Source organism: Brachybacterium sp. 107 (assembly GCF_052379725.1).
Lineage (GTDB): Bacteria > Actinomycetota > Actinomycetes > Actinomycetales > Dermabacteraceae > Brachybacterium.
In genome coordinates, this window is sequence record NZ_JBQSYW010000001.1 from 229,172 (window position 1) to 343,128 (window position 113,957).

Annotated in this window: 101 protein-coding genes and 1 tRNA gene (2 of these 102 running past the window's edge); 45 read left to right on the forward strand and 57 right to left on the reverse strand. The window is 70.5% G+C overall.

Annotated elements, in window-relative coordinates; genetic code table 11:
• From ACT3UL_RS01015 to ACT3UL_RS01025, 3 genes are all read right to left on the reverse strand, one after another.
• On the reverse strand, positions 1-30 hold the start of the coding sequence (locus ACT3UL_RS01015) for a hypothetical protein (protein WP_444576206.1). It extends 447 nt beyond the left edge of the window; 30 of the gene's 477 nt are visible here — the first part of the coding sequence; the start codon lies at positions 28-30; the stop codon falls past the left edge of the window.
• 79 nt (positions 31-109) lie between these two features.
• A complete protein-coding gene (locus tag ACT3UL_RS01020; RefSeq protein ID WP_441447874.1) occupies positions 110-1,072 on the reverse strand; it encodes an alpha/beta hydrolase in 963 nt (320 codons plus the stop codon).
• Positions 1,069-1,287 carry a BldC family transcriptional regulator gene (locus ACT3UL_RS01025; protein ID WP_444576208.1) on the reverse strand — a complete coding sequence of 73 codons (219 nt, stop codon included), beginning with the start codon at positions 1,285-1,287 and terminating at the stop codon, positions 1,069-1,071. The genes ACT3UL_RS01020 and ACT3UL_RS01025 overlap by 4 nt, the downstream gene beginning before the upstream one ends.
• Before the next feature lie 349 nt (positions 1,288-1,636).
• Here ACT3UL_RS01025 and ACT3UL_RS01030 point away from each other — a divergent pair, with 349 nt between their 5' ends.
• Positions 1,637-1,831, forward strand: coding sequence for a DUF3073 domain-containing protein (locus ACT3UL_RS01030; protein ID WP_444576209.1), 195 nt, complete (start codon positions 1,637-1,639; stop codon positions 1,829-1,831).
• A gap of 268 nt (positions 1,832-2,099) precedes the next feature.
• Here the strand turns inward: ACT3UL_RS01030 and purM are convergent, their stop codons facing one another.
• The 7 genes from purM to ACT3UL_RS01065 form a co-directional block, all read right to left on the reverse strand.
• On the reverse strand, positions 2,100-3,266 hold the full coding sequence (gene purM, locus ACT3UL_RS01035; RefSeq protein WP_444576211.1) for a phosphoribosylformylglycinamidine cyclo-ligase: 1,167 nt from the start codon (positions 3,264-3,266) through the stop codon (positions 2,100-2,102).
• Positions 3,263-4,753 carry an amidophosphoribosyltransferase gene (gene purF / locus ACT3UL_RS01040; RefSeq protein WP_444576212.1) on the reverse strand — a complete coding sequence of 497 codons (1,491 nt, stop codon included), beginning with the start codon at positions 4,751-4,753 and terminating at the stop codon, positions 3,263-3,265. The genes purM and purF overlap by 4 nt, the downstream gene beginning before the upstream one ends.
• Positions 4,754-4,862: 109 nt before the next feature.
• On the reverse strand, positions 4,863-5,276 hold the full coding sequence (locus tag ACT3UL_RS01045) for a hypothetical protein (protein WP_444576214.1): 414 nt from the start codon (positions 5,274-5,276) through the stop codon (positions 4,863-4,865).
• The gene (locus ACT3UL_RS01050) at positions 5,273-6,070 is read right to left on the reverse strand and encodes a copper homeostasis protein CutC (protein ID WP_444576216.1); all 798 of its coding nucleotides are present in this window, start codon (positions 6,068-6,070) and stop codon (positions 5,273-5,275) included. Before ACT3UL_RS01050 ends, ACT3UL_RS01045 begins: the two co-directional genes overlap by 4 nt.
• Positions 6,067-6,468, reverse strand: coding sequence for a sterol carrier family protein (locus tag ACT3UL_RS01055; RefSeq protein WP_444576217.1), 402 nt, complete (start codon positions 6,466-6,468; stop codon positions 6,067-6,069). The genes ACT3UL_RS01050 and ACT3UL_RS01055 overlap by 4 nt, the downstream gene beginning before the upstream one ends.
• Position 6,469: 1 nt before the next feature.
• Complete coding sequence (locus ACT3UL_RS01060) at positions 6,470-7,768, reverse strand: adenylosuccinate synthase (protein ID WP_444576219.1); 1,299 nt, start codon at positions 7,766-7,768, stop codon at positions 6,470-6,472.
• A gap of 165 nt (positions 7,769-7,933) precedes the next feature.
• Positions 7,934-8,359: a DUF3151 domain-containing protein gene (locus ACT3UL_RS01065; RefSeq protein ID WP_444576220.1), complete on the reverse strand. Its 426-nt coding sequence runs from the start codon at positions 8,357-8,359 to the stop codon at positions 7,934-7,936.
• Between the two features lie 56 nt (positions 8,360-8,415).
• Between ACT3UL_RS01065 and ACT3UL_RS01070 the strand changes: the two genes are divergently transcribed.
• Positions 8,416-10,290 (forward strand): phosphotransferase, encoded by a 1,875-nt coding sequence (locus tag ACT3UL_RS01070; protein WP_444576222.1) that lies wholly within the window; start codon positions 8,416-8,418, stop codon positions 10,288-10,290.
• A gap of 124 nt (positions 10,291-10,414) precedes the next feature.
• Positions 10,415-10,840, forward strand: coding sequence for a D-aminoacyl-tRNA deacylase (gene dtd, locus ACT3UL_RS01075; protein ID WP_444576223.1), 426 nt, complete (start codon positions 10,415-10,417; stop codon positions 10,838-10,840).
• A gap of 20 nt (positions 10,841-10,860) precedes the next feature.
• On the opposite strand, the gene ACT3UL_RS01080 is transcribed toward dtd, so the two are convergent.
• On the reverse strand, positions 10,861-11,619 hold the full coding sequence (locus tag ACT3UL_RS01080; RefSeq protein WP_444576224.1) for an HAD hydrolase-like protein: 759 nt from the start codon (positions 11,617-11,619) through the stop codon (positions 10,861-10,863).
• A gap of 80 nt (positions 11,620-11,699) precedes the next feature.
• Here ACT3UL_RS01080 and ACT3UL_RS01085 point away from each other — a divergent pair, with 80 nt between their 5' ends.
• The 3 genes from ACT3UL_RS01085 to ACT3UL_RS01095 all read left to right on the forward strand — a co-directional run bounded on the left by ACT3UL_RS01085 (position 11,700) and on the right by ACT3UL_RS01095 (position 14,112).
• Positions 11,700-12,446, forward strand: a complete 747-nt coding sequence (locus ACT3UL_RS01085; RefSeq protein ID WP_444576225.1) for a phosphoglyceromutase — start codon at positions 11,700-11,702, stop codon at positions 12,444-12,446.
• 132 nt (positions 12,447-12,578) lie between these two features.
• Entirely contained in the window at positions 12,579-13,346 is a 768-nt protein-coding gene (locus ACT3UL_RS01090; RefSeq protein WP_444576227.1) for a hypothetical protein, read from the forward strand.
• 139 nt (positions 13,347-13,485) lie between these two features.
• Positions 13,486-14,112 (forward strand): C39 family peptidase, encoded by a 627-nt coding sequence (locus ACT3UL_RS01095; protein WP_444576229.1) that lies wholly within the window; start codon positions 13,486-13,488, stop codon positions 14,110-14,112.
• Between the two features lie 23 nt (positions 14,113-14,135).
• Here the strand turns inward: ACT3UL_RS01095 and ACT3UL_RS01100 are convergent, their stop codons facing one another.
• Complete coding sequence (locus ACT3UL_RS01100; RefSeq protein WP_444576552.1) at positions 14,136-15,773, reverse strand: helicase HerA-like domain-containing protein; 1,638 nt, start codon at positions 15,771-15,773, stop codon at positions 14,136-14,138.
• A 108-nt stretch (positions 15,774-15,881) separates the two neighbouring features.
• Between ACT3UL_RS01100 and ACT3UL_RS01105 the strand changes: the two genes are divergently transcribed.
• Positions 15,882-16,898: an acyltransferase domain-containing protein gene (locus tag ACT3UL_RS01105; RefSeq protein ID WP_444576230.1), complete on the forward strand. Its 1,017-nt coding sequence runs from the start codon at positions 15,882-15,884 to the stop codon at positions 16,896-16,898.
• A gap of 55 nt (positions 16,899-16,953) precedes the next feature.
• Here ACT3UL_RS01105 and ACT3UL_RS01110 read toward each other — a convergent pair whose 3' ends face one another.
• Entirely contained in the window at positions 16,954-17,607 is a 654-nt protein-coding gene (locus ACT3UL_RS01110; RefSeq protein WP_444576232.1) for a TetR/AcrR family transcriptional regulator, read from the reverse strand.
• 283 nt (positions 17,608-17,890) lie between these two features.
• On the opposite strand from ACT3UL_RS01110, the gene ACT3UL_RS01115 reads away from it, so the two are divergent.
• Both ACT3UL_RS01115 and ACT3UL_RS01120 read left to right on the forward strand, forming a co-directional pair.
• A complete protein-coding gene (locus ACT3UL_RS01115) occupies positions 17,891-19,582 on the forward strand; it encodes an MDR family MFS transporter (protein WP_444576553.1) in 1,692 nt (563 codons plus the stop codon).
• Between the two features lie 263 nt (positions 19,583-19,845).
• Positions 19,846-20,940 carry a GNAT family N-acetyltransferase gene (locus ACT3UL_RS01120; RefSeq protein WP_444576234.1) on the forward strand — a complete coding sequence of 365 codons (1,095 nt, stop codon included), beginning with the start codon at positions 19,846-19,848 and terminating at the stop codon, positions 20,938-20,940.
• A gap of 242 nt (positions 20,941-21,182) precedes the next feature.
• Here ACT3UL_RS01120 and guaA read toward each other — a convergent pair whose 3' ends face one another.
• From guaA to ACT3UL_RS01135, 3 genes are all read right to left on the reverse strand, one after another.
• Positions 21,183-22,772 (reverse strand): glutamine-hydrolyzing GMP synthase, encoded by a 1,590-nt coding sequence (guaA, locus tag ACT3UL_RS01125; protein WP_444576236.1) that lies wholly within the window; start codon positions 22,770-22,772, stop codon positions 21,183-21,185.
• Between the two features lie 151 nt (positions 22,773-22,923).
• A complete protein-coding gene (locus tag ACT3UL_RS01130; protein WP_444576237.1) occupies positions 22,924-23,343 on the reverse strand; it encodes a DUF3817 domain-containing protein in 420 nt (139 codons plus the stop codon).
• 3 nt (positions 23,344-23,346) lie between these two features.
• Positions 23,347-24,309 carry an SURF1 family protein gene (locus ACT3UL_RS01135; protein WP_444576239.1) on the reverse strand — a complete coding sequence of 321 codons (963 nt, stop codon included), beginning with the start codon at positions 24,307-24,309 and terminating at the stop codon, positions 23,347-23,349.
• Positions 24,310-24,489: 180 nt separating this feature from the next.
• Here ACT3UL_RS01135 and pta point away from each other — a divergent pair, with 180 nt between their 5' ends.
• The 4 genes from pta to ACT3UL_RS01155 all read left to right on the forward strand — a co-directional run bounded on the left by pta (position 24,490) and on the right by ACT3UL_RS01155 (position 29,325).
• A complete protein-coding gene (gene pta / locus ACT3UL_RS01140; protein WP_444576241.1) occupies positions 24,490-26,610 on the forward strand; it encodes a phosphate acetyltransferase in 2,121 nt (706 codons plus the stop codon).
• Between the two features lie 35 nt (positions 26,611-26,645).
• Complete coding sequence (locus ACT3UL_RS01145) at positions 26,646-27,950, forward strand: acetate kinase (protein ID WP_444576243.1); 1,305 nt, start codon at positions 26,646-26,648, stop codon at positions 27,948-27,950.
• Between the two features lie 144 nt (positions 27,951-28,094).
• A complete protein-coding gene (locus ACT3UL_RS01150) occupies positions 28,095-28,640 on the forward strand; it encodes a hypothetical protein (RefSeq protein WP_444576245.1) in 546 nt (181 codons plus the stop codon).
• A gap of 127 nt (positions 28,641-28,767) precedes the next feature.
• Entirely contained in the window at positions 28,768-29,325 is a 558-nt protein-coding gene (locus ACT3UL_RS01155) for a hypothetical protein (RefSeq protein ID WP_444576247.1), read from the forward strand.
• A 103-nt stretch (positions 29,326-29,428) separates the two neighbouring features.
• Here the strand turns inward: ACT3UL_RS01155 and ACT3UL_RS01160 are convergent, their stop codons facing one another.
• From ACT3UL_RS01160 to guaB, 7 genes are all read right to left on the reverse strand, one after another.
• Entirely contained in the window at positions 29,429-30,235 is an 807-nt protein-coding gene (locus tag ACT3UL_RS01160; RefSeq protein WP_444576249.1) for a hypothetical protein, read from the reverse strand.
• 75 nt (positions 30,236-30,310) lie between these two features.
• Positions 30,311-30,850 carry a hypothetical protein gene (locus tag ACT3UL_RS01165; RefSeq protein WP_444576251.1) on the reverse strand — a complete coding sequence of 180 codons (540 nt, stop codon included), beginning with the start codon at positions 30,848-30,850 and terminating at the stop codon, positions 30,311-30,313.
• Positions 30,847-31,977 (reverse strand): hypothetical protein, encoded by a 1,131-nt coding sequence (locus ACT3UL_RS01170; RefSeq protein WP_444576252.1) that lies wholly within the window; start codon positions 31,975-31,977, stop codon positions 30,847-30,849. Before ACT3UL_RS01170 ends, ACT3UL_RS01165 begins: the two co-directional genes overlap by 4 nt.
• 19 nt (positions 31,978-31,996) lie before the next feature.
• On the reverse strand, positions 31,997-33,106 hold the full coding sequence (locus tag ACT3UL_RS01175; RefSeq protein WP_444576253.1) for a GuaB3 family IMP dehydrogenase-related protein: 1,110 nt from the start codon (positions 33,104-33,106) through the stop codon (positions 31,997-31,999).
• Between the two features lie 95 nt (positions 33,107-33,201).
• Positions 33,202-33,915 (reverse strand): exonuclease domain-containing protein, encoded by a 714-nt coding sequence (locus ACT3UL_RS01180; protein ID WP_444576255.1) that lies wholly within the window; start codon positions 33,913-33,915, stop codon positions 33,202-33,204.
• A gap of 126 nt (positions 33,916-34,041) precedes the next feature.
• Positions 34,042-34,476: a hypothetical protein gene (locus ACT3UL_RS01185; protein ID WP_444576257.1), complete on the reverse strand. Its 435-nt coding sequence runs from the start codon at positions 34,474-34,476 to the stop codon at positions 34,042-34,044.
• A 247-nt stretch (positions 34,477-34,723) separates the two neighbouring features.
• Positions 34,724-36,223: an IMP dehydrogenase gene (guaB, locus tag ACT3UL_RS01190; RefSeq protein ID WP_444576259.1), complete on the reverse strand. Its 1,500-nt coding sequence runs from the start codon at positions 36,221-36,223 to the stop codon at positions 34,724-34,726.
• Between the two features lie 299 nt (positions 36,224-36,522).
• Between guaB and ACT3UL_RS01195 the strand changes: the two genes are divergently transcribed.
• On the forward strand, positions 36,523-38,181 hold the full coding sequence (locus ACT3UL_RS01195) for an inorganic phosphate transporter (protein ID WP_444576261.1): 1,659 nt from the start codon (positions 36,523-36,525) through the stop codon (positions 38,179-38,181).
• Positions 38,182-38,225: 44 nt separating this feature from the next.
• On the opposite strand, the gene ACT3UL_RS01200 is transcribed toward ACT3UL_RS01195, so the two are convergent.
• The 6 genes from ACT3UL_RS01200 to groES all read right to left on the reverse strand — a co-directional run bounded on the left by ACT3UL_RS01200 (position 38,226) and on the right by groES (position 45,592).
• Positions 38,226-39,038 (reverse strand): hypothetical protein, encoded by an 813-nt coding sequence (locus ACT3UL_RS01200; protein ID WP_444576263.1) that lies wholly within the window; start codon positions 39,036-39,038, stop codon positions 38,226-38,228.
• 76 nt (positions 39,039-39,114) lie between these two features.
• A complete protein-coding gene (locus ACT3UL_RS01205; RefSeq protein ID WP_444576264.1) occupies positions 39,115-40,014 on the reverse strand; it encodes a pseudouridine synthase in 900 nt (299 codons plus the stop codon).
• Positions 40,015-40,118: 104 nt separating this feature from the next.
• Positions 40,119-40,820, reverse strand: coding sequence for a hypothetical protein (locus ACT3UL_RS01210; RefSeq protein WP_444576266.1), 702 nt, complete (start codon positions 40,818-40,820; stop codon positions 40,119-40,121).
• Positions 40,821-40,976: 156 nt separating this feature from the next.
• Positions 40,977-43,244 carry a choline BCCT transporter BetT gene (gene betT, locus ACT3UL_RS01215; RefSeq protein ID WP_444576268.1) on the reverse strand — a complete coding sequence of 756 codons (2,268 nt, stop codon included), beginning with the start codon at positions 43,242-43,244 and terminating at the stop codon, positions 40,977-40,979.
• Between the two features lie 448 nt (positions 43,245-43,692).
• Positions 43,693-45,279, reverse strand: coding sequence for a chaperonin GroEL (gene groL, locus ACT3UL_RS01220; protein ID WP_444576270.1), 1,587 nt, complete (start codon positions 45,277-45,279; stop codon positions 43,693-43,695).
• A gap of 16 nt (positions 45,280-45,295) precedes the next feature.
• Entirely contained in the window at positions 45,296-45,592 is a 297-nt protein-coding gene (gene groES / locus ACT3UL_RS01225) for a co-chaperone GroES (protein WP_343926041.1), read from the reverse strand.
• A 785-nt stretch (positions 45,593-46,377) separates the two neighbouring features.
• On the opposite strand from groES, the gene ACT3UL_RS01230 reads away from it, so the two are divergent.
• Complete coding sequence (locus ACT3UL_RS01230; RefSeq protein ID WP_444576272.1) at positions 46,378-46,548, forward strand: hypothetical protein; 171 nt, start codon at positions 46,378-46,380, stop codon at positions 46,546-46,548.
• A gap of 147 nt (positions 46,549-46,695) precedes the next feature.
• Here the strand turns inward: ACT3UL_RS01230 and ACT3UL_RS01235 are convergent, their stop codons facing one another.
• From ACT3UL_RS01235 to ACT3UL_RS01250, 4 genes are read right to left on the reverse strand one after another with little or no spacing between them, the layout of a single operon-like run.
• On the reverse strand, positions 46,696-47,592 hold the full coding sequence (locus ACT3UL_RS01235; RefSeq protein ID WP_444576274.1) for a metallophosphoesterase family protein: 897 nt from the start codon (positions 47,590-47,592) through the stop codon (positions 46,696-46,698).
• Between the two features lie 48 nt (positions 47,593-47,640).
• Entirely contained in the window at positions 47,641-48,774 is a 1,134-nt protein-coding gene (locus ACT3UL_RS01240; protein WP_444576276.1) for a molybdenum cofactor biosynthesis protein MoaE, read from the reverse strand.
• Positions 48,771-49,370, reverse strand: coding sequence for a cyclic pyranopterin monophosphate synthase MoaC (moaC, locus tag ACT3UL_RS01245; protein WP_444576278.1), 600 nt, complete (start codon positions 49,368-49,370; stop codon positions 48,771-48,773). Before moaC ends, ACT3UL_RS01240 begins: the two co-directional genes overlap by 4 nt.
• The gene (locus tag ACT3UL_RS01250; protein ID WP_444576279.1) at positions 49,367-50,686 is read right to left on the reverse strand and encodes a molybdopterin molybdotransferase MoeA; all 1,320 of its coding nucleotides are present in this window, start codon (positions 50,684-50,686) and stop codon (positions 49,367-49,369) included. The genes moaC and ACT3UL_RS01250 overlap by 4 nt, the downstream gene beginning before the upstream one ends.
• A 278-nt stretch (positions 50,687-50,964) precedes the next feature.
• Between ACT3UL_RS01250 and moaA the strand changes: the two genes are divergently transcribed.
• Both moaA and ACT3UL_RS01260 read left to right on the forward strand, forming a co-directional pair.
• Entirely contained in the window at positions 50,965-52,065 is a 1,101-nt protein-coding gene (gene moaA, locus ACT3UL_RS01255) for a GTP 3',8-cyclase MoaA (RefSeq protein WP_444576280.1), read from the forward strand.
• Between the two features lie 12 nt (positions 52,066-52,077).
• Positions 52,078-52,341, forward strand: a complete 264-nt coding sequence (locus tag ACT3UL_RS01260; protein WP_444576282.1) for a MoaD/ThiS family protein — start codon at positions 52,078-52,080, stop codon at positions 52,339-52,341.
• Between the two features lie 24 nt (positions 52,342-52,365).
• Here the strand turns inward: ACT3UL_RS01260 and ACT3UL_RS01265 are convergent, their stop codons facing one another.
• The 5 genes from ACT3UL_RS01265 to ACT3UL_RS01285 form a co-directional block, all read right to left on the reverse strand.
• Entirely contained in the window at positions 52,366-53,550 is a 1,185-nt protein-coding gene (locus tag ACT3UL_RS01265; RefSeq protein WP_444576284.1) for a ThiF family adenylyltransferase, read from the reverse strand.
• Positions 53,551-53,722: 172 nt separating this feature from the next.
• On the reverse strand, positions 53,723-55,465 hold the full coding sequence (locus ACT3UL_RS01270; RefSeq protein ID WP_444576286.1) for an ABC transporter family substrate-binding protein: 1,743 nt from the start codon (positions 55,463-55,465) through the stop codon (positions 53,723-53,725).
• 274 nt (positions 55,466-55,739) lie between these two features.
• The gene (locus ACT3UL_RS01275; protein WP_444576287.1) at positions 55,740-57,509 is read right to left on the reverse strand and encodes an ABC transporter ATP-binding protein; all 1,770 of its coding nucleotides are present in this window, start codon (positions 57,507-57,509) and stop codon (positions 55,740-55,742) included.
• An 11-nt stretch (positions 57,510-57,520) separates the two neighbouring features.
• Positions 57,521-58,537: an ABC transporter permease gene (locus ACT3UL_RS01280; protein WP_444576288.1), complete on the reverse strand. Its 1,017-nt coding sequence runs from the start codon at positions 58,535-58,537 to the stop codon at positions 57,521-57,523.
• A gap of 4 nt (positions 58,538-58,541) precedes the next feature.
• Complete coding sequence (locus ACT3UL_RS01285; protein ID WP_444576290.1) at positions 58,542-59,534, reverse strand: ABC transporter permease; 993 nt, start codon at positions 59,532-59,534, stop codon at positions 58,542-58,544.
• 329 nt (positions 59,535-59,863) lie between these two features.
• On the opposite strand from ACT3UL_RS01285, the gene ACT3UL_RS01290 reads away from it, so the two are divergent.
• Positions 59,864-60,181, forward strand: coding sequence for a hypothetical protein (locus ACT3UL_RS01290; protein ID WP_444576291.1), 318 nt, complete (start codon positions 59,864-59,866; stop codon positions 60,179-60,181).
• A gap of 134 nt (positions 60,182-60,315) precedes the next feature.
• On the opposite strand, the gene ACT3UL_RS01295 is transcribed toward ACT3UL_RS01290, so the two are convergent.
• Positions 60,316-61,692, reverse strand: coding sequence for a molybdopterin molybdotransferase MoeA (locus tag ACT3UL_RS01295; RefSeq protein WP_444576293.1), 1,377 nt, complete (start codon positions 61,690-61,692; stop codon positions 60,316-60,318).
• Positions 61,693-61,823: 131 nt separating this feature from the next.
• Here ACT3UL_RS01295 and ACT3UL_RS01300 point away from each other — a divergent pair, with 131 nt between their 5' ends.
• The 7 genes from ACT3UL_RS01300 to ACT3UL_RS01330 all read left to right on the forward strand — a co-directional run bounded on the left by ACT3UL_RS01300 (position 61,824) and on the right by ACT3UL_RS01330 (position 68,553).
• Entirely contained in the window at positions 61,824-62,810 is a 987-nt protein-coding gene (locus ACT3UL_RS01300) for an NADP-dependent oxidoreductase (protein WP_193119374.1), read from the forward strand.
• A gap of 153 nt (positions 62,811-62,963) precedes the next feature.
• On the forward strand, positions 62,964-64,280 hold the full coding sequence (locus tag ACT3UL_RS01305; RefSeq protein ID WP_444576295.1) for a THUMP-like domain-containing protein: 1,317 nt from the start codon (positions 62,964-62,966) through the stop codon (positions 64,278-64,280).
• A 74-nt stretch (positions 64,281-64,354) separates the two neighbouring features.
• A complete protein-coding gene (locus ACT3UL_RS01310) occupies positions 64,355-65,035 on the forward strand; it encodes a DUF4129 domain-containing protein (protein WP_444576297.1) in 681 nt (226 codons plus the stop codon).
• On the forward strand, positions 65,032-65,562 hold the full coding sequence (locus ACT3UL_RS01315; RefSeq protein WP_226851022.1) for a hypothetical protein: 531 nt from the start codon (positions 65,032-65,034) through the stop codon (positions 65,560-65,562). Before ACT3UL_RS01310 ends, ACT3UL_RS01315 begins: the two co-directional genes overlap by 4 nt.
• Positions 65,559-66,572 carry an AAA family ATPase gene (locus ACT3UL_RS01320; RefSeq protein WP_444576298.1) on the forward strand — a complete coding sequence of 338 codons (1,014 nt, stop codon included), beginning with the start codon at positions 65,559-65,561 and terminating at the stop codon, positions 66,570-66,572. The genes ACT3UL_RS01315 and ACT3UL_RS01320 overlap by 4 nt, the downstream gene beginning before the upstream one ends.
• A 194-nt stretch (positions 66,573-66,766) precedes the next feature.
• On the forward strand, positions 66,767-68,005 hold the full coding sequence (locus ACT3UL_RS01325) for a DUF58 domain-containing protein (protein ID WP_444576300.1): 1,239 nt from the start codon (positions 66,767-66,769) through the stop codon (positions 68,003-68,005).
• A complete protein-coding gene (locus ACT3UL_RS01330) occupies positions 68,005-68,553 on the forward strand; it encodes a hypothetical protein (RefSeq protein ID WP_444576301.1) in 549 nt (182 codons plus the stop codon). Before ACT3UL_RS01325 ends, ACT3UL_RS01330 begins: the two co-directional genes overlap by 1 nt.
• 85 nt (positions 68,554-68,638) lie before the next feature.
• Here the strand turns inward: ACT3UL_RS01330 and ACT3UL_RS01335 are convergent, their stop codons facing one another.
• Both ACT3UL_RS01335 and ACT3UL_RS01340 read right to left on the reverse strand, forming a co-directional pair.
• Positions 68,639-70,192: a sulfatase family protein gene (locus ACT3UL_RS01335; RefSeq protein ID WP_444576303.1), complete on the reverse strand. Its 1,554-nt coding sequence runs from the start codon at positions 70,190-70,192 to the stop codon at positions 68,639-68,641.
• A 207-nt stretch (positions 70,193-70,399) separates the two neighbouring features.
• A complete protein-coding gene (locus tag ACT3UL_RS01340; protein ID WP_444576305.1) occupies positions 70,400-72,214 on the reverse strand; it encodes a DUF222 domain-containing protein in 1,815 nt (604 codons plus the stop codon).
• Positions 72,215-72,650: 436 nt separating this feature from the next.
• Between ACT3UL_RS01340 and msrA the strand changes: the two genes are divergently transcribed.
• Positions 72,651-73,346 (forward strand): peptide-methionine (S)-S-oxide reductase MsrA, encoded by a 696-nt coding sequence (msrA, locus tag ACT3UL_RS01345; RefSeq protein ID WP_444576307.1) that lies wholly within the window; start codon positions 72,651-72,653, stop codon positions 73,344-73,346.
• Positions 73,347-73,433: 87 nt separating this feature from the next.
• Here msrA and ACT3UL_RS01350 read toward each other — a convergent pair whose 3' ends face one another.
• The gene (locus ACT3UL_RS01350; protein ID WP_444576309.1) at positions 73,434-73,964 is read right to left on the reverse strand and encodes an arsenic metallochaperone ArsD family protein; all 531 of its coding nucleotides are present in this window, start codon (positions 73,962-73,964) and stop codon (positions 73,434-73,436) included.
• A 63-nt stretch (positions 73,965-74,027) separates the two neighbouring features.
• On the opposite strand from ACT3UL_RS01350, the gene ACT3UL_RS01355 reads away from it, so the two are divergent.
• A complete protein-coding gene (locus ACT3UL_RS01355) occupies positions 74,028-74,606 on the forward strand; it encodes an LURP-one-related/scramblase family protein (protein WP_444576311.1) in 579 nt (192 codons plus the stop codon).
• Between the two features lie 7 nt (positions 74,607-74,613).
• Here the strand turns inward: ACT3UL_RS01355 and ACT3UL_RS01360 are convergent, their stop codons facing one another.
• Both ACT3UL_RS01360 and ACT3UL_RS01365 read right to left on the reverse strand, forming a co-directional pair.
• Positions 74,614-75,465 carry a hypothetical protein gene (locus ACT3UL_RS01360; RefSeq protein WP_444576313.1) on the reverse strand — a complete coding sequence of 284 codons (852 nt, stop codon included), beginning with the start codon at positions 75,463-75,465 and terminating at the stop codon, positions 74,614-74,616.
• 17 nt (positions 75,466-75,482) lie between these two features.
• Positions 75,483-76,205 (reverse strand): FadR/GntR family transcriptional regulator, encoded by a 723-nt coding sequence (locus ACT3UL_RS01365; protein ID WP_444576314.1) that lies wholly within the window; start codon positions 76,203-76,205, stop codon positions 75,483-75,485.
• A 335-nt stretch (positions 76,206-76,540) separates the two neighbouring features.
• Between ACT3UL_RS01365 and ACT3UL_RS01370 the strand changes: the two genes are divergently transcribed.
• The 10 genes from ACT3UL_RS01370 (at position 76,541) to ACT3UL_RS01415 (ending at position 88,656) form a co-directional block, all read left to right on the forward strand.
• Positions 76,541-78,178 carry an ABC transporter substrate-binding protein gene (locus ACT3UL_RS01370; RefSeq protein WP_444576315.1) on the forward strand — a complete coding sequence of 546 codons (1,638 nt, stop codon included), beginning with the start codon at positions 76,541-76,543 and terminating at the stop codon, positions 78,176-78,178.
• A gap of 164 nt (positions 78,179-78,342) precedes the next feature.
• Positions 78,343-79,308 (forward strand): ABC transporter permease, encoded by a 966-nt coding sequence (locus tag ACT3UL_RS01375; protein WP_444576317.1) that lies wholly within the window; start codon positions 78,343-78,345, stop codon positions 79,306-79,308.
• A gap of 1 nt (position 79,309) precedes the next feature.
• Complete coding sequence (locus ACT3UL_RS01380) at positions 79,310-81,385, forward strand: dipeptide/oligopeptide/nickel ABC transporter permease/ATP-binding protein (protein WP_444576318.1); 2,076 nt, start codon at positions 79,310-79,312, stop codon at positions 81,383-81,385.
• Positions 81,382-82,215 (forward strand): ABC transporter ATP-binding protein, encoded by an 834-nt coding sequence (locus ACT3UL_RS01385; RefSeq protein WP_444576320.1) that lies wholly within the window; start codon positions 81,382-81,384, stop codon positions 82,213-82,215. The genes ACT3UL_RS01380 and ACT3UL_RS01385 overlap by 4 nt, the downstream gene beginning before the upstream one ends.
• Positions 82,216-82,277: 62 nt before the next feature.
• Positions 82,278-83,243: a dihydrodipicolinate synthase family protein gene (locus tag ACT3UL_RS01390; RefSeq protein WP_444576322.1), complete on the forward strand. Its 966-nt coding sequence runs from the start codon at positions 82,278-82,280 to the stop codon at positions 83,241-83,243.
• A complete protein-coding gene (locus ACT3UL_RS01395) occupies positions 83,236-84,234 on the forward strand; it encodes an ROK family protein (RefSeq protein WP_444576324.1) in 999 nt (332 codons plus the stop codon). Before ACT3UL_RS01390 ends, ACT3UL_RS01395 begins: the two co-directional genes overlap by 8 nt.
• Before the next feature lie 11 nt (positions 84,235-84,245).
• Positions 84,246-84,929, forward strand: coding sequence for an N-acetylmannosamine-6-phosphate 2-epimerase (locus ACT3UL_RS01400; RefSeq protein WP_444576326.1), 684 nt, complete (start codon positions 84,246-84,248; stop codon positions 84,927-84,929).
• Positions 84,930-85,041: 112 nt separating this feature from the next.
• Positions 85,042-86,238: a right-handed parallel beta-helix repeat-containing protein gene (locus ACT3UL_RS01405; protein ID WP_444576328.1), complete on the forward strand. Its 1,197-nt coding sequence runs from the start codon at positions 85,042-85,044 to the stop codon at positions 86,236-86,238.
• A gap of 79 nt (positions 86,239-86,317) precedes the next feature.
• Positions 86,318-87,532, forward strand: a complete 1,215-nt coding sequence (locus tag ACT3UL_RS01410) for a sialidase family protein (RefSeq protein ID WP_444576329.1) — start codon at positions 86,318-86,320, stop codon at positions 87,530-87,532.
• The gene (locus ACT3UL_RS01415; RefSeq protein ID WP_444576331.1) at positions 87,529-88,656 is read left to right on the forward strand and encodes a sialidase family protein; all 1,128 of its coding nucleotides are present in this window, start codon (positions 87,529-87,531) and stop codon (positions 88,654-88,656) included. The genes ACT3UL_RS01410 and ACT3UL_RS01415 overlap by 4 nt, the downstream gene beginning before the upstream one ends.
• Before the next feature lie 136 nt (positions 88,657-88,792).
• On the opposite strand, the gene ACT3UL_RS01420 is transcribed toward ACT3UL_RS01415, so the two are convergent.
• Together ACT3UL_RS01420 and ACT3UL_RS01425 are read right to left on the reverse strand one after the other, a co-directional pair.
• On the reverse strand, positions 88,793-91,480 hold the full coding sequence (locus ACT3UL_RS01420; protein ID WP_444576333.1) for a S8 family serine peptidase: 2,688 nt from the start codon (positions 91,478-91,480) through the stop codon (positions 88,793-88,795).
• Positions 91,481-91,703: 223 nt separating this feature from the next.
• Entirely contained in the window at positions 91,704-92,552 is an 849-nt protein-coding gene (locus ACT3UL_RS01425) for a hypothetical protein (protein WP_443350104.1), read from the reverse strand.
• 118 nt (positions 92,553-92,670) lie between these two features.
• Between ACT3UL_RS01425 and ACT3UL_RS01430 the strand changes: the two genes are divergently transcribed.
• Together ACT3UL_RS01430 and ACT3UL_RS01435 are read left to right on the forward strand one after the other, a co-directional pair.
• Positions 92,671-94,170, forward strand: a complete 1,500-nt coding sequence (locus ACT3UL_RS01430; protein ID WP_444576335.1) for a DUF2079 domain-containing protein — start codon at positions 92,671-92,673, stop codon at positions 94,168-94,170.
• Positions 94,171-94,363: 193 nt separating this feature from the next.
• Positions 94,364-95,167: a phosphotransferase gene (locus ACT3UL_RS01435; RefSeq protein ID WP_444576337.1), complete on the forward strand. Its 804-nt coding sequence runs from the start codon at positions 94,364-94,366 to the stop codon at positions 95,165-95,167.
• Between the two features lie 72 nt (positions 95,168-95,239).
• Here the strand turns inward: ACT3UL_RS01435 and ACT3UL_RS01440 are convergent, their stop codons facing one another.
• The 4 genes from ACT3UL_RS01440 to ACT3UL_RS01455 all read right to left on the reverse strand — a co-directional run bounded on the left by ACT3UL_RS01440 (position 95,240) and on the right by ACT3UL_RS01455 (position 100,581).
• Positions 95,240-96,016 carry a hypothetical protein gene (locus ACT3UL_RS01440; protein WP_444576339.1) on the reverse strand — a complete coding sequence of 259 codons (777 nt, stop codon included), beginning with the start codon at positions 96,014-96,016 and terminating at the stop codon, positions 95,240-95,242.
• A 250-nt stretch (positions 96,017-96,266) separates the two neighbouring features.
• Positions 96,267-97,706 (reverse strand): alpha/beta fold hydrolase, encoded by a 1,440-nt coding sequence (locus ACT3UL_RS01445; RefSeq protein WP_444576341.1) that lies wholly within the window; start codon positions 97,704-97,706, stop codon positions 96,267-96,269.
• A complete protein-coding gene (locus ACT3UL_RS01450) occupies positions 97,703-99,904 on the reverse strand; it encodes a prolyl oligopeptidase family serine peptidase (protein WP_444576343.1) in 2,202 nt (733 codons plus the stop codon). The genes ACT3UL_RS01445 and ACT3UL_RS01450 overlap by 4 nt, the downstream gene beginning before the upstream one ends.
• The gene (locus tag ACT3UL_RS01455; protein ID WP_444576344.1) at positions 99,901-100,581 is read right to left on the reverse strand and encodes a hypothetical protein; all 681 of its coding nucleotides are present in this window, start codon (positions 100,579-100,581) and stop codon (positions 99,901-99,903) included. The genes ACT3UL_RS01450 and ACT3UL_RS01455 overlap by 4 nt, the downstream gene beginning before the upstream one ends.
• Positions 100,582-100,657: 76 nt before the next feature.
• Between ACT3UL_RS01455 and ACT3UL_RS01460 the strand changes: the two genes are divergently transcribed.
• Positions 100,658-101,881: a glycoside hydrolase family 3 N-terminal domain-containing protein gene (locus ACT3UL_RS01460; RefSeq protein ID WP_444576346.1), complete on the forward strand. Its 1,224-nt coding sequence runs from the start codon at positions 100,658-100,660 to the stop codon at positions 101,879-101,881.
• A gap of 3 nt (positions 101,882-101,884) precedes the next feature.
• Here the strand turns inward: ACT3UL_RS01460 and thiD are convergent, their stop codons facing one another.
• Positions 101,885-102,763, reverse strand: coding sequence for a bifunctional hydroxymethylpyrimidine kinase/phosphomethylpyrimidine kinase (gene thiD, locus ACT3UL_RS01465; RefSeq protein WP_444576347.1), 879 nt, complete (start codon positions 102,761-102,763; stop codon positions 101,885-101,887).
• Between the two features lie 296 nt (positions 102,764-103,059).
• Here thiD and ACT3UL_RS01470 point away from each other — a divergent pair, with 296 nt between their 5' ends.
• Both ACT3UL_RS01470 and ACT3UL_RS01475 read left to right on the forward strand, forming a co-directional pair.
• On the forward strand, positions 103,060-103,989 hold the full coding sequence (locus tag ACT3UL_RS01470) for a hypothetical protein (protein WP_444576349.1): 930 nt from the start codon (positions 103,060-103,062) through the stop codon (positions 103,987-103,989).
• On the forward strand, positions 103,986-104,753 hold the full coding sequence (locus ACT3UL_RS01475; RefSeq protein WP_444576351.1) for a hypothetical protein: 768 nt from the start codon (positions 103,986-103,988) through the stop codon (positions 104,751-104,753). Before ACT3UL_RS01470 ends, ACT3UL_RS01475 begins: the two co-directional genes overlap by 4 nt.
• Before the next feature lie 63 nt (positions 104,754-104,816).
• On the opposite strand, the gene cls is transcribed toward ACT3UL_RS01475, so the two are convergent.
• The 4 genes from cls to ACT3UL_RS01495 form a co-directional block, all read right to left on the reverse strand.
• On the reverse strand, positions 104,817-106,304 hold the full coding sequence (cls, locus tag ACT3UL_RS01480) for a cardiolipin synthase (RefSeq protein WP_444576353.1): 1,488 nt from the start codon (positions 106,302-106,304) through the stop codon (positions 104,817-104,819).
• Between the two features lie 102 nt (positions 106,305-106,406).
• Positions 106,407-107,291, reverse strand: coding sequence for a Bax inhibitor-1/YccA family protein (locus tag ACT3UL_RS01485; RefSeq protein WP_444576354.1), 885 nt, complete (start codon positions 107,289-107,291; stop codon positions 106,407-106,409).
• A 170-nt stretch (positions 107,292-107,461) separates the two neighbouring features.
• Positions 107,462-108,595 carry a trans-sulfuration enzyme family protein gene (locus ACT3UL_RS01490; protein WP_444576356.1) on the reverse strand — a complete coding sequence of 378 codons (1,134 nt, stop codon included), beginning with the start codon at positions 108,593-108,595 and terminating at the stop codon, positions 107,462-107,464.
• Between the two features lie 281 nt (positions 108,596-108,876).
• Positions 108,877-110,187, reverse strand: a complete 1,311-nt coding sequence (locus ACT3UL_RS01495) for an MFS transporter (protein ID WP_443343442.1) — start codon at positions 110,185-110,187, stop codon at positions 108,877-108,879.
• 134 nt (positions 110,188-110,321) lie between these two features.
• On the opposite strand from ACT3UL_RS01495, the gene ACT3UL_RS01500 reads away from it, so the two are divergent.
• Complete coding sequence (locus ACT3UL_RS01500) at positions 110,322-111,425, forward strand: ROK family protein (RefSeq protein WP_444576358.1); 1,104 nt, start codon at positions 110,322-110,324, stop codon at positions 111,423-111,425.
• A gap of 4 nt (positions 111,426-111,429) precedes the next feature.
• Positions 111,430-112,455 carry a phosphotransferase family protein gene (locus ACT3UL_RS01505; RefSeq protein ID WP_444576359.1) on the forward strand — a complete coding sequence of 342 codons (1,026 nt, stop codon included), beginning with the start codon at positions 111,430-111,432 and terminating at the stop codon, positions 112,453-112,455.
• 2 nt (positions 112,456-112,457) lie between these two features.
• Here the strand turns inward: ACT3UL_RS01505 and ACT3UL_RS01510 are convergent, their stop codons facing one another.
• Together ACT3UL_RS01510 and ACT3UL_RS01515 are read right to left on the reverse strand one after the other, a co-directional pair.
• Positions 112,458-113,207: a YggS family pyridoxal phosphate-dependent enzyme gene (locus ACT3UL_RS01510; RefSeq protein ID WP_444576360.1), complete on the reverse strand. Its 750-nt coding sequence runs from the start codon at positions 113,205-113,207 to the stop codon at positions 112,458-112,460.
• 76 nt (positions 113,208-113,283) lie between these two features.
• Positions 113,284-113,357 (reverse strand) — tRNA-Leu (locus tag ACT3UL_RS01515).
• Between the two features lie 68 nt (positions 113,358-113,425).
• Between ACT3UL_RS01515 and ACT3UL_RS01520 the strand changes: the two genes are divergently transcribed.
• Positions 113,426-113,957, forward strand: the 5' portion of a protein-coding gene (locus ACT3UL_RS01520) for a helicase-associated domain-containing protein (RefSeq protein WP_444576361.1). 1,631 nt of this gene lie beyond the right edge of the window; 532 of the gene's 2,163 nt are visible here — the first part of the coding sequence; its start codon is at positions 113,426-113,428; its stop codon lies off the right edge, out of view.

Sequence of the window (113,957 nt, forward strand, 5' to 3'; positions counted from 1 at the left end):
ACCACGCAGCTGTCGTGGGTCCGAGATCATCCGGCAGCTCCTCCCCGACGGCTCCCGGTGCCGACGGCATCGTCCACCCGATGCCCAGGAGCGACCTCATCGTAGGCGCTCAGGAGCTGATCGTCTCCAGCCAGTCCTCCAGGTGGTGGAGGGAGCGTGCCCGGGCGTCGGCGTCGGAGAGGAAGACGTCGTGCCGGGCCCCGTCGATCGCTTCGATCCGCACGTCGGGCCCGAGTCGGCGCGCGGCGTGCACGAGGGAGCGGACGTCCAGCACCGAGTCGGCGCGCCGCATCTCCTCGGTGAACTTCGCGCCGATCCGGGTGTGGGCGGAATGGAGCACGAGCACCGGGATCGCCAGCGGACCGGCAGCGCGAAGCCGCTTCTGCCCGTCGAGCACCGCCGCGAACGTGTCCGCCGGGAACCGATGCCCGCGCTCCGGCTTCCAGGCGAGGTCGTAGTCGTACAGGCCGCCGTACTTGCGATGGGTGGTGCGGGCGAAGTGGGTGGATCCCGGCGGCAGGATCGGCCGGTGCTGCAGCTTGTCCGCGAGCAGTCGCACCGGGCCGTCCGCGAGGGTCCGGGCGCTCGGACCCAGATGCATCTCGAGCCAGGGGGAGTTCAGGGCGAGGGCCCGGACCGTGCCCGGCCGACGCTGCGCCCACAGCGCGGCGATGAGTCCCCCGGTGGAATGGGCCAGGAGCACCGGCGGCGTGTCGGTCCCGATGATCCGCAGCGCCTGTCCGATCTCGCGGTCATAACGGCTGAGGTGATCGATCGAGGTGGGGGTCTGACCCGGCAGCAGGCTTCTGCCGTGCTTGCGCAGGTCCAGCGCCCAGACGTCGTGCCCCAGAGCGCCGAGGCGCTCGAGCAGACCGCGGTCGAAGACGTAGTCGGACCAGCCGTGCATCACGAGGATCGGCGGGCGGGGGGCCGAGCCGGTGGCACGCTCCGGACTGTCCGCGGCAGGCCGTTCGCGGTGGATCAGGGTGGCGATGACCGGTCCTTCGGAATCCGATCCCAGGTCGAGCTGTCGGGCTGTATAGCCGTCGCCCAGGACCTGGTCCGCGCTCACTCGCCCTCGGTGCTCTCCCGCAGCAGCTCGACGACCTCGTCACGGCTGTAGCGGCGGTGCCCGCCCAGGGTGCGCATGTACGTGAGCTTGCCGGCCTGGGCCCATCGCGTGACGGTCTTGGGGTCGACGTGGAACATCTTGGCGACCTGCGCAGGCGTCAACAGCTCAGCGCTCGGGGCAGCGCCCTCGTGCGTCTGATCCGGGGATCCATTCATGTGCGTGCGGCCTTTCCCAGCGGAACGTCGAGCAAATCGCACCTCAGGGTCTCGCCGATCTCATCCGCCCTCCCGCAGGGGGCCTCTGAGCTTCGATCTGGATTCCCAGGCACTGGATCATCAGCTTAGACGGTGACTATAGGTCAATGGCAAACTCTTGCCCTGCGCATGACCACCATCCGGAGCCGCGGAACCTACCGGACGGACACCGCAGAAGGGATGTCGGGCACGTCCGGGCCTCCAGGGTTCGCCGGAAGTGAGTGCATGCATGTACTCTTGGATTCCGAATGAATGCCATCTTCCGGGTCGACAAGAACACCCGGCAGCCGACGCACAGGGGGTCAGATCCATGGGTCGCGGCCGACAGAAAGCCAAGCACACCAAGGTGGCACGGGACCTGAAGTACTACAGCCCGCCGACGGACTTGACGGCACTGCAGCGCGAGCTGCAGTCCGAGCGGAGCGGAAGCTCCACCGACGGCGAGGACCGGGCCGAGGAGAGCGACGACTGGGCCGACGACGCCCCGTCCGCGCACCGACGCTGACAGCAGTTCGGCGAACGACGACCCTGCAGCATCCGGAGCACGTCGAACCGGCAGCGGGCCGAGAGCGCCGATACCGCATCCGGTTCGCACGGCATCAGCTGGAACCGTGACCACGATCGAGGGCCGACCCCATGGGGTCGGCCCTCGATCGTTCTGTGGCATCGTCGCACTGCGAGCCCCCAGCCTCCACAGCCACCGGGCCCGGCCGCCAGGGTCAGGCACGCAGGCCCCGCGGCCATGGCCCCGGCGTTGAGCGGAGCAGAAGGGCTCAGGCCCAGCCGGGGTGCTGGGAGGCCAGCAGCACGGCGCCGCCCTCGACGCCCTTGGCGCCCGTGATGACCTGCTCGAGCGGAGAGCCCGGTTCGGGCAGGTCCTCCTCGCCGACGACCTCGCCGATGGCCCGTGCCCCGAGACCGCGCTCCGCGAGCACTGCGAGGACGGCGTCCGCCTGGTCGGCGCTGACCAGCGCCACCATGCCGATCCCCATGTTCAGCGTGCCCTCGAGATCGAGCTGCGGCACTGATCCCCAGCGGGACATCTGGGCGAACACCGATGCCGGCTCCCAGGTCGAGCGGTCCACCCGTGCTGCGAGCCCGCGCGGCACCACCCGCGCCAGGTTGGCGGCGAGGCCGCCGCCGGTGACGTGGCTGAGCGCGTGGATCGCTCCCTGGCTCCGCGTATCGCCGAGCACGGCGAGGAGGTCGGCGGTGTAGATGCGGGTGGGCTCGAGGAGCTCCTGACCCAGCGAGCGGCCGAAGTCCTCGATATGGGTGTCCAGGGCGAGGCCCTGGGCGGCGATCACGGCCCGCACGAGCGAGTACCCGTTGGAGTGGAGCCCGGAGGCATCCATCCCGATCACGACGTCACCGTGCTGCACGCGGTCGGGGCCCAGCAGCTGATCGGCCTCGACGACGCCGACGGCGGCTCCGGCCACGTCATAGTCCTCCGGGGCCATCAGTCCGGGATGCTCGGCGGTCTCTCCGCCCACGAGCGCGCAGCCGGCGAGCTGGCAGCCCTCGGCGATGCCGCGCACGATGTCCGCGACCCGTTCGGGGACGACCTGGCCGCAGGCGATGTAGTCGGTCATGGCCAGAGGCGCCGCCCCGACCACGATGATGTCGTCGACGACCATGCCCACGAGGTCGCGGCCGATGGTGTCGTGGATATCCATCTCGCGGGCGATCGCGATCTTCGTGCCGACGCCGTCCGTCGAGGAGGCCAGCAGCGGCCGCCGGTAGTCCTTCAGCGCGCTGACGTCCACGAGGCCGGCGAAAGCGCCGATCCCGCCCAGCACCTGGGGGCCGTGCGTCGCGGCGACGGCCTCCTTCATGAGCTCCACCGCGCGATCTCCGGCAGCGGTGTCGACCCCGGAGTCGGCATAGGTGATGGCAGGGCCGGTGGAGCTGGCGGGGGCAGTGGGGTCCGTGGTGTTCATGCGTCCTTCCCGACGGCGGTGGTGTGGTGCTCGCCCGAGGCGAGGATCCCCTGCGCGCGGGCGACGGGATCGGGCAGCGCCACCGGGTAGGTCCCGGAGAAGCAGGCGGTGCACAGCGCCGAGGCGGGCTGCTCGGTGGCGTCGACCATCCCCTTCTCGGAGATATAGCCCAGGGAGTCCGCTCCGAGCGAGCGGGCGATCTCCTCGGTGCCGAGCCCGTTGGCGATCAGCTCGGCTCGGGAGGCGAAGTCGATGCCGTAGAAGCAGGGCCAGCGCACCGGCGGCGAGGAGATCCGGACGTGGACCTCGGCGGCGCCGGCCTCGCGCAGCATCCGCACCACGGCGCGCTGGGTGTTGCCGCGCACGATCGAGTCGTCGACGACGACGAGCCGCTTCCCCTGGATGACCTCGCGCAGCGGATTGAGCTTCAGGCGGATGCCGAGCTGGCGGATGGTCTGGCTGGGCTGGATGAAGGTCCGGCCGACGTAGGCGTTCTTGACCATTCCCTGGCCGTAGGGGATCCCCGACTGCTGGGCGTACCCGATCGCGGCGGGGGTTCCGGACTCCGGCGTCGGGATCACGAGATCCGCCTCGACGGGATGCTCCCGGGCCAGCTGGCGGCCCATCTCGGTGCGAGCCTCGTTGACGCTGCGGCCGGCGATGTTGGTGTCCGGGCGAGCCAGATACGCGTACTCGAAGACGCATCCCTTGGGCTTGGGCTCCATGACCTGCACGCTGTGCAGACCCTGCTCGTCGATGACGATCATCTCGCCGGGTGCGACCTCGCGCACGAAGCTCGCCCCACAGATGTCGAGGGCAGCGGTCTCGGAGGCGACGACCCAGCCGCGGTCCAGGCGACCGAGGACGAGCGGGCGGATCCCCTGGGGATCGCGCGCCGCGTAGAGGGTGGTCTCGGTCATCAGGGTGAAGCAGTAGGCACCGACGAGGCGCGGCATGAGCTCGCGCAGGGCCTCCTCGAGGCTGCCCTCGGTATCCAGGAGTGCGGTGACCAGAGCGGTGTCGGTGGTGTTGCCGCGGGCGAGCTCGCCGTTGCGCGGCTTGCCCTGGCGTTCCTCGACCAGGGCCAGGAGCTCCTCGGTGTTGACGAGATTCCCGTTGTGCGCGAGGGCGACCGTCCCCTCCGGCCGCGGACCGAGGGTGGGCTGGGCGTTGGACCAGACCGAGCCTCCGGTCGTGGAGTATCGGGTGTGCCCGATCGCGATATGCCCTTGGAGCGCCTCGAGCGAGGCTTCGTCGAACACCTGCGAGACCAGGCCCATGTCCTTGTAGACCAGGATCTGGGAGCCGTCGCTGGTCGCGATACCCGCCGATTCCTGTCCCCGGTGCTGCAGGGCGTAGAGACCGTAGTAGGTCAGTTTGGAGACATCCTCGCCGGGGGCGAATACGCCGAAGACCCCACAGGAATCCTGTGGGCCCTTCTCCCCGGGGAGCAGGTCATGGGAAAGTTTTCCATCGCCGCGTGCCACGTGGACATGATGCCACAGCGCGGGCTTCCCACGATCTTCCGTCCGGCGTCGGGAACCCGCGGTCCGTCGGCCCTGACGAGCCACTGGTCAGCAACGCAGAGCACCCTGCTCAGCGACCGCGACGCTTCGAGCCGCGATGCCGGAAGGCATCGACCGCGGCGGCGACGGCCGCCAGCGGGATACCCACGAAGACCGCGGAGACCAGGACGAAGGTGAAGACTCCGCTCAGGTCGCCGAAATTCAGGAAGGGCGAGACCACGAGGGCCACCACGATCGGGATCACGAGCGCGAGCGCCACCCAGAACCCGAGGGTGGGGACCCGGCTGCGGCGCACGTAGAAGCTGGTGCTCCCGTCGCCCTCGTCGGCAGCGTCAGCGGTGTCGTCGGCGCTGCCCGCCGTGGGGGCTCCGACGTTGGTGTCCGTGGTGTCCGTCGTGTCCGTGGTGTCCGTCGTGTCCGTGGTGTCCGGCGTGTCGATCGATGAATCCTGGATGTCGTCCGAGGTGTCCTGGTTGTCGTTCACAATGCTCCTGCAGCGTCGACCGCGGCGGTGACGATCGCCGGGTCCGTCGGGGTATCGGGGGCTCCGGCTTCGACCGGCGAGTCGGGGCGGCGGCGGGCGGAGAGGTGCACGTCGGCGACGCCGCTGCGCTGTGCGAGGTCCGCGATGTCCGCCGGGCGCACCCCTCCCCCGGCGCAGATGTCGAGGATGCCGTCGGCCGCCTCGACCATGGCGGCGAGGTCGTCGGGTCCGTCGAGTGCCTTCGCGGCCCCGCCCGAGGTGAGCACGCGATGGAATCCGAGACCGAGCAGGGTGCGCACGGCGTCCGCGCGCTCCTCGCGCCCGGCCAGGGCGTCGGCGGCACGATGGAAGGTGAGGGTCACTCCCCGCACGGCGGACTGCCCGGCCTGCAGCGCGGCGTCGCGGATCGTCTCGAGGGCGGGGACGTCGAGGGCGCCCTGCGGGGTGAGGGCACCGATCACGACGCCGGCGGCTCCGGCGGTGATCGTCTCCTCCGCCTGGCGGGCCATCAGCTCGATCTCGTCGGGCGAGAAGGCGAACTCCTCCGGCCGGCCCAGGAAGTCGTCCTCCCCGGCGCGGCAGCGGATCAGCACGTGGACCTCGAAGTGGGGCTTCGCGTCCCGTGCGGCGACGAGCGTCGCGGCGCGTCGGACGCAGTCCTCCACGAGCTCGGGCGGCGGGGTCAGCCCGCCCCGGGCGAGGTCCACGCAGAGCTCGACGCGGTCGGCGCCGCCGAGTGCGGCGACCTCGAGACCTGCGAGGTCCTGCACGGCGATCTCCACCTGGATGCTCATTCGGTCTCCTGTTCGCGGGCGGCGCGCACCGTGCGGCGAGGGCCGATCAGGGGCAGCAGCTCGGTGAGGTCGCTGCGCTCCCCGCTCGCCCGGACCCGACCGCCGCCGACGGCATCGGCCCAGGTCAGATCGCCGGTCACGAGGGCGAGCCAGGTCCCGGCATCGGTCTCGACGACGGCGGGCGGCGTGCCGCGGGTGTGCCGGGTCCCGGTGATCGCCTGGACGGCGGCGTAGGGCGGCACGCGCAGCTCGACGGCGCCGCCGGGATACTCCTCGGCGAAGAGCTCGAGGGTGTGCCGCACGGCCGGGGCGAGCACCGAGCGCGGGGCGTCCGGCGCAGCGGCCCATGAGGCGAGGGCTGCGCGACCGGCCTCCGGATCGGTACGACGGGTCACCACGTCAGCGGGTCGTCGCCGGCAGCAGATCGTGGACGACGATGGTGGCCGCGCGATCCGGGCCCACGCCGATGGCGCTGATGCGGCAACCGGCGAGCTCCTCGAGGCGCCGCACGTAGTTGCGGGCGTTCTCCGGCAGCTCCTCGAAGGTGCGCGCCTCGGAGAGGTCCTCGCTCCACCCCGGGAGGGTCTCGTAGACCGGCACGGCGTGGTGGAACTCGGTCTGGGTCATCGGCATGTCGCGGTGGATCACGCCGTCGACCTCGTAGCCGGTGCAGATCGGGACCTCGTCGATCCCGGTGAGCACGTCGAGCTTGGTCAGGACGATGTCGGTGAAGCCGTTGATGCGCACGGCGTGACGGATCATCAGCGCGTCGTACCAGCCGCAGCGACGGGGGCGACCGGTGTTCACGCCGACCTCGCCGCCGGTGGTCTGCAGGTACTCGCCCCACTTGTCCTCGAGCTCGGTGGGGAACGGCCCGGCGCCCACGCGGGTGGTGTACGCCTTGACGATGCCGATCACCCGGTCGATGCGGGTGGGGCCGACGCCGGTGCCGGTGCACGCGCCGCCCGCGGTCGGGTTCGAGCTGGTCACGAACGGGTAGGTGCCGTGGTCCACATCCAGGAAGGTGGCCTGGCCGCCTTCCATGAGCACGACCTCGTCGCGGTCGAGCGCGGAGTTCAGCAGCTCGGTGGTGTCCACGACCATCGGGCGCAGGCGCTCGGCGTAGGAGAGCAGCTCCTCCATGATCAGGTCGACCTCGACGGCCCGACGGTTGTACAGCTTGACCAGCAGTTCGTTCTTCTGGCGCAGGGCGCCCTCGATCTTCTGGCGCAGGATCGACTCGTCGTAGAGGTCCTGGACACGGATGCCGAGGCGGCCGATCTTGTCCATGTACGCCGGGCCGATGCCGCGGCCGGTGGTGCCGATGGCGCGCTTGCCGAGGAAGCGCTCGGTGACCTTGTCGAGGGTCTGGTGGTAGGACGCGACGATGTGGGCGTTGGCGCTGATGCGCAGGCGGGACGTGCTGACCCCGCGCGCCTCGAGCATGCCGATCTCCTCGAACAGTGCTTCGAGGTTGACCACCACACCGTTGCCGATCACCGGTGTGACCTGGGGCGACAGGATTCCGGCGGGAAGGAGCTTCAGCTCGAACTTCTCACCGTCCACGACCACGGTGTGGCCGGCGTTGTTGCCGCCGTTGGGCTTGACGACATAGTCCACGTTCTCCCCGAGGAGATCGGTGGCCTTGCCCTTCCCCTCGTCTCCCCACTGGGCTCCGACGATCACGACGGCGGGCATGGCAACTCCTGGGCGAGCGGTATCTGGACGCGTGGATCGTACCAAGCGTCACCGGGGCGCCGCCTGGACACGTCCCCCACGGTGAGGTGTGCCATGCCGGGCAGCCCGGTCGGGGCTGTCCGGCATGGCACGGTTCTGGTCATCAGGCCTGGCGGCCGGTGTTGTTCAGCCCAGCAGGCTGGGGTCCGCCTCGCGCAGGAAGGCCGTGACCCGGTCCGCCTCCTCCTCGTCGCCGAGCCGGCGCGAGGTCTCCCCCAGCATCGCCAGGGCGCGGAGGAACCCGCGGTTCGGGGCATGGGAGGCGGGGATCGGTCCCTGGCCACGCCAGCCGGCACGGCGCAGGGCATCCAGGCCGCGGTGGTAGCCGGTGCGGGCGAAGGCGTAGGCGCTGACGTCATCCCCGTCCGAGAGCGCGTCCTGGGACAGGGTCGCCCAGACCATCGGGGACTCGGGGTGGCGGGCGGCGATGACCCGGGGGTCCTCCTCCGCGAGCTCCGCGGTCACCTGGACATCGATGAAATCGTCGGGAAGCAGGGTCTCCGGGATGCCCAGGAGGTTCCCGCTGGTGAGGTTATCGGTACGATCAGCCATGCACGCATCGTAGGCGCTGTCGCCTGATGACCTCTCGGACCAGATTGAAACCACCTATGTCACACACGCAGGACGGCTCGGAGCTTCTCACCGGGCCCGGCGCCGGAGGGCTGCTCCGCTCCGCCGTCGGCAACTCCGGCGGCGTGCTGCACAGCTGGCAGCTGGACCATGTCGATCACCGTCCCGGCCGCAGCACGAAGGCGCTCTACCGCACGATGGTCGCCTGGCCGGAGCTCGACGGGCCCCAGGCCCCGGCGCGCGAGGAGCTGTTCGGCGCGAGCGCCCACATCGGCGAGCGCGAGAAGAACCTCTACGTCGCCGAGCAGACGCTCGTGATGACCGATGGCGACATCAATGTGCGCGTGTGGCGCTACCCCCACGATCCCTGGCTGCCGATGCTGCCGCTGGTCTGCTATCCCGATGTCGTGGGCCGCACCCTGCATGACCTGGGAGTCACGCTCGGCCCCGACCCCACGACGCCGATCGCCATCGACGTCGTCTCCTACCGTCCGGGCCGTCGCGCCGTGCTGCGCGCGAGCCAGGACGGCCACGCCGTGTTCCTCAAGGTCATGCAGCCTCATCGCAGCGAGGAGATCGTGGACCGCCACCAGCGCCTGCTGGCCGCGGGCGTCCCCGTGCCCGCCGTGATCGCCCACCACAACGGTCTCGTGGTGCTCGAGGAGCTGCCCGGCAGGCCGCTGGCCCGCGCCGTCATCGACGAGGGCGTCGCCGCGTGCACCGCCGAGGACCTGGTGGCCCTGCTGGACCGGCTGCCGGCGTCGATGTACACCGTGCAGCTGCGACCGCCATGGACCGATTCGGTGGACTTCTACGCCGGGATCGTCAGCTCCTCCGTCCCTGCGCTGGGCCCCCGGCTGGATGCCCTCGTGCGCACCATCCGGGACGGTCTGGCCGCGCTCGAGCAGCGCATGGACATGCGTCCGCACGACGTGGTGCACGGCGACTTCTACGAGGCCCAGGTCTTCGTCTCCGGCGGCAAGGTGGTGGGGGTGCTCGACATCGACACCGTGGGACCGGGCCGACGGGCCGACGACCTCGCCTGCCTGCTCGCCCATCTCAGCGTGCTCGCCGACTACGGCAACGCCGGCCGCATCGATCGCGCCATGCAGGAGCGCGTCGAGGAGGCCATCCGCACCTGGCACACGACCTTCGCCGATCGGGTCGATCCCACCGAGCTCGCTCTGCGCTCCGCCGGGGTCGTGCTCTCCCTCGCCACCGGTCCCCACCGCCAGCAGGAGGCGTCCTGGGAGGCCGCCACCGAGGCGATCGTGCGGGTGGCCGAGGAATGGGTGGGGCTGGCTCGCACCGCCGAGTCCCGTCGCCTCACCACCCAGCAGCAGGCGAGCCCGGCCGGCACCCCGGTCCGTCCGTCGGCGATGAGCGCTCCGAGCGGCCCGGCGCCCCAGGGGACGACGAGCGCGCAGGGGCCGACGAGCACGCAGGGGCCGACGAGCGCCCGGCATGCCCCGCCCGCAGGATCCTCCGCTCCCGCGCAGCAACCGCTGCAGCAGCCATCCCCTCCGCAGGCACCCCCGCAGCAGCACGCCCCGCCAATGCAGGCTCCGCAACAGCAGGCCCCGCAGCAGCAGGCTCCCCAGCAGCAGACCCCGCAGCAGCACGCTCCTCAGCAGGCACTGCAGCAGGTTGCCGATCAGCGGACGCACCAGCAGCCGCCTGCCCGGCAGCTCTACGACACGCAGCCGCACCCGACGGAGCCCGGCTCGACCCAGGCACCGCGCAGCGCCCAGGCTCCGACACTCGCACCGCAGGATCCGCCCACGACCTGGCCCGAGGACAGCCCACCGCAGTCGCCACCCTCGACACAGCCGGTCCCGATCCCTCGAAGCGGTGACAGCGGGGATGACTCCCCCACCCAGGAACGCCGCATCGACTCGACCCAGCCGCACTGAACCATCCCGCTGATCCATGGCGGTGATGCGTGGCACTGATCCACGGCGGTGATGCACGGCGCTGGCCCACGGCGCTGGCCCACGGCCCCACGCTGCAACGCCGCAGCTGTGCCACCATCGGGGCATGCGTGCAGTGCTTCAGAGAGTCGACAGCGCCCAAGTCGAGGTGGACGGCGAGGTCGTCGGCGCGATCGAGGGCGAAGGCCTGATGGCCCTGGTCGGGGTGACCCACGAGGACGGCCCGGAGCAGGTCGCCACGATCGCTCGCAAGATCTGCGAGCTGCGCATCCTCGAGGGCGAGCGCTCGGTGATCGACACGGGCGCACAGGTCCTCGTCGTCTCCCAGTTCACGCTCTACGCCGATGTGCGCAAGGGACGCCGCCCGTCCTGGGGCGCCGCCGCCCCGGCCGAGGTGGCCGAGCCCCTCGTGGAGCAGGTCGTCGCAGCGATCCGGGAACGCGGCGTGCAGGTTGCCACCGGCCGCTTCGGCGCCCACATGCGCGTGGGCATGGTGGGCGACGGGCCGGTGACGATCCTCGTCGAGGCCTGAGCGTGCTGCCCGTCAACCCGTCAGGGACGCAGCATCGCCGACAGCGCTTCCACGGTGCCGGCGCGCGGAAGATCGGCGGCACGCTCCACCTCCCCGCCATATCCCCAGTCCACGAGCACGGCCGGCAGAGAATGCTCGGCGGCGCCCTGCGCATCGTGGAGGCGATCACCGATCATGACCGCCGGGGCGACGTCGCCCCCGTCGACCGTCCGAGGAACGACCGACCGACGATCTGGCGACCGGTGATCGACAGGCTGGTGATCGGCAGTCCGGCGATCGGCGGTGACGCCGAGCCGCTCCAGGACGCTCCCGATGACCGCCGCCTTGCCCTCTCGCCCCGCCGCCCGGTCGGTGCCGCCGATGAGCGCGAAGGCGTCGCCCAGCCCCTGACGCGCGAGAAGCCTGTTCGCGCTGGTCTCCGGCTTGTTGGTCGCGACGGCGACCGTGCGGCCGTCTGCCACCAGGGCGCTGATCAGTTCCGGCATTCCGGGGTACGGGGCAGCGGAGAGCAGCCCGTGCTCCTGGTAGTGGGCGCTGTAGGCGATCCGCAACTGCTCCGCGCGCTCCGGGCTCAGCCCCAGCGCGCCGCAGAAGGAGTCCTCCAGCGGGGGCCCGATGAAGGTGCGCAGCACGGCCGGCGGCGGCAGGGGTTCGCCGCATCGGGCGAAGGCGTGACCCAGTGCGTCGAGGATCCCCGGCCCGGAGTCGACGATCGTGCCGTCCAGGTCGAGCAGCACAACAGGGACATCGGCGAAGCGGCCGGCCGCGGGAGCAGTCATGGACCCGACACTATCGACACCGACGGCGCCGGCGGTGGGCACGATATGCGCCGCTCAGCGGCCCCGCGTACCCTGGCTCCATGACCTACACACTCGTGCTGCTCCGCCATGGCGAGAGCGATTGGAATGCGAAGAACCTGTTCACCGGCTGGGTCGATGTGGCCCTCACCGAGAAGGGTCGGGACGAGGCCGCCAACGGCGGCGCACTGCTGAAGGAGGCCGGCATCCTCCCCGATATCGTGCACACCTCCCTGCAGCGTCGCGCCATCATGACCGCGAACCTCGCGCTCGACACCGCGGACCGTCACTGGATCCCCGTCAAGCGTGACTGGCGCCTGAACGAGCGCCACTACGGCGCCCTGCAGGGCATGAACAAGTCCGAGATCCGTGAGAAGTACGGCGAGGAGAAGTTCATGGCGTGGCGTCGTTCCTACGACACCCCGCCGCCCGAGATCGAGTTCGGCACCGAGTTCAGCCAGGACCAGGACCCGCAGTACGCCGAGCTCGGCGACCAGCTGCCCAAGTCCGAGTGCCTCAAGGACGTCGTCGAGCGCTTCCTGCCGTACTGGGAGGAGGGCATCAAGCCCGACCTCGTCGACGGAAAGACGGTGCTGATCGCCGCCCACGGCAACTCGCTGCGCGCCCTGGTGAAGTACCTCGACGGCATCTCCGACGAGGAGATCTCCGGCCTGAACATCCCCACCGGTCAGCCGCTGGTGTACGAGCTGGACGAGGACTTCCAGCCCGTCGAGAAGGGTGGCCGCTACCTCGACCCCGTGGCCGCGAAGGCCGCCGCCGAGGCTGTCGCCAACCAGGGCAAGAAGTAGTCCTCCCCGTTCTCACGAACCGGTGACCCGACGGGCCCACGATCTGCGCAGATCGTGGGCCCGTCGTCCCCTCCCCACGCTTCGTCTCGTCGCGTCGGCCCTGTGCGACGCCAAGTGCTCAGAGGACGGTCCATGCCAGATGACACCGCGCCCGGCATCGAGCCGCCGCTTCGCCACGCCGACCGCTTCACATCCCTCTGGCGTCCCGAGGAGTATGCGGGGCAGACATGGCTCGACGTCCAGGCCACCCAGCTCGAGGACTCGGAGGCGCGCACGGCGACCCAGAAGCGTCGGGTGCTGGAAGGCTGGATCGACCTGCTGTCCTCGGGCGACACTGCGATCACCCACCTGAGCCTGGGATCCCGCACGCCCCAAGCGCTCCTGGAAGCGGTCGCAGGAGTCACGCACCTCCGGTACCTCCGAGTGAAATGGGGACCTTATGAGGACCTCTCCCCCCTCAGCGGGCTGTCCCAGCTCGAGGCAGTCAAGTTCGGGAACGCTGGCCGGGTCAGAACCCTCGAACCCCTGATCGCCCTTCCCCGACTCACGGAAGCACAGATCAACGGCGCCTTCCGCCTCGGGGACATCACGGAGCTGGGACGTCTGACCGGACTTCGCCACCTTCAGCTGGGAGTCGGGATTGGAACCGACAGGTCCCTGCACCTGCCGGATCTGGAATGGGTCCGTCCCCTGACGAAGCTCACTTGGCTGCGACTGCCGGGGACGATCATCGAGAGCGGCGACCTGTCGCCCGCCGCCTCGCTCCCGGAGCTCGCAGTGCTCAGCGCTCCGCTCCGCCGGCGGTGGCGAGATCAGGTGTTCTCCCTTGCCGCGACGAATCCGGCCTTCGCGGAGCTCGCCGCGGCCTACCTGTCCTACGACGAGTACCGACGCCAGTAGCTGCCGCGGGTCACTCCGAGCACCGGCGAAAAGGTCCTCTTCCCTTCTGCGCCGACGTCCCATAGCGTCGTGGTGCCGGTCACATCCGGCAGATCCGCAGCACGATGCATCGTGACGACGCACAGGGAAAGGGCTACCGATGACCATCTCCGCACCTGACCGCCGAACCTTCTTCCGAGCCCTCGGGCTCACCGCAGCCGCCGGGCTCGGCACCGCCGCGCTCGCCCCCGCCGCCACAGCCGCGGGCGAGAAGGTGCTGCCGACGACCTACCGGGAGCAGCCGAACTTCTTCTACTGCGGGCCCACCGCTGTCTCCATCGCCCTGAGCGCGAAGGTGACGCCGCCGAGCCTGGACACGCTCGCCGCGGAGCTCGGCACCACCGACAACGGCACGAACTTCGGCGCCGTCTCCCCCGTGCTCACGAACCGCCTGGCCGGGGCCACCTATCGCGATCAGCGGATGGATTCCTCCACGGCGAGCACCGCCGACGCGGACCTCCTGTGGGACCGCGCCACCACCAACGTCGACGACGGCTTCGCGACGGTGTGCAACTGGTGGGTGGTCGCCGGGGAGTACCCGAACTGGGGCGGGAACACCTCGGACATCTTCCACTTCGTGACGATCGACGGGTACGACGCCGACGCCCGCACCCTGCGCGTGGCGGACCCGGCCGGATCGACCCTCACCGCGTCCCTCCCCTCCCATCACTGGCTCTCGCCGAAGCAGGTCGCGACGTACTGCGCGGGACGCGGCTACTTCTGGTGAGCGTCAGCGGCGGCAGGTGAACCTCAGCGGCGGCGCTTCGTGCCGAACAGGCTGCGCGTGACCTCGCGACCCAGCACCGTGCCGGCGGAGCGCAGGAACGATTTCACAGCGGGGTTGCCGAACAGGCCTCCCTCGTCCTTCTTCGAGGTGCGGGAGGATTCCTTCGTGGAGCCTGCCTGCTTCGTCGCGGAGCCCGCAGATGTCGTCGCGGCCGGCGAGCCGGAGGCGCCGTCCTCCTCCGCAGCGGCATCCTTCTCGGCTCGGGCGGTGAGGATCTCGTAGGCGGACTCGCGATCCACCAGGGTCCCGTACTCCTCGGCGAGCGGGGAGGCCGCCACCGCGGCGGAGATGGCCTCTGACCCGGCCGGTTCCATCGAGGATTCCGGCGCGCGCACGGCCGTGATCGCGACGGGTGTAGGGGTGCCCTCCTCGCTCATCACGGTCACGATGGCCTCGCCGGTGCCGAGCGCGGGGATCACCTGGACCAGGTCGTGCTCGGAGGTCGGGAAGGTGCTGGCGGTGGCCTTGAGTGCCTTCGCATCGTCGGGCGTGAAGGCGCGCAGCGCGTGCTGGACCCGGTTGCCGAGCTGGGCGAGCACGTCGCCGGGGACGTCCTTCGGGGTCTGGGTGATGAAGAAGATGCCCACGCCCTTGGAGCGGATCAGCCGCACGGTCTGGACGACCTGGTCGAGGAAGGCCTTGGACGCGTCCTTGAACAGCAGGTGCGCCTCGTCGAAGAAGAACACCAGCTTGGGCACCTCGGCGTCGCCCACCTCGGGCAGGTCCTGGTACAGCTCGGCGAGCATCCACATCATGAAGGTGGAGAACAGCGCGGGCCGCGAGGCGACGCCCGGCAGCTCGAGGCAGGAGATGATCCCGGTGCCGTCCTCGGCCTTGCGCAGCAGCTTCTCGGTGTCGAAGGCGGGCTCGCCGAAGAAGACGTCCGCTCCGGAGGCCTCGAAGGAGGTCAGGCTGCGCAGGATCACGCCGGCGGTCGAGGTGGAGATGCCGCCGATGCCCTTGAGCTCGCCCTTGCCCTCGTCCGAGGTGAGGAACTGGATCAGGGCGCGGAGGTCCTTGAGGTCCAGCAGACCCAGGCCCTGGGTGTCGGCGTAGTGGAAGATCAGGCCCAGCGAGCTCTCCTGGGTCTCGTTGAGCTCGAGCACCTTGGCCATCAGCACCGGCCCGAAGGTGCTCACCGTGGTGCGGATCGGCACGCCCTCGCCCTGACCGCCGAGGCTGAAGAACTCGGTGGGGGCGGCGCGGGAGACCCACTCCTGGCCCCGCGCCGCGGCACGTGCGGAGAGCTTGTCCGACGCCTCGCCCGGCACGGCGATGCCGGAGAGGTCGCCCTTCATGTCGGCGACGAAGACGGAGGCGCCGGCGTGCGCGGCCTGCTCGGCGATCACCTGCAGGGTGCGGGTCTTGCCGGTGCCGGTGGCGCCGGCGATCAGACCATGGCGGTTCAGCATCCCCACCGCCAGGTTCACGGCCACGTCGGGGTTCGGCTCCTCGCCCTCGATCATCGCGCCGAGATGGATCCGACCGCCCTCGAAGGCGTAGGCCTCGCGCACCGCGGTCGCCTCCGCGCTGAGCTGGGAGGCTGTCTGCTGGGCGGACTGCTCGCCGGCCTGCGTCTGCTCGTCGTCCTGGGTGGTCATCATGGCGCTCCTCCCCCGCCGGTTCGGTCCGACGGGTACGTGGTCTCGACCCTGAGATCGTAGCGGTCCAGATCACAGTCGGAGGCCGCTGGGCGATACTCTGGGCGCATGACAGAACGCCTCGACGCGCGCCCCCAGATCATCGGTGACCCGCCGACCTCCGTCCGAGCATCCGACGAGCTCTCCCCCGAGGCGGTCGCGACGATACTCACCGCCCCGTCGGCCCCTGACCTGCTGGAGCGGCTGGGGATCACCGGGCAGGACCACGAGGACCTCGCGGCGCTGATCCCGCAGGCGACAGCCGACGCGGAGGTCCTCACCGCGATCACCACCGCTGCGAACCTGTTGCGCGGAGCGGCCGGGCTGGAGGTCCCGACCGTCGACCTCGAGGGCCTCAAGGCCGCGCACACGGCCTTGCAGGAGCGTCTGGTCCCCGGCGAGGGCCTGATCCCGATCCTCGCCCTGGCCGTGAGCACGAGCACCGTGCGCACCTGGCACGAGGCCCGGGAGCTCACCACGGAGCAGTCCTGGGAGGTGCTCGCGGACCTCGGCCAGCAGATGCGCGTGCACCGTCTCAGCACCGGCCGTCTCGGTCTGCATCAGGTGGGCTGGATGGCGCTGAACTGGTGCGGACGTCTCGTGCACCTCGGCCGTCTGCAGTTCGACCTGCATCGTGCCGAGCAGGGGGGCGAGCGCGAACGCTGGGTGGTCGGCACCCACATCCCCGCCCGAGGGCCGCTCGACCCGGCCGCGGTCGAGGACTCCTTCGACCGGGCGACCGCATTCTTCACCGAGAACTTCGGGGATCTTGCGGGCACCGCGGACCGCGACCGGCCGCAGGATGCTCCCGCCTTCGGCCACGAGTTCCTCTGCGACTCATGGCTCATGAACCGCGTGCTCGTCGAGGAGCTCGGCACGGGCTCCAACATCGGCGCCTTCGTGGACCGCTGGGAGATCCTGTCGACCTCGCCGGGCGCCGACGGGGCCGCGTTCTTCGTCTTCCACGCGCTGCCCCCGTACGACGCCGCCATGCTCCCGCGCACCACTCGGCTCGAGCGGGTCGTCGGCGAGCGCCTGGCCGACGGCCGGGGCTGGGACAGCGGACTCGGCCGACTGGTGCGCTGACCCGCACCGATCCCGGGGCGCGGTCAGCAGTCCTGGAGCACGCTCGCCCTGGAGGTCAGGCGTCCTGGAGGCCCGCGTCGTAGAGCTCGATCACGCGGTCGTAGGCGGTGGGCAGATCCATGCCCGTGGACATGGAGAAGCCGAATGCGCTGCGCGTGAGGGCGAAGGCCACCTGCACGACGATGACCGCGCGCATGCGGGCGTCCTCACCGTCCATGGCCTCGCCGAGCACGTCGACCAGCTCGGACTGCACCTCGATGAGGTTGCCCGAGGAGATCGTGTGCAGCCGCGGCTCCTTGGCCATCACCTGCTTCTTCAGGTCGCGCAAGGCAGGGTCCGACGGGATGCCCGCGAGCACGTCCCGCAGCACATGTCGCAGGGCGTCGCGCGGCCCGCTCACCTCGAGCTGGACCCTGAGCTTCTCGGCGATCTCCCGTGACTCCCCCGGGACCACGCCGAGGACCGCTGCGTCCTTGGTGACCCAGTGGTTGAAGAACGTCCGGGTGGAGACACCGGCCTTCCGCGCGATCATCTCGACCGTCACCGGGGTGAAGCCGTGCTCGGCGACGAGCTCGACCGCGGACCGGTGCATCGCGAGGCGGGTCTGTCGCTTCTTCATCTCCCGCAGACCGGGCCTGTCCTCTCCGGCGTCGTCGAGATAATCCGCGAGCGGGTCGGCGGGGACGAAAGGGGTCGATGCGTCGTTCACACCCCCCATCGTAGGTCCGACACATCACAGAATCTGCACCCGATGAAATAGTGCAGTCAATGCAACACGTCGCTAGGATGGCACGGTCGAGGCTCAAGGATGCGCTGCGACCGTCGGACGAGTTCTTCCCGCCCGAGAACCTCCGCCCATCCTTCCTTCTGATCCTCCGAGGAGCTCAGTGAATACAGCATCGACCCCTGCGACGGCGCCCGTCGCCCCAGCACCCGGCCCCCAGGCATTCACCGGCCTCGACCGACAGGGCAAGCTCGTCTTCGTCGGCCTCATGCTCGGCATGTTCGTCGCCTCCATGTCCCAGACCATCGTCGGACCCGCGATGCCCCGCATCGTGGCCGAGCTCGGCGGCGTCGAGCACTACAGCTGGATCGCCACCGCGGCGATGCTGGTCTCCGCCGTCGCGGTGCCGATCGTCGGCAAGCTCTCGGATCTGTACGGACGCCGCTGGTTCTATCTCGGCGGCCTCGCCGTGTTCATGATCGGCTCCATCCTCGCGGGCATGGCCACCGACTTCTGGTTCCTGGTGTTCGCCCGCGCCGTGCAGGGCCTGGGCATGGGCACCCTGATGCCGCTGAGCCAGACGATCATCGGCGACATCATCCCGCCCCGTCAGCGCGGCAAGTACCAGGGCATCATGGGCGCCGTGTTCGGCGTGACCTCCGTGGTGGGTCCGCTCATCGGCGGAACCGTCACCGACAACTTCGGCTGGCGCTGGCTGTTCTACATGATGCTCCCCGTGGGCGTGGTCGCCTTCGCCTTCATCCTGAAGTTCCTGCACCTCAGCACGGAGACCCAGCACGGCAAGGTCGACTTCCTGGGGATGCTCACCCTGACGCCCGGCATGGTCATCGCCCTGCTCGCCACCACCTGGGGCGGCGGCGACTACGCCTGGGACTCCCCGGTCATCATCGGCATGTACGCGGTCGCCGCGGTCTTCCTCATCGCGTTCGTGATCATCGAGACCCGGGTCGCCGAGCCGCTGCTGCCGATGCACCTGCTGCTGCGCCCGATCGTGGCGCTCTCGGTGGCGGCGTCCTTCGCCATCGCGGTGGCGATGTTCGGCGCGATCATCTACATCCCCGTCTACGCCCAGGGCGTCATGGGGGTCTCCGCCACCAACTCCGGCGCGATCCTCATCCCGCTGTCGGTGGCCATGATCGTCACCTCGATCCTGGTGGGCCTGCTCATCTCCAAGACCGGCCGCTACAAGGAGTTCCTGGTCCTCGGCGGCGTCGTCCTGGCGGCCGGCTACTGGCTGCTCTCCCGCATGCAGTACGGCGATTCCCAGCTGAAGCTCACGGCGGCGATGATCGTCATCGGCCTGGGCCTGGGCCTGTCGATGCAGGTCTACACGCTGGTCGTGCAGAACGTCGTCGCCCAGCGCGAGCTGGGTGTCGCGACCGCGGCGATCCAGTTCTTCCGCAACATCGGCTCCACGATCGGCACCGCCGTGCTGGGCACCGTGATGACCGCACAGATGGCCACGTCCATCCAGGCGCAGCTCGAGAAGATCCCCGCCGAGCAGATGGCCGCGCTCCAGCAGTCCGGAGGGAACATCGACAGCTCGGGCCTCGAGTCCGCGGTGCTCGACCCCTCGGCCCTCGCGAAGCTCCCCGAATTCCTCGTGGACCCGATCCGGATGGGCATGGGCGACGCCATGCACATGGTGTTCCTGACCGCGCTGCCCTTCGTGCTCATCGCCCTGGTGCTGTCGCTGTTCATCAAGCAGGTGCCCCTGCGGGACACCCTGCACACGGCCGAGGAGACCGCGGCGCAGCCCGCCACGGACGCCGCAGCGAACTTCGCCGGCACCGGCACCGAGCCGCAGGAGTCTCACCCCCATACCGGTGAGCTCGTGGCCCTCACGGCCACGGACGGCACTCCGGACACTGGCGCCGGCACGGGCACGGATGGCGACACGGACATCGACGACCAGCTGGTGCGGTCCTCGGACCGCTGACGTCTCCCGACGGATCACTGCGTCGGCCCCTCGAAAAGCCCGTACCGGATCGCCGGTGCGGGCTTCTCGGCATCGGCCCGACGTGACCTTGCTCCGCTCCCGCTCTCCTAGCGCTCTGGTCACGCTCCCATCCCGCTCTGCTCCTGCTCCCATCCCGTTCTCGTCCCGCGCGGGAGGTCCAGAACCTCTCGATCGTGTATCCCTTCTCCCGCTCCCGCCCTCTTCTCCTGACCTGATGGGGCCTCGCGTGACACCATGAACCGGTGCTCTTCGTCGATCATTTCCCGCCCGTCCTCCCGCCGTCCCTCCAGGGACGGCTGACCACGCGACTGCCGCTCGAGACGGATGTCGAGCCCGTCGCCGCGCTCGTGACGGCGGGTATCCGTCGGCACACGCCGGACGGCGCGGCCGACGTCGAGGGGCTGCGCTCACGCATGGTGGGCCTGAAGTCGTGGTCCCGCCGCCAGCTGGTGGTGGTCGCGACGGCCGACGACGGCTCTCCCAGCCTGGATCCCGCCCCCGTCGCCTGGATCGCCCTCGAAGACCGCGCCTCCGGACGCACCAACGTGCAGTTCGTGATCGACGTCGAGGTCCCGGAGCGCGACGCCCTCGCCGCTGCGCTGCTCGACTGGGCCGTCGAGGTCGGCGGCTCCTTCGCCCGCCACCGTGGGCTGGAGACGACCCAGCTCTCCTGCGACGCCAACGAGCTGGATACCGACCGCAGCCGACTGCTCGCCGCCGCCGGCTACGACATGGTGCGCACCTGGCTCCACATGCGTCGGCCCGTCACCGCCGAGGAGGCGAGCTCCACCCCGGCACCACGGGAGGGCACCCGCGTGCGCCCCGTGCACCGCCACAGCTCCGGGCTGCCCGTCGCCCAGGACGTGCGCACCGTGCACCGGATGCTCGAGGAGTCCTTCGCCGACCACTTCAACTCCTACCGGGAGTCCTTCGCCGAGTTCGTCCAGCGCCTCATCGAGAGCCCCGACGAAGCCGCCTGGGATCACTGGTGGATCGCCGAGACCGAGCACGAGGGGCAGTGGCTCCCCGCCGGCGGACTCGTCGCGGCGAAGATGCCCGCGACTGCCACCCTCGGCGAGGGCACCTACCTGGAGTACCTCGGGGTGCACCGCAGCGCTCGCGGCCACGGCATCGCGAAGTCCCTGCTGCGCGCCGCAACCCGTGACGCCGCCGAGCGCGGCCGCACCCATGTGGACCTCGAGGTCGACAACGACTCCCCCACCGGGGCCGACGGGCTGTACGATTCGATGGGCTGGGAGACCTACGAGCGCACGCAGTCCTGGCACTCCTCCGCCGCCGCGCATCCCTCCCGTCTCCTCGAGCCGCCGACGGCCTGACGCCGGGTGGGCTTCTCGCACGAGCCGCCGCCGCTGGCGATGGCGATGGCGATGGCGATGGCGATGGCGACGGCGATGGCGATGGCGATGGCGCGAGCATTGCGGTTGCCGAGCGTGGCAAAGGTGGGGGAATCCGAGTCGGATTCCCCCACCTTTGCCACACTCGCACTCACGCTCGGGCTCACGCGCCCTGCAGTCCCAGCGGCCCTGGGCGGGGCTGCCTGGAAGGCGTCAGCAGGAGGTCACTCCCACTCGATCGTTCCCGGCGGCTTGCTCGTGATGTCGAGCGTGACGCGGTTGATCTCGCTGACCTCGTTGGTGATGCGGGTCGAGATGCGGCTGAGCACGTCGTAGGGCACCTTGGCCCAGTCGGCGGTCATCGCATCGTCGCTGGTGACGGGGCGCAGCACGACGGGGTGGCCGTAGGTGCGGCCGTCACCCTGCACGCCCACGGAGCGCACCTCCGCCAGCAGCACCACGGGGCACTGCCAGATGGTGCGGTCCAGGCCGGCGGCCGTGAGCTCGGCGCGCGCGATCGCGTCCGCCGTGCGCAGGATGTCCAGGCGCTCCTTGGTGACCTCGCCGATGATCCGGATGCCCAGGCCGGGGCCCGGGAACGGCTGGCGCCAGACGATCTCGTCAGGCAGGCCCAGCTCGGAGCCGACGGCACGCACCTCGTCCTTGAACAGCGCGCGCAGCGGCTCGACCAGCTCGAAGGAGAGATCCTCGGGCAGCCCGCCCACGTTGTGGTGGCTCTTGATGTTCGCCGCACCGTCGCCGCCGCCGGACTCCACGACGTCCGGGTACAGGGTGCCCTGGACCAGGAACGCGGTGGCCTCGGCATGATCGCCCTCGACAACGCCCTGCTCACGCAGGATGTCCGCCTGGGCCTGCTCGAAGGAGCGGATGAACTCGCGCCCGATGATCTTGCGCTTGGTCTCGGGGTCGGTGACCCCGGCGAGCGCGGTGAGGAACTGCTCCTCGGCGTCGACCATGATGAGCTTCGCCCCGCCGGTGGAGTCGCCGAAGGCCTTCTCGATCTGCTCGGACTCGTCCTGACGCATGAGGCCGTGGTTCACGTACACGCAGGTGAGGCGATCACCGATGGCGCGCTGCACGAGGGCTGCGGCCACGGCGGAGTCGACGCCGCCGGAGAGGCCGCAGATCGCGGCGCCGTCACCGACCTGGGAGCGGATCCGCTCGAGCTGCTCCTCGATGACGTTGCCGGTGGTCCAGGACGGCTCGATGCCCGCGCCGCGGTGCAGGAAGTTCTCGAGGACCTCCTGGCCGCGGTCGGAGTGGCCGACCTCGGGGTGCCACTGCACGCCGTAGAGCTGCTTCTCGACGTTCTCGAAGGCGGCGACCGGGCTGCCGGAGGAGGTCGCGATGACCTCGAAGCCCGCGGGGGCCGCGGTCACGGAGTCACCGTGGCTCATCCACACGTTCTGGTCGACGTCCTGTGCACCGAGCAGCTGCGAGGAGCCGTCGAGCGCCTCGAGCCGGGTGGCGCCGTACTCGCGCACTCCGGTCGGGGCAACGGTGCCGTCGAGGGCCGCGGCCATCGACTGGAAGCCGTAGCAGAGGCCGAGGACCGGGACGCCGGCCTCGAGCAGTGCCGGATCCAGCCGCGGGGCCCCCTCTGCATAGACGGAGCTGGGCCCGCCGGAGAGGATGATCGCACGCGGCTGCTTGGCCAGGATCTCCTGCGCCGGCATCGAATGCGGGACGACCTCGGAGTAGACCCGGGCCTCGCGCACACGGCGGGCGATGAGCTGTGCGTACTGGGCGCCGAAGTCGACGACGAGGACGGGACGCTGGTCGGTGTCATTCACCTGGCCGAGTCTACGGGCGCGCACAGCCCGGATGCATCATCGCCCGGCTCTCGGCGAGGAAATTCTCGTCACGCCCGACGGTACGACAGAGCACGTCGGCGGGGCTCAGCAGGAAAGGTCGGCGCCTCCGACGGGCCGGCCCTGCGCGCACTCAGGCGTCTCGGCTCCTGGCAGCGGCCTCGCCGTCCTGCACGGTGGGTCGGTGCTTCAGGTCGGACTCCACGGCCTGGTGCGTCCAGCGCTCCCCGAAGAAGGACAGCACGGGGATCACGCCGAAGAACATGAGCAGAGCCATGCGGGGCAGACGCCAGCGCATCTTCACCCACAGGTCGAAGCCGAGGACCACGTAGATCATGTAGATCAGGCCGTGGATCGGGGACCAGGACTTGGAGATCGAGGCCCAGGTATCGGACGTGCTGGTGAACGGGGCGTCGCCGCCGAACACGACGTACCGCATGATCATGATCGACACGAGCACGAGCAGGGCGATGCCCTCCACGATCGAGGCGACACGGAAGCGGGCGAAGGAGGTCCTCACGGCGACCTCATCCAGGGGGCGGGTAGTGGGCACGGGTCACACGTCCTTGTCGGAAGCAGGGGCGGCCTGCGAGGAGGCCGCGGTGGACGAGCTCATGCTGGACGAGCTCGAGGCGGAAGAGCTCGAAGCGGACGAGCTCGTGGTGGACGACGCCGGACTGGGCAGGGCCGTGGCTGCAGCCGTGGCCGTATCCGTGTCCGTGTCGGAGTCGGCGGTCGTATCCGAACTCTCCAGGGAATTCTGCATGGCCGCACGCTGATCCTCGAGCTCATCGAGGTACACGCTGCGCACGCTGCGCCACCACAGGTAGAGGAAGAACGCGCCGAAGAGGACCCACTGCATCGAATATCCGATGTTCTGCCAGTTCAGTCCCTTGGAGAACTCGGACTGCGCCTTCGGCATGGGCTGCAGGCCGTCGATCGGATCGACATCGGCGAGATAGCCGGAGTACATCGGGGAACCCCACACGTTGACCAGCAGGGGCGTCGCGATCTCACCGGCGACGCCGCCCTCGATGCCGCCTGCTGCGGACTCGCTGGCCTCCAGGCGCCCGGAGATCTCGACCTCGCCGTCCGGCACGGGCGGGGCGAGCGCGGGGTCCAGCTCGCCGTCGGGTCCGGTGACGGTGTCGGCCTCGACCCAGCCGCGCGCCACCGGCAGCAGGGCGTCGGTGCCGTCCTCGAGCGGGACGTGCAGCGCGGCGACGATGATCACGGCGTCCTGGCCGTCGATCGACCGGCCGGGCACGATGATCTGCTGATCGGCGTCGAACCGTCCGGTCGCGGTGACGATGTCGCCGACGATCTCGTTCGTGATGGCTCCACCGATATCGACCACGTCGCGGATGTCGCCCAGCTCCTGGGCGCCTGCGGCCTGCGAGGACATCGCCCGGTGCGCGCGGTCCCACTGCCAGGTGGCGAGCAGACCGCACACGAGGGTCGCCACCACCATCAGGGCGAGCAGCCCCAGGAAATAGGGGCGGAGGGCGACGCGGAGCATGCGGGCCATCGTACGAGCCGCACCTGGGATCCGGCCCGGAACCCCGGGCCGCCAGAACGAGATCTGTGCGACGTCGTCCAGGTGCGCCGTGCCTGCCGGCGCCTCTCGACCGGCTCCTCCCGGCCGACGCCGCGCGGTGCGCGGGCCGGAGGTCCTCACCCTGCACGTTCTCGCGCGCCTATGCTGAGGGACGTGACCCAGAGTGTGTATATCGCCAGTCCGGAGGGAATGACCGGGAAGTCGATGGTGGCTTTCGGTCTGCTCGAAGCCCTCGCCTCCCGTTCCGATCGCGTCGGGGTGTACCGCCCCATCGTCAAGGCCGACCGCGCGCGCGATTACGCCGTCGACCTCCTGACCAGCCATCCAGCAGTGGATCAGGACTACGACGATGCAATCGGCGTGGACCACCAGCTGGTGCTGTCGGACCCCGACACCGCCCACGAGCGCATCCTCAGCCGCTATCGCGAGCTGACCGAGCGCTTCTCGATGCTCGTGGTCCTCGGCAGCGATTACGACGATCTCGCCAACCCCACCGAGCTGGGCTTCAACGCCGAGGTGGCCGCCAACATGGGCGCCCCCGTCGTCATCGTGCTGTCCGGCCTGGACCGCAGCCCGGATCAGATCGCCGCCCTCGCCGCCGTCTCCCTCAGCGAGTTCGCCGGCCACCACGCCTCCCCCATCGCCGTGATCGTCAACCGCGCCGAGGCCGAGTCCCTCGAGGCGATCCGCACCGCCGTCTCCGCGAAGGCCGACGCCGCTCTCGCCCCCGGCGCCCTCGTGTCGGTGATCCCCGAGAACCCGGTGATCATGGCGCCGACGGTGCAGGAGGTGAAGGATGCCGTGGACGGCTCCCTCCTCCAGGGCAACCCGGAATGGATGGACCGCGTGGCCATCGGCACCGTCATCGCGGCGATGAGCCTGCCCAATGTGCTGAGCCGGCTCACCGAGAACTGCACCGTGATCGCCCCCGGAGATCGCTATGACCTGCTGCCCGGCCTGATCATGGCGCAGCAGTCCGGCACCTTCCCGGCGCTGTCCTCGATCGTGCTGACCGGCGGTTACGACGTGCCCGAGGAGGTGGGACGCCTGATCTCGGGCGTCCAGCAGGATCTGCCCGTGATCGCCACCGACCTGTCCACCTTCGACACGGCGGTGAGGGTCGCCCGGACGCGGGGCCGCCTGAGCGTCGGCAGCCCGCAGAAGATGGATGCCGCGCGTCGCGCCGTCGCCGAGCACCTTCCCACCGCCGACGTGCTGGCCGCGCTCGAGGTGAGCCGCAGCGAGGTGGTGACGCCGATGATGTTCGAGTTCGAGCTGCTGGCCCGGGCCCGCGGGGAGAAGAAGACCATCGTGCTGCCCGAGGGCGAGGAGGCGCGCATCATCGCCGCCGCCGAGGCGATCCTGGCGCGAGGCGTCGCCGACCTGATCCTCCTCGGCGACGAGAACCAGATCCGGGCCAGGGCGTCCCAGCTGGGCCACGACATCTCCGAGGCCACGATCGTGTCCCCGCAGTCCGAGGAGCACGTCGAGCGGTACGCCGCGGAGTACGCCCGGTTGCGGGCCAAGAAGGGCGTCACCCTGGAGCAGGCTCGCGAGAAGATCCAGGACGTCTCCTACTTCGGCACCATGATGGTGCAGCTCGGCGAGGCCGACGGCATGGTCTCCGGCGCCGCGCACTCCACCGCCCACACCATCCGGCCGTCCTTCGAGATCATCAAGACCAAGCCCGGTGCGCAGATCGTCTCCTCGGTGTTCCTGATGGCCCTCGAGGATCGGGTGCTGGTCTACGGGGACTGCGCCGTGAACCCCGATCCCACGGCCGCACAGCTCGCCGACATCGCCGCGCAGTCCGCGGCGACTGCCGAACAGTTCGGGGTGGCGCCGCGCATCGCGATGCTCTCCTACTCGACCGGCACCTCGGGCACCGGGGCCGACGTGGACAAGGTGCGCGAGGCCACCGAGCTGGTCCGCACGGCGAACCCGCAGCTCGATGTCGAGGGACCGATCCAGTACGACGCCGCGGTGGACGCCTCGGTCGCCAAGACCAAGCTCCCGGACTCCTCCGTCGCCGGCCGCGCCACGGTGTTCGTGTTCCCCGACCTCAACACCGGCAACAACACCTACAAGGCGGTGCAGCGCTCCGCCGGGGCGATCGCCATCGGCCCCGTCCTGCAGGGCTTGAACAAGCCGGTCAACGACCTCTCCCGGGGAGCCCTGGTGGACGACATCATCAACACCGTCGTCATCACCGCCATCCAGGCCCAGGCGGACCCGTCGCCGAACGCCTCCCCCACCCGCTGACCACCGACCTCACCGCTGAGGAGCTGACCCACCTCATGACCGATTCCTTCCCTGTGGACTCTGCCGCCGGTACGTCCGCTGCGGCGGGCACGTCCGGTGCCGCCGGTGCTTCCGACACGTCCGGCACCGCCGATGACGCCCGCATCCTCGTGATCAACTCGGGCTCGTCGTCCTTGAAGTTCCAGCTGCTGGACCCCGTCTCGGGGATCGTCGATGCCGTCGGCATCGTCGAGCGCGTGGGCCAGGAGCAGGGCACCGCGTCCATCACCGCGGGTGAGAAGGAGTCCCACTTCGCGGGGCCGGTCCCCGATCATGGCGCCGGCATGAAGATCGTCGAGTCGCTGTTCACCGATGTGGGCCTCCCGCTGGCCGACGACAACATCCGCGCCGTCGGCCACCGGGTGGTCCAGGGCGGCGCCCGCTATGCGGAGCCGGTGCTCATCGATGACCAGGTGCGCTGGGACATCGAGGACCTCGGCAAGCTCGCGCCGCTGCACAACTACGCGGCGGTCTCCGGGATCGACGGAGCGAAGGCGCTGCTCCCCGACGTCCCGCACATCGCCGTGTTCGACACCGCGTTCTTCACCGGGCTCCCCGAGGCCGCCGCGAACTACGCCCTGAACCGCGAGATCGCCGCGGAGTACAAGGTGCGTCGCTACGGTGCCCACGGCACCAGCCACCAGTACGTCTCCCGGGCCGTCTCGGAGCTCCTGGCCTCCCAGGGTCGCGACGTGAGCGGACTGCGGCAGATCGTGATGCATCTGGGCAACGGCGCCTCGGCCTCCGCCGTGCTCGGCGACCGTGCCGTGGAGACCTCCATGGGGCTGACCCCGCTCGAGGGCCTCGTGATGGGCACCCGCACCGGAGACATCGACCCGACCATCTACTTCCACCTGCACCGCCGCGCAGGCATCGGTCCCGCCGAGATCGACGACATCCTCAACAAGCGCTCCGGCATGCAGGGCATGTGCGGGATGAGCGACTTCCGCGACATCACCACGGCGGTCGAAGCGGGTGATGAGGCGGCGATCCTCGCGACCGACGTGTACGTGCACCGGCTGCGCAAGTACCTGGGCTCGTACACCTTCGTGCTCGGCGGGCTGGACGTGCTGACCTTCACCGCCGGCATCGGCGAGAACGTCCCGATGGTGCGCGAGCGCCTGCTGACGGGCCTCGAGGAGCTCGGCATCGAGCTCGACCTCGAGGCGAACGCGACCCGCAGCAAGGAGGCCCGGGTCATCTCCACGCCCGCCTCGAAGACGCTCGTGATGATCGTGCCGACGAACGAGGAGCTGTCCATCGCGCAGCAGGCCGCTGCCGTGGCCAGCGGCGACATCTGACGGGCTGAAGGCTCTCCTCCCGCGTTCTTCCCCGGATGGACAGTGCTCCTCCGCTTCCCCGGATGGGCAGTGCTCCCCATCTCGGGATCGCGGCGCTCCCCGTATCCTGCTGGGGATCGACCACACGAATTCAAGGGGGAACAGATGGCGTACCAGGCGCCCTACGGCACATACCAGGCACCGCGCAAGAAGCGTGGGCTGAAGAGGATTATCTTCGGGACCCTGGGGATCATCGCCAACGGCATCGGTCTGCTCGTGATGCCCCTCGTGGCCACGTTCGCCGTCGCACTCATCGCGGTGATGACCGCATCCCCGATCTCCCTCGGCGGGGCGACCGGCACGGTCGACGCCTCCTCGACCTCGCTGTACTACGTCTACGTCCCCACCTCCGAGCTCTCATCGGCCTCCTGCACGGTCGACGGCGGATCCGACGTCGAGTGGGATCCGGAAGCGAGCACGATGCCCGCCACGATCGACGGCACCGAGTACGAGGCGGTGGGCAGCATCCAGGTGACATCCGATCAGGAGGTCACGGTCACGTGCGACGGCGCCAGCGATGTCGCGGTCGCCGACGTCGGCATCGTGGGAACACTGGTCGGCTTCGGCGTCGGCCTGGTCATCCCGATCGGCCTCGGGTTCCTCGCGTTCGTGCTGCTGATCTGGGGGATCATCGCGCGGGTGCGGTCCTGAGCGTCGCTGGTCCCGCCACAGGGCCGGCCAGCTTCGATCTGCCGCCGGCACGACCTGCCGCCGGCATGACGAGGCTCCATCTGACAACTCCGCGCAGCCATGCGGAGCAGACGATCACGGGGGAAACATGATGTACCAGACGTCCTACGCCTATGCACCGCCGCCGCGCAGGCGCCGCGGCGTCAAGCGATTGGTGTTCGGGATACTCGGCATCCTCGCGAACGGGGTCGGGCTGTTCGTGATGCCTTTCGTCGCGGCGTTCATCGCGCTGATGATCTCCGGCATCGGCTCCATGGAGCTCACTGCACTCGACCCCGGCAGCGACTCCTTCGAGGCCTCCGCCTGGAGCTCGTACACCCTGGCCGTTCCCGCGGACGATCTCGACTCCGTCTCCTGCACGATCAACGGAACGGATGTCGACGTCGAAGCCGGCGACCGCACCTATTCGCCGGGCACCGTCGACGGTGTCGCCTACTACGAGGTGCACGAGATCATGGTGAGCTCGACCCAGGACGTCACGGTGAACTGCGAGGGCACCGACGCCGTCGCCCTGTCGGAGCTCGGATTCACGAGCACCGTCGTCAGCTTCGGCGTCGGCATCGTGCTCCCGATCATCCTCGGCCTGGTGGCGCTCGTGATGGCCATCTGGGGCCTCATCGCGCTGGTGGCGTCCTCGTCCCGCTGACCGCCCGCCGCACCGTGCTGCGGTGCGGGCATCGGCACCAGGCACCCGTCCCCGACGCCTACCGACCTGCCAACGTGCCGACGTGCCGACGTGCCGGGACGGTTCAGGACCCCGCCGGCTGATCTCTCTCGGTGGCGTCGCCGACCTCGCCCTCGGCCTCACCGGCAGCATCTGGGCCGTCTACGTGCTGTGCAGGCTCCCCGGAGTCCGGGCCGAGCGCCGAGGAGCTCGTGTAGACCGAGGTCGAGGTGTACACCGACCCGATCGATGAGTAGTCGTATCCCGAGGAGGTCGCGCCCACGGCACGGGGCGTCGTCCCGAGATCGACGTCCGCGGTCATTGCCGTGGGCGACGCCGCGGGGCGCTCCTGCTCGACAACCTCAGGCGTCCGGGCGCCGTGCTCCGAGGACGCGCTGGGGGCTTCAACCACGTTTCTCGGTGGCGAGTCAGACGCGGCGTGCGCTGCAGGCGAGGCACTCGACTCGGCGTCGTCCACATCGTCCTCCCGGTACTGCGCGTGCAGCTGCTCCCGGAGCTCCCCGCGCTTCTCCACGTCGTCCCGCAGGCCGCCGAACCGGAATTCCGGGACCACCGAGTCCCGGCCCGCCGGCCCGCGCCTCGACTCGCCACTCTTCGAGTAGCTCAGCGTCTCCCAGATCTCGGGGTCGCGGGCCTGCTGCTCGGAGTCCGACGGTTGCTGGGGAGGACTCGCCGGCGTCCCCTGGGTGGTGGTGGAGCGCTGGGAGGCGGAACTCGCAGCTGCCGCTCGCCGGGGCGCCGGCCACGAGTCCTTCCGCGTCTTGCCCGTGGGCGAGGGCCGGTCCGCGGGCTTCCGCGATTCTCCGCTGCCTAACCTGCTCACGATCGTGAAGATGACGATCACGATGATCATCAGGATGACGTACTCCATGCCCCTGCCCACTCCCCCTGCTCGTCGAGACCCGCACCGCAGACACCATGATGCTCGGCAACGGATCAGCCCGTGTCAACGGCGGAGGCGCTCGGCCTCCCGGTCGATGGCCTCGCGGCATGCCGTCTCCCAGGATTCGTGGTCGAGGATCAGCTCGTCCCGCCACGGGATCCCGAGCGCCTCAGCCATCTCCCACCGCTCACCAGAGCCCATCTCGCGCAGCGCCATGGACGGCACAGCGATCTCATCGTCGGAGGCATCGCTGCTGAAGATCGGCCCGCTGCTTCTCCCCGGTCCCGCGGGGTCCGCGGGGTCCGCGGCAGTGCTCCCTCGGCGACGGTCCGCTGCCGGGCGGCTGATCCGAGCGAGCAGGAAAGGGGCCGCGAACAGGACGAACAGCCCGATCAGCAAGCCGAGGAATCCGCTCTGCAGATCAAAGAGGAGATAGCGAAGGTCCTCCAGCACCCTGGGGCGGAGACGCAGCCCGTAGAGCGGGACGTAGGTGTACAGGGTGACCACTGCGGAGAGCAGGAACGCGAGCAGGATGATCGGGAACCGCCGCGTCGTCGGGGCCTCGCTGCGCGGAACGGGGACCTCTCCGCCGTACTCGCTCATCGGTCCTCCCCCTCGTTCTCGGGCTTCGCCGCGTCGTCCTGGGGGTCTGTCCCCAGCATCGCACGTTCCGCGCGCTCGGCGTCGTAGAGGGAGGTCGGGGTGTAGACCGACCCTGACGACGTGAACCCGCTGGACCATGAGGTGGTCGAGGTCGTCGACGAGCTGAACGGTGCGGAGGTGCTGGACGGCGTGGAGCTGCCGGACGGCGTGGAGCTGCCGGCGCCTGCGGATACCGAGGCGGTGCCCGGACCGGTCGATGCCGTCTCCGGCCACGTCGCCGATCCCTCGGAGAAGTCCCCGGACGGCGCCGCGAAATCCGCGGTGACCGAGCCCGGTGCCGAGACCGAGGCCGGTGCCGGTGCCGGTGCCGGTGCCGGTGCCGAAGTCGAGGCCGAAGTCGAGGCCGAAGTCGACGTCGAGGCCGAAGTCGACGTCGAGGCCGAGGCCGACGTCGCGGCCGGGCCAGCGTGCACGGCCCGGAGGAGTTCCAGGAAGGCTCGCGCACCGCCGTCGGTCTCGTAGGCAGTGCTCCACGGGATCCCGGAAGCGCTGGCCATCGACCTCAGGTCCGCGACGCTGTACCGGGCGGCGCCGCCCGCAGTAGCGCCCGACCGCTCGACGCGACCGTCCTCGGTGAACTCGACCGAGGTCTCCCGTCGCTCGTGCGTGATCCCGGCCGAGACCGAGAACCCCGAGCGCGACGTGGACCGCGGCCGGGAGGACGAGCTCGAGCGGGAGGAGGACGAGCGCGATGTGGCGGCCGACGTCGCTCCTGTGCTCCTCAGCCGCTGTTGCGTTCTCTGCCGGGCGTCGGCGATGTACCAGGGCACGAGCACGATCACGAGGACGGAGACGAGCACCAGCGCGAGGAACGCGTGATCTCCCAACCACCACTGGAACCTGCTCGGAAGAAGTGTGCCAGGACCGTCCAGGATCGACCACACCAGCAGCTGACCGGGAGGGAAGTCGAATCGGTAGAACGGCCCGAACATCACCAGCAGGAACACCGCCGTGGCGAGCAGTCCGAGCGCCAGCACCACGGGCGGGTGGCGCGAGGTCAGACGCCGCCGGGCGTCGGTGCCGCGGGCGCTCCCCGAGTTGCTGCTCTCCGCGAACAGCATGCTCATCGCGCCACAGCCTGCGTGGTCACGCGGTGGTCACGACCTCGACCCGCTGGAACTCCTTGAGGTCCAGGTAGCCGGTGGTGGCCATCGCATGGCGCAGCGCCCCGACCAGGTTGGTGGTCCCGTCGGCCGCGATCGACGGGCCGAACAGGATCTGCTCGAGAGGTGCCACCGTGCTGACCTCGACGCGGTGGCCGCGGGTCAGGGTCGGGTGGTGCGCCTCGCTGCCCCAGTGGTGGCCACGACCAGGGGCCTCCTCGGCGCGGGCGAGGGCCGCCCCCACCATGAGACCGTCGGCGCCGCAGGCGATCGCCTTGACCAGGTCGCCGGAGCGGCCCAGGCCGCCGTCGGCGATGACGTGCACGTACCGGCCACCGGACTCGTCCATGTAGTCGCGGCGCGCGGCGGCGACATCCGCCACGGCGCTCGCGAGCGGCACGGAGATGCCGAGCGTCTCCTGGGTGGTCTGCGAGGCGCCGCCGCCGAAGCCGACGAGCACGCCGGCCGCACCGGTGCGCATGAGGTGCAGTGCGGCGGTGTAGGTCGCGCAGCCGCCCACGATGACCGGCACGTCGAGCTCGTAGATGAATCGCTTGAGGTTCAGGGGTTCGCGGCCCGTGGAGACGTGCTCCGCCGAGACGGTCGTGCCGCGGATGAAGAAGAGGTCCACCCCGGCGTCGACGACGGTCTTCCAGTGCTCCTGGGTGCGCTGCGGCGAGAGCGAACCGGCGGCGGTCACGCCGGCGTCGCGCAGCTGCTGGATGCGGTCACGGATCAGTTCGGGCTTGATCGGCTCCGCATAGATGTCGCGCATGACCTGCACGACCTCGTCGTCCGAGGCGCCGGCGACCTGGTCGAACTGCGCGGAGGGATCCTCGTACCGGGTCCACAGGCCCTCGAGGTCCAGCACACCCAGGCCGCCGGCCTCGCCGAGCTGGATCGCGGTCTCGGGGGACATCAGGGAGTCCATGGGGGCCGCGAAGATCGGGATGTCGAAGCGGTAGGCATCGACCTGCCAGGCGGTGGAGACGTCTTCAGGGTCTCGCGTACGACGGGACGGCACCACCGCCACGTCATCGAAGCTGTAGCTGCGGCGTCCCCGCTTGTTGCGGCCGATCTCGATCTCGTTCATCACACGGGCAGTCTACCGTCGGCCCGAGGTCTTCCGGGCCCGGGCTCCCGGCGCGACGCGGGGAACCGGGGACCGGCCCAGTGGCGCGCTCGGGCTCAGAGCGGCCAGCTGGTGTTGACGTCGGGCGTCTTGCCCTTCTTCTCGAGGAACTTGTTGAAGTTCTCCGCCCACGTGCGGTGCCAGCTGATCTGCTCACGGTGCAGGTCCGCGAGGGAGGACGCCGCCAGCTGCGGATGCTTCGCCACGATCGCCCGCAGCACGTCCAAGGTCGCGGAGACGTCCACGTCGGCGGTATGGAGCTGGCCGTCCTGCTCGATCCCGAAGAGCGCGAGCATGTCGGTCAGGGTGCGCTTGCCCTTGCGGTAGCGGTCCACGCCGCGATCGACCACGAGCGGGTCGACGACCGGGGCGATGTCATGGCCCAGGCGCTGGGCGAGGGTGGGCAGGCCGAGACGGGTGAGCTCGTTCTCGAGGATCGCGAGGTCGAAGCCGCCGTTGAAGGCGACCAGCGGGACGTCCTTGCGCAGGGCGTCGGCGATCATCGTGACGACCTCCTCGAGCGCCTCGGCCGCCTTCATGCCGTGCGCCCGGGCATGCTCGGTGCTGATCCCGTGGACCCGCTGGGCCGGCTCGGGGATGTCCATCTCGGGGTCGATCAGCCAGGTCGCGACGGTCTCGTTCTCGCGGCCGGGACCCACCGAGTGCACGAGGGCGACGGTGACGATCCGGTCGGAGGCCACGTTGGTTCCGGTGGTCTCGGTGTCGAATCCGAGCAGAGGGGCGTCGATCCAGGACGAGGGTGCGTTCATACGACCAGCCTAGAGGTCGGGGCCGACGCTCCACGCGCTCATCCACAGCCACGAGCCCCTCCACCGTGATGCGTCCTCGACAACGCTCCGCCGCCATGGTCCGCGCGGCGGTGGGCCGGCCGCCGCTCAGAGAAGTCCGTCGGCCCCGATCGCCATCGAGCCCATCAGCGTCAGGACGGCGAGGACCGGAGCGATCACCGCGACACCGATCGCGACGATCGCGCGGACCTGACCCGCACCCCGTGTCATGCCCACGATGCCCAGCACGATCGCCATCAGGCCGAGCACCGTCCACAGCAGGAGCGAGCCGAACGCCGCCAGCACGGCCCACTGATAGGCGACGGGGGTGTCGGTGAGGTAGTAGCCCGATGCCGTCTCCAGGGGGATCACGGTGAGTCCGACCCCCGCCATCGCCGCCACCGCGCCGAGCAGGGCGACCAGCGACAGGGCGAGCGACCAGGAGGACGCCCGAGTGCTCGAGGGCGAGGGCGAGGGCGAGGGCGAGGGGATGATGCGGTCCGACGACGGGGCGGGTGGGGCGGGGACGGTCTGCGAGCTCATGGGATCGAGCCTACGAACCTGGGCCCGGCACATCCCACCCGGCCGCCCCGATTCCCGCACGGGGGAAATCCCCCATAGCAGTGCTGGTCAGAGCCAGATGCCGCGGGAGAGGCCGCCAGGAGCCGGCCGTGCGGGGAGCACCTCCGGTGGGGACCAGGCCTGGCACGGGACCAGGTTCAACACGGGACCAGGTCCAACACGGGGACCAGGTCCGGTGCGGAGGCCAGTGCCGGAGCGGGGACTGGCCTCAGTGCGAGGAGTAGTTCGGGGCTTCCATGATCGCGGCCATGTCGTGCGGGTGGGACTCCTTGAGCCCGGCCGCCGTGATGCGCACGAACTGCCCGCGCTCCTTGAGCTCGGGGACGGTGTTCGCGCCGACATAGAACATCGACTGGTGCAGCCCGCCCGTGAGCTGGTGGACGACGGTGCCGAGCTGTCCCTTGTAGGAGACGCGGCCCTCGATGCCCTCGGGCACGATCTTGTCGTCGGTCGGCACGTCGGCCTGGAAGTAGCGGTCCTTGGAGAAGGACTGCTTGCCGCGCGAGGACATGGCCCCGAGCGAACCCATGCCGCGGTAGGCCTTGTACTGCTTGCCGCCGACGAGCACGACCTCGCCCGGGGACTCCTCGGTGCCGGCCAGCAGCGAGCCGACCATGACGGTGTCCGCGCCGGCCACGAGGGCCTTGGCGATGTCGCCGGAGTACTGCAGGCCGCCGTCTCCGATCAGCGGGACGCCAGCAGGGCCGCAGGCCTTGGAGGCCTCGTGGATCGCGGTCACCTGGGGGACGCCGACACCGGCGACCACGCGGGTGGTGCAGATGGAGCCCGGTCCCACACCGACCTTGACGGCGTCGGCCCCGGCGTCGACCAGCGCCTGCGCCCCGGCGCGGGTGGCGACGTTGCCGCCGATGACCTGGACACCCGCGAAGTACGGATCGTTCTTGATGGTCCGGATCATCTCGAGCGAGAGACGGGCGTGCCCGTTGGCGGTGTCGACGACGAGGACGTCGACCCCGGCCTCGCACAGCGCTCCGGCCCGCTCCAGGGAGTCGCCGAAGAAGCCGACGCCCGCGCCGACCAGCAGCCGCCCCTGGGCATCCTTGGAGGCATCGGGGAACTGCTCGGACTTCACGAAGTCCTTCACGGTGATGAGACCGGTGAGGCGGCCGTCCGCGTCGATCAGGGGCAGTCGCTCGCGCTTGTTCTTGCGCAGGAGCGCGGTCGCCTCCTCGGGGGTGACGCCCTCCGGGGCTGTGAACAGCTCGGTGGTCATGACGTCGGCGACCTTGGTGGTGCCCCACTCGGCGACGGGGATGAATCGCAGGTCGCGGTTGGTGCAGACACCGATGAGGAGATCGTTGGAGTCGACGACGGGGAGGCCGGAGACGCGGTACTGGCCGCAGACCGCGTCGAAGTCCTCGAGGGTCGCCTCCGGCCCGATGGTCACCGGGTTGGTGATGCGCCCGGTCTGGGTGCGCTTGACGAGGTCGACCTGATGGGCCTGGTCCTCGATGGAGAGGTTGCGGTGGAGGATGCCGATGCCGCCGTGGCGGGCCATGGCGATGGCCATCCGCGATTCGGTGACGGTGTCCATCGCCGCGCTGGCCAGGGGGACCTTGAGCGAGATCTCCCGCGTGAGGCGACTCGTGGTGTCCGCCTCGGAGGGGATCACGTCCGTCTCCCCGGGGAGAAGCAGGACGTCGTCGTAGGTGAGTCCGATGAAACCGAAGGGATCCGCGCTCGTCATGCACCGATGGTAGCGGCGAGCAGGCTCCGCGTGCAGACCCGCTCACGGTGGGACCGTCCCGCCGCAGGCTCATGACCTGCACGGACGCACGGCGTGTGCCGTATCACCCTGCTCGGAGACCATAAGGAGCGGCAGATCACGTCGCGCCTCATCCCTGCAGGTGCCGGGAACCGGCCCCGAAGCCTCGTCCGCGGGCGAGTCGCATCGTGATCTAGAGTGACGGCGCCCCACCCTGGGGTAGATGCCCGGTGCCGAACGCCGGACCAGCCCTGACTCCTCCACACCCCGGGAGCCCGACGATGCCCCGCACGAACGTTCAGCATCCCGCCGATCCCCCCGTCACAGGGGGCCTCCTCGGCCCTGACCGCAACTGGCACCTTAGCGCGGGAGCCGTCACCGTGGTCACCGTGGTGTCCTTCGCCATCTGGTCGTTCCTCCACACCGGCCCCGGCGTGAACCCGCTCCTGCTGATCCTCGCGATCCTCTTCGGGCTGTTCATGGCCTTCAACATCGGCGGCAACGACGTCGCCAACTCCTTCGGGACCAGCGTCGGCGCCGGCACCCTCACCATGAAGCAGGCGCTCATGGTGGCGGCCGTGTTCGAGGTCTCCGGTGCCGTGCTCGCCGGCGGCTCGGTCACGGAGACCGTGCGCAGCGGCATCGTCGACATCGACGCCATGCACGTGGATCCGCAGTCCTTCGTCTACATCATGATGTCCGCCCTGCTGGGCGCCGCGGTCTGGCTGCTGCTGGCCACGAAGATGGGCTGGCCGGTCTCGACCACGCACGCGATCATCGGCGGCATCGTCGGCGCCGCCGTCACCACCGGGATCGTCACAGGGACCGGCGGTCTGGAGATGGTCCAGTGGGGCGAGATCGGCCAGATCGCGATCTCCTGGGTCCTCTCCCCGCTCCTCGGCGGCGTCGCGTCCTTCCTCCTGTTCGGTGCCATCAAGCGCCGCATCCTGGCCCCCGCGGCCCGGGCGATCGCGCTGGGCTCGCACGGCTTCGACGATGCCGAGGACGACGACGATGACGAGGAGGACGACGACGAGGACGGCGAGCTCACGGAGGAGGACCGCCGCCACATGGCCGCCTCCGAGCGTGTGAGCGAGCTGCAGCAGGCCGCCTTCGCCGAGTCCGCCGCCCTCGACCTCACCCCGGGCAGCCCGGGTGCGGAGCTCGCCGAGTTCGCTGCCGGGCTCTCCAAGAAGAAGCGCAAGGCCGCCCGGAAGATCGAGCGCAAGGCCGCGTATCACGCGCTCGAGAAGCGGGTCCCGCCGCTCGCCGCCGGTGCCGCCATGGTGATCGCCGCGATGCTCATCTTCAAGGGGCTGAAGAACGTGGGCCTGGACCTCTCCATCGGCGGCAGCATCCTGCTGCTGATCATGGTGGGGATGGCCGTGTGGATGGCCGTCACCGTCTTCGCCCGCGCACTGAAGAAGCAGTCCATCTCCCGCGCCACGTTCATCATGTTCAGCTGGATGCAGGTGTTCACCGCCTCGGCCTTCGCCTTCAGCCACGGCGCGAACGACATCGCCAACGCGGTGGGCCCGTTCGCCGCAGTGCTCGATGTCCTGAGCACGGGCACGATCTCCGCGGAGGCCGCGGTCCCCACGGCGGTGCTCGCCGCGTTCGGCGTCGCGCTGATCTCGGGCCTGTGGTTCGTGGGTCGCAAGGTGATCGCGACGGTCGGGACCGGGCTCACCTCGATGCACCCGTCCTCCGGCTTCGCGGCCGAGCTCGCCGCCGCGGCCGTCGTCATGCTCGCCTCCGTGCTGGGACTGCCGGTCTCCTCGACGCACATCCTCATCGGCGCCGTCCTCGGCGTGGGCATCGTGAACCGCGCGGCGAATTGGAAGCTCATGCGACCGATCGCCCTCGCCTGGCTGATCACCCTTCCGGCAGCGGCCGGCATCGGCGCGGTCGTGGTGCTCATCCTGCGCGCCCTCTTCTGAGCCTGAGCAGCTCCCGCACCCACGAATGACCAGCCCCGACCGGGCTAGACAGGATCGCCCGGTCGGGGCTTCTCCTTGCCACCGAGCACTCGTCGGACCCGATCGAACTCGTCGCGGAACGCCTTCTCGTCGTGCTCGTACTCGTCACGCCACGGCATGCCGAGACGCTCGGCGAGCTCATGGTTCGCGCGGGCGATCCGCAGCCGACGGTTCTCCCGCACGAGGACCCCGCGAGGCGGGGCCGGGCGCAGACCGGAGAGCGCCTGCAGGGCACGCAGCCCGTCGAAGGACGCCGCGTCCCAGCCGATCTCCTGGACGACCCACTGCCGGGTGGTCGGCGCCTCACGACCCCGGCTGCGGGGAGGGGCGGCCGCGGCACCGGAGGCGTCCTCGTCCCGGATGCCGATCAGGGCGATGCTCCCCCGCTCGGCCTCCCCCACCGCGTAGTCGAGCTGGCCCAGCTCCGCGCGGTCGACCGTGCGCAGACCCTTGCGCAGGGTGAGCATCCCGGAGGTCTCGTCGAGATGGACCACGCGGTGCGTGAGCAGCATCGGCACGACCCCCCACAGCGCGAACAGGGCCCACAGCAGCAGCGCCCCGAGGAGCAGCTGCACCCAGGAGGGGGCGAGGACGTGCTCGAGCAGGGCGTCGTGCCCCTCACGCAGACGACCGAAGCGCCACTGCTGGAGCCCGGCGGCGGCGAAGGGCGACAGCAGCGCGGACACCAGCGGCAGCCCGATCAGGGCGCCGGGCAGGTAGCGGGCACGGATCGTGGGGCCGACGATCACGTCCCCGCCGCGCGTGCGCCGCGGGGACGGCTCGGCGAGGGCGGCATCAGGGGGCTGCGGGTCGGTCACGGCGACAGCGTACGTCGCGCGCACTCCGCTCACTCCGGTGGCGGTGACCGGGGGCGGCGCAGGTCACCCGGTCCGGTTAGTCCTGGCCGAACACGGGCCCCCGCAGAGTCCTGCTGCTCTCGAAGCGATGCTCCGTACCGGTGACCGGGTCACGGAAGGCGAGGCGGCGCGCGAGCAGCTGGAGCGGCAGGGCCGTCGGGGCCGTCGGGTCCGCCTCCGGGGCAGCGTCCGCCGGACCGTACAGGTCGTCCCCGAGGATCGGCGCACCCCGGGAGGAGAGCTGCACGCGCAGCTGATGGGTGCGACCGGTGCGCGGGTGCAGCGTCACGTGCACGGTCCCGTCGGGCTCCTCCACCAGCTCCCCCACGCGGGTCTCGGCGTTCGGTTCCCCGGGCAGCACCTGAGTGCGCAGCTCGCCCTGCCGCTTGAGCAGGTGGTCGCGTAGAACGTCCCCCTCACGGAGGAGGCACGGACGTGCCCGCACCTGCGCCCGCGCCTCGTACACCTTGCCGACCTCGCCGAGGGCGAAGAGCTGCTGGTAGGCGGCTCGCTCCTCGGGCCGGATCCCGAAGGCGAGCACGCCGGCAGTGCGCCGGTCCAGGCGGTGCAACGGCACCAGGGTGTCGATCCCCGTGTCCCGACGCAGCCGCACCAGAGCGCTGGAGAGCACATGGGCGCCGCGCGGCATCGTCGCCATGTCGTGGGGCTTGTCGAGCACGAGCAGGTGCTCGTCGCGGTGCAGGATCGGCACCTCGACGTGCGGGACCTCCTCGTCGCGCAGCTCCCGGTGGAACCAGAGCTCATCCCCCGGGCCGACGGCCGCAGCGGCCGCCCAGGGTCTGCCCGCTGCGTCCACGACCTCCCCTCGCGCGAATCGCGCGGCAAGGTCGGTCGCCTGCGGGTCCGCGAGCGCCGGGAACCTCGCCTGCAGGGCCTCGAGGGCGGGACCCGCCGACGTCGCGTCACGCGGGATCACCCAGCGCACAGCATCCAGACCCTCCCGCTGGGGCAGCGGCGGAGGACGCCTGCGGGCCCGCTTCCGGGCGGCGCGACCTGGCCGCTCGCTCGCAGGTCGCCCGTTCACAGACCCCACACGGCGAAGGTCAGCACGTTATGGAAGACGTAGAAGGCCGCCAGCAGCAGGAGGAGCAGGTTGGGGTGGCGATCCACGAAGCTCAGCGCCTGGGGCGCCTGCTCCTGCAGATCCTTCACGGTGATCGCGTCGATGTGATCGATCGTCGCGCCCGCCTCGCGTGCCCGGTGGAGAGTCATCTCCTGGGCCCGGGGGCCGAAGAACCGGCTGGAGACCGCGAGCACCCGTCGGCCCGCGCCGTCCATCACGTACACACCGTCATAGGTGGTCCCGGAGGCGTCCAGCATCTCGGCGGGAGTGGCGCCGCGGTCGATGTCCCGCACCGCGATGACCTGCCCCACCTCGTCCCAGCGCACCTTCCGGGTGCGCCGGGCCAGGCTCCGCAGCTCGAAGCCCTCCTCGTCGATCTGCAGCCAGGCGGTGATGATGCGCAGGCAGAAGATCGCCGAGCCCGCCGCGACGAGGACCCACAGCAGCAGGGGCGTCGTGAACACGAGGTCGCGCAGCAGCGCGGGGTCGTTCCACAACCGTTGGCCCACGAAGCTGATGATCACCAGGAACTCGAGGACCACGACGAAGACGAAGCCGACACCGAGGGTGCCGAGGACGACAGGCGCTGGAGGTCCGAAGGTGCGGGTGGGCCGACTGTCGTCGTCGACCCGAGGAGTGGCGTCGGGGCTGTTGCTCACCACTCACCCTCCAAGGGTCGACGTTCCAGGACGAGCCCCATACTAAGCCTCCGAGGAGGAGAGGAACCTGTCCTCGCCGCAGGTCGGACCGCGAGTCGTGCGGCTCCGTCCCCGGGGTCGTCCCGCAGCGGTTCGGCGGCCGACCCGCACGTCCGGTCAGTCGATGACGGGGCCTCCGAGGCTCCCGTGCGTGGTCGGGGTGAGCACGCTCGCCCCGCCCACCTCGGCCGCATAGGCGAGGTACTGGATGTGGTTCTCGTACCGGTCCAGGACGTCGTTGATGATCTGCTGCCGGGACAGCCCGGTGACGTCGTAGCCCTCCGCGCCGGTCTGCGTGAACACGTCCAGGCGGGGGTAGGTCGAGCGCTCCTGGGCGACCCGGGCACCGAACGTCGGCACGGGGGTCTCCACGGGAGCGACCCGGTACATGAAGTCGCGCTCCTCCCCCATCTTGATGATCAGGGTGTTGATCGCGATACCGGTCTCGTTGTCCGTGATGGACCGGGTCTGCGCCGCGTACCCCTGCTCCTGGAACTCCTGGGAGACGTCCGCGAGCGCACCCGCGACAGTCCCGGACGCGAACTCCGTGACGGCGCGGACGTTGGGGTAGGCACGGAGGTTCGCGAGGCGCTGGCGCCAGGACTTCTCCGGGGCGAAGCCGCCGTGGACGGCGGCGTCGGCGCGACGCAGCACGCGCCCCTCACGGTCGGCCCGCTCCATCCGCAGCGCCTTCGAGAAGCTCGCCATCACCAGGTACGCCACCACGGTGACGGGCAGCCCGAAGATGAGGGTCGCGTATTCCATCGTGGTCACACCACCGGCGGTGAGCATGGCGATCGTGAGCACCGCGGTGAGGATCGCCCAGAAGATGCGCAGCCATTTGGCGCCGTCCTGGCCGGGATCCGGGATCGTGGAGGAGAAGTTCGCCATCACCAGGGCTCCGGAGTTCGCACTGGTCAGGTAGAACAGGAGCCCGGAGAGGGTGGCCAGGCCCACCAGGAATGCGGCCCCGGGGAACATCTCGAGCAGCGCGTACCAGCCCTGCTCGGGGCTGTCGACGGCCAGCTTCGCGAAGGCGCGGCTGGCCGGGGTGTCCTCGAGCACGACGGACAGGGCGCTGTTGCCGAAGATGGTGACCACGAGCAGGTCGCACAGCACCGGTGCGGTGATCGCGGCGAGCACGAACTCGCGCAGGGTGCGGCCGCGGGAGATGCGCGCCAGGAACATGCCCACGAAGGGGCCCCAGGCGAGCCAGAACGCCCAGAAGAACAAGGTGGCGCCGGCCATCCAGTCCGAGCCGCCGGGCTCGTAGGCCATGGTCTGCAGGGTGCGCTCGGGAAGGGTCGCGATGAAGCGGCCGATGTTCTCCACGATCGCGTTGAGCAGGAACGACGTCTTCCCGGTGACCAGGATGTACAGGAGCATCGCGCCAGCGCTCCAGAGGTTCAGCTCGGAGATGAGGCGGATGCCCTTGTCCACCCCGGAGGTGCACGCGGCGATGGTCATCACCACGGCGACGATCACCAGGGCGATCTGCAGGCCCAGACCCTGTGGCAGGCCGAACAGGATGGAGAAGCCGACGTTGAGCAGCACCACGCCGATCCCCATCGAGGTTGCCACGCCGAACACGGTACCCACCAGGGCGAAGATGTCGATGACGTCCCCGGCGGCACCGCGCACGCGCTTGCCGAGCAGGGGGAAGAGCGCCGCCCGGATCGACAGCGGCATGCCCCAGCGGTAGGCGAAGTAGCCCATCGCCATCCCCAGCAGCGCGTACATCGACCATCCGGCGACCCCGTAGTGGAACATCGTCCACACCACGGAGTCCTGCAGGGCGGCGGCGGATTCCGGGGCCGCATCCGGTGGGGTGAGGTAGTGGGAGATCGGCCCGGTGACCGAGTAGAAGAGCATGTCGATGCCGACGCCCGCCGCGAACAGCATCGCGACCCAGGTGAAGAGCTTGTACTCCGGGCGGGCGTGGTCGGGCCCGAGCCGCACCTTGCCCTCGGACGAGAACGCCACCCACAGCACGAAGAGGATCACGAGGCTGACCGTGACGACATAGAACCAGCCGACGTTCGCGGCGATCCAGGTGACGATCTCCAGCAGAGTGCTCTCGGCCGCCGCCGGCGCGAGGATCGCCCACAACGAGAAGGCGAGGATGATCGCCGCGGAGCTCAGGAACACCACCCAGTTGACCCGGGGACCCTTGGCACCCGAGATCTCGGCGGATCCCTTCTGGAGATCGTCGGTCCTCACCGGTGCGCGCCGCGACTCCCGCTGCTCCCGTTCCTCGCGCCGCGTGGACTGCGCACCGAGCTTCCCGCGGGCGACCTGCGCGGCCTCCCGCTCGCCGCCACGTGGCATCGGGCTGCTCCCGGGCGCGGGATCCTCGGACGAGGGTGGGGTCAGGGATGGCGTCACGCAGTTCCTCCGCTTCGGTCGTCGGCTCTCGGTGGATACCGGTTGAGCGCGCTCGACCTCGGGCCCCTCAGGGCTCCGCAGTGGATCTCGGGCGGCGTGCGGGACGTCGTCGTCCCACCGGTACCCTTCCTCCGACCGTAAGTTGATAATTCGTGCAACGCCAGCATGGCACCACCTGAGAAAGGTCACCATTGTGTGACCTGCAGGTTCAAGCATCTTTGCCGTGTTGCCACGGAGATGTTGCCATGGAGGTGCCGCCACCTCGCGCAGATTTCTTGGAGGACTCTGAAGGACTCTGAAGGACTCCGAAGGTCCGAGGGACCCCGAGGGGCCCCGAGGCCCCGAGGAAAGGCCCCCGGGAATGCCGACGGGCGGGCAGCCCGGGTCTCCCCGTGCTGCCCGCCCGTCGGACGGACGCGAGCGACCTAGCGGTCGGCTCGAGGCGTGATCACGCCTCCTCGTCCTCCTGCTTCTCGATCACGAGGGTCTCGGTCGTGAGGACCAGACCGGCGATGGAGGCCGCGTTGCGCAGGGCACTGCGGGTCACCTTCACCGGATCGATGATACCTGCGGCGACGAGGTCGACGTACTCGCCGGTCGCGGCGTTCAGGCCGTGTCCGACCTGAGCCTCCTTGACCTTCTCGACGACGACGTAGCCCTCGAGGCCCGCGTTCTCGGAGATCCAGCGCAGCGGCTCGACGACGGCGCGGGCCACGGCGCGGACGCCGACTGCCTCGTCACCCTCGAGGCCGAGGCTGTCCTCGAGCACGGAGGAGGCCTGGACGAGGGCGCTGCCGCCACCGGCCACGATGCCCTCTTCGATGGCAGCGCGGGTCGCGGAGACCGCGTCCTCGATGCGCATCTTCTTCTCCTTGAGCTCCACCTCGGTGTGAGCCCCGACCTTGATCACGGACACGCCGCCGGCCAGCTTCGCGAGGCGCTCCTGGAGCTTCTCGCGGTCCCAGTCGGAGTCGGTGTTCTCGATCTCGCCGCGGATCTGCGCGACACGGTCGGACACTGCCTCGTCATCGCCGGCGCCGCCCACGATGGTGGTGGAGTCCTTGGTGATGACGACGCGGCCAGCCTGGCCGAGAACGTCGGTGTCGACGGTCTTGAGGTCCAGACCGAGATCCGAGGTGACGACCTGTGCACCGGTGAGCACCGCGATGTCCTGCAGCATCGCCTTGCGACGATCGCCGAACGCGGGAGCCTTGACAGCCGCACCCTTGAAGGTGCCGCGGATCTTGTTGACGACCAGCGTGGACAGAGCCTCGCCGTCGACGTCCTCCGCGATGACGAAGAGCGGCTTGCCGCCCTCGACGACCTTCTCCAGCAGCGGCAGGATGTCGGCCACGGCCGAGATCTTGCCCTGGTGCAGCAGCACGAGGGCGTCCTCGAGGACGACCTCCTGGCGCTCTCCGTCGGTGACGAAGTGCGGGGAGATGTAGCCCTTGTCGAACTGCATGCCCTCGGTGAAGTCCAGCTCCATCGCGGTGGTGGAGGACTCCTCCACCGTGATGACGCCGTCCTTGCCGACCTTGTCGAACGCCTCGGCCAGCAGCTGGCCGATCTCGGCGTCCTGGCTGGAGACGGACGCGACGGACGCGATCTGCTCCTTGCCATCGACCGGGGTGGCGATCTCGCCGAGCTTCTCGGAGAGCGCGTCCACGGCCTTCTCGATGCCGCGCTTCAGGGCCGACGGAGCGGCGCCCGAGGTGACGTTGCGCAGGCCCTCGTGCACGATGGCCTGGGCGAGGACGGTGGCGGTGGTGGTTCCGTCGCCGGCCACGTCGTTGGTCTTGGTCGCGACCTCCTTGGTGAGCTGAGCGCCGAGGTTCTCGTAGGGATCCTCGAGCTCGATCTCACGGGCGATGGTCACGCCGTCGTTCGTGATGGTGGGAGCGCCCCACTTCTTGTCGAGGACGACGTTGCGGCCCTTGGGGCCGAGCGTCACCTTGACGGTGTTGGCGAGCTTGTCCACGCCACGCTCGAGGGCGCGTCGTGCGTCCTCGTTGTAGATGATCTCTTTAGCCATTAAAGATTCAGTCCGCTCAGTTTTCGATGATTGCGAGGATGTCGCGAGCGCCGAGGACGAGGAACTCGTCGGTGCCGTACTTCAGCTCGGTGCCGCCGTACTTGGAGAAGACGACCTTGTCGCCGACCTTGACGTCCATGGGCACGCGCTGACCCTTGTCGTCGAAACGACCGGCGCCGACGGCGACGACCTCGCCCTCCTGGGGCTTCTCCTTCGCGGTGTCCGGGATGACCAGACCTGAGGCCGTGGTCTGCTCGGCTTCGAGCGGCTTGACGACGACGCGATCCTCGAGGGGCTTGATGGAGACCGACATGCGGCTCACTCCTTCATGAAGAGATGACTCTGTGAGTTCTGGGGTTCAGGGATCCCGGTCCCGATCGTCGTCGCGGTGCCGACCGAGGAGGATCCCTCTGCGGCAGCTTCTGGCACTCTCGGCCGTCGACTGCCAACGGGTCCCACTTTAGGACCGCGTTGGCACTCATGCAAGACGAGTGCTAGATCCGGGGCGTGTCCACGCGGTCCGACCGGCTCGCGAGGACCTGATGGACAGGCCGTGGGGGCCCGGCGGACAGGCACTGATCGCGTCCAGCGACCGCCCTCTCAGGTGCTCTCGTATCCGCCGCAGTCCGACCGCTCCCACGGTTGCCGCGGGGATAACCGCTGGCCCGGACGATGTCCCGGGGCCGCGGCCGTGCGTCCCGGCCCTCCTCCGACGAACCGGTCGGACGATCGAGGGGGGTGGCAGGGGTGCCCAGGGGTGGCCGAGGAGGGTGCCGGGAACCTCCGCCGGGAGGCCGTGATCCGCCAGTACGCCCGACGCGAACACCGCGCGGGTTTCCGATCCCGACCCGGTCCGGATCCCGATCGCCTCGAGCCCTCCAGTGAGCTCTCCAGCCACCCGCACGGACCGTCACAAGTCGTCCACATTCTCGTGATGCGCACCAGGTCACACCTTTATTGTGACTCTGGCAATGAGTCTCGACCGAAGGCGTGACCGGGCGTCCGGGCGGTGATAGATATGGAGTCATCGAACCGACTGCAGCACCTGCGATCCAGGGCGTGGTCCTCTCCCCCTCCGAACCACAGGAGCCCTCCTTCATGGCTATCTTCCGCACCCTCACCGCCGCGCTCCGCCGCCGCTCCGATTCCCGCGTCGCGCAGGACATCGTCGAGTCCGGAACCGGCCGCCGCAGCGACGCCGGAGTCACCCCGACCGTCACGACTCCCCTCAGCACCCAGGGCGTGCGTCCCTACGGCTTCGGCTACTGAGCCGTCGGCACGTCCTCATGAAGCCCTTGCGGAGATGATCCGCAGGGGCTTCTTCGTTCCCTGACGGCAGCGCTGACAGGTGCCGGCCTGAGCCGCCAGCTTGGGGTGCCAACTTCTGGCGCCGACTCCCGGCGCCAGCTCCCGGTCTCAGCGCCCGGCGGCCTCGACGATCGCGGCGACCTGCTCCGGCCCGAAGTCATAGACGGGGGTCTCTGGATCACCCAGGTCGTCCCCGAGATTGGGGAACACGGAGGTGACCACCCGGGGCGCTCCCTGGCCGAGCTGGCCGATCTCACCAGTCTCACCGATTTCGACGAGGCTCGCCCCGGACTGGGCCCGGGACTGCTCGTGGTCGCCCGCTGTCACGGGGTCCACCACGTTGGTGATGCCCGGGACCACATGCACGGGGATCCCGGCGATGGCGCCGCTCATCTCGTGGTGGTAATGCCCGGACAGCACGACCTGGACGTCCGACCCCCTGAGCACCTCGGCGAGCTCGTCGAGCCCGTCGAGGTCTAGCCCGCGCAGCAGCTTCGTCGCCCCGACCAGCGGCGGATGATGGATCGCGAGCACGGTCCCGCCGTTCGACTGATCCCCACCGGCCGGCTCCCCGAGCACCTCCCCGAGCCAGGCCAGCTGCTCGGGCTCGAGGTGCCCGTAGCCCGCCCCGGGGACGCTGGAGTCGAGCACCACGATCCTGCCGCCGCCGGGCACGGAGACCACCCTGTCCTGCACGGAGGTGCCCCGGTCACCGAGCGCGATGGTCTCCCCGTAGGTCGCGGAGACATCGTGGTTGCCCATCACCACGGCGAGCGCCGCCCCCTTGTGCGCCGCGAAGGGTTCGAGGATCTCGTGGAGCAGGCGGTAGCTCTCCGCCGTGCCGTCCTCGGAGGCGTCGCCGGTGTGGACGATCGCATCGAGGCCCGTGACCGCGTCGAAGCGGGCGAGCAGCCCGCGCAGGGCCGCCGTGGTGTCGATGCGGTCGTAGTGGCGGGCGGTGGGATCGCCGTAGAGGTGGGTGTCGCTGAGGTGGAGGATGCGCATGAGCTCACCGTAGCCATCGCAGGTGACGGGAGGGTGTCCAGCACCCGATCAGCCCAGCGCTCCCACCCATTCGTCCTCGCCGTCCGCGAAATGCTGGTGCTTCCAGATCGGCAGACGCTGCTTGACGGTGTCCACCAGGTCGTCGCAGGCCGCGAAGGCCTGCTTGCGGTGCGGGGCCGCGACGGCGCACGCCAGGGCGCTCTCGCCGATCTCCAGCGGTCCGTAGCGGTGCGCGACGGCGACCAGCGTGTCCGGGTAGCGCTCGGCGATCTCGCGCGCCACCTCGGCCATCACGTCGGCCGCGCCGGGGTGCGCCGTGTACTCCAGGCGCTCGACCCCACGGCCGCCGTCGTGGTCGCGCACCACGCCGTCGAAGGTGACGACGGCGCCGCAGCGGGAGTCGTCCACCGTCTCGATCAGGGCGGCCACGGAGATCGCGTCCTCGCCCACGGAGGCGACCATGACGCGCTCGTGCGCCGGTCCCATCTCGGGGCCCCCGGGGATCCGCAGCTCCTCGAGCGGCCCCCCGAAGGGCGTCGCGCCGCGGCGGGGATCGGCGGTCTGCGCGGACGCAGGCCCCTGGGCAGCCAGCTTCTCCTGCTGGTGCCCGTGCCCGTGCCCAGCCTGTTCCTGCTCCGGATGCCCGCCCCCGTCGCGCTGGTCCAGGAGGTGGTCGAGGATCGGATCCAGCACGACGATCCCGTCCTTCACCCCGCCGCGGGACCCGGGCAGGTTCACCACGAAGCTGTCCCCGGCCATCCCGGCCAGGCCGCGGCTGAGCAGGGAGGTGGCGGTCTTCTCGGCGCCCCGTCGGCGCACGGCCTCGAGCACGCCGGGCATCTCGCGGGTCAGCACCGGGGCGGTCTGCTCGGGGGTGACATCAGTAGGGCTGACGCCGGTCCCGCCGGAGGTGATGACGATGTCGATCCCCGCCTCGATCGCCTCGCGCAGCGCCGCGCCCACGTCGGGTCCGTCGGCGACCACGCGCTTGTCGACCTCGTCCAGGCCGCGCCCGCGCAGCCACTTCACGAGCAGCGGACCGGTGCGGTCCTCGTAGGTGCCGTCGGCCGCGCGCGTCGAGGCGATGAGCACCCGTGCGGTGCCGCGCAGCGTGAGCGGGGCCGACGGGTCCTCGCTGACCTGGCAGTCGGAATCGTCGCGTCGGGCCGGGATCGTCCTCATGGTGTCGGCTCCTGTGCTGTCGACTCTCGTGTCGACCGCTTCTGCGCTGCGGGCTCCGCGTCCGATGCGATGCGCGCCGTCCCGGCGGTCTCGCTCTCCCGGGTCCAGTCCCCGCTCTTGCCGCCGGACTTCGCGAGCACCTGCACGCCGTCGATCACGGCTAGGTGATCCACGGCCTTGATCATGTCGAACAGGGTCAGCGCCGCGACGGTGACCGCGGTGAGCGCCTCCATCTCGACGCCGGTGACGCCCTGGGTGCGCACGCGCGCCGTGATCTCCACCCGGTCCCCCTGCGGTGCGAGGTCGAGCTCGACCCCGCTCAGCGGCAGCGGATGGCACATCGGCACGAGATCGCTGGTGCGCTTGGCGCCCATGATCCCGGCGATGCGGGCGGTCGCGAGAGCCTCCCCCTTGGGCAGGTCGCCGCGGGCGATGCGGTCGACGACATCAGCGCGGGTGCGCAGCACGCCGCGGGCCGTCGCCTCACGAGAGGTGACGGCCTTGTCGGTCACGTCGACCATGTGGGCGGAGCCGTCGGCCCGCACGTGGGACAGGCCGGCAGGGACAGCGGCAGCGTCGGCGGCAGCGTCGGTCATGACTCTCCTCCAGGGATCAGCAGGGTCTCCAGGGTGTCGCCGTCGCGCACGACGTCGATCCCGGCGGGGACGATCACGAGAGCATCGGCGGCGGCGAAGCTCCCGATCAGATGGGAGGACGCGCCGCCGATCAGGCGCACCCGGCCCGAGGGCAGGAGCCGCGCCCGACGGTACTGCTCGAGGGCGGGCGGCGAGGACTCCTCCGCCTCGAGCTGCACCGGCAGTCGCAGGCGCGTGCGGGGCGGTGCCCCGAGCGCGGGGCGGGCGATGAGCTCGCAGCTGATCAGGGCGGAGACGGGATTGCCGGGGAAGGCGAGCCAGGGCACCCGGCGGTCGGGCAGGTCGAGGGTGCCGATGCCCTGCGGTCCGCCCGGCTGCAGCGCGACCTTCGGGAAGGCCATCGTCACGCCGGTGCCGGCGGCGGCGTGGCGCACCACCTCGAAGGCCCCGGCGCTCACTCCCCCGCTGGTCACCACGAGGTCCGCGTCGTGCTCGGCGACGAGTCCCCGCAGCTGGTCCACCAGTGCGGCGGCGTCGTCGGGCACGGTGGCGCGGGCGACCACGTCGGCCCCGGCCGCGCGGAGGGCGGCGGCCAGGCCGGGACCGTTCGCATCGAACACCCCACCGTCGACGGGGGCGGCGTCCGGTCCGGCGACCTCGCTGCCGGTGGACAGCACGATCACCCGCACCCGCGCCTCGACCTCCACATCGCCGAGCCCGCAGGCGGCGAGATGGGCGATCCGCGCGGGGGTCAGCACCTGCCCGGCGCGCAGCACGGTGTCCCCGCGCAGGGTGTCCGATCCGCGCCGGCGCACGAAGCGCCCGGGCTCGTCCGAGAGGGGCGTCAGCGTCACGGCCCGCTCAGCGAACTCTGACTGGGCAGCACCCGAGTCCGCGACGAGGGCCGAGGCGAAGCGGCCCTCGGCGCTCTCCTCCACCGGGATCACGAGGTCGGCGCCGTCCGGGATCGGCGCGCCGGTCATGATCGGTCGGGCGCTGCCCGGGGCGAGGGTCCCAGGGGCGTCCCCCGCGGCGATCGTGGGGCCCAGCGGCAGGGTCAGCGCCTGAGCTCCCGCGGCGGGGCCGGAGTCCTCCGTGCCGCGGGCCGCCCGGAGATCGGCGCTCGCGAGGGCGTATCCGTCCATCTGGGAGTTGTCGACGCCGGGGACGTCGACCCGTGCCCGGTCATCGCCGCGGGCCACCCGGCCCACGGCCTCACCGTCCAGGGGCACCACCTCGCCGTGGCGCACGTCGGCGAGCAGCGCGATCGCGTCGGCCACGTGATCGGTCAGGGGGATGCGCTCGGCACCGGCCATCGTGTGAGGTCTCCCGTCGGGCGAGGTACGGGCCGACGATGTCCGCGGCCCCGTCCAGGATAGGCGCGTCGGGCGACCAGGCCGGAAGGACCGCCGCCGACGGGGCACTCACCGAACGGGCCCTCACCGAACAGACCCCCGCCGAACAGACCCTCGAGCCGACGTCTCGGCCCCTTCCCGGGGAAGACGCCTATCCTGGGACGGGGCGGGAGCATTCCTGCCGCATCGCGGCGGCCGCTCCCCGGCCCCGCCGGACCATCGCGAGAGGAGGCGGCACCATGGCATCGCGACGCATCGGCCTGGGCATCCCCAAGCTGCGCACCACGGACGAGACCACCACCTCGCTCCCGGACACCTCGGATCGCCCCGCGACCCCGGCCCTCGCCGACCGCTTCGGCCGCGAGGCCACAGATCTGCGCTTCTCCCTCACCGACTTCTGCAACCTGCGCTGCACCTACTGCATGCCCGCCTCCGGCCTCACGTTCCTGAACAAGGAGCAGATGCTCAGCGTCGACGAGGTGGTGCGCCTGGTACGGATCGGTGTGGAGCGCCTGGGCATCGAGCAGGTGCGCTTCACCGGCGGCGAGCCGCTGACCCGGCCGGACCTCGAGGAGATCATCGCCGGGGTCGCCGCGCTCCCCCAGCGTCCGGACATCTCGCTGACCACCAACGCGATCGGCCTCGACCACCGCGCCGCGCGACTGCGGGATGCCGGCCTGGACCGCATCAACGTGTCCCTGGACTCCGTGGTCTCCGAGACCTTCGAGCGCCTCAGCCGCCGCCCCCTGCTGCACCGCGTGCTGGCCGGGGTCGAGGGCGCCCGCGAGGCGGGCCTGGACCCGATCAAGGTCAATGCGGTGCTGCTGCCCGGCGTCAACGACCACGAGCTCCCTGATCTCCTGGACTGGTGCCTGGCCCGTGAGCTGCAGCTGCGCGTCATCGAGCAGATGCCTCTGGATGCGGACCACATCTGGGACCGCGGCACGATGATCTCCGCGGCTGACGTCCACTCGATGCTCGCCGACCGCTACACGCTCACGCCGGTCGCCGAGGACCGCAACGGTGCCCCCGCCGAGCTGTTCGAGGTCGAGGACCGCATCACCGGTGCCCATCGCGGCCGGGTCGGGATCATCGCCTCGGTGACGCGGCCGTTCTGCGCGGACTGCCGCCGCACCCGGCTCACCGCCGAGGGCCGTGTGCGCACCTGCCTGTTCTCCCGGGAGGAGACCGACCTGCGGGGCGCGCTGCGCTCCGGGGCTGACGACGAGCACATCGCGCAGATCTGGCGCGCCGCCCAGTGGGGCAAGAAGGCCGGCCACGGCATGGACCGCGACGATTTCATCCAGCCCGAACGCCCCATGAGCGCGATCGGCGGCTGAGGCAGGAGAGCCATGACCCACGACGACTCCACCCCCACTCTCACCGTGCGCCTGTTCGCCGGCGCCGCCGCCGAGTACGGGGCCGACGTCGCGACCGTGCAGGGCGCTTCCGTGCGCGAGGCGCTCACGGATCTCCTTCGCGGCGCCGCCCCCGACGCCGCCCGCGTGATCGACCGCTCCAGCATTCTCGTCAACGCCGTGGCCTGCACCGACCGTGATCAGGAGCTGCGCGACGGGGATCGGCTCGACGTACTGCCGCCCTTCGCCGGCGGCTGAGCACGGACTTTCCCTCGGTCGAGATCAGCCCTCCGGGCTCACGACCTCCACCTCAGCAGCGGACTCGCCCACCACGGCGGAGAACCCGCCCCGCAGCGACCGCACCCGGATGCCGCGCTCCGCGAGCGATCGCTGGGCGCTGCCCGAGCGGGAACCGGCGGCGCAGTAGAGCACCGCGCCCTCGAGCGATGGATCGGCGCCGGCCAGCAGTGCACCCATCGGCAGCGTCTCGGCGCCGCGCACCAGGCCGTCCGCCAGCTCCGCGGGCTCCCGGATGTCGATCACCCGCACCCCGGCAGCCAGCAGGCCCGGCAGATCCGCGACGGCGACCTCGTCGGTCGCCGGGCCCGTCGGCCCCGGGAGGCCGCACGTGAGCATCACGTCCTCGATCTCCGTGACCGGGGCCCGCCGCGGATCGCGGGCGATCGGGATCTCGTCCCAGCGGGCGCGCAGCGCGTCGTAGAGGGCCAGGCGCCCGAAGAGCACGTCGCCCATGCCGGCGAGCACCTTCACGGCCTCCATCGCCATGCTCGAGCCGATCACCCCGCACAGCATGCCGAGCACGCCCGCCTCGGAGCAGCTGGGCACCTCCCCGGGCCGCGGCGGCACCGGATGCACGTCGCGGTAGGTGACGCCATGGCCGCCGGCGCCCCAGAACACGCTGACCTGTCCGGAGAAGGCGAGGATCGACCCCCACACCAGCGGCAGGTCGAGGATCTCGCAGGCGTCGGAGGCGAGATAGCGGGTGGGGAAGTTGTCGGTGCCGTCGAGCACCAGGTCGTGCCCGGCGAGCTGCTCGAGCGCCGTGGCCGGGGTGACCACGTCCACCACCGGCGTCACCGCGACCTCAGGGTTCTGGGCGTGCAGATGCTCGGCAGCGGCGACGGCCTTGGAGCGGCCAACGTCCGACACGGTGAACAGGACCTGCCGGTGCAGGTTCGTGGCGTCGACCGTGTCCGGGTCGAACACGGTGATCCGGCCGACGCCGGCTGCGGCCAGGTAGGACAGCACCGGGGCGCCGAGGCCTCCGGCGCCGATCACGGCGACCTTCGCCGCCGCGAGACGGCGCTGGCCCAGCTCGCCCAGCTGCGGCAGACGCATCTGGCGCGTGTACCGCTCCTCGGCCGCTGTCGAGACGAGCCGATCCGCCTCGATCATGCGATCGCGGATCTGGGGAGGCCCGGAGGCCTGGTGCTCATCACGCGTCATGCCGACAAGTCTCCCCCACAGCCACCCCGAGTGGGAGCGAGACGGGACGCGGCCCATCGCCACGAAGCACCGTGACACCAGGCACCAGGCGTCAGGCGTCAGGCGTCAGGCGTCAGAGACATAGCAGGAGGCCTCGAGCGTCTCCACTCGGGGCCTCCTGGTCAGGGTCGGGTCAGCCTTCCAGCTTGGCCGAGCCCTTCACGTAGCCGATCTTCGTCCAGTCCGGGCGCTGGAAGCCCCATGCACCGAAGTTCGCGAGGTCGTCGTTCTGCACGAAGAAGTCGTAGGACTGCCACAGCGGGATGGTTCCAGCGAGCTCCCACAGCTTCGCGTCGATCGCATTGATCTGCTCGAGGCGCTTCGCAGGATCGGTCTCGACAGCGGCCTGGTCGATGAGCTTGTCCGTCTCCTCGTCTCCGACCTTGCCGAAGTTCTGCTCTCCCTTCGACTTCCAGATGGAGTCACCCGAGGAGAGGAACGGGTTGCCGACCCAGCCGAAGAGGGTCAGGTCGAACTCGCCGGGGATGACGTACTTGGCGAAGAGGTCCGTCGGCGGAACCTTCTGCACCTTCATCGTGATGCCCACGGCGGCGAGCTGCTCCTGGACCACCGGGACCACGGCCTCGTTCGTCTTCGAGCCGTCGTTGTAGACGTAGGTGATCTCGATGGCCTTGCCGTCCTTGGTGGCCTTCTGGGCGCCCTCGTCGCCCTCCAAGGTATAACCGGCGTCCTCGAGCAGCTTCTTGGCGGCATCGGGATCGTACGTTCCCAGATCGCCCGAGTTGTCCTGGTATCCCTCCTGGTTGGTCATCAGGAGATGGTTGTTCAGCGTCTCGGTGTCCTTCGGGTACGGCATGGTCGCGTTGACCGAGAGGAAGACCTCTTCACGGTCGATGGCGCGGAACATCGCCTGGCGCACGGCCTGGTCCGCGAGCGGCCGGCCTTCGGCGCCGTTGAGCGTGATGTGGGTCCAGTTGGGTCCCGCTGCCTTCCGCAGGGTGGCACCCTGGCCGATCATCGGCTCGACGACCGAGTAGGTGGCCGGGACGGTGGTCTCGATGACGTCGAGCTGGCCGTTCTGGAAGCTCGTCGCCGTCGCGGCCGGGTCCTCGATGGTGGTGAACAGGACCTGCTCCAGCAGAGCCTTGTCGCCGCCCCAGTTCTCATCCGGCTCGAGCAGCACCGTCTTGTTGCCGGCATCGATCTTGCCGATCTTGAAGGGACCGGCAGTGACCTTGGGCTCCTCCAGCCACCCCGTGTTGAAGGCATCCGCAGATTCCGCGAGGGAATCCGGCATGACAGCCGCGAGGCCGATCCAGTCGGCGTACTTCTCCTTGAAGGTGATGACGGCGACGAGGTCGCTGTCACCCTGCTCGATCTTCTCGACCTTGTTGTACCCCTCGGACGAGGCGATGCCGTAGTCCTCCTTGGAGCCGTCCATGGTCTTGAAGACGTTCTCGATCGACTTGTAGTCGATCGGGGCTCCATCCGACCACGTCAATCCCTCGTTGAGCTCGATCTCCATGACCTGCGGATCCTCGGAGGACAGTTCGAGACGCTTGGCGTAGAGGGGATTCGGCATCACTTCACCGGCGGCGTCCGACGTCCAGATCTCCAGCGGGAAGATCGCGCGCAGCATGTCGGAGGTGTTCGCCTCGTTGCCATCGCTGTGGAACGGGTTCCAGTTCGCCGGGAACGCGTTGTTCGCGAGACGCAGCACGCCACCCTCGCCGAGCTCGTCACGCTCCTTGGCGTTGATGTCGTTCGCATCCGCGGCGATCTGCTCGCCGCCGCCCCCGTCGCTCCCGCCGGAGCCGCCCCCACCGGTGCCCGGGTCCTTGCTGCACGCAGCCAGAGCCGTCATCGAGACGGTCAGAGCCGTCGCCCCCAGCATCGAACGCCTCGTCAAACGCATGTGATTCTCCTTCAGCCGCGGGCTCCGAGATCTTCGTGCCCGCTCGATGGTCGTGACCGGCAAGCGATCTCTGACAGTGACCACCGTGGTCGCGTCCTCGCCTGCGGTGCGTCCAGTCTAGGCATCAGAAGGTTCTCCGAGAGGGGTTCCCCAATAGCCTGTTACCCGTTCGCAACACAACGATTCACGGGCCGATCCACGGCTATTCCACAAAGGGCGCACGGGCAGAGCGACGACTCTCGTCGCCGCTCTGCCCGTGCTGAGGACTTGCAGGTCAGGAGGGCAGCACCGGGCGATCCATCATCCCTTCCGGCCCCTCGAAACGGGACCGATCGATGATGTTGCGTCGGCGTTGACGCGCGATCTCCGGATCCGGGATCGGCACCGCGGAAAGGAGTTCTCTGCTGTATTCATGCTGAGGGTCGGAAAAGACGTCCTCCGTGTCCCCCAGCTCGACGATCTTGCCCTTCTGCATCACGGCGATGCGGTCCGAGATGTGGCGGACCACGGAGAGGTCGTGCGAGACGAACAGGAAGCTCACACCGAGCCGGGCCCGCAGATCCGCGAGCATCGCCAGCACGCCGGCCTGGACCGTCACGTCGAGGGCTGAGGTCGGTTCGTCGAGCACGATCAGCTTCGGATCGCAGGCCAGGGCGCGGGCCACGCCGACCCTCTGGCGCTGACCTCCCGAGAACTCGGTGGGAAAGCGTGCCGCGTGCTCGGGCAGCAGCCCGACCATCTTCAGCAGCCAGTCCACCCGCTCGTCCATGCGCTCCTTGCTGTACCCCTGGACGCGCATCGGCTCCTTGATGATGTCGGCGATCGGCATGCGGGGGTCGAGCGACGCCATCGGATCCTGGAAGACCATGGTGATGTCCGAGCGCAGTGCCGCCCGGTCCTTGCGGGTCAGCGCGCCGGTCTCGGTGCCGCCGATCCGGATCACGCCCTCCTGCGGGGTGCGCAGCTGCATGATCTCCATCAGGGTGGTGGTCTTGCCGCAGCCGGACTCCCCCACCAGGGCGAGGCACTCGCCCTCGCGGATGTCGAAGGAGATCCCGTCGACCGCCCGCTGCTCGCCGACCTTCCGGCGCACGATGGCGCCCTTCGTGATCGGGTACACCTTGGCCAGGTCCTCGACCTCGAGCACGGCGGGGCGCTCCTCGCGCGGGATCACCGGGGCGTCGGTGTCCACGACGTCGGCGATCTTGCGCATCGCCGTGCCCGCCACGCTCTTGGACCCCTCGGCCTCGGCGATGTCCACCCGGGGCACGGCGGCCAGCAGGTTGCGCGTGTACTCCTCCTGCGGTCGGTAGAAGATGTCGTCGACATCGCCCATCTCGACCATCCGGGAGTCCTTCATGACAAGGACCCGATCGGCGAACCCGGCGACGACGCCCATGTCATGGGTGATCAGCACGGTGGCCGCGCCGATCATCTCCTGGGCCGACTTCAGCAGGTCCATGACCTGGGCCTGGATCGTCACATCAAGAGCAGTGGTGGGCTCGTCGGCGATGATCAGCTCCGGCTCGTTGGCGATCGCCATGGCGATCATCGCGCGCTGACGCATGCCGCCGGAGTACTCGTGCGGGTACTGGCCGGCACGCCGTGCGGGTTCGGGGATGCCGACGGCGTCGAGCAGCTCGACCGCGCGCTTCTCGGCCTGCTTGGCCGAGACCTCCGGATGGTGGATGCGCACGACCTCTGCGATCTGCTGGCCCACCCGGTAGACCGGGGTGAGGGCCGACAGCGGATCCTGGAAGACCATGGAGATGGAGTTGCCGCGCAGCGCCGAGAGCTCGCGATCGTTCAGCGTGAAGACCTGGTGGCCGAGCATCTCGATCTCACCGGTGATGGTGGCTGAGCGGGGCAGCAGGCCCATCACCGCGAGGGAGCTCACGGACTTGCCGGAGCCGGATTCCCCGACGATGGCGAGGGCCTCGCCCTTGTACACCTCGTAGGAGAGGTTCTGGACGGCGCGGACGGTGCCGTACTCGGACGGGAACGTGACGCTCAGGTCCCGGACGGACAGGATCGATTCAGACATTCGGAGTCCCCTCAGAGCCGGCCGGAGCCGCTGGTCGGGTCGAGGGCGTCACGCAGCGCTTCGCCCATCAGGTTGATGGAGATGACCAGGGCGGCGAGGATCGCCGCCGGAGGCACCCAGGTGTACGGCGCGGAGATGTTGTATCCCTGCAGCACGGTGCCGAGCGACACCTGGGGGTACTGGATGCCGAAACCGATGAACGACAGCCCCGTCTCGCCCAGGATCGCGGCGCTGACCCCGAGCGTGGTGTCGATGATGATCCAGCTCGCGATGTTGGGGATGATGTGGCGCGTCATCGTGATGATCGGATGGACGCCCATGAAGCGCGCCGCCTCCACGTACTCGGTGCGCACCAGCTGCTGGGTCATGGCGCGCAGGACGCGGGCCGTGAGCATCCAGGCGAAGCCAGCCAGCAGCGGGATCATCCACAGCCACGAGGCGCGCTGGAGCGCCGGGCTGAACAGCATGAGCAGCAGGATCGACGGGATCACCAGGAAGAGGTTGATCAGGTTGACGAGCGCACCGTCGCCGAACGCCCCCCACTTGCCCTTGTGGCTGATGTAGCCGGCCACGATGCCGACCACCAGGGCGAGGAACGAGGTGAGGAACGCGGTGCCGATGCCGATCACGAGGGAGATCCGCAGGCCCTGCATGGTGCGCGCGAAGATGTCGAGGCCGTTCTCGTTCACGCCGAACCAGTGGTAGCTGCTCGGGCCGGTCAGGGCGTTGCGGAGGTCTCGCTCGAACGGCCCGTACTGATAGATCATCGGGCCGACGATCGCCAGCACGATGAGCAGGCAGAAGACGATCATGCCGACCCAGGCGCTCTTGCTGCGCAGGAACCTCCGGCGCAGGAGCTCGCCGCGGCCGAGGGACTCGCGCGCCGGTTCGCTCTCGGCGGGGAGCTCCGTATCGCGGAACTGAGGATCGTCCACAGCGGAGCCGAGGACGGGGTTCGCCTCGGGCTCCGTGGTCTCGCGCAGCTTCGCCGCGTCACCGGTCCCGCGGATGTCGTTGGGGTTCGTCATCGTCTCACCGGATCCTCGGGTCGAGAGCGCCCTGCAGGAAGTCTGCGAAGGTCGCGGAGAGCAAGGTCAGGATGGCGCTGTACAGGACCACGCCGGCGGTCCCGTTGACGTCGGCCATCTGGATCGCGGAGATCGCGAAGCGACCGATGCCCTGCCAGTTGAACATCAGCTCCACGAACAGGGAACCGGAGAAGGCGCCGCCGACGGCGAAGGCGAAGTACTGCCCCATCGGGATCAGCGCCATCCGCAGGCCGTGGCGGTTCATCGCCCGGCCCTTGGTCAGGCCCTTGGCGCGGGCGGTGCGCAGGTAGTCGCTGCCCAGCACATCGAGCGTGGTGACCTTCATGTACCGCGAGTAGGACGCCGCCGCGGTGACCGCGAGCACGATCGTGGGCATGATCAGGGCCTTGATCTGGTACAGGATCGAATCCCAGGAGCCCGGTTCGAGCAGGGGGTTGATCGGGTTGATGGCCGGCAGACCCCACCCGGTCGTATCCATGACGCCCTGGTTGATCTGCTGCACGATCAGGATGATCACCGGGGTGGGCAGAGACAGCACGAAGAAGGCCAGCAGCGTGGAGACGCGGTCGCCGAGGGAATCGCGACGCACGGCCGCGATCATGCCCAGCACGATGCCGAGGCTGGTTCCGATCACGGTGCCGAGGACCACCAGGCGCAGGCTGATCGGGATGCGGGTCGCCAGCTCCTCGATGACCGGGGTCATCGACTTGTTGGTCCCGGTGGTGACACCGAGGTCACCGCGGACCAGTCCGCCGAGCCAGGTCGCGTAACGCTCGAAGAGCGGGGTGTCCGGGTTGACGTTGCGCACGTCGAGGTACATCTGTGCGGTCGCCGGAGGCAACGGCTCCGTCGCGATCGGCGGGTAGAGCACTTCCTCGGGATGCATCAGAGAAGCGGCCAGCAGGTACGCGAAGCTCGTGGCGACGAACGCCAGGATCGCGTAGGTGAGCACTCTCAGGGAGACGAACCTAATCACGCTGTCTCCTCAACACACGTTCAGCCATTCCCTGCTGTCCTCTCGTCATTCGAGTGCTTCTCGTACTTCCGGGCACGCCATGAGAACCCTGCTTCGCAGCGGTTCCCTCGTACCGGGCCTCTCCTACTGGGCTTTCCGTACTGGGCCGTTCGCACTGGCGATCACCGGCACCGGCCACATCGGCGTGGAGCGGCACGCGTGCATTCCCTGGACCGTGGTGTGCTCCAGGTCTCCCTCAGCACACGAGCACACCTTAACGCCTACTCGTCCACTCTTCGGTCACAAACTGACCGTCCGGTACCTGCCAGGCACACGGCTATGCTCGAATCGTGACCTTTCTGCACCTTCTCGTGCTCGCCCTCGGCGTCGTGGCGGCCGTCGTCGCCGCCGATCTGCTCGGCCATCGCGACATCGGCCCTTGGCCGGTGGGCCTCGTGGCGCTGCTGATGTTCCCCGTCGCCGGATGGTTCTACAGCCCCTGGCTCGCGGCCCTCGCGCTCGGGCTCGGGCTCGGCGCCTCGGCCGTGATCACCGTGTCTTGGGCGCGGTCCGTCATCCGGCGTCGGCACGCACGCCGCACTCAGGCACGCGACCGCGACCAGGCGCGCACCCGTCAGCTGGAGAAGCACCCCCTCCGGAAGCTCTGACCCGTCGGGGCCGAGTTCTCCGTACCCGGGCCCAGTTCTCAGTGCCCCATGCTCAACGCTCAGTGCCCAACGCTCGGTGCTCAGTGCTCAGTGCTCAGTGCAGTGCCGGCACCCTGTTCGCACCCCGAACGCGCTCACAGCGGAACCACGAGCACGGTGGCCGCCTCGACGCCGTCGTCGGACACCGGCCCGTCGGCGACAGCCCCGCCGGCGACAGCCCCCTCGGAGACCGGCCGGTCGGGCCCGCCATCCAGCACGATGGCATCGGCCCGTCCGTAAGGCGTGAGCCGTCGGCCCGGCAGCAGATCCACGACCTCCCGCCCCGCCGCGTCCCGACGCAGACGGCCCGGCATCGCGTGCACGTGATCGGGCCGCCGCCCTCTGCTCGTCGCGACGCCCGAGTGCGACGCCGGGCCGCTCACGGCGCCGCCCTTCGGATCCGCCTCGCCCCGGAGCACCCGTCGCATCTCCGCCCCGGCTCCCGCCAGCAGGGGACGCACGAACAGGTGGTAGCCCACCAGAGCGCCCACGGGCGTACCGGGCAGGTGGACCACCGGAGTGCCGTCGGGAAGATGCCCGTACCCCTGGGGACCGCCCGGGCGCAGGGCGATGTGCTCGAAGCGAGAGCTGCCGGCGCCCCTCTCGCCGAGCAGGGTCTTGACCACGTCGAAGGCGCCATGGCCGATGCCGCCCGTGGTCAGCACCAGATCGTGATGCTCGGCCGCCTCCTCGAGCGTGCTCCGCAGCTGCTCATGGGTGTCGCCGCTGTGGAACGCGCGGGCCTCGGCGCCGTCGGCGTGGAGGGCGGCGCCGAGCATCGCGCCGTTGGATTCGCGCACCAGCCCGACCTCGGGTTCGGGGGCTGGCGCCCCGTCGGTTCCGCCGGCTGATGCTCTGATCGCTCCGCGGCGGGGGGAATCGCCCGTGAGCTCGTCCCCGGTGACGACGATCGCGACGCGCAGCGGGCGTCGGATCGGCAGGTCGCGCAGGCCCAGCGCCCGCACCAGGCCCACCAGCCCGGCGCCGACGCGGTCCCCGGCCAGGGCCAGCTCCTCCCCGCACGCGACCTCCTCGCCCGGCCGACGGATGTGCCGCTGCGGCGGCGGGACGGCGTCGAGCCGGAAGGACACCGTGCGCGGCGTCGGCCCGAAGGGATCGGTGTCCGTGGCCTCGACCTCGACCACGGCGTCGGCACCCTCCGGCACGGGCGCGCCGGTCATGATGCGGGCCGCGGTCCCCGGCCCGAGGATGGCGGGAGCTCCGGGACGGGCGGCGATCTCGGTGCTGACCGGAAGGGTGCACGGACCGGGCGTCAGATCTGCACGGCGCACGGCGAAGCCGTCCATCGCCGCGAGCGGCACCGCCGGGAGGTCCTCCGGGCTGCGAAGGCTCACGGCCAGCACCGAGCCCACGGCCTCGTGCACCGGAGTGTCGACGACGGTGGGCGGCAGGTGGATCTCCTGGAGCAGGAGATCACGCCACTGCCACAGGTCCATGCGCGGGGCGGTCATGATCCTCCTCGGTGCGTCTCTGCGGCGGACTGCCGGCGGGCGGCGCTGTCCGTGCTCGTCGCCCATGATCCCCCATCCACATCGCAGGGTGCACCCTGCCATCGGCCAGCCCGGGGGTGCAGAATGGGGGCATGCGCGAGATCCGATTCGACCGCTTCGGCGGCCCCGAGGTCCTGACCCTCCACTCCGATGCCGCTCCCCCGGAGCCGCAGCCCGATGAGGTGCTGGTCCGGGTCTCCTATGTGGGCCTGAACCCTCTGGACTACAAGGTGCGCGACGGCTCCTCGGGGATGTCCCGGGACCTGCAGCTGCCCGCCGGCACCGGCCGTGAGATGGCCGGCACCGTGGTCAGCGCGGGCAGCGACCTCGACGATGCCGAGCTCGGCTCCCGCGGCCTCATGCCCGGCACGCGCGTGTTCGGCATGCGTGCCCCCGGCGATCCCCGCGGTGTGGCCGCCGAGCTGATCGCGATCGGGGCCGACGATCTCGCCCCCATCCCCGACGAGATCGACGACGAGGACCTCCCCCGCTGGGCGGGCCTGGCCCTGGTGGGCCTGACCGCGATCGCCACCATCGAGGACACCGCTCGTATCGAACCGGGCCAGACGGTCCTCGTGCACGGCGGCAGCGGCGGCGTGGGGCAGCTCCTGATCCCGATGGCCCTCGAGGCCGGCGCCTCGCAGGTGTGGGCCACCGGCCGCGCGGCCAACGCCGAGCGGATCCGCGAGCTGGGCGCCGTCCCGGTCCCGTACGACACCGGCGACTGGGAGGCGGAGATGCGCCGGGCGACCGAGGGCCGCGGGGTGGACGTCGTCCTGGACACCCACTACCACTCGACCTTCCTGCCCAGTCTCGACCACATCGCCGAGAACGGCCTGCTGGTCACGCTGCCCACCCTGGCGGACCTCACCCCCGCGCACGAGCGCGGCGTCGACGCGAAGGTGCCCCGCATCAAGCCCGGCCGCGACCGTCTGGACCGCCTGGTGCAGGGGATCCGGGCGGGCCGCTACCCGCTGGAGGTCTCCCGGGTGCTGCCGCTGGACCAGATCGCCAAGGCCCACAGCCTGCTCGAGGACGGCCACACGCGCGGCAAGCTCGTGCTCGACGCCCGGGCCTGATCGCTCGTGCCTGATCGCTCAGGCTGATCGGCTCGACGCCCGCGGCTGATCAGCGGGCCTCGTCGGGGTGCCCGGCACCCCGATCCGCACTCGACAGGGCCGCCCCGCGGACCCGTGATGCCCGACACATGTCCACCGGGTAGCCTGGCCCGCATGGCTTCCCCCTCCCCCGACGGCTCCGAGGCCGGCGTGCGCGCCCTCGAGCCCGTCCTGCAGAGCAGCGGGTGGGCACTGCTGAACTCCCTCCCCCCGTATCGCGAGAAGGACGCCCTGCGACAGGGGGCCCAGCTTCGCGACGCCGGCCACCCCGCCGAGCTGGTCTCCGCCGTGATGACCCAGTCCCGCCTGCGCGCCAAGGCGGTCGACAAGTTCGGCGAGTTCGCCTCCTCCATGGTCTTCACCCCGCACGGCCTCGAGCAGGCCACCCGGCTCCCGATCGCGGCGATGCACGCCGAACGCTTCCAGCGCGCCGGGGTGCGCTCGGTCGCCGACCTGGGGTGCGGCATCGGCGGAGACGCCATGGCCCTGGCCGGGCTGGGTCTCGAGGTGCACGCCGTGGACCGCGATCCCCTCGCGGTCGCCGTCGCCACCATGAACCTGCGATCCTTCCCCGCCGCCACGGTGCGGCTGGGGCAGGCCGAAGGGCACGATCCGACCGACACCGAGGGCATCTGGCTGGACCCTGCCCGCCGCGCCCCGACCCGCAGCGGGACCCGCCGGCTCCACGATCCCGAGGAGTACGAGCCTCCGCTGTCCGCCGTGCTCGAGCTCGCCCGTCGGCTCGGCACCGACGGCGGCGTGGGCCCGCTCGGGGCGAAGCTCGGCCCCGGCATCGACCGGTCGGCTCTACCGCGGGACATCGAGACCCAGTGGCTCTCCTACCACGGGCAGGTCCTCGAGGCCACGGCCTGGTTCGGGCCCCTCGCCCGCGAGGGCGTGAGCTCCTCGGCCGTGCTCATCGACCGCACCGGCGCGCACCGGCTGGACCGCGCAGCGGACTCCGCCGGCGGCACGGGCTCCGACGGCGGCGTCGATGCCGACCCCCTCCCCGGCCCGCTCGGCGCCCATGTCTACGAGCCCGACGGCGCCGTGATCCGCGCGGGACTCATCGGCCGCCTCGCCCGGGAGCTCGAGGCTCATACCCTGGACGAGACCATCGCCTATCTGACCGGGGATGCGCGGGTGGACACCCCCTTCGCCCGGGGATACGCCGTGCGCGATGTGATGCCCTTCGGCCTCAAGCGACTCGGCGCCTACCTGCGCGAGCACCACCTCGGCGTGCTCGAGATCAAGAAGCGCGGCACCGCGGTGGAGCCCGAGGAGCTGCGGCGCAAGCTGCGCCCGCGCCGCTTCGGCGACGAGTCCGCGACGCTGATCCTCACCCGGATCGCCGGGGAGCAGTCGATCATCGTCGCGTCCCCGCACACCGGCCCTGCTCCCGGCGCACCCACGACCGGGGAGGCGCCCTGAGCACCGACGACTCCCCCGGGACGGACGCCACCGCACCGGACTCCACCGCAACGGCCCGCACCCATCGCCGACTCGTGGCCGCGCTGCTGCTGATCATGGCACTGGCCGGGATCGCACTGGTCACCCTCGGAGCCGCCGCGGATCGCGGCCCCGGCATCACCTCCGACGGCTCGGGCCAGTGGGAGTTCTCGCCACGCACCCAGGAGCCCCAGGAGGTGCCGGAGATCGAGATGCCGACCGGTCTCCAGCAGCCCGTGCAGCCCGACTCCGGCCAGTCCGGCGGCGGGCCGCTGGTGCTTCTGCTCGTGATCGGCACGGTCCTCCTGGCCGTGGCCATCTGGGTGCTGTACCGGATGCGGAAGCTTGCCCGCCCCGCCCCGGAGCTGGCGGAGGCCACCGCGGACGAGGAGCTCACGCCCGCCCAGGCACGCGCCGCCCTGGACGACGCCCGCGCCAGCCTCTCCACGGTGGTCGACGCGCACGATGCGGTGATCGCGGCCTGGCTCGCCCTGGAGCACGCGATCGCCGAGGCCGGGATCCGGCGCCTGCCCTCCCGCACCACCCTCGAGTTCGTCGTCGAGGTGCTCGGCACCCTGGAGCTGGATCCGCCCTCCCTGGACCGCCTCGCACACCTCTACCGTCGGGCGCTGTTCGACCCCGAGCCGCTCCGCGAAGCCGACCGCGACGAGGCCATCGGTCTGCTGGACCGGTTGACCGCCGACGTCGAGACCCCGGCCGACGGGCAGGTCCGATGACCCGCCCGCGCCCGCAGCTCCCCCAGAGCCCGATGACCCGGCTGCTGGTGCGCCTCGCGATCGGGGTCCTCATCGCGCTCGCGATCGTCGGCCTGCTGTCGCTGCTGGGCATGCGGATCCCGCTGCCGCTGCCGGTCGCCGTGGGGCTGGCGATCGGCGCGATCTGGTGGATGGCCCAGAGCGGGGCGACCCGCGATGATCCCCTGCACGCCCCCGAGCTGGACCTCGACGCCGATTACGCGCTGCCCCATGCCCGGGACATGCGCGTGCGGCGCCTCGAGGACCTGATCCACGGCGCCCAGCCCAACCGTCGGATGACCGCCCGCGGCCTCGCGCGCACGCTCGGCGACATCGCCGACGAGCGAGCGCAGGACCCCGCCGCCCCGCCTCTGAGCGAGAAGCTCACCCGGCTCATCGCCGACTCCCGCCACACCGACGCGGAGAGCCATCCCGTCGGCCCGATCGACCGACGTGCCCTGCACCGCTATCTCCGAGAACTCGCCACCGGCGAGGAGAGGGACCGATGAACCAGCCCACCCCCATGCCCCCTGCCGAGGCCACCGCCGCCACCGCTGCTGCGAATGCCGTGCTCGATGCCGTCGAGGGTGCCGTGATCGGCAAACGCGAATCCCTCGAGCTGGTGCTGACCGGGATCCTCGCCGGCGGCCATGTGCTGCTCGAGGACCTGCCCGGCCTCGGCAAGACCCTCGCGGCGCGATCCTTCGCCCAGGCGCTCGGGCTGCCCTTCAAGCGCGCCCAGTTCACTCCCGACCTGCTGCCCGCGGACCTCACCGGCGCCGAGGTGTTCGACCAGCGCACGGGCGAGTTCGTGTTCCGCCCCGGCCCGGTGTTCACCGGGCTGCTGCTGGCCGACGAGATCAACCGCACGCCTCCCAAGACGCAATCGGCGCTGCTCGAGGCGATGCAGGAGCGTCAGGTGTCCGTGGAGGGCACCACCAGGCCGCTCCCGCAGCCGTTCCACGTGCTCGCCACCGCCAACCCCGTCGAGCACGAGGGCACGTATCCCTTGCCCGAGGCCCAGCTGGACCGCTTCCTGCTGCGGCTGTCCTTCGGATATCCGACGGCCGCGCAGGAGTGGGAGGTCGTCTCCCGGCGCATCGACCGGCGCCGCGAGGAGCAGGCCGTTCCCGAGGTGCTCGACGCACAGGGACTGCTCGCCGTGCAGTCCGCCGTGGAGGACGTGCACGTCGAGGAGTCCGTGGGCCACTATGCGGTCGAGCTGGTCGCCGCGACCCGTCGCCACCAGCATGCGCTGGTCGGCGCCTCGCCCCGCGGCACCCTCGCCCTGATCACCTGCGCCCGCGCGCTCGCGCTGATCCGGGGGCGCACCTACGTGGTCCCGGAGGACATCAAGGCCCTCGCGCATCCCGCCCTCGATCACCGCGTGACCGTGAAGCCCGAGCTGTGGCTGCAGAACGCGACCGGCGCCGGCGTGGTCGAGTCCGTGCTGGACCAGGTCCCGGTCCCCGCCGCCGTCGACGCCGCCGCGATGGCGACCTCTGGCGCCTCGGCGTGACCTCGATGCCGTCGTCGGACCGGTCCTCACCAGGGGCTCGGTCGTCACCTGGGGCCCAGTCGTCACCAGGGGCCCAGTCGTCATCTGAAGACCGGTCCTCCCCAGGGGCTCAAGCCTCCCCGGGGCCCCGGAGGCGCCCGACGGCCGCTCTCCTGCGTGCGGCCATCGTCGGCTGCGCCGCGACGGCCCTCGCCGTGCTGGTCGGGAAGCCCGCGCTGATCCTGGCCGGACTCCCGCTGTTGGTCTGGGCCCTGGTGGCGCTCGCCCTGCGGCTCCTGGCGCCCCCCGAGCAGGAGTCGGCGCCCCCTCGGATCCAGGCGAGTCGACGCACCCTGGAAGAGGGCGGCTCGGCGATCATCTCGCTGACGACCGCGCCGGGCGTGCTCACCGCGGCGACCTTCCCGATGCGGCCCCAGACGGACTTCGCCCCGCAATATGGCTCCACCGCCGGCGACGGCCATCTGCAGCTGCGCCTCAGCGCCCAGCGCTGGGGACGGATCCGGGTCGGCCCCGTGCACGCGCTGGTCACCGACCAGCTCGGTGCTTTCCGCGACCAGCTGGAGCTCACGGCACCCGACGTGCAGGTCGTGCCCTCCGCGACCGTGCTCGATGCCCCCGTCGAAGTGCCCACGCCGATCGGTGTCAGCGGGGTTCACCTGTCACGACGGCGCGGCGACGGCACCGCGCTCTCCGAGGTGCGCGCCTTCCGCACCGGAGACCGGCTGCACCGGATCAACTGGCGCGTCTCCCAGCGCACCGGTCAGCTCCACACCAACGCCACGTTCACCGAGCAGGACACCGAGGTCCTCATCGTCACGGACACAATCGCTGACGTCGCCCCCGCGCCCTGGGCGGACAGCGAGGATCCGACCAGCCTGGACATGACCATCCGCGCGACCTCCGCCGTGGCACGGCACTATCTCACCGCCGGCGACCGGGTCTCCGTCTTCGACATCGGGCACCTGATCGGGCCCGTCCCCGCCGGCACCGGCCCGCGGCAGCTGCGCGTGCTGACCGACGCCCTCGCCCGCGCAGGCCGGGACGACGACCAGCTCCGCCCCGCCCGACGCCTGCGGGCCGTGCGAGCCGGCACCCTCACGGTGGTCTGCTCGCCGCTGCTCCGCACGGAGGTGATCACGCAGATCGGCGAGCTCGTGGCGCACGGCGCCGACGTGATCGTCGTGGACACGCTGCCACCGAGCATCGGTGACGTCTCCGTGCTGAACGGGAAGCCTCTGCGGGCCGACGGCGTCTCCCCGGACCGTTTCTGGCCCGAGGCCTGGGCGATCAGGCGGCTGCTGCGCGAGACCACCATCCGTGAGCTGCGGGAGGCCGGGGTCCCGGTGACCGCCTGGGAGGGTCCTTCCTCGCTCGCCCCTGTGCTGCTGTCGTTGTCCGCGGCGCGCACCGCACCGCGGATGCGGAGGTCCTGATGCGACTGGGACTGCTCATCGACCCGATCGCCGAGTTCCTGCTGGGGCTGCGGAGGGTCAGCGGCACACAATGGCTGCTCCGTCTCGTGGGCGTCGCGACGATGCTCTTCGCCCTGGTCGGGACCTTGCCGGGCGGGTTGTTCGTGCACATCGGCACCGGCATCATCACGCTCGCCGTGGCAGGCTCCCTGCTGGTGCAGGCTCTCCGCCCGGACAGCGACGTCGGCCTGATCGCTCCCGCGGCGATCATCCTCGCGCTCGCGGGGCAGGGTGACCTGTCGCTGCTGCGGGCAGCCGGCGTGGGGCTCGCCCTGCTGCTGTCGCACGTCGCCTTCGCCCTGGCCGCGACGATCCCCGCGCACGGGGAATTCGAACGGTCGGCCTGGATGCTGGGTGGCCGAGGACTGCTGCTCGTGCTCGCGATCAGCATCGTCGCGGGACTTCTCGTCGTCGCCCTGTCCGGGGTCCAGTTCGGTGCATGGATGCTCGTGATCGGCATCCTCGGAGCGATCGGCCTGTTCGTGACGGTGATGCCGCGCTCGAGGTGAGCGCGGCATCAGCCCTGTACGAGAGTCACCGGCAGGGCCGACGGGTCACCGGCAAGGCGTACGGGTCACCGGCAGGGCACACGACTCACCGGCCCCACTCGGGGCGCGGGGTGTCCGGACCCTCGTACGGCCTGTCCCTCACCTGTTCCTGGAGCGCCGTCAGCCTGTTCTCGAGCTCGGCACGGATCCCGGCATGGGCGGGGTCATCGACGATGTTGGTGAGCTCGGCGGGGTCGGCGACCAGGTCATACATCTCCCACTCGGCCTCGCGGATCGCGTCGGAGGACCCGGGCGCCCCCATGCCGTCCCCGTAGTAGTGGATCAGCTTGTGGGTGGCGGTGCGGATGCCGTAGTGCGCGGGGGCATTGTGCGAGGGGTCCTCGTGCTCCCAGTAGCGGTAGTACATCGCATCGGGCCAGGTGGCGCGCAGGTGGTCGTCGGCCGAGCCGTCCAGCAGCGGGAGCAGGCTGCGTCCCTGCTGATCGGGGAGGGCCTCCCCGGGGGCGATCCCACAGGCGTCGAGCAGGGTGGCCGCGAGGTCGACGTTGGTGGTGAGCTCATCGATCACCGTTCCGGCCGGGATCGTGGAGGGCCAGCGCACCATCATCGGCATCTGCAGGGACTGGTCGAACATCAGCCGCTTGTCGAACCAGCCGTGATCGCCGAGGAAGAAACCCTGGTCCGACGTGTAGACGACGATCGTGTTCTCCGCCAGGCCGCGTGATTCGAGCTCGGCGAGCACGCGCCCGGTGGAGTCGTCGATGGCTTGGATGGTCTGGAGGTAGTCGCGCATGTAGATCTGGTAGTTGCGACGGGTGCGGGCCTCACGGTTCTCCTCGCCCTGGAGCTCCGGGGGCAGGGGCTGCTTGAGGTCGTTCTCGGTGAGGTCGTCGGCGACGCTCATGCGGACCTCGCGGACCGCGCGGCTCATGGTCGCGTGATCGTCGAAGAGGGTGTCCGGCTCCGGGATCGTCTCCAGGGGATAGAGGTCCGCGTGGCGGGGGTGCGGGATCCAGTTGCGGTGCGGGGCCTTGTGGTGCAGGAGCAGGCAGAACGGCGAATCCGGATCCTCGGCCTGGGTGCGGTCCAGCCAGTCCAGTGCCAGATCGGTGACGGTGTCGGTGGCATAGCCGGGGACGACGGCATCCACCCGCTCCCCGGCACCGTCGATGCCGTACATGACCGGATCGTTGTACTCGCCCTGACCGCGGTAGATCCGCCATTCGTCGAAGCCCTGGGGGTCGTTGCGCTCCTCATGCCCCAGATGCCACTTGCCGAACAGAGAGGTGCGATATCCGCAGTCGTGGAGCACCTGGGGGAAGGTGCGAACCCGATAATCGAATCCGGAGTAGATCGTCGCGGCACCGTTGATGTGCGAGTAGGTGCCCGAGAGGATCGTCGCCCGGCTGGGTGTGCAGATCGAATTCGTGCAGTACAGCGAATCGAGCCGGGCTCCCTGCGACGCGATGCGGTCCAGGTTTGGAGTGCTGTTGACCCGGCCCGAATAGGCGCTGATCGCGTGCGCAGCGTGGTCATCGGTGAGGATGAAGACGATGTTCGGGCGGGTGCTGCCAGGGGATCCCGCGTCACTGCCCTCAGCAGGGCGGTGGGGTACGAACGGGTTCTGCGGTGTCGTCATCGGCTCCATCTCTCCATTCTGACAGGCGAGCGCATCGCGGCCGGTCAGTACGCGCGGTGTGGGACAACTGCCCGGCCTTCCCTAGAGCGGCGTCCTGACCGGGCGCGTGAGGAGTCGGGCCGACAGCTCTGCTCATGCCTGCGTGCCTGCGTGCCTGCGTTCCTGTGTGCGTGTGTGCGTGCGTGCGTGCGTGCGTGCGACTGCATCTCAGCTCGCGCGTGCGGCCGCATCGCCGGTGTCCTGGTCGTCTATGACCCGGTCGTCCATGCCCTGGTCGTCCGCGTTCTCGTCGCCCGCGTTCTCTGCAGACGCGGCGATGATGTCGTGCCCGACGCCGTCTGATCCGGACCCGTCTGCTCCGAGCCTGTCTGCTTCGAGCTTGTCCGCCTCGAGTCCGTCCGCCCCGAGTCCGTCGGCCCCGAGTCCGTTCGCCGCGAGCTCTGGCTCGATCAGTGCGGGTGCGGTCGAGGTGTATCGGTGACCGGAAGGGGTGACGATGACGAGCCGTGCCGGCTTTCCCTCGTCAGCGGCTTCGATGCTCGTCTCCCAGCCCGGGAGCTCCCGGATTAGGTTGAAGCGCTGGCAGTAGCCGATGCCATTATCGACAGTGGTCGTCCCGCCTTCGGAGTATCTGATCGAGTGGTCGACATCGTGGATGGCCGCATCGCACCAGGGCGTCCGGCATTTCTGGTCCCGCAGCAGGATGAACCGACGAACGGCTCCCCGGAACACTCGCCGACGCGGATCTGCCGCGGTCAGCTCGCCCGTGTGCGGGTCGGTGTACAGACGCCGTATCCAGCGCTTCGCCTCCTGGAGCATGCGACGCTCCGGGGGTTTCGAGGGATCATCACCGTGCGGTCCCGGGGAAGGTCGGAGCTGAGGCATCTCCGAATGATCCCGGTCAGAATCGGCATGATCCGGGTCAGCCTCGACTTTCCCCTCACGTTCCGGGGCGACCGCGCAGGGTGTCGGCGACGTGCGCTGGGGCCCAGGAGGGTCGGGCGCACCGGGATCCTCGAGAGTCAAGGAAACTTCAGGCGCACCGGGAACTTCGTGCGCTCCGGGATCCTCGGGGGCTCCAGGGACCGCAGGCGCTTGAGGCAGCTTGGCTGCTGACGTGGTCGCGACTCCGAGTGCGATATCGCGCGCCGTACCGCCTGGAATCGGGATTCCTTCGATCCACGCGGATTTGTTTTCTGTCCCGAGCAGCGTCGTATCCGTCATGAGCAGAGAGATCTCCACTGGAATGGCGTCGACATTCGCCGCTCCCGTGACACGCTCGACGAGCGCATCCGCCATGATCTGCCCTTTCCCCCGTGCATCTCCGGAGCTCTTCGCCGATTTCGATTCACGGGTCAGCGCTGCAAAACAGGCGACACCATCCTTCGTGGGCAGGATGGCATGGAGGATCGACATGCCGTCCGGCGCAGGACGTATCGAGACCCTGCGCTCGGCGACCGCACGGGACGCGCGCTTCACCGCGGCGACAGGATCGAGCTCCTGCGCCCGAGCGCGAGTGGCGCGCCCCGAGGCCGACGCCGTCATGGCGGGGAGCCTTCCCTCGAGCTCCTGGTCGATGAGCTCTCTATCCTCGTCGCTGAGGACGAGCACGTTCTTCGCCACCTCGGCGGCCGCCCATTCGCTGATCTCACCCTGCTCGAGGAGCTTCGTGGTGCGGGGCAGCGTCTCGACCAGGATCCGATGGACGACCAGCTGGTCCGAGGCATGTTTCGGGGTGATCCTGCGGGCAAGTGCCACCTGGTCCGCGACCCCTTTGCCGAGCTGCCCCCTCGCGACCCCCTGGTGCCTCTGCACTGCGATCTGGGACTCCCGGAACGTGACCTCCGCGTGCGCCTGGCAGGCACCGAGCGCACCCTTCCCCCGTTCCAGGGTTGCGATGAGGTCGATCAGGTCATGGTCCGAGGAGCCTGCGAGATCCGCGCCCCGTGGGGCGCGCTCGAGGAGGTCTGTGAGCTCTGCGGTCCAGGCGGACGCAGGCGACGGGCCGGGCAGTGCAGTCACGATCGCCTCCATGGCCATCCCCCTCACGTCGTGTCTTCACGGAACCAGTCCGGCGCTTCTGAACCAGCCCGGTGCTTCTGAACGAGCCCAGTGCTCGAACGCCTGTCCGTTGCTGCCACTCCAGAATGACCCACGAGGCACCCCCGGACAAGACCCCCCATGAATTGGGGACAATTATGTGGATAACCACCCACTGTGGAGGAAAGAAATCACGCAGATCCACAGCTGTGAACGCACTGTGGATATCTCGAATCTGCCTCTCGAATCCCCCGAAACGTCTCCACGACACCTCGTTGCTCGCACCCTGCGGCGTCGCCCCGCCTGCCCCTCGTCTATCCCCTCGCCTACCCCCTTGTCTATTCCCTCATCGCCTCACCTCGTGAGAAGCCTCCCGCCCCTCTCCCGCTCGCCCGCGCGCAGGACTAGCGTGATGCTCATGTGGCAGATGATGGATCTCCTGTACGGGCACAAGAAGGACATGGTCACGCCGGAGAACGCGCTCCCCGGCCGGGACCGGTACCCCTACTCCCTCGCGCGCGAGCACCTCGTGCTGGGCACCGACATGCTCGGCCCCGATTCCCCGGTCGACCCGCGCCCGTGGCCGGCCGACACCGAGGAGATCATCCTGGCCGGCGGCTGCTTTTGGGGCATCGAACGCATCGCGTGGCAGACGCCCGGCGTGCACACGACCTCCTCCGGCTACGCGGGCGGCTACACGCCGCACCCCACCTACGAGGAGGTCTTCTCCGCGAAGACCGGACACACCGAGGCGGTGCGCGTCCTCTACTCCGGCGGCGACGAAACCCTGCGGGCACTGCTCACCCAGTTCTGGGAGCAGCACGACCCCACCACCGCGAACCGCCAGGGCAACGACGTGGGCACCGAGTACCGCAGCGCCGTGTACTGGACGTCCGCAGCGCAGGGCGAGGCGGTCCGAGACTCCGCGGCCCGCTACCAGGAAGCTCTCGACGCGGCAGGTCGCGGCGCCATCACCACCGAGCTGAAGCCCCTCGCGGAGGCCGGCGACGGGCGGTACTACACCGCCGAGCCCGAGCACCAGCAGTACCTGCAGAAGGTTCCGAACGGGTATTGCAACCACGGATTCAACGGCGTGGCCTGCTCGCTCAGCTGATGATTCGGCTCAGCCCTCGCAGCTGACTATTCGGCTCAGCCCTCGCAGTTGACGATTCGGCTCAGCTCTCGCAGGCGCGGTTCGAGCTCAGCCCGCTGACGAGCCGCCCGGCGCCGTACCGGGCAGACCATCCCCGACGTCGCCGCCCATGAGGTTGCGTCGGGCGCCGATGTCCGGTCCCCCGGCAGGTCGGGCGGGGGCCTGCGCGGCACCCATCAGCTGGGCGGCGAAGCCGCCGGCCTCGCGAGGCATCGGGGCGCCGCCCGGACCGCAGGCGTCGGCCGCCGCGGGACGACGCTCGCGCGCCTCTGTCCCGGCCCGGGCGAAGCGGCTCATCTGCTCCGTCGTCGGGTATATCGCGCTGACCACGATGTCCAGGCCCAGCAGCGTCACGGGCAGAGCGCTCTCCCCGGCGGAGTCCAGCAGCGCCCGCACCGGTTCGCACTCCTCGAAGGCCCAGGCGTCCTCATCCTGGAGGTAGACGGTGATCGGGTGGCCGTCCAGGGCCAGGGCCGCGGCCTCGTCGAGGAACGCCTCCTGCGTCTCCGCATCCGGCGGCGGCGAGGGCAGGAAGATGTCCAGTGCCGCCAGCTGCCCGAGATCATCCGCATCGCTCATGGTCACCACGGTAGCGCCCCGCGGGCCGACAGCCGGCTCGCACCGACCTGGCAGACTGTCGAGATGGACAGCTCCGCACACCAGCCCGTACTGCTCGCCCACGACACCTTGGTGATGCAGCAGATCACCGGGTTCATGTCGAACGACTTCGACATCCTCGACGCCACGGGCCAGCAGGCGATCGGGCATGTCTCGACCTCCGGCGGCGGACTCTCCCACCTCGTCGCCGGGAGCCGCTCCCTCGACGTCGCCGATGCCGACGGGAGCCCGCTGCTGCACGTCGAGGATCCGATGAGCCTCGGCTTCGACCACTTCCGACTGTCCACTCCCGAGGGTGCTCCGCTCGCCGAGGTGACCAGTCGTTTCGCGCTCTTCTCCACCCGCGTGCGCATCACGATGGCCGATGGCACCGATCTCGAGCTGAGCGGAGACATGCTGGGGCTCGACTTCGAGTTCCAGGTTCAGGGCGCGGTCGCAGCGCGGGTCTCCCGGAAGTGGGCGGGTCTCGGCCGCGGCGTCCTCGGCCGCAGCCGTTACGCGGTCGGGATCGAGCCGACGGTGCCCGCGCAGCTGCGGCTGGCGATCATCGGCGGCTGCATCGTCCTGGATCTCATCCGTCGGAAGAAGCAGAACCAGGGCTGAGCGCGCCTCACCTGGTCACCGCAGCATGCGCTGCGCCGTCCTCAGCCATGCCGCGGCGTCCTCGACGTAGCCGAGGTTGCCCAGATGGATGCCCGTCGTCACGCGTTCGAGATGCGCCCAGGCCAGAGCCCTCTCCGGGTCCAGTCCGACACGTCGCGCCAGCCGCTCGGCGAGTGCGGCATGCCAGCGTGCGGGCCCGGTCGAGCACGACGGCGTGCCCCGTCGCACAGGGAAGCGTTGCGTCGGCCGCGAGAGCACCCTCGAAGATCTCCAGCAGCGAGCGCGCCTTCTGCGACGGGGCGAACGGTCGGCCGACGTCGAGCGGGACCTCCCAGGCCTGCAGCAGCAGGCCACCGAGCACATCGGTCTGGGCGAGGGGATCGGGGACGGTCTGCGGGAGCATCGGGCCGAGCTTCTCGAGCAGCATCGCGTCTCGCTCCTCGTCATGGGCGACCAGCCGGACGTAGCCGTGACCGTCCGCCGCCGCCAGGATCCGGGCCTGCTGGGCCACATCGGCTCCCCCACCCCCGAACTTCACGACGAAACTGCCGGTCGCCTGGAGGCCGCAGCCCGTGGGGGCGTCGGAGGGTCCACGGGGGCCGACGGGTCCCGACCGACGCTCCACCTCGAGCACCGGCAGTCCGGCGCCCGCCAGATGCACGTGCCGGACCTCCAGGCCCCAGTGCGCCAGCACGCCGTGCAGGCGGTCGGGGAACTCGGAGACCAGGTCACGAGCCCACTCCTGGGAGGCCCAGGGCCGGGACCGCAGGAGCGCGACGACCTGCTGCGGGGTCGTGGCGACAGGATCCGGGGCCGTCGCGACAGGGTCCGGGGGCGTAGCGGCAGGATTCGAGGTCACGACGACACGCTCCGGGGTCACCCCGCCGAGGCCGACGCGGCCGCGCGGCCGGCGGCGTCGAGAGTGCGACCCAAGGGCCGGTAGTGCTCGTGGACGGCGTCGCGATAGGCGTCCGCGTCCCCCGCCTCGAGGGCGGTGAGCATCGCCTGGTGCGCGTCGACGGTGACCATGATGTCCTCGGACTGCACGATCTCCAGCAGCGGCACGGCCGTCGTGTGGATCTCCCAGAAGGCCTGCGCGAGCTGGCGCAGCAGGCCATTGGGCAGCCGCGAGAACAGGGCCGTGTGGAAGGCGGCGTCGGCCTCCGGGAACGGCTGGCCGGTCGTCGCGAGGCGTCGCATGTCCTCGACCAGGGCCTCGAGCTCGGAGTTCACGGTGCCGCGGTAGATCTCGACGAGCTGCTCGGCGACGGAGAGGTCGATCGCGATGCGCAGCTCCACGACCTCGCGCAAAGCCCGCAGGTCATTGCCGTCGTCCAGCCGGGCCCGGAACAGCAGACCGTTCACGAGCGGGGCGAGGGACAGCTGCCCCACGAAGGTCCCGTGGCCGTGCCGCACCTCGACGATGTCCAGAGAAGCCAGTGTGCGCATCGCCTCCCGGACGGAGGAACGGGAGATCTCGAGCCGTTCGCACAGCGCGGTCTCGGTGGGCATCGGGTCCCCCGGCACGAGCCCCTCGGTCAGGATCAGGTCCTGGATCCGTTCGACGGCGCTGTTGCCAGCTCCCTTGGTGCGAGCCATGTCGTCTCCTCCCCCGGCGCATCGTCACGGGTGTGACGCCTGCCCCATCATGCCGTGCTCGGCCCCGCAGCCGCAGGTCGGCTCGGATGGTCACTGCTGTGCATCGGTCTTCGGACGCGTGGTGGCGATCACGGATCGATTCCTGTACTGTCCCGGTCATCAGACATCATACGTCTGATCTTCGCAGTGCGGCGACCGCTCATGACCGTGACAACCGTCCTCGGACGGGGCAACCACCCCGGACGGAGAGCAACGACTGTCGGCGGGCTGTGAGGACGACGTTCACCCGACCCCGGCGCGACACGCGGCCGGATCACCCCTTGAAGGATGCATCAATGGCGATCACCACCTCCGCCGATCGACTCGGCCGGCGCAGCTTCCTCCGCGGCTCCGCCACCCTCGCCGGCGCCGCCGGCATCGTCGCAGGCATCGGAGCCTGCGCTCCCCAGGACGCCGGGAAGGACGCCGGATCGGATGCCGGTGGCGCCCCCGCCGACGAGGCGGATCCGGACGGCCACCTCAGCGCCGCCATCAGCTACGAGCTCGGCACGAACGGCTACGACCCGATGAGCACGTCGGCCGCTCTGACCGTGGCCGTCAACTGGCACACCCTCGAGGGCCTCACCGAGCTGCACCCCGTGACCCGTGAGGTCTACGCGGCGCTGGGCACCGAGATCCCCTCCGCGGAGGGCACCTCCGTGGACGTGACCCTGCGCGACGGCGCCGTCTTCCACGACGGCTCCCCCGTCACCACCGATGACGTGGTCTTCTCCTTCGAGCGCGTGCTGGACCCGGAGAACGCGTCGCTGTACTCGCAGTTCGTACCCTTCATCGAGTCGGTCACCGCGAAGGACGACACCACCGTCACCTTCGCCCTCACCGCCCCCACCGGCGTGTTCGCCGAGCGTCTCTCGACCGTGAAGATCGTGCCCCAGGCCGCCGTCGAGGCGGATCCCAAGGAGTTCGATGCCAACCCGATCGGCACCGGGCCCTGGAAGATGACCGACAACGGCGCCACCTCCAAGGTCGTAGAGTTCGAGCGGTTCGACGACTACACCGGCCCGATGGCGGCCCAGGCCAAGACCATGAGCTGGGAGATCATCCCGGACGCCGCGACCCGCACCAACGCCATCCAGTCCAAGACCGTGCAGGTCATCGACTCGGTCCCCTACCTCTCGATCGACCAGCTCAAGGGCAGCGGCACCGTCGAGTCCGTGGGCGGCTTCGGACTGCTCTTCGCGATGTTCAACAACGCGAAGGACAACCCGTTCAACGACCTGAGGAACCGCCAGGCGTTCCTCTACGCGATCGATATGGACAAGGTCATCGAGACCGGTCTCAGCGGTCAGGCGGAGCCCGCGAGCTGCTTCGTCCAGAAGGACCACCCGAACTACAAGGAAGCCTCCACGGTCTACTCCCTGGATGCCGAGAAGGCGAAGGCGCTGTTCGCCGAGACGGGCCTCACGTCCTTCCGCATGCTGGTCACCGACCATGACTGGGTCCAGCAGTGCACCCCGATCATCCAGGAGTCCCTCTCCGCGATCGGCATCGACGTGACCTTCGAGCAGAAGCAGTCGGCCGACGCCTACACCACGGTGGACTCCGACCCCGACGCCTTCGACGTGATGGTCGCCCCCGGTGACCCCTCGGTGTTCGGCAACGATCCCGACCTGCTGATGCGCTGGTGGTACGGCAGCCCCGTCTGGACCGAGAACCGTATGCACTGGAAGGGCCAGGACGCCTGCACCGAGACGGCGGATCTGCTCACCCAGGGTCTGGAGGCCGTGGACCCGGCGGAGCAGGAGAAGGTCTGGGGCCAGCTGTTCGATCTGCTCTCGGACGAGGTCCCGCTGTACCCGCTGTTCCACCGCAAGGCACCGACGGCCTGGGACCCCACCACCCTGGTGGACTTCCAGCCGATCTCGCTGACGGGGCTCAGCTTCATCGACGTCGCCTCCACCCAGGCGGAGTGACGCGCCCGGGGCGGGGCGAGCCGCAAGCCGCCCCGCCCCGGCAGCCCCGCCCCGTCAGCCGCATCGTCGTCGGCCCTGCCCCGTCGGCCCCGCGCCGTCGGCTCTGCCCTGTCGGCCCCACGCATTCCTCGTCCTGATCCACCGCTCGACCCACGGAGGACCTCGTGTCCCAACTCGTCCGACTCATCGGGCGGCGCCTCGTCGCGCTGCCGCTCATGATCCTCGGCGTCACCCTGCTGGTGTTCGTCATCATGTCCCTCTCGCCCACCGACCAGGCTCGGCGCGCGCTCGGCGAATCCGCCTCGGAGGAGGCGCTGGATCTGTATCGCGAGGCCAACGGGCTCAATGACCCGCTCCTGGAGCGGTACTTCTCGTTCCTCGGGGGCATGTTCCGGGGGGATCTCGGCACCACCAGCGGCAACACCCCGGTCACCGAGGTCGTCGCCCGGGCACTCCCGATCACCCTCCAGCTCACCTTCCTGGGCCTTGCGATCGCGATCGTGATCGCCGCGGTGCTCGGCGTGCTGGCGGCCCTCTTCCGCGACCGCTGGGTCGACCAGGTGATCCGCGTGTTCACCGTCGCGTCGCTGGCCACACCGTCGTTCTGGCTCGCCCTGCTGCTGGTCCAGTGGCTCGCCGACATCCCCGGCGGCTGGCAGCTGTTCCCGGCCCTCGTCTCCGGCTGGGTCGGATTCTTCGAGGATCCCGCCACCTACGTCAACAACATCGCCCTCCCTGCCCTCGCGCTCGGGATACCGGTCGCCGGATCGCTCACCCGCGTGGTCCGCACCGCCATGGTCGAGGAGCTGGACCGCGACTACGTGCGCACCGCGATCGGTGCCGGTGTCCCCTACCCGATCGTCGTCAGCCGCAACGTGCTGCGCAACGCGCTGATCACCCCGATCACCGTGCTCGGCCTCCGCGTCGGGTACCTCATGGGCGGCGCCGTGATCATCGAGATCATCTTCAACATCCAGGCCATGGGCCAGCTCATCCTCGACGGCGTCAACCGCAACGACGTGTTCCTCGTGCAGGGAGTGACCCTCGTGGTCGCGATCTCCTTCATCATCGTGAACATCGTCGTGGACCTCCTGTACGTCGTCGTCAACCCCCGCATCAGGAGCATCTGACATGCGACCGAAGCTCGGATCCCGTCTCCAGTCCGTCAGCGGCAGCCCGCTGGCCCCGTTCACCGCCCTCCCCTGGCCCAGCCGCATCGCGGTCCTGTTCCTGGCCGGGCTCACCCTCCTCGCGATCTTCGCACCGGTCATCGCCCAGTACGGTCCCCTCGCGAGCGGCCCTCCGGTCCAGCCTCCGGGCCTGGACCACTGGATGGGGACCGACAGGATCGGGCGCGACATCTTCTCGCGCGTCGCCCACGGTGCCCGCTCCTCGCTGATCATCGGGCTCGCCGCCACCGCCGCCGCGCTCGTGGGTGCCGCCGTGCTCGGCTCCTTCGCCGCGACCGCCTCGAAGATCCCCTCCGAGATCCTCATGCGCGTGCTCGACGTGATCATGTCGTTCCCGGGCATCGCCCTGGCCGCCGTGTTCGTCGCCGTGTTCGGCACCTCGCTGCCGGTGCTGGTCTTCGCGATCGGCTTCCTCTACGTGCCGCAGCTGGCCCGCGTGGTGCGCGCCAATGTGCTCGCCCAGTTCGGTGAGGACTATGTGGCCGCCTCGCAGGTCATGGGTGCCTCCACCCCGTGGATCCTCCTCAAGCACGTGGCCCGCAACTGCATCGCCCCGATCATGGTGTTCGCGACCGTCCTGGTCGCCGACGCGATCGTGCTGGAGGCCTCGCTGTCCTTCATCAACGCCGGTGTGCAGCCTCCTGCCCCGTCGTGGGGCAACATCCTCTCCGAGGGCAAGCAGCTGCTGCTGGCCGGCTACTGGTGGCCGACGTTCTTCCCCGGCCTCGCGATCCTGCTGACCGTGCTCTCGCTGAACATCCTCTCCGAGGGGCTCACCGACGCCATGGCCAGCCCGCGGATCCGCGCGGCGGTCGACGTCGAGGCCGACGAGGCCGGCGTCGCCGCTGAGGCCACTGAGGCCACTGAGGCCACGGCTGCTGTGGACGCAGTGCCCGCGAAGTCCGCTGAGCCCGCGGCTGCTGCGGACGCGGGACAGCCCGAGGTGCTCGGGGCGACCGACGCGGAGACCTCGCAGCGCCTGCTGAACGACTCCCTCGCCGCACTGCGCGTCGCCGAGCTGGCGCGGCCCGAGCGCGAGGTGGTCGACGAGTCGGTGCCTCCGCTGCTGGACGTCCAGGACCTGCGCGTCTCCTTCCCGGGGGCGCACAACGGCACCGACATCCTCGATGGAGTCTCGTTCCAGGTGCGCCCGGGCGAGACCATGGGCCTGGTCGGCGAGTCCGGCTCCGGCAAGTCCGTCGCGAGCCTCGCGATCATGGGTCTGCTGCCCCGCACCGCCCGGATCAGCGGCACGGTCATGCTGGGCGACGTCGACCTGCTGTCGATCTCGCCCAAGGAGATGAACGCTCTGCGCGGCCACGAGATCGCGATGATCTACCAGGACGCGCTGAGCTCCCTGAACCCCTCGATGCTGATCCGCTCTCAGCTGGCGCAGCTGACCAGCCGCGGTGGCACCCGCACCGCCGAGGATCTGCTGGCCCTCGTGGGCCTGGACCCGAAGCGCACCCTGTCCGCATACCCGCACGAGCTCTCCGGCGGTCAGCGCCAGCGCGTGCTCATCGCGATGGCCCTGACCCGCGATCCGAAGCTGGTCATCGCCGATGAGCCCACCACGGCGCTCGACGTCACCGTGCAGAAGCAGGTCGTGGAGCTGCTGAACTCGCTGCGTGAGGAGCTCGGCTTCGCGATGGTGTTCGTCAGCCACGACCTCGCCCTGGTCGCCCAGCTCGCCCACCGCGTGACCGTGATGTACGCGGGCCAGGTGATCGAACAGGGCATCCAGCACGAGCTGCTGACCGACCCCCGCCACGAGTACACCCGCGGCCTGCTCGGCTCGGTGCTGTCGATCGAGGCGGGCGCCGAGCGCCTGCACCAGGTCCCCGGCACGGTCCCCTCGCCCCGCGACTTCGCCGTCGGCGACCGCTTCGCCCCGCGCTCGCTGGACCCGTCGGCCGATCCCACCCGGCGCCCGGAGCTGCTCCCGGTCGGAGACTCCGGCCACGTCGTGGCCAGCACCGGCGGCGTCCCCGCGCCCCTCGAAGGAGACCTGCGATGAACGACCTCACCACGAGCTCCAGCGGGGCGGAGACGGCCGACGGCAGGCCCGCCCCCACCATCGAGCTGCACGACGTGCACGTGGTGCACAAGCTCCGCACCGGCAGCCTGCTGCGGCCCGACACCATCCGCGCCGTGGACGGCGTGAGCGTGTCGGTGCGCCGCGGCGAGGTGCTCGGCATCGTCGGCGAATCGGGGTCCGGAAAGTCGACCCTGGCCCGCGTGATGACCGGCCTGCAGCCCGTGACCAGCGGAACCGTGCTCTTCGGCGGGCAGCCCTTCGGTCGCTCCCGGGCCCGTCGTCGGGAGCTGGGTCGCACCGTCTCGGTGGTCTTCCAGGACCCCGCGACCGCCCTGAACCCGCGGCTTCCGGTCCGGGAGACGCTCATGGACCCGCTGCGGGTCCATGGCGTGGGCACCGAGCGGGAGCGTCTCGCCCGGGTCACGGACCTCCTGCATCTCGTGGGCCTGCCGCAGTCCGCGATGGAGGTGCTGCCGCGGCAGATCTCCGGCGGTCAGCGTCAGCGCGTGGCGATCGCCCGCGCCCTGGCCCTGGAACCGCAGATCATCGTGGCCGATGAGCCCACCAGCGCCCTGGACGTGTCCGTGCGCGCCCAGGTGCTGAACCTGCTCATGGACCTCAAGCGCGAACTCGGACTGGGGCTGGTGTTCATCTCGCACGACATCAGCACGGTCCGCTTCGTCTCGGACTCGATCATCGTCATGAACCACGGCAAGGTCGTCGAGCACGACACCGCCGAGCGGATCTTCACCGATGCCCAGGACGAATACACCCGCACCCTGCTCGCCGCCGCGCCCTCGCTCCTGTAGCGACCTGCGCGCCGACGGGCGCCCCACCACCCCCTGTACGCCTCGTGAAGGAGCACTCCCCCATGACCACCACGCAGACCTCCGCCTCGACCTCCTCGACCGATCGCCTCACCGGCGTCGTCCCCCCGCTGCTCACGCCGCTGACGCCCGAGGGCGAGATCGACATGGCCTCCCTCGAACGCCTGGTCACCCACCTCCTCGAGGGCGGCGTGGACGGGATCTTCGCCCTCGGCTCGAGCGGCGAGGTGGCCTACTCCGATGACGCCCGCCGGGCACAGGTGCTCGAGGCCGTCACCGGTTTCGTCGCCGGCCAGGTGCCCGTCATCGCCGGCGTCATCGACATGCAGACCGACCGGGTCATCCACCACATGCGCGCCGCCGAGCGCTTCGGCCTGGACGGCTATGTCGTCACCGCGCCGTTCTACTCGATCACCGGTCCGGAGGAGATCGACACCCACTTCCGCACCATCGCCGCCGCGGCCGACGCCCCGATCTGGGCCTACGACATCCCGGTGTGCGTGCACACCAAGCTCTCCCCCGCGCACCTGCTGCAGCTCGGCACGGACGGTGTCATCACCGGCGTCAAGGACTCCAGCGGCGACGACGTCTCCTTCCGCCGCCTGGCCGCCATGAACCGCGCCGCCGGATCTCCGCTGACTCTGCTGACCGGCCACGAGGTCGTCGTCGACGGCGCCTACCTCTCCGGGGCCGCCGGCTCCGTGCCCGGCCTGGGCAACGTCGACCCCGCCGGCTATGCCCGCATGCACCGCGCCGCACAGGCCGAGGACTGGGCACTGGTTCGGCGCGAACAGGACCGCCTCGCCGCACTGTTCGAGATCGTCTTCCAGCCCACGGACAAGGTGGGGCCGGCCGCCGGCATCGGCGCGTTCAAGACGGCGCTGCGCGAGCTCGGCATCATCTCCACCAACAACGTCACCGTCCCGATGTCGCCGATCGAGGGCGAGGCCGTGGGCCGGATCCGCGCGATCCTGGAGCAGACGGGTCTGCTGAGCGGCGCCGATGCCTGATCCGATCCTCGCCCTCGACCTCGGGGGCACGAAGATCCGCGCCGCCCTGGTCCACGGGGCGGGTTCGAGTTCGGGTTCGGGTTCGAGTTCGGCCGACGAGGTTCTGCCGGGACCGCAGGTCGACCGCGTGGACACGGTTCCGACCCCGGCCCGCGACGGGGCCGAGGCGATCCTGGCCGCCGCCCTCGAGCTCGCCGAGCGCGTGTGCGGCGGGGCGAGGATCGCCGGCATCGGGATCTCGTCGGCCGGGGTGATCGACAGTGCTCGAGGCCAGGTCACCCATGCCACCGACTCCCTGAGCGGCTGGGCGGGGACCGACGTCGCCGGCCCGTTCGCCGCACGCTTCGGCGTGCCCGTCACCGTGCTGAACGATGTGCACGCCCACGGGATCGGCGAGGCCCGCTTCGGGGTGGGCCGCGGCCGCGGGTCCCTGCTGCTGGTCGCCGTGGGCACCGGGATCGGCGGGTGCCAGGTGGTGGGCGGTGCCCCGGTCCTGGGCGATCACGGAGCGGCCGGGCACATCGGCCACCTGGCCGTCCCGGGGGCCGAGGGTGTGCCCTGTCCTTGCGGACGCGTCGGCCACCTCGAGGGTCTCGCCTCGGGACCGGGCATCGTGGAGCTCGCACGCCGCCTGCGGTCGGAGTCCGACACGGGCGGCGAAGAACCTGCCTCCACGATCACCGACGGTCACGGGCTCGCCCGGGCCGTCCTGGAGGGCGATGCGGTCGCGCTCGAGGCGTACCGGCAGGCGGGATTCGCCACCGGCCGGGTGATCGGCGGACTCCTCAACGTGCTCGATGTCGAGGTCGTGGCCCTGACCGGCGGGGTCTCCGAGGCCGACGGACCGTGGGCCGATGCCCTGCGCCAGGGCATCGCGCAGGACGCGATGGACGTGGTCGCGGCGACCCCGGTGCTTCCCGCGAGCGCCGGCACTCACGCAGCGCTGCTCGGTGCGGCCGCCAGCGCGCACGACGTTCTGCCCACCCGATGAAAGGCTTCCCCATGCATCCGTTGATCGCCCCGCTCGAGGGGTCGTTGATCGTCTCCTGCCAGGCCTACCCCGGCGAAGCCATGCGCGACCCCAGCACCATGGCCCAGATCGCGAACGCCGTCCAGACCGGCGGCGCCAGCGCCGTCCGCGCCCAAGGCCTCGACGACATCCGCACCGTCAAGAACGCCATCGACATCCCCGTCATCGGCATCTGGAAGGACGGCACCGACGGCGTGTTCATCACCCCCACCCTCGACCACTGCCGCGCCGTGGTCGACGCCGGAGCCGACATCCTCGCCCTGGACGGGACCACCCGCCCCCGCCCCGACGGCCGCACCTTCACCCAGACCGTGCACGCAGTCCGCGAATTCTTCGACGGCCCCCTCATGGCCGACTGCGACTCCCTCGACTCCGCCCTGCTCGCCGCCGACGCCGGAGTCGAGATCATCGGCACCACCCTCGCCGGCTACACCCCCGCCCGCCCAAAAACCGACGGCCCCGACCTCGACCTCCTCCACGAACTCTCCGAAAAACTGCCGACGACCTCCGTCCTCGTCGCCGAAGGCAGAGTCCACACCCTCGCCCACGCCGCCGCAGCCCGCGCCACCGGAGCCTTCGCCGTCGTCGTCGGCACCGCCATCACCCACCCCACCACCCTCACCACCTGGTTCCACCACGCCGTCACCACCGCCTGACCCACCCCGCACCAGCACTGCACCTGCACCAGCACCAGCACCAGCAAGAAACCCCCAGCAGCCCCACGAACCGTCGACCCCACCAGCCTGTCCCCGATGAGTGGAGAACCCCATGGCTCACGATCCGACGAGCGCCCCTCGGAAGCGTCCCCTGTCCTCGCCACGCCCGGACCCCTCGTCGGGCCACGGCGCCGAGCCCGGCGCTGGTGCGGAGATCGGGCGGGGCGCCCTGCTGACGGGGCTCGGGGCGGCCGGGCTCGGGCTCGCTGCGGCGCTGACTCCGTCGGCCGCCGTGGCCGGCCCGCCGGACCCTCGTCGGACCGACAGCTCCGAGACCCTCCCGGTCCTCGCGGCCGACGCCGACTGGGCGGAGGTGCTCGCGACGACCCCGCAGATCCAGCTCGATCCCGCACAGCGCTATGTCCTGGACGCTCCCGTGGAGCTCCCCAGCGGGACCGTGATCGAGGGGCACGGCGCGACGGTGAGCGTGTCGAGCACCGGTCACGGAGCGTTCGTCATCGACCAGGCCGAGAACGTGACGATCCGGGGCGTACGGCTGCTCGGCACCGAGTCCCCGGCTCTCGACGTCCCGCTGGTCGTCGAGCACACGGCCATCCGCGCCCGTCGGGCCAGGAACCTGCGAGTGATCGACTGCGATCTGATCGGCTGGCAGGGCGCCGGGATCGCTGCGACCGGGGACGCCGCGGACGACTACTTCTCCTACGGTCTCCAGATCACCGGAAACCGTGTCGAGGACTGCTACCTCGGAATCTCCACGGCCGATCGCTGCGAGTACTCCGTGCTCGCCGCCAATGTCTTCACCACCTGTCGGTTGGCGATCTGGAACTCCGCCGGGAACTGGAACCTCACCGGCAACGTCATCGTCGGCTGCTACGGCGCCTACTATTCGATCGCCGCCACCAGCGCGTTCGGTGATCACGCGACCGACAACTGGAACCACGGCTCGGTCACCGGCTGCACGATGAACCACGCCAACGGCGGCTCACCGCGCCGTTGGACCGCGGAGCTCGCCTTCCCCATCGGCGACACCGTCCGCGACCCGGGCCCCGGGGTGGTCCTCGAGGGTGTGCTGCCCCCGACTTTCACGGGCAACACCCTCTGGTACACCGATGTCACCGCTCGGGACCTGCCCGCGAGCGTCTGGACCCTGACCGGCTGCACCCTCTCGGATCTGCGGATCACGCAGGACGGCGGTGCACCGGTACGTCTGGTCGGCCACCAATCCCACGCCGGCGAGGAGCATGCGCCGGTCCTCGTCGGCGACGCCGCCGACGCACTCGCCCCGTGATCCCGAGCCCGAACTTGAACTCGAACCCGAACTGACCCACCACAGACCGCACGACCCCACCACGACGAAGGAGTCCCTGATGGATATGACCCGACGCACGATGCTCGCCGGCACCGCCGGTCTGGCCGCCCTCGGTGCCGGAGCGGGCGGCGCACTCGCCCTGCCGCCGACGAAGGACGAGGACCGTCGCCACGGCCACTACGACGAGCAGGTTCTGGCCGCTCCCGGCGACTGGGATGTGGCGAACTTCCGCATCCCTGCGCTGGCCGTGGCCCCGAACGGGGATCTGCTGGCGGCGTTCGACAAGCGCCCGGTGCACGGCGATGCGCCTGCCCCGAACTCCCTGTGGCAGCGCCGATCCACGGATCGCGGCCGCACCTGGGGCGAGCCGACGGTGATCTCCGCGGGCAACGAGTCCGAGGCGCCCGGGGAGAAGACCGGCTTCTCGGACCCGTCCTACGTCGTGGATCAGGAGACCGGAACCCTGTTCTGCTTCTCCGTGTTCTCCAAGGACGTCGGCGTGTGGGACAGCGACTACGGCCACGACGACGAGGACCGCGGCGTGCTCAGCGCCGCCGTCGCCGTCAGCACGGATTCCGGGGAGACCTGGGAGCACCGGCTGATCACCGACGTGGTCAAGCCCGAGGACTGCCGGGCGACCTTCGCCTCCTCCGGCGCCGGCATCCAGCTGCGCTACGGCCCCCGCGCCGGCCGCCTGGTGCAGCAGTACGCCGGGTTCTTCCGCGGCGAGGGCGACGGAGATGCCGAGGTCGTCCAGGCGTACTCCGTCTATTCCGACGACCACGGCGAGACCTGGACGATGGGCACGCCCGTGGGCACGGCGATGGACGAGAACAAGGTCGTCGAGCTCTCCGACGGCACGCTCATGATGAACTCGCGGGAGAACGTGCGCACCGGGCATCGCTGGGTGGCGCTCAGCCACGACGGCGGCGAGACCTGGGAGGACCTGCACCGTGATCCGACGCTGGTGGATCCCGGGAACAACGCCCACATCACCCGCGCCTATCCCGACTCCCCGCAGGGCTCGCGGAAGTCGAAGATCCTGCTGTTCACCCACGCCGACCATGCCCCGAACGATCGGGAGAACGGCACGATCGAGGTCTCCGAGGACGACGGCGCGACCTGGAGCCGGAAGCGCGTCTTCCAGCCCGGTGCCTGCCAGTACTCGGTGCTCATCCCCAGCGGTCGCGGCGAGTTCGCGCTGCTGTACGAGGGCGAGGGCGAAGCGATCACCTTCGCCCGTCTCGACCTGGACTGGATCCTCTCGCGGTGATCTCCCTCGGCCACAGCCCCTCCCCGGTCCCTGAGGCGCCCCTGCCCCACTCCGTGCTCGCACGAGCCGGGGAGGGGCCCTGGCCCCGATACCGCATCGTGGGCCTCGCCCACCTCGGCGACGGGATCGTCCTCGCCGCCTTCGACGGCCGCGAGACCGGCCAGGACGTCCCCGATCCCACGGGTCTCGTGCAGCGTCGGTCCCTCGACGGCGGCCGCACCTGGGGCCCGTTCGAGAGCCTTCGGGAGGCGGACCGCGAGGGTCGCCAGTGGTTCTGCGACCCCAGCTATGTGGTCGATGCCGTCACCCGCGCGGTGCATGTGTTCCACACCCACGCCAAGGATCGCGGGGTGTGGGATGCGGCCGCCGGCACGGACGACTCGGACCGCAACGTGCTGGGCTCCGCGGTGAGCACGAGCACCGATCAGGGCCGTACCTGGACGCACCGCTCCGTCACCGCGGTCGCCTCCCCGCCGGAGCTGCTGCGCACCGCCTTCCCCACCTCCGGCGCCGGGCTGCAGCTGCGCCGCGGTCCTCATGCCGGGCGTCTCGTACAGCCCTACGCCGGCTGGTTCTGGGCCGACGGGGTCCCGAGCGATGACCAGGTGGTGCGCTCGTACTGCCTGGTCTCGGACGATCACGGTGCGACCTGGCAGCGGGGCGATCCGGTGGGCGAGGACATGGACGAGACCACGATCGCGGAGCTCTCCGACGGACGCGTGCTGCTGAACTCGCGCGACCATGCCCGCGGCGGTCATCGCCGGATTGCGGTCTCGGCGGACGGCGGCATGACCTGGGAGGACCTCGGCGTCGACGAGCAGTTCGTCGATCCCGGCAACAACGCCCAGCTGGCGCGCCGCTTCCCGGACGCGTCGCCTGAGGATCCGCGCGCGACAATGCTGCTGTTCAGCAACGCGTGGGACCGCTTCGCGCGGGTACGCGGCACCCTGCATAGCTCGGCCGACGACGGCGCGACCTGGCAGGAAGCACTCGTGTTCGAGCCCGGGCCGCTGGACTACTCGGTGGTCCAGGCACTGGACGACGACGCGATCGGGATCCTCTGGGAGATCGAGTCGCGCGAGATCCGCTTCGCCCGGATCGAGGCGGAGCAGCTGGACGGCTGAAGGCACGACGGCGAGGGCGAGGGCACGACGGCGAGGGCGGTGGCACCCCGGGATCGGGTGCCACCGCCCTCGCAGTGTCCATCCGGGCATCACGCCCGTCGGCGCCGTCCCTGCCGAGGGACGGCGCCGTTCTCGGTCAGCGGGCGTCGTCCTTGCCGCGTGCCGGGTTGTCGATCGTGAACTGCGGAGACGTGTAAGTCTCCCAGTGATCCGGGTTGGCCGGGTCGCCGAGGGGCCTGAGCACCCGCATCTGCAGCACGTAGTCGCCGTCCTTGACGGTCCGCACCCGCTCGTTCTTCAGGGTGTAGGTGCCGTCCCAGCCGTAGACCTCGGGCTCGGCGGAGCGACCGAGGTGATCCTCGGAGTCGATCAGACCGATGCTCGGGTTCACGACCCGCAGCTTCCCTGCCGGGTTGACCGAGTAGGCCTTCATCTCGAGCCGCTCGGCGGGGTAGGAGAACGCGTAGGCGAGGTACGGGATGTCCCCGTCCTGCATCGTGTACGTGCTCCCGCCCTCCGGGTCCAGCAGCACGCCGCCGTCGCCGTCGCTGACGCCGAGGGAGGGCAGGCCCATCCCCTGGTCGCTGAGGACGGGAAGCGCCTGGTAGTCACCGGAGAGGCCCGCGAAGGGAACCACGAGATCATCGTCGGCGCCGGTGAACGTCACCCAGCCGCCGTAGATGAGACCGTCCTCGCCGAAGTCCTCGCCGAGGGTCACCTCGACCTCAGAGGTGCCGCCTGCCGGGACGGTCACGCTCGACGCGGACGGCTCGGCGGTGCCCTCGGCCGTGTAGAACTCCGGATTCTCCGTCGGCGCGCCGGTGGCGACTCCGTGCTGGACGCCGATGTCGTAGGTCCTGTCGTCCTCGGAATCGTTGCTGACCTTCAGGGTGACCGTCTGCAGACCCTGCTCGCCCTCGCCGAGCGAGATCGAGGGGACCGAGATGCTGGTCGTGGTGTGCACGGCCTCGACCAGGTCGAGCAGGCCGGCGCCCTGACGGTGGACCGGCTCGAGGTAGCCCTGATCAGGCGCGAGAGACCAGGTCAGCGGATCCGCGGTGTTCATCATCGCGGTCTTCACGTCCTGCGGTGCGAGGTTGGGATGCGCCTGCAGGAGCAGCGCCGCGGCACCGGCGACGTGGGGAGCCGCCATCGACGTCCCCGACTTCGCGCCGTGCCCGCCCTGCTCGAGCGGGATGGTGGACCAGATCGAACCGCCCGGGGCAGCGATGTCCGGCTTGAGCTCCAGCTCGGCGGTGAGGCCGTAGGAGGAGAAGTCCGAGACGAGTCCGCCGGTCTCGTTCTCGACGACGGTGGTGCCCTCCTGCCAGGCCCAGGTGACGTCGCCCGCGGCGGCCGCCTCCTGGAGCGCGGTGCCGTCGGCCTGGGAGATCATGACCACGGGGATGGTGATCGCCGGGTCGCCCTCGACCGTGGGGTTCACCGTGCCGGGCGAGTTGTTGTACAGGATCACGGCGTCGTAGCCGGCCTCCTGGCCGGCGAGAGCCTTCTCGTAGAAGGAGCAGACGCCGCGCTCGACGAGCAGGGCCTGACCGGAGCCGGCGGCGGGCGGGACCGCGTCGGCGGTGCAGCCCTGCCCGGCCTCGGTGCCCGGTTCGCCGGCGGAGATCAGCGCGAGCTCCCCCTCCGTGGGGGCGGCCGGGCCACCGGTGGCGGCGGCGTAGGCGCGATCGCCGTCGGCCGCGATGCCGAAGGGCGTGCGCATATGGGTGTTGTCGACCGAAGCGACGGTGATCGCGTCGGAGGCGACGCCGGGGGCGCCGCTCGAGAAGGTCCCGGCCGCGCCCTCGTTGCCGGCGGAGATGACCACGGTGACGCCGTTGGCGGTGAGGGAATCGGCCAGCTGCGCCGTGGGGTAGTCCTGCCAGGTCATGAAGCTCGCGCCGAGGGACATGTTCACCACGTCCGCGCCGTCGGTCAGCGCCTGCTCCATCGCCGCGAGGATCACATCGGTGCTGCTGGTGCCGTCGCAGCCGAAGATCCGGTAGGAGAGGAGGTCGACGTCGGGGGCGGCACCGATGACCTCGCCGTCCGCTCCGATGATGCCGGCCACGTGCGTGCCGTGGCCGCCGCAGTCGTCGGGGTAGGCATCGGGCACCGGGGGCTTCCCGGTCCGGGAGTCGTAGTCGTCGCCCACGTAGTCGTAACCCCCGACGACGCGATCGCCGGGGAAGTCGACCGTCTCGTCGTTCACGCCGGAGCCGCCGAGGTCGGGGTTGTTGTAGTCGATGCCGGAGTCGATCACGGCGACGGTGACGCCCTCACCGGTGAGGCCGTCCACCTCCTGCACCTGGTCCACACCGGTCATGGCGTTGCCGAACACGTCCTCCGGGCCGGCGTCCGCCGGCTCGGGCTCGGGCTGGGCCACCTCGAGCACCGGGTACACGGCCTCGACACCGTCGACGGCACGCAGCTTCGTCACGTCCGCGTCATCCATCTGCACCGCCATGCCGTTCCAGCCCTGGACGTACGTCGCCTCGACCGTCAGCGGGATCGACGCATCGGCCGCACGGGTGCTGACCGTGTCCTGGGCGGAGACGTTCGCCGAGCGGCTGCCGCCGCGGAGCACGGGGTCGCCGGAGACCTCGACGAGCCACCGCCCCGGGATCGCGTCGGGCGAGGCATCGAGGACGTCGTTCGGCGTCGGGGCGGTCACGCCGAGGTCGGACGCGGAGCCGAGGGACTCGGGGCCGCCGTCGGCGAGCGCCGGCGAGGCCACGAGGAGGCCTGCGACGAGGCTCGCGCCGGCAGCGGCCGCGAGCACTCCGCGCGGTCTGGGCAGGTGAGCGTGGGTGAGGGGCATCGAAGATTTCCTCCGGGGATGGGATGGGCGGTGCGCAGCGCATCATCGCGCCCGGTATCCCGGCGCGCACCAGCACCTGGCATCTCATCACGGCTGAGGCATCGGCGTGACCCCTATCACCGAAGTGATCGGACTGTGACAGTGCGCCTCGGGCCGCCGCACCGGCCGAGGGGCGGCCTGCGACGGATCCTGCAGTGCGATCTCCCGGGGATCCTGCGACCGATCACCGCCCGCGGAGGTGGTCCGGACGCTCCTCGTGCTCGCTCTCGTGGTGCAGGGTGATCTCCTGGAGCTCCGGCAGCTCGTAGTCCGGGCGGTCGAGGAGCTCGAGGGCCTCGTCCGTGCGCTCCTCCTCGTCCGCCACCATCACGCTGAGCATCCCGAGCCGACCCCCGTCGACCTGCAGCTCGAGCGAGAAGCGGAAGCCGTCCTCTTCGAAGCGGGCGGTGACCGGCCAGGTCTGATTCCGCGGCACGGCGAGACGCTCGGTCTGCTCGACGACGAGCGTCACGTCCCCGGGCCCGCTGTCGACCTCGACGATGCGGGCCGAGTCCAGCTGCGTGCGCAGCGCGGGGGCGCCGGGATGGTCGCCACCGTCGAGCGGAGGCTCGAGCAGCGCCGCGATCAGTGCTCTGACCTGCTCGGGCATCTCTGCCGGCTCCTGGTCGTCCTCGAACTGCCCGAGGTCGCCACCACGCTCGGTCCGCGCCGACGAAGGCACCAGGTACAGCGCCGCGGCGCCTGCCGCCCCGATCCCGGCCAGCAGCACCCGAGGTCGTGCCACCCCGAGACGGCGGAGCCCGTCCACGATCCTGCGATCCGCGTGCTCGGACAGGTCCATGAGACCCAGGGTGGCCCCTCCGGCGAGGAGCCCGTCGCGCGCCGGGTCGAGCAGCGCGCCCTCCTCGGTCGTGGTGTCGGCGACGAGCAGCCCGCTCACCACCGCCGTTCCCAGCCGGTAGGCGGCCCGGGTCCAGGGGCCGAGCCGACGGGGTTCGACGAGGCTGAGAGCCCCCACGGCGCCCGCCGCAGCGGTGAGTCGGAGCATTCGGCCAGCACAGTGCGAGGTCATGCGCGGATTCTATGGTCTGCACGGGGTTCGGCTGACGGGCGCTCACGAGGTGGCGGCGGATCCCTTGTCGGCACCTTTGATGTCCGCCCCGCACGCGCGTGCCCGATACCCTCGCCCCGTGACCCCCGACGCCGCTCCCCCGCCCGCGCGCCGCCGCGCCGCGGTGCCGCAGGGGACGACCGCGCCGCGGGGGAAGCGCGTGCCGCCAGGGGATGGGGCGCCGGAACGAGGCCGGGGAGCACGCACCCGCGCGATCATGCCGCCGCTGCTCGCCGTGCTCGCGACCCTCGCCTACGGGGTGCAGGGCACGCTGCAGTTCCGGAACCTCACGGCACGGTCATGGGACCTGGGGATCTTCACCCAGCTCGCACGCGCCTACGGGGAGCTGCACGCGCCGATCGTCCCGATCAAGGGCGACGACGTGAACCTGCTCGGTGACCACTTCCATCCGATCCTGGCGCTGCTCGCCCCCGTGTGGTGGGTGTGGCCGTCGGGCGAGGCGCTGCTGTGGACCCAGGCGCTGCTGCTGGGGATCTCCGCGATCCCGCTGACCCGCCTCGCGATCGATCGTCTCGGTCCCGGGCTCGGCATCCTCGCGGGCGGGGCGTATGTGTTCTCCTTCGGGCTGCAGTCCGCCGCGTCCGTGCAGTTCCACGAGATAGCGTTCGCCGTGCCGCTGCTGGCGATGTCGCTGACGGCCCTGCTGCGCGGCCGGGTCCCCGCCGCGGTGCTGTGGGCCGCTCCCCTGGTGCTGGTCAAGGAGGACCTCGGCCTCACCGTCGCCCTGCTGGGAGTGATCATCGCGCTGCGGAACCGGGGCGACCGGGAGCATCGCCTGCTCGGATACGCCCTCGCCTGCTGGGGCGCGGGCTGGTTCATCCTGTCGACCTTCGTGATCCTGCCGGCGCTGAACACGGCCGGGCAGTACGACTACACCGGCAACCTCGGATCGCCGCTGGACGTGTTCTGGCCGGGGGCGAAGTGGGTGACGGTGCTGATGCTGCTGCTCGCCGCCGGGGTCATCGGCACCCGCTCGCCGCTGATCGCCCTCATGCTCCCCACGCTGGCCTGGCGCTTCACCGGCACCGTCGAGTTCTACTGGGGTTGGGGATGGCACTACGACGCCGTGCTCATGCCGATCGCCCTGGCCGCGCTGCTCGATGCCCTCGGCGACCGCCGCAGCGGCCGGGCCACCGCCTGGCTGCGGCGCGACGCCCCGGTCCCGGTGCGGCGCATCCGGGTCACCGCGGTCGCGGCCTCCGCCGTCGTCACGCTGATGCTGGGCGGGACGATGCCGGTGCTGGACGTCGTGCGTCCCGAGAGCTGGGAGCCGACCTGGCGGGCCCCGTACGCCGCCGCCGCGCTGGACGCCGTGCCCGATGGCGACGTGCTCGCCGTCGACATCACCCTCATGGCCCAGGCCGTGCCCGACCACGACGTGCAGTGGATCCACGGCCCCAACACGAGAGTCCCGGACTGCGTGCTCAGCGACGTCTACGCGTTCTCCTGGGCCGATCAACCGCCCGCGGACATCGCCGACTGGTCGCAGGAGACCTGGGGGAACGCCTTCGAGACCGTCTACGACGACGGCGGGTTCAGCGTGGCGTGTCGGGTGTAGCGCTGCCACGCATCAAGAGGTCGGCCGCCGCGTTCGGTGCACGGTGACGAACGGAGTCCATGGGCTCGCCGTCCGTTCCCGCACCCGGGCACGAGTATTCGATCGCCACCGAGTCGGTGCCCGCCTACCCTCGGATCCTGAGGCCGACGCAAGCTCCCTGAGCCCGAAGCACGTCCCCCTGAACGGAGAACCTGTGGCCGACGAATTCGTCTCGGTGACCTCGAAGAGCGTGTCGCGAGAGCGGCGGGACTGGTCGGCCACCGTGCATCGACTGCTCTCCCATCTCGCCGGCGCAGGGCTCGACGGCCTGCCGATCCCGCTCGCAGAGCAGTCGCCCGAGCTGGATGAGGTCAGCTATGTGGAGGGCGCCACGGCGATCGATGTGGTGCTGAGCCGCGCTCAGGTCGAATCCTTCGGCAGCCTGCTGCGCTCGCTCCATGACGCCGGCGCAGACTTCGACGCTCGGCCCACCGATGTGTGGCAGCCGTTCGAGTTCCGGGCATCCGCCCCGGACCCGTTCGGCGAGAGCACCTTCCTCTCCGAGATCGTGATCGGGCACGGAGACACCGGGCCCTGGAACGTCCTGGTGACCTCGGCGGAGTCCGTGTCCTTGATCGACTGGGAGTTCGCGGGGCCGATCGTGAGGCTCGACGAGGTCGCCGCCACCTCCTGGCTGGCCCTGCGGTTCCACGATCCAGAGGTCGATGCGGTCGCTCCGCTGACGAGCCTCGAGGAGAAGGTCGAGCTGCTGTCCGCCTTCCTCGACGGCTACAGGCTCGATCGCACGCTCTGGCCCGCCGTCGTGCGGGGCATGAGCGACTACGCGATCCGCGATACGGCGTACGAAGCCATACGCCTGAGCATCTCGGCGAACGATGCCCCGGCAGATGATGCCCCGGCGGACGATTCTGCGCAGTGGCGGCTGGCCTGGCGTTCACGCAGCGCCGCCTGGATCATCCGGCACCGTGCCGAGATCCTTCATCTGCTGGGGGTCTGACGGCCCCTGGCCGCAGCGCCCTGTGTCGAGCTGACCTCAGCCGCAGCCGTCGCTTCGACTGGCGGTGCTCGATCAGGTCGCCGAGGTGGAGGAGCTATCGGTTGCGGTGGGTTGATCCGAATCGGGCGGGCTGGAGGTCGTCGGCCCCTCGATGGGCGTTGTCTGTTCGGGGTCGTCCGTCGCCGTCGTCGAATCGGTCGGCGAATCTGTCGTCGGTTCCGTGGGCGGATCAGTCGCCGGATCGGTGGTCGGGTCTGTCGCAGGATCCGTGGTCGGCTCCGTCGTCGGGTCAGTGGTCGGGTCAGTGGTCGGGTCGGTCGGGCCGGGTGTCGAGCCGCCGCCGCTGCCCTCATCTCCGTCGTCCTCACCGCCGGAGCCGCCGCTCGGAGGCGAGTCCTGGTGGTCGGTCGGTGGAGCAGGGTCGACGGGACCGGGGTCGACAGGAGCGGAATCTTCCGTCAGCTCCTGCGTTGTGGGCTCGTCCGCAGTAGGTTTCTCCGACGTCGGGTCCGGGTCTTCGTCATCCGGCGCCTCGGACGTCGGCTGCTCCGTCTCCGGGGCCGGCGAGTCCGACTCGGAGGTCGGCTCAGCGGTCGTCGGCTCAGCGGTCGTCGTCTCGGGGGTGACCGTCTCGGGCGTCTCCGTCGGGGCGCTGTCGGCGCCGCCGCCGTCGGACGCCATGACCGCGTGGACACTGGTCGCGTTGCTCTGCCCGTCCCCGGCGAGCGCGGCCAGCGGCCCGACACCGGCGATCCCGAACCCGGTGAAGGCAGCTACGGCGGCGACGCTCGCAGCGGCCAGGGCGATCGACACCCGAGGCGTCGAGGCCTGCGGTTCCGTGCTGCGCACGCCCGTCACCCGTCGACGCATGATTCCCCCTGTGCAGATCCGCAGTGCAGCGCACCAATGCCGTGCATCTGTGCAGTCACGATCGGTCGCGCTCCCCTGCTCGCGACCGGCCTCCAGGATATGCGCCCCCAGGGTCGATCGGCAGGCCGTCCGACAGGAATCCTTCGCTGCCAGGGCATCCCTCCCGAGTGCCGGGCTGGGCCGAGCCGAGCCGAGCCGAGCCGGGCCTGACAGCCCGGACGAGGAACGCTCAGTCGAGCTTCACGTGCCGAGTGCGGCGGGACCGGGGGTCCACCTGGGCCTGCTCCCGCTTCGCCCGGGCGGACTCCACACGGATCCGCCACGGGGAGTACCGTTCCGCGGCCAGTGCGATCTGGAGGCCGCGGGAGAGCGCCTGATCCGTCGGGGTCGCCGGAAGCGCCGCGAGCTCGTGCGCGTGCTCCGGCAGCAGATGAGCCGCCCCGCAGGCGCTCCAGCGGGCCGCGACCTGCGTGATCTGGCTGCGGGTGTCGAGCATCGAGTGGCCGGCCCCGGGGACCTCGAGCAGTCGCGCCCCGGGGATCCGTGCCGTGAGCTCCCGGGCGATCCGCGGCGGGGAGATGAGGTCCTGCGACCCGGTGATCACCAGGGTGGGGGCGGTGATCGCCGGGGCGAGCGCATGCAGATCGAGCACTTCGCCGGTGAACGGCGGCACCGTACGGGACTTCTCGCCGGAGATGACCAGCGGATCCAACGGCCCGCCATCGGCATGGTGCCCCACCCCTAGCTCGGTGTGAAGGATGCGCGCGGTCAGGTCGTACTCCATGACGTACGGCGTGGACTGCAGCCAGTCCCGGTTCAGCACCTGCCGCACGCTGTTCCAGGTGAGCTGGCCGCGACCCACCGCGAGCAGGTCCACGAGGTCGCGCACGGCCGTCGGTCCGCCGTGCTCGTGCACGGCCAGCACCACCGGGCCCGCCCGATGACCGTCCACGACGCCCTCCGCCACGAGCCGGCGCAGCGTCGACGCGGTCGTCGAGGTGGCCGGCACGGTGCCATCCCAGTACATCGCCCGCAGCGTCTCCTGCGCGATCCTCTCGTCGTCCGCGCTGGTCAGCGGGGAGTCCAGGACGAGGGAATGCACTCGTTCGGGGTGCAGCACGGCGAACGCCTGGGCCAGGTAGGCGCCGTAGCCCACGCCGTACAGCGCGACCTGCGGGGCCCGGGCGTGGTCCAGCACCGCGAGCAGGTCACCGAGCACCTCGCGCAGGGTCATGGCATGGGGCGGGAGGTCATGGCCCTCCGCGTCGAGGCGCGAGAGGCCCACGCCCCGATGCTCCATCATGAGCACGTCGAGTCCGCGCCCGGCGAGGCCGCGACGAAAGACGTCATAGGGCAGCACCGAGGCCCGGTCCGGCCCGTCGGGCAGCAGCAGCACGGGCACGTCCGGTCGTGCCGCCGACGGCCGCGGGGCACCGGCCGATGCGCCGTCGGACGCACCGTTGGACGCACCGACCGTCTCACCGGCCGCCGCCCTCCGTCGCCGCGAGATGCGACGGGGGACGGTCCGCGCATAGCGCAGCGGGAACAGGCGGTCGTCGTCGGACGAGATCTCGCGGTAGACCGTCATCAGGTCGTTGCGGATCTGCAGCAGATCGTCCTGCGCCGGACGATCGAAGAGGTCGCTGGAGCGCACGCCGGGGAGCTTCACGAGCCGATCGTGCTCCACAGGAAGGTGTACAGCAGGGCGTTCATCCGAGCCGCCTGCTCGTTGGTGGCCGCGCCGCCGTGCCCGCCCTCGGTGTTCTCCCACGAGCGCACATCCGCCCCGAGGGACTCCATCGCGGCCGCGAACTTGCGGGCGTGGCCGGGATGGACCCGGTCATCGCGCGTGGAGGTGAGCAGGAACGTCGGCGGGTACTGCCGCTCCGGATCCTCGCGCAGCAGGTGGTACGGGCTGAAGGTGCGGATGTACTCCCAGTCCTCGGTGTCCGGGTCGCCGTACTCGGCCATCCAGGAGTAGCCGGCGAGCAGATGGTTGTAGCGCTTCATGTCCAGCAGCGGCACCTGGATGATGACCGCACCGAACAGCTCAGGGTACTGGGCGACCATGTTCCCGGTGAGCAGGCCGCCGTTGGAGCCGCCGCGCACCGCGAGATGGTCCCGGTCGGTGACGCCGCGCTCCACGAGGTCCCGCCCCACCGAGGCGAAGTCCTCGTACGCACGATGCCGGTTCTCCTTGAGCGCCGCCTGGTGCCAGCGCGGCCCGTACTCGCCGCCGCCGCGGATGTTCGCCAGCACGTAGGTGCCGCCGCGCTCCAGCCAGGCCTTGCCGATCGCCCCGAGGTAGCTCGGCGTCAGGGAGATCTCGAAGCCGCCGTACCCGTACAGCAGGGTCGGCGAGGGCTGCTCGGATTCCACGGCGTCGGTGCTCGAGATCTCGAAGTACGGGATCCGGGTGCCGTCATCGCTGGTCGCGAAGTGCTGGCTGACCTCCAGGCCCGTGGTGTCGAAGCGGGCCGGCGTCGACTTGATGATCTCGAGCTCGCTGGGCTCGCCACCCTCGGCGACCTCCGAGAGGTCACCCAGATGCAGCGTCGTGGGCTCGATGAAGCCGGTCACGGTCACCCAGATCCGATCATCGACGTCCGAGTCCACGGCCGCGACCCCGATCGAGCCCTGCAGCTCGGGGTAGAGGTCCCGGCTCACCCAGGCGCCGTCCTCGTCGCGGGTGTGGACCTCGAGACGGTGCACGACGTCCTCGAGGATCGTCAGCACCACCGCGGACTTCGTGATCGTCATCCCCTCCAGCGAGGTGCTCTCGGTGGGCTCGAACAGCACGTGCAGCTCGGGCTCGCCGCGCTGGAAGCTGTCGAAGGCGCCGACGACGAGCGACCCCGAGAGGTACGTCGTCCCGTCGAACTCCCAGTCGCTGCGCGGGGCGAAGATGCCCAGGTCGCGATGCGCGGTGGCGTCGAGGTCGTGGGGCACATCGAGGGTGGTGAGCGCCGGCGGCTCCTGGGCGCGGTCCACGAGATGGACCGAGTTGTCGTAGAAGGCGTGCGCGTCGATCACCCAGTCGCGCTCCCAGCCGGGGGTGGAGTCGTGGGCGGCGAACACGGCCATGTCGTTCTCGGCGACCTCGTGCACCAGGAGCGCCTCGTCCAGCGGGGTGCCGCGGCTCCACAGGCGGGCCTGGCGCGCGTAGCCCGAGCTGGTCAGGGTGCCCTCTCCGAAGTCGGTCGACGCCCACACGGTGTCCACGTCGATCCAGCCCAGGCTCCCCTTGGCCTCGGGGCGGTAGAACCCGCCCTCGGCCTCGGGCACGAAGGAGAGGGTCTCGAGGTCGAACTCGCGGGTGACGTCGGCGTCGGAGCCGCCGTGGGAGAGGTCGATCAGCGCGTGCCGGTAGGGCTCGCCGTCCTCGAGGCCGACGGGGCGCAGGAGGCTCGCGCCGTGCCACACCCAGTCCTCGCCCTCGGCCTCGTTGAGCGCATCGACGTCCAGCAGGATCTCCCAGTCGGGGGCGTCCGTGCGGTACGACTCCAGCGTGGTGCGGCGCCACAGCCCGCGCTCGTGCTCGCCGTCGGTCCAGAAGTTGTAGAGGTGCTCACCGCGCAGCACCACGCCCGGAATCCTGTCGGTCGCGTCGAGGATCTCGAGGATCTCGCGCTGCAGGGTCTGCGCGAGCGGTGCGTCGTCGGCGGCGTCGGATCCGACGGGATCCCGCACCGCGTCGAGCTCGGACTCCGCGGCGGCGTTGTGCTCACGCACCCAGGCCAGGGCCTTCTCCCCGGTCACGTCCTCGAGCCACTCGTGAGGGTCGGTCGAGCCGTCGGGGGCGGGGAGCTGGGCGGCGTTCGTGCTCTGCGAGGCGGCGGGTGTGCTCTGCGAGGCGGCGTCGGTCATCGGGTCTCCTTCAGGAGGTCGTCAGGGGAGGACAGGAAGTCTGTGAGGATCCGGCTCCAGGCGGATTTCCAGGCGTCGCGCGCGGCCTCGGTCTCGAGGCCCTTGTGCCCGATGCCCAGCGTGCTGCGCGGCCCGGTCGCGTTCGCCCCGGTCGAGGCAGTCGTGGTCGACGTGGTCGTGGCCGAGGTGGTCGTGGCCGAGGTGGTCGTGGTCGACGTGGTCGTGGCCGGGCTGCTCTTCGCCGTGATGTTCACGGAGACCCGGCTCCCGTCGGTCACCCCGGCGCGCCAATAGCGCCAGGTCGCGGTGTCGCTGAGGCGGGGGTCCTCGAGACCCAGCTGCTCGCGCCGCGCGGGCGTCATGAAACGCGACCAGCGCTCCCGCACCGCGTCAGGGTCCCCGGGGACGGTCCGGGAGGCGGAGACGGAGAAGTCGCCGTCTCCGCTCTGCCCCACCACCCGCCGACCGATGACCTGCTCATACGCCACCGTGACGCCCTGTGCCCACCACTCGGTGATGTCCCAGCGCTCGGGCAGCAGGCGGGCGATGGCGGCGTGGTCGAGATCGGGACCAACGGCCTCGGCGATCCGCTGCACCCAGGTCTCCAGCGCGGTGCCGGTCCCGGCCTCGATCGAGGCAGCCCGGGGGTGGTCCCGGGGCGACATCTCGGTGTTCATGGGGCCACCCTACGGGGCGTCCGGTGCGCCACATCACAGCACTCTGAGTGACGGTCCGACATGGAACACTGGCGCCATGCGACGACGTCATCTCCTGGCTCTTGCCCCCACGGCCGCGCTCGCCGCCTGCACCGCGCCCGGCGGGGACTCCGGGACCGATCCGGCGACGGACGGGTCCAACGATTCCGGCGGCTCCTCGGACGACGGGACGGGCTCGTCCGCGGGGAAGGATCCCTCCGACGACCCGACGACGGACCCCACCCCGGAGCCGACGGCCGCCGAGCTGCTGCTGGAGGAGCTGGAGCCGCGCGAGCTGGCCGGGCAGCTGGTCATGGTCGGCATCCCGGCCGGCACCGAGATCCCCCGGGACGTGCTCGAAGAGCACCATGCCGGCGGGATCTTCCTGCTGCAGGTGTGGGAGAGCGCCGACGAGGTCGATGCCACGGTGGCCGCCGCCCAGGAGGGCTCGCGCTCCGACCTGCCCCCGCTGATCGCCGTCGACCAGGAGGGCGGGCAGGTGAGGATGCTGCGCGGGGACGCCGCCCGCAAGACCCCGTCGGCCGAGACCCTCGGGCGGGACGGCACGGACGCCGTCGCCGAGGCGTACACGAGCATCGGCGAGGATCTCGCCGCACGCGGCATCCAGGTGGCCTTCTCCCCCGTCGCCGACGTCGTGGACCCCGCGCTGGGTGACGACAACGCGCCCGTCGGCGCGCTGGGCCGCGGCTTCGGCACGGATCCCGAGCAGGTCGGCGAGTGCGTGGCCGCCGCGGTCGAGGCGCTCGACGGCCAGGGGGTCGCAGCGACCCTCAAGCACTTCCCGGGCCTGGGCCGGGTCCGCGAGAACACCGACTTCTCGGCGGAAGGCATCGAGGACCCCGTCACCGGACCCGACGACCCGTTCCTGGACTCCTTCACCGCCGGGATCGACGCCGGCGCGCAGCTGGTGATGATGTCCTCGGCGATCTACCCGCAGCTCGAGGAGGGTGTGCCCGCGATGTTCTCGCGCGCCGCGATCCAGGATTTGCTGCGCGACCAGCTCGGCTTCACCGGGCTCGTGGTCACGGACGACATCGGGGCCGCGAAGGCCGTCGCCGACGTCCCCGTCGCCGAACGGGCCACTCGCCCGCTCGCCGCCGGCGGAGACGTGGTGATCACGGCCGATGCCTCGCTCACCGGTCAGCTGGTCGACGCGCTCGAGGAGTGGGCTGCGCAGGACCCCGCGAACGAGGAACGCGTCAAGGAGTCCGCTCTGCGGGTCCTCACCCTCAAGGAGCAGCTCGGGCTGCTCACGAGCTGACGATCACGCCTTGTCGAGTGTGATCAGGTGGTTCAGCGGGCTGTAGCCGGTGCCGCCGTGGCGGGAGACCTTCCAGCCCTGCGCGTTCTCGATGGCGCTCGCGAGGAACTCCCGCGCGGAGGCCACGATCGTCACGAGGTCGTCCTGGCTGCCGGCGTCACCGATCTCCCCGAGCTCCCCGGCACGGCTGAACTCCTCGATCCGGGCGAGCTGCGCCGTGATCGCGGCGGAGAGGGTCGACCCGGCGCCGCGCACGAACCGTCCGGCCACGCGCTCGGCTCGCAGCAGATCGGTGCCACCGGGATGGACGAGGACGTCGACCGCGTCGTCGTGCTCCAGGCGTCCGCCGGTGACCAGCACGGCCTGCGGTCCCAGCGCCTTCAGAGCCAGCGCCTGCTCCCGCATCTCGTCGATCGAGGTGGCCACCGGCCTGCCCAGCAGCTGGGCCGCCTCGGCCATGTTCGGGGTGAGCACGTCGACCAGCGGCACCAAGGACTCACGCAGCGCCGTCGCACCCTCCGCGGAGATCAGCGCCGAGCCGTCGCTGCCCACCATCACGGGGTCCAGGACGAGACGGCCCAGCGCCCCGCGGTGCTCCCGCACCGCGGTCGCGACGGACTCGACGACGGCCGCACTGCCCAGGGCGCCGATCTTGGTGGCGTCCAGCAGGAGGTCCGTGGCGACGGCGTCGATCTGGCTGCGCACCACCTCACCGGGCAGGTAGTGGATGCCCTGGAGCCCCTGCGAGTTCACCGTGGAGACCATGGTGACGGCGCTCGCCCCATAGGCGCCGAGCGCCGTGAAGGTCTTCAGATCCGCCTGGAGGCCGGAGGCCCCATCGGAATCGGAGCTGGCGATCGTCAGGACGAGGGGTGGGCGCATGCGGACTCCATCTATCGGTGCCGGGACCGGAGCGAGGTCTCCGTCGGCCAGTGCCCGGAGAGTATCAACCGCACCTGCTCCCGGTGACCTGGACCTGCTGGTGGCCCCGCCGGTCGTGACGCTGGCCCCCGGCTGGCCGTGACGCTGTTCCTCCGGCTGGTCATGACACGGTCCATCCCGCTGGTCGTCCCTGTGCTGGAGGGGCGGGCGTCGCATGCGAGAATCACCCGGGGACACGGGGTCCTCTTCAGGGATCCCTCGACGGGGCAGGGGCCCTCCGCGCCGGGGAGGTGGCGATGACTCAGGATCCGCACAGCGGCGATCAGCGAACACCGAGCTCCGGCCTGCCCGACTTCAGCGATCACGATCCGCATGCCCTGTCCGGGTCTGGGCCCGCCGAGAACGGCGTGACCCTGGGCGAACCCGGCGAACGGGCCCGCCACCGGACCCTGACCACCGTGCTGGCCGTCGTCGGCTCCGGTGTCGTGCTGCTCGCCGTGGTCGCTCTCGTGCTCTCGCAGACGGTGTTCCGCTCCGTGCTCGAGGAGCACGATCCCACCGCCTTCAAGACCGGCGAACGGACCGGCAGCGGCCAGTCGGAGTACGTGCCCGATCCCGAGGATCCCGACCTCGCGCCTCCCCCGCCGATCTTCACGGAGAAGCCGACCACGGACTGCACCTTCCCGAGCGACCCCGGCACGCCCCCGCCCGCCGACCCCGGCACGATCCGCGGCGGCGATCTCCAGTACACGATTCCCGACACCTGGGACTACCCGTGGGGCTCGAGCGTTCTCCCCTACATGTCCGAGGTCAATGCCCAGGGACGCCAGGTCGAGGACTCCTGGTTCAGCGTCGTGAACCTCGGTCGTGTGGTCTGGCCGAAGGAGGAGGGCGGCTATCCCGGACTGGAGAAGGCCGCGGTCGCGATCTTCCAGTGCTATGCGACCACCTCCGGGGTCGTCGCCTATTTCGGGGATCACCCGAAGGTCACCGACTACCGGTCCGAGGTCATCACGGTCGACGGCCATCAGGCGTGGATCGTGCAGGCCACCTACTACTTCGAGGACCCCGAGATCCTCGCGACCACGAACTCCTCGGTGGTGACCGCCATCGTGGTCGAAGGACCTGACGGGCCCAGCGCCCTGGCCAGCGACGTCGCCGCCGACCAGCCCGAGCACGTGCAGGAGCTCGAGGACATCATCGCGAGCCTCGAGGTCGTCGGATGACGACCCGCCGGTCCGGCGGAGGTCGCGGCAACGCCCTGCTGCTCGGCGGGCTCGCCTTCTCCCTCGTCTTCCTGCTCATCGTCGGCGCCACCGTGGCCTACCTGGTGCTGCGGCACGGTCCGAGCAGCGGTCCCGACGGGCAGAGCGCCTCCTCCAGCGCCTCCGCGACCTCGACGGACTCCGAGTCACCCACCCCGACGGACGTCGTCGAGGAGCGCTGCTACGCCCCCGAGTACGAGCGGACCTCGACCAACCCCTCGGGGAAGCTGCGCGGCGGAGGCCTCCAGTTCATCCCCCCGGCCGTGTTCGACGGGCGCAAGAGCGAAGGGCCCGCGTTCTTCCTGAACGACACCCAGGTCGCGTCCGCGCTGGTCGAGGAGGGGTGGATCTCGACGATCACGGTCGGATCGGTCGACTGGCAGTCCGGGGTCGAGTACCCGGGCAACGAGATCGCCTCCCAGAAGATCGCGAAGTGCTTCTTCACCAACGGCGACTGGGGGGACAACCGTGCCCGCGAGCGCACCTGGGACGAGGAAACCACCACCCCGGTGACCATCGCGGGGATGCCCGGCTACACCACGCGGGCCGTCGTGAACTTCGGCTCCGATGACCTCAAGACGACCGACGCCACCGAGATCGTCGTGGTAGTGCTCGAGACCGAGCAGGGCCCCAGCGCCCTCGCCCTCGAGACCGCCATCGGGGTCACCGACCACGAGGAGGCGGCCGATGCCGCCCTGGAGTCCCTCACCGGGCTGGGCAGCTGACCGCCTCCGCTCCCCCGCTCAGAGCACTCCGGCTCGGAGTTGCCCTGCTCGGAGCTCTTCTGCTCAGACCACCGCCGAGGCGAGCCGGCAGAGGTTGTCCAGCAGCCGCATCGGCACGGGCCGCTGCTCCCATTCCTCGAGCGTCAGCTGCCGGCTGCGCGAACGGTAGACGTCCTCCACGTCGTACACCTTCTGGATGAAGTCGGAGCCGCCGACCATCATCGAGCTCTCCATGTCCAGCAGGAACGAGCGGATGTCCATGTTGGAAGAGCCGATCACGCTCACCGAGTCGTCGATGGTGACGTGCTTGGCGTGCAGGATCGTCGGGGCCCGGTAGAGCCATATCTTCACCCCGGCCGCGAGGAGCTCGGAGTAGTAGGAGCGCTGGGCGTGGAAGACCAGGAACTGGTCGCCGATCTCGGAGACGAACAGCTCGACCTCGACGCCGCGGCGCGCCGCGGTCACGATCGCCGCGAGCATCGACTCGTCCGGGACGAAGTAGGGGCTGACCGCGCTGATGCGTCGGTCCGCCGAGTAGAACAGCTGGTTGAACAGGGCGAGGTTGTTCTCGAACACGAAGCCCGGACCGCTCGGGACCAGCTGGCATTCGTAGGTGCCGGAGGTGTCGACCGGGGCCTGGACCAGATCGGCCTCGGTGAGCATCTCGGTGGACTCGTAGTACCAGTCCGTCGCGAACAGCAGGTTCATCTCCGAGACGATGGGTCCGCGGAAGCGGGCCATCGTCTCCTGCCAGTGCAGACCCCGACGGATGTTGGCGCGCTTGTTGTAGTGCGGGGCGATGATGTTCTGGCTTCCCATCCACCCGATCTGGCCGTCGACCATGAGCAGCTTGCGGTGGTTGCGCAGGTCGGGCCGCTGGAAGGCTCCGTCGCGGAAGGGTTTGACCGGCATCATCGGGTAGTGCTCGATGCCGTGGGCGTCGAGGTGGCGACGCATCGCCCGATAGACCGAGCCGTGGGTGAGCGAGGCCCAGTGGTCGTACAGCACCCGGACCTTCACGCCACGAGCGGCGGACTCCGCGAGGGCATCGAAGAAGTCCTGGGTGGTCGTATCCAGAGCCATCGCGAAGAACAGGACGTGCACTTCGCTCTCGGCGGCGCGGATGTCCTCGGCCATGCGGGACAGCGAGGTGTCGTAGTCGATCTCGAGATCCGCGGAGTTGTTCCCGGTGAGCGGGAACGCGCCGAGCTCGCGGTTCAGGTTCACCGCGGACTGCAGCCAGCTCGGCGAATCGGCATCGAGCTCGCTGTCGGGGATGTCGTGCGCCCGCACATGCATCAGACGGTTGATGATCTTCTGCTTCTCTCGTCGCTTCCGCGGCAGCTGCGCCTTGCCCAGCAGCAGGTACAGCGGGACGCCGAGGAGCGGGAAGATCATGATCGCCATCAGCCAGGCGAGGGCTGATCCGGGCCGACGGTTCCGCGGGACCACCACGAGGCCGAGGATCCGCAGGATCACGTCGATCGCCAGAAAGATGTACGTGATGACGACGACGCCGTGGTCGAGCACCCACTGCCACAGCTCGGCCATCGGGAACACCTCTCTGTCGGGAACGGAACGGCGGGCCCCCGAGGAGGGGACCCGCCGTTCCAGCATACGGGCGGCGCACGGAGCGCTCGCCGATCGACGCTGTCAGTCGCCGCGGAGGATCGCGAGGATCCGCAGGATCTCGATGTACAGCCACACCATGGTGGCGGCGAGCCCGAAGGCGCAGCGCCAGGCGTAGTTGCGCGGCGCGCCCGAGTTCGCGGCGCGCTGGACGTCCTCGAAGTCCATCACGAGGCAGTACGAGGCCATCACGACGGCGAGGCCGCCGATGATCAGGCCGATCAGCCCGTTGCGCAGGCTCTGCCCGGTCATGAGCAGGTACCCGATGTTCACGACGCCGAAGATCAGGTAGGCGACCATCGCCACGGAGACGATCTTGGTGAGCTTCGGGGAGGTGCGCAGGATGCCCATCCGGAACAGCACCAGGACGGTGCCGGCCACGGCGAGCGTGCCGAGCACGGCCTGCAGGGCGATGCCCGGGTAGGCGAGCTCCATGATGCCGCTGATGCCGCCGAGGAGCAGACCCTCGAACACGGCGTAGGCGAGCACCGCGATCGCCGAGGGCTGCTTCTTGAAGATGTTGATCATCGCGGTGACCAGGCCACCGATGAGGCCGACGACCAGGGCGGCCCCGGCGATCAGGGTGCCCAGCTGCTGACCCTCGGGGCCGGCGACGGCGCCGAGCACCGCCGGGGCGATCCCGACGGCGAAGCCGACGACGACGATGAGGCCCAGGGTCGCGGTGATCGCGTTCAGGGCGTCGCGCATCGTCATGCGGCCGGTGTCGTGGCCGGTCGCGGCCGGCCTGCTGTACATGGCCTCGAGGTTGTCGGGGCTCTGCTGGTCGAAGCCCTGGGACCATTGGGTCCCCGGGGCCTGGCCGCTCTGCGACTGACCGAACTGGGGGGCGTTGTAGTTCTGCCCCTGCACGGCCTGGTCACGGCCGAACACGATGTTGTGGCGTGCCATGGCGCTCCTCACGAGAGAGATGGTGGGCCGACGTCAGGGACGGAGAGCACCGTTCCCTGGCGCGCCGACTCCCTTACTGTATCGGCGTTTCCCGTGCCTGGGCTGGAAGCCCGCTCCGCCCTCAGCGAGATGTGCCCCCGCGGGAAGTGCACCTCAGCGGGAGGTGCCCCTCAGCGGGCGGCGGCGAGCGCCTGGTCGAGGTCCTCGAGGAGATCGGCCACGTCCTCGATGCCGACGGACAGCCGCAGCAGCTCGTCGGAGATGCCTGCGTTCTCCCGGGCCTGCGGCGTCATGGCCTCGTGGGTCATGGTCGCCGGGCGGCAGATCAACGACTCCACCCCGCCGAGGCTCACGGCATAGCCGGGATAGCGCAGGGCGCGCAGGAAAGCGACGCGGTCCAGCGCGGGGGCGAGCTCGAAGGAGAGCACCGCGCCGGTGCCGGTGGCCTGCCCGGCATGGATGCGGGCCTCGTCCTCGCTGTGGGAGCCGGGGTACCAGACCTGGGCGATGTCGTGGTGGGCCCGCAGATGGTCCACGATCGCGACGGCGTTGGCCTGCTGGCGCTCCAGACGCAGCGGGAGGGTCTTGATGCCCTGGATCAGGCGGAAGGAATCCCCCGGGGAGAGCACCCCGCCCTGCGCCTTCTGGGCCAGGGCGTAGGCCTCGGCGAGGCTCTCGTCGTTCGTGGTGATCGCGCCGGCCAGGAGGTCGGAGTGCCCGGCGAGGTACTTCGTGGCGGATTGGACGACGACGTCGGCCCCGAGCTCGAGCGGGCGCTGCAGCACGGGCGTCATGAAGGTGTTGTCGACGATCACGATCGCCCCGTGGCTGTGGGCGAGCTCGGTGAGGCGGCGCAGGTCGGTGATCCGCAGCGTCGGGTTCGCCGGGGTCTCCATGAAGATCGCCCTGGTGGCGGGGGTGAAGTCCTCATCGGTGAGCGCGTCGAGGTCGTCCACGAACTTCCCGGTGATGCCGCGGCCCGGGAGCACGAGGTCCACGAAGCGATAGGTGCCGCCGTAGACGCTCGCCGGCAGGATCACCTCGTCACCCACCTCGAGGGTGGACAGCGCGGCGGCCGTGGCGGCCATGCCGGAGGCGAAGGCGAAGCCGTGGGCGGCGCCGTCGAGCGTGGCCAGCACGGCCTCGAGCTGGGCCCGGGTGGGGTTGGCGCCGCGCTGGTAGGCGTAGCTGCCGTCCTCGCTGCCCGGGTCGAGCTCGAACGTCGAGGCGAGGTGGATCGGCGGGACCACGGCACCGTGCTCATGGTGCCGCAGGGTCTGCACGGCGGCGGTCTGGATATGCACGGGGCCTCCACGGTCTCTGGGTCACGGTGTCTACGTCGGCGCGGGTCCCCCGGCGCGAGGCGGGTCCCCTAGCGCGAGGCGGGAACCCCGGCGCGGGGCGGCCCGGGCGCCGTCGGACGGCGCTCCTCCACTGTAGGCACGCGGGGGTCCCGCGCCGGGAGCCGGATGACCGAGTATGACGAGCTCCGGGGCGGACGTCGGGGCGCAGATCGGCCGACCGGATGCGCAGGGGCCCGGCCCTCCCGAGGGAGTGGCCAGGCCCGGTCGAGTGGTGGTGGTTCTCAGACGGAGACGGGCTCGACGACGGGGAGCGAGCCGGTCATGGTGTCCTCGTGCTGGCTGAGGACCTCGAGGGTCCGGCGGGCGCGCACCCGCAGGCCCACCAGGGTCCCGACCACGAGGGTGAAGCCGACGCACGCGAGCGCGATCGCGACGACCATCGGTGCCTCGTAGCCGAAGCCGGCGGCGATCACCGCGCCGCCGAGGGAGGCGCCGAGGGCGTTGGCGACGTTGAAGGCGGCGTGGTTCAGCGAGGCGCCGAGCACCTCGGAGCGGTGTGCCACGCGGATCAGCCAGGTCTGCATCGCCGGGTTGAGGGACGCGTTCGCGGCGTTGACGAGGAAGAACCCGACCAGCAGGGCGACCAGCGAGGTGTGCGCGACCAGGAACAGGCCCACGAGTGCGGCGATGTAGATCGGGAAGCCGATCATGAGGGTCCGGTTCAGGGAGCGGTCGGTGGCGGCACCGCCGACGAGGTTGCCGACGGTCATGCCGAGCCCGGCGGCGGCGAGCACCCACGGGACGGCGGTCGCCGGGGCGCCGGTGACCTTGGTGGTGATGTCGGCGACGTAGCTGAACACGGCGAACCCACCGGCGAAACCCACCGCGGCGATGCCCATGATGATCCACAGCTGCAGCCGCTTCAGTGCCACGACCTCCTCGACCATGCGCCGGCCGACGACCTTCGGCTCATGGGGGATGGTGCGCTTCAGGGCCACCACGGTGGTCACGAAGACCAGGGTGATCAGGAGGTAGACCGCGCGCCAGCCGGCGACCTGGCCCACGGCGGTCAGCACGGGCACGCCGAGCAGGTTCGCGACCGTGAGGCCCGACAGGGCGAGGGCGACGCCCTTGCCCTGATTGCCGGGACCCATGAGGGAGGCGGCCAGGAGGGAGGCGACCCCGAAGTAGGCGCCGTGCGGGATGCCTGCGACGAAGCGGGCGAGCACGGTCAGCTCGAACGTGGGCATGACCGCCGAGAGCACGGTGCCGGCGGCGAGCGCGGCGGCGAGCGCGATGATCATCGAGGAGCGGCTCCAGCGCACGGAGAGCACGGCGAGGATCGGGGCGCCGACCACGACGCCCAGGGCGTAGGCGGAGATCGCGATGCCGGCCTTGGCGATGCCGCCCTCGGGGTCGGCGGCCATCTGGTCGCCGAGCAGGCCGTGCGCGATCCCGGGCAGCAGGCCCATGGTCACGAACTCGGAGGATCCGATGCCGAACCCGCCGAGCGCGATCGCGAGCAGTGCCAGCCGGCGACGGGCGGGGGTCAGCGGGGGCGGTGCGGTGCGGATGTCGTCGATGGTGGTCATGGGTGCCTCGACCTTTCGGATGCGGGTGTTCAGGGGCGGGCTCCATCGACCCGGCATCCAGAGTAAGGCAACGCTGTTGCGTTACGTCAAGGGGGAGGGTTCCGGATCTGGATCACACCTCGCCACGTGCGAGGATGACCGGCGTGAGACCGACAACTCCGCTGGACCGCGTCGCCGGCGCCCATGACGCCGCCGTGCTCGCCGTCGCCCGCCGCGGCGACCCCGTCTCCCGCGCCGAGCTGGCGGAGGCGCTCCAGGTCACACCCCAGGCGATCTCGAAGATCATGGCGCGCCTGATGGGCCGCGGGCTGATCGCCGAGGCCGGCACGCTCACCGCGGGACCCGGCAAGCCGACCACCCTCTATCGCATCGTGCCGTCCTCACGCAGAGCGATCGGCCTGCACCTGACCCGCTCCCGGGTGCACGGCGTGGTCGTGGACCTCAGCGGGGAGATCCTCGAACGCCGCGAGCTCGAGATCGGCCGCCTGCAGCCCGTGCCCGAGCTGATCGCGACCCTCGCCTCCGAGGCGCGCGCCCTCGCAGAGGTGGGCCCCGGGGTGCTGCTGGGCGCCGGGATCGGCATGCCCGGCCCGGTCGACTGGGCCGAGGGCGTCTACCGCGGGACCTCCGCGCCGGATCCCTGGCGCGGGGCGGAGATCCGCCGCCTGCTCCTGGAGGAGCTGGGGCTCCCCGTGCTCCTGGACCATGATTCCCGCGCCGCACTCGTGGGCGAGACCTGGTCCCAGCCGGGCCTGCTCCACGACGCCGCCCTGGTGCTGGTCGAGGACGGTCTCGGGGCGAGCTTGTGCCTCGACGGCACGATCATCCGCGGCGCCCACTCCCATGCCGGCGAGGCCGGCCACACGGTGGTGCGGATGGGAGGGACCCCCTGCACCTGCGGCCGACGCGGCTGCGCGCAGGCCGAGTACCAGGCCGCCCTCGCCGCCGACGACGAGGAGCTCGCCGCGCAGGTGCTCGCCACGATCGTCGTGGACATCGTGCGCCTGGTCGACGTGGACCGCGTGGTCCTCGGCGGCCGCACCGTCTACTCCCACCACGAGTCGTCCATGAACGCGATCCGCGCGGCGCTGGCCGAGGGCCTGCACGCCGAGCCCTGGGTCCACGTCGAGGTGATGCTCTCCACGCGCGGCACGGACCTCATCGCCGTCGGCGCCGCCTGCGAGGTCCTCGAGCACGAGTACGGGATTCCCCAAGCACTCGTCGGCCCCGGATCCTGACATGGTGACCACGGCGCCCGTGGGCGATACGGCCGAGAGCGATCCGGCCGAGGGCGAGCCCGCCGCCGATCCGGCGCTGCTGAGGACTCTGACCGCTGCCGGGCTGCCGGCTCGGGGTCGCTTCCGCTCCCAGGGCGGCTGGGTCAGCCGCGCGTGGGTCGGCGAGGACCATGTGGTCCGGCTGAGCGATGGACGGTTCCGCGACGCCTATCCCCACGAGGCCGCGGTCGTCGGCCTGCTCGAGGGCACCGAGGTCCCTCACGCCCCGCACATCGCGCACGGGGACGGGCCCGACGGGCCGTGGTACGTCTCCGAACGGCTGCCCGGCCGCACCTTGCATGCGGCGTGGCCGCAGGCGGATCCGTCCACGCGCCGCGCCCTGATCGAGAGCCTCGGCTCGGCGCTGCGAGCCCTGCACTCGGTGCCTGCCCCGGAGGACCTGCGTCCACCTTGGCTGATCGACGCGCTCGCCGGTGAGCCATGGCCCGCGTACCACCCGCCGATGGTGAGTGCGGCGCAGGAGCAGGTCGAGGCCGCCCGGCGTCGACCCGGTCATGACGCGCGCCTGCTCGCGGACGTCGCCGCCTGGCTCGAGGACCGGGTGGGGCTGTTCGCGAACGATCCCCACGCTCTCGTCCACGGCGATCTGCACGGGTCCAATGTGATGGTCGATCAGGGGCGCGTCACCGGGCTCATCGACTTCGCCGAAGCGTCGGCCCAGCCGGCGGACGCCGAGCTCGACACGCTCCTGCGCTGGTGCGCGCGGGCCGAGGAGTTCCCGCCCACGCCCGGTGGGCGAGGGCTCGAGGGAACCACGCTCGCCGAGGTCCCCCGGTGGCTGCACGGCGCCTATCCGGAGCTGTTCGAGCGGGAGCACCTGCGCGACCGGCTGAACGTCTACGACCTGTACATGGAGCTCGCGATCTACGCGCACCATCCGGAGCCCGGCCCGCGCCGCACAGCACACACACGTCTCACCGATCTGCTCCGCGGCCACAACCATCTGGACGGGCTCCTCGAACAGCTCTGAGGTCAGGAACGAGCGCCGAAGATCGCCGAGCCCACGCGCACGATGGTCGCGCCCTCCTCGACCGCGATCTCGAGATCCCCGCTCATCCCCATCGACAGCTGCTCGAGCCCGGGCACATCACGCTGCTCGCGGGCCTGGTCACGCAGTTCTCGCAGCCCGCGCAGGGAGGCTCGCACCTGGTCGGCGTCGCTGGTGTTGGCGCCGATGGTCATCAGGCCCACGGGCCGCAGATGCTCGCTCGCCCGCAGGCGATCCAGGATCGGGCCGACGGACTCCAGCGTCGGGGCGAACCCGCCCTTCGACTCCTCCCCCGAGGTGTTGACCTGCACGAGCACTTCACGCACCAGTCCGGCCAGGACGGCACGGCGCTCGAGCGCGTCGGCGATGTCCTCGCGGTCCACGCTGTGGATCAGCTCGGCGAAGGCGACCACGTCACGGGCCTTGTTGGTCTGGAGGCGGCCGATGAAGTGCCGTGGCACCCCGTTGTCCACGAGCAGCGGATCCGCATGCTTGGCGATCTCCTGGGCCCGGTTCTCCCCCACCGCGATCTCGCGACCGCGCTCCCGCAGCATCTCGATCACCGTGGCGATCTCCTGCGGCGTGCGAGTCTTGGTGGCCAGCAGCAGGGTTATCGATCGGCCGTCGCGCCCGCTGCGCTCGGCGGCCTCGTCGATGCGGGCGAGCACCCCGTCGAGACGGGAGGAGAGCTGATCGGAGGAGGGCTGGTCAGAGTCGGACGGGTCGACGGTCATGCCCTCCATTGTGGCCCGGAACGACCGGTCACCGGGAATCGGGCGGGAACCGTCGGCGACTGCACCGGACACCACGTGCCCCCAGCGGGACTCGAACCCGCACTGTGCCGCTTTTAAGGCGGCCGCCTCTGCCGATTGGGCTATGGGGGCTGGCCCGCGCGATCCGTCCGGACCGCGTGCACCCAGCACTGCGGAATCACTTTATGCTGGATCGCACCATGACCGCTGTGATCCGGTCCCTCGCGGACTCCCTGCGACGGTTCGGCGATGACCGCCTGGAGGCGCTGCTCCTCGCCCGACCGGATCTCGCCTCGCCCGTTCCCAAGGGGCTGGGCCCCCTCGCAGCCCGTGCCGCCGGTGCCACGTCGGCGCGTCGGGCGCTCGGGGCGCTCACCCTCCCGGAACTGCATCTGGTCGAGGCCCTCGCCGTGCTCGAGGACGGCGTCGCCCCGGCGGACCTCGCGGCGGCGGTCTCCTCGGATCCGGCCACCATCTCCCCCGCTCTCGAGCGCCTGACCACCCTCGCCGTGGTCTGGGGCGAGGACGAGCTGCACCTGATCCGCCCATTGCGCGAAGGACTCCGCACCCCGGCGGGCCTCGCCCCCGCCACCCCGGACGATCCGACAGCGGCCGAGGCGGAACGCCGGGTGGTCGCCGCCCGTGAGACCCTGTCCGAGGTCCTGGAGACCCTGGCCTGGGGCCCGTCGACCGTCGAGGGCAGGGGCCGTCTCGCCGCCGCTCTGCAGGGAG

Bases quoted from the DNA above. Each gene is read 5' to 3' on its own strand.
- ACT3UL_RS01025 (WP_444576208.1), bottom strand. From the start codon at position 1,287: ATGAATGGATCCCCGGATCAGACGCACGAGGGCGCTGCCCCGAGCGCT.
- ACT3UL_RS01030 (WP_444576209.1), top strand. From the start codon at position 1,637: ATGGGTCGCGGCCGACAGAAAGCCAAGCACACCAAGGTGGCACGGGAC.
- purM (WP_444576211.1), bottom strand. From the start codon at position 3,266: ATGAACACCACGGACCCCACTGCCCCCGCCAGCTCCACCGGCCCTGCC.
- ACT3UL_RS01050 (WP_444576216.1), bottom strand. From the start codon at position 6,070: ATGAGCATCCAGGTGGAGATCGCCGTGCAGGACCTCGCAGGTCTCGAG.
- ACT3UL_RS01060 (WP_444576219.1), bottom strand. From the start codon at position 7,768: ATGCCCGCCGTCGTGATCGTCGGAGCCCAGTGGGGAGACGAGGGGAAG.
- ACT3UL_RS01065 (WP_444576220.1), bottom strand. From the start codon at position 8,359: ATGGCTGATCGTACCGATAACCTCACCAGCGGGAACCTCCTGGGCATC.
- ACT3UL_RS01070 (WP_444576222.1), top strand. From the start codon at position 8,416: ATGTCACACACGCAGGACGGCTCGGAGCTTCTCACCGGGCCCGGCGCC.
- dtd (WP_444576223.1), top strand. From the start codon at position 10,415: ATGCGTGCAGTGCTTCAGAGAGTCGACAGCGCCCAAGTCGAGGTGGAC.
- ACT3UL_RS01080 (WP_444576224.1), bottom strand. From the start codon at position 11,619: ATGACTGCTCCCGCGGCCGGCCGCTTCGCCGATGTCCCTGTTGTGCTG.
- ACT3UL_RS01085 (WP_444576225.1), top strand. From the start codon at position 11,700: ATGACCTACACACTCGTGCTGCTCCGCCATGGCGAGAGCGATTGGAAT.
- ACT3UL_RS01090 (WP_444576227.1), top strand. From the start codon at position 12,579: ATGCCAGATGACACCGCGCCCGGCATCGAGCCGCCGCTTCGCCACGCC.
- ACT3UL_RS01095 (WP_444576229.1), top strand. From the start codon at position 13,486: ATGACCATCTCCGCACCTGACCGCCGAACCTTCTTCCGAGCCCTCGGG.
- ACT3UL_RS01100 (WP_444576552.1), bottom strand. From the start codon at position 15,773: ATGACCACCCAGGACGACGAGCAGACGCAGGCCGGCGAGCAGTCCGCC.
- ACT3UL_RS01105 (WP_444576230.1), top strand. From the start codon at position 15,882: ATGACAGAACGCCTCGACGCGCGCCCCCAGATCATCGGTGACCCGCCG.
- ACT3UL_RS01115 (WP_444576553.1), top strand. From the start codon at position 17,891: ATGCTCGGCATGTTCGTCGCCTCCATGTCCCAGACCATCGTCGGACCC.
- ACT3UL_RS01135 (WP_444576239.1), bottom strand. From the start codon at position 24,309: ATGCTCCGCGTCGCCCTCCGCCCCTATTTCCTGGGGCTGCTCGCCCTG.
- pta (WP_444576241.1), top strand. From the start codon at position 24,490: ATGCTGAGGGACGTGACCCAGAGTGTGTATATCGCCAGTCCGGAGGGA.
- ACT3UL_RS01145 (WP_444576243.1), top strand. From the start codon at position 26,646: ATGACCGATTCCTTCCCTGTGGACTCTGCCGCCGGTACGTCCGCTGCG.
- ACT3UL_RS01150 (WP_444576245.1), top strand. From the start codon at position 28,095: ATGGCGTACCAGGCGCCCTACGGCACATACCAGGCACCGCGCAAGAAG.
- ACT3UL_RS01155 (WP_444576247.1), top strand. From the start codon at position 28,768: ATGATGTACCAGACGTCCTACGCCTATGCACCGCCGCCGCGCAGGCGC.
- ACT3UL_RS01160 (WP_444576249.1), bottom strand. From the start codon at position 30,235: ATGGAGTACGTCATCCTGATGATCATCGTGATCGTCATCTTCACGATC.
- ACT3UL_RS01165 (WP_444576251.1), bottom strand. From the start codon at position 30,850: ATGAGCGAGTACGGCGGAGAGGTCCCCGTTCCGCGCAGCGAGGCCCCG.
- ACT3UL_RS01170 (WP_444576252.1), bottom strand. From the start codon at position 31,977: ATGAGCATGCTGTTCGCGGAGAGCAGCAACTCGGGGAGCGCCCGCGGC.
- ACT3UL_RS01175 (WP_444576253.1), bottom strand. From the start codon at position 33,106: ATGAACGAGATCGAGATCGGCCGCAACAAGCGGGGACGCCGCAGCTAC.
- ACT3UL_RS01180 (WP_444576255.1), bottom strand. From the start codon at position 33,915: ATGAACGCACCCTCGTCCTGGATCGACGCCCCTCTGCTCGGATTCGAC.
- ACT3UL_RS01185 (WP_444576257.1), bottom strand. From the start codon at position 34,476: ATGAGCTCGCAGACCGTCCCCGCCCCACCCGCCCCGTCGTCGGACCGC.
- guaB (WP_444576259.1), bottom strand. From the start codon at position 36,223: ATGACGAGCGCGGATCCCTTCGGTTTCATCGGACTCACCTACGACGAC.
- ACT3UL_RS01195 (WP_444576261.1), top strand. From the start codon at position 36,523: ATGCCCCGCACGAACGTTCAGCATCCCGCCGATCCCCCCGTCACAGGG.
- groL (WP_444576270.1), bottom strand. From the start codon at position 45,279: ATGGCTAAAGAGATCATCTACAACGAGGACGCACGACGCGCCCTCGAG.
- groES (WP_343926041.1), bottom strand. From the start codon at position 45,592: ATGTCGGTCTCCATCAAGCCCCTCGAGGATCGCGTCGTCGTCAAGCCG.
- ACT3UL_RS01230 (WP_444576272.1), top strand. From the start codon at position 46,378: ATGGCTATCTTCCGCACCCTCACCGCCGCGCTCCGCCGCCGCTCCGAT.
- ACT3UL_RS01235 (WP_444576274.1), bottom strand. From the start codon at position 47,592: ATGCGCATCCTCCACCTCAGCGACACCCACCTCTACGGCGATCCCACC.
- ACT3UL_RS01240 (WP_444576276.1), bottom strand. From the start codon at position 48,774: ATGAGGACGATCCCGGCCCGACGCGACGATTCCGACTGCCAGGTCAGC.
- moaC (WP_444576278.1), bottom strand. From the start codon at position 49,370: ATGACCGACGCTGCCGCCGACGCTGCCGCTGTCCCTGCCGGCCTGTCC.
- ACT3UL_RS01250 (WP_444576279.1), bottom strand. From the start codon at position 50,686: ATGGCCGGTGCCGAGCGCATCCCCCTGACCGATCACGTGGCCGACGCG.
- moaA (WP_444576280.1), top strand. From the start codon at position 50,965: ATGGCATCGCGACGCATCGGCCTGGGCATCCCCAAGCTGCGCACCACG.
- ACT3UL_RS01260 (WP_444576282.1), top strand. From the start codon at position 52,078: ATGACCCACGACGACTCCACCCCCACTCTCACCGTGCGCCTGTTCGCC.
- ACT3UL_RS01265 (WP_444576284.1), bottom strand. From the start codon at position 53,550: ATGACGCGTGATGAGCACCAGGCCTCCGGGCCTCCCCAGATCCGCGAT.
- ACT3UL_RS01270 (WP_444576286.1), bottom strand. From the start codon at position 55,465: ATGCGTTTGACGAGGCGTTCGATGCTGGGGGCGACGGCTCTGACCGTC.
- ACT3UL_RS01275 (WP_444576287.1), bottom strand. From the start codon at position 57,509: ATGTCTGAATCGATCCTGTCCGTCCGGGACCTGAGCGTCACGTTCCCG.
- ACT3UL_RS01280 (WP_444576288.1), bottom strand. From the start codon at position 58,537: ATGACGAACCCCAACGACATCCGCGGGACCGGTGACGCGGCGAAGCTG.
- ACT3UL_RS01295 (WP_444576293.1), bottom strand. From the start codon at position 61,692: ATGACCGCCCCGCGCATGGACCTGTGGCAGTGGCGTGATCTCCTGCTC.
- ACT3UL_RS01300 (WP_193119374.1), top strand. From the start codon at position 61,824: ATGCGCGAGATCCGATTCGACCGCTTCGGCGGCCCCGAGGTCCTGACC.
- ACT3UL_RS01305 (WP_444576295.1), top strand. From the start codon at position 62,964: ATGGCTTCCCCCTCCCCCGACGGCTCCGAGGCCGGCGTGCGCGCCCTC.
- ACT3UL_RS01315 (WP_226851022.1), top strand. From the start codon at position 65,032: ATGACCCGCCCGCGCCCGCAGCTCCCCCAGAGCCCGATGACCCGGCTG.
- ACT3UL_RS01320 (WP_444576298.1), top strand. From the start codon at position 65,559: ATGAACCAGCCCACCCCCATGCCCCCTGCCGAGGCCACCGCCGCCACC.
- ACT3UL_RS01330 (WP_444576301.1), top strand. From the start codon at position 68,005: ATGCGACTGGGACTGCTCATCGACCCGATCGCCGAGTTCCTGCTGGGG.
- ACT3UL_RS01335 (WP_444576303.1), bottom strand. From the start codon at position 70,192: ATGACGACACCGCAGAACCCGTTCGTACCCCACCGCCCTGCTGAGGGC.
- msrA (WP_444576307.1), top strand. From the start codon at position 72,651: ATGTGGCAGATGATGGATCTCCTGTACGGGCACAAGAAGGACATGGTC.
- ACT3UL_RS01350 (WP_444576309.1), bottom strand. From the start codon at position 73,964: ATGAGCGATGCGGATGATCTCGGGCAGCTGGCGGCACTGGACATCTTC.
- ACT3UL_RS01355 (WP_444576311.1), top strand. From the start codon at position 74,028: ATGGACAGCTCCGCACACCAGCCCGTACTGCTCGCCCACGACACCTTG.
- ACT3UL_RS01365 (WP_444576314.1), bottom strand. From the start codon at position 76,205: ATGGCTCGCACCAAGGGAGCTGGCAACAGCGCCGTCGAACGGATCCAG.
- ACT3UL_RS01370 (WP_444576315.1), top strand. From the start codon at position 76,541: ATGGCGATCACCACCTCCGCCGATCGACTCGGCCGGCGCAGCTTCCTC.
- ACT3UL_RS01380 (WP_444576318.1), top strand. From the start codon at position 79,310: ATGCGACCGAAGCTCGGATCCCGTCTCCAGTCCGTCAGCGGCAGCCCG.
- ACT3UL_RS01385 (WP_444576320.1), top strand. From the start codon at position 81,382: ATGAACGACCTCACCACGAGCTCCAGCGGGGCGGAGACGGCCGACGGC.
- ACT3UL_RS01390 (WP_444576322.1), top strand. From the start codon at position 82,278: ATGACCACCACGCAGACCTCCGCCTCGACCTCCTCGACCGATCGCCTC.
- ACT3UL_RS01395 (WP_444576324.1), top strand. From the start codon at position 83,236: ATGCCTGATCCGATCCTCGCCCTCGACCTCGGGGGCACGAAGATCCGC.
- ACT3UL_RS01400 (WP_444576326.1), top strand. From the start codon at position 84,246: ATGCATCCGTTGATCGCCCCGCTCGAGGGGTCGTTGATCGTCTCCTGC.
- ACT3UL_RS01405 (WP_444576328.1), top strand. From the start codon at position 85,042: ATGGCTCACGATCCGACGAGCGCCCCTCGGAAGCGTCCCCTGTCCTCG.
- ACT3UL_RS01410 (WP_444576329.1), top strand. From the start codon at position 86,318: ATGGATATGACCCGACGCACGATGCTCGCCGGCACCGCCGGTCTGGCC.
- ACT3UL_RS01420 (WP_444576333.1), bottom strand. From the start codon at position 91,480: ATGCCCCTCACCCACGCTCACCTGCCCAGACCGCGCGGAGTGCTCGCG.
- ACT3UL_RS01425 (WP_443350104.1), bottom strand. From the start codon at position 92,552: ATGACCTCGCACTGTGCTGGCCGAATGCTCCGACTCACCGCTGCGGCG.
- ACT3UL_RS01450 (WP_444576343.1), bottom strand. From the start codon at position 99,904: ATGACCGACGCCGCCTCGCAGAGCACACCCGCCGCCTCGCAGAGCACG.
- ACT3UL_RS01455 (WP_444576344.1), bottom strand. From the start codon at position 100,581: ATGAACACCGAGATGTCGCCCCGGGACCACCCCCGGGCTGCCTCGATC.
- ACT3UL_RS01460 (WP_444576346.1), top strand. From the start codon at position 100,658: ATGCGACGACGTCATCTCCTGGCTCTTGCCCCCACGGCCGCGCTCGCC.
- thiD (WP_444576347.1), bottom strand. From the start codon at position 102,763: ATGCGCCCACCCCTCGTCCTGACGATCGCCAGCTCCGATTCCGATGGG.
- ACT3UL_RS01470 (WP_444576349.1), top strand. From the start codon at position 103,060: ATGACTCAGGATCCGCACAGCGGCGATCAGCGAACACCGAGCTCCGGC.
- ACT3UL_RS01475 (WP_444576351.1), top strand. From the start codon at position 103,986: ATGACGACCCGCCGGTCCGGCGGAGGTCGCGGCAACGCCCTGCTGCTC.
- cls (WP_444576353.1), bottom strand. From the start codon at position 106,304: ATGGCCGAGCTGTGGCAGTGGGTGCTCGACCACGGCGTCGTCGTCATC.
- ACT3UL_RS01485 (WP_444576354.1), bottom strand. From the start codon at position 107,291: ATGGCACGCCACAACATCGTGTTCGGCCGTGACCAGGCCGTGCAGGGG.
- ACT3UL_RS01495 (WP_443343442.1), bottom strand. From the start codon at position 110,187: ATGACCACCATCGACGACATCCGCACCGCACCGCCCCCGCTGACCCCC.
- ACT3UL_RS01500 (WP_444576358.1), top strand. From the start codon at position 110,322: ATGACCGGCGTGAGACCGACAACTCCGCTGGACCGCGTCGCCGGCGCC.
- ACT3UL_RS01510 (WP_444576360.1), bottom strand. From the start codon at position 113,207: ATGACCGTCGACCCGTCCGACTCTGACCAGCCCTCCTCCGATCAGCTC.